The sequence below is a fragment of the Gordonia heveisoli genome (assembly GCF_030315745.1).
In the GTDB taxonomy this organism is placed as follows: Bacteria; Actinomycetota; Actinomycetes; order Mycobacteriales; family Mycobacteriaceae; genus Gordonia.
In genome coordinates, this window is record NZ_JASXSH010000009.1 from 113,863 (window position 1) to 194,823 (window position 80,961).

72 protein-coding genes and 3 riboswitches (1 of these 75 only partly in view) are annotated in these 80,961 nt (G+C 67.1%); of the genes, 34 read left to right on the forward strand and 38 right to left on the reverse strand.

What is annotated here, in order from left to right; all coding sequences use genetic code 11:
• Together QSJ18_RS10205 and metE are read left to right on the forward strand one after the other, a co-directional pair.
• Positions 1-139 carry the 3' portion of a hypothetical protein gene (locus QSJ18_RS10205; RefSeq protein ID WP_286326281.1) on the forward strand. Its footprint begins 17 nt before the window's first position, so only the last 139 of its 156 coding nucleotides appear in the window; the start codon falls outside the window, past its left edge; it ends in the stop codon at positions 137-139.
• A 90-nt stretch (positions 140-229) separates the two neighbouring features.
• Positions 230-437, forward strand: a riboswitch (cobalamin riboswitch).
• A 146-nt stretch (positions 438-583) separates the two neighbouring features.
• Complete coding sequence (metE, locus tag QSJ18_RS10210; RefSeq protein ID WP_286326282.1) at positions 584-2,875, forward strand: 5-methyltetrahydropteroyltriglutamate--homocysteine S-methyltransferase; 2,292 nt, start codon at positions 584-586, stop codon at positions 2,873-2,875.
• 76 nt (positions 2,876-2,951) lie between these two features.
• Here metE and QSJ18_RS10215 read toward each other — a convergent pair whose 3' ends face one another.
• From QSJ18_RS10215 to prpD, 4 genes are all read right to left on the reverse strand, one after another.
• A complete protein-coding gene (locus tag QSJ18_RS10215) occupies positions 2,952-6,341 on the reverse strand; it encodes a pyruvate carboxylase (RefSeq protein WP_286326283.1) in 3,390 nt (1,129 codons plus the stop codon).
• A 113-nt stretch (positions 6,342-6,454) separates the two neighbouring features.
• On the reverse strand, positions 6,455-7,582 hold the full coding sequence (locus QSJ18_RS10220) for a bifunctional 2-methylcitrate synthase/citrate synthase (RefSeq protein ID WP_286326284.1): 1,128 nt from the start codon (positions 7,580-7,582) through the stop codon (positions 6,455-6,457).
• Complete coding sequence (gene prpB, locus QSJ18_RS10225) at positions 7,579-8,493, reverse strand: methylisocitrate lyase (RefSeq protein WP_286326285.1); 915 nt, start codon at positions 8,491-8,493, stop codon at positions 7,579-7,581. Before prpB ends, QSJ18_RS10220 begins: the two co-directional genes overlap by 4 nt.
• Positions 8,493-9,998 (reverse strand): 2-methylcitrate dehydratase PrpD, encoded by a 1,506-nt coding sequence (gene prpD / locus QSJ18_RS10230; protein ID WP_286326286.1) that lies wholly within the window; start codon positions 9,996-9,998, stop codon positions 8,493-8,495. Before prpD ends, prpB begins: the two co-directional genes overlap by 1 nt.
• 127 nt (positions 9,999-10,125) lie before the next feature.
• Here prpD and QSJ18_RS10235 point away from each other — a divergent pair, with 127 nt between their 5' ends.
• From QSJ18_RS10235 to QSJ18_RS10250, 4 genes are all read left to right on the forward strand, one after another.
• Positions 10,126-11,565 carry a short-chain fatty acyl-CoA regulator family protein gene (locus tag QSJ18_RS10235; RefSeq protein ID WP_286326374.1) on the forward strand — a complete coding sequence of 480 codons (1,440 nt, stop codon included), beginning with the start codon at positions 10,126-10,128 and terminating at the stop codon, positions 11,563-11,565.
• Positions 11,566-11,636: 71 nt separating this feature from the next.
• Entirely contained in the window at positions 11,637-12,761 is a 1,125-nt protein-coding gene (locus QSJ18_RS10240; RefSeq protein WP_286326287.1) for a baeRF11 domain-containing protein, read from the forward strand.
• A gap of 143 nt (positions 12,762-12,904) precedes the next feature.
• Positions 12,905-13,705, forward strand: coding sequence for an SGNH/GDSL hydrolase family protein (locus QSJ18_RS10245; protein ID WP_286326288.1), 801 nt, complete (start codon positions 12,905-12,907; stop codon positions 13,703-13,705).
• A 150-nt stretch (positions 13,706-13,855) separates the two neighbouring features.
• Complete coding sequence (locus tag QSJ18_RS10250) at positions 13,856-15,331, forward strand: MFS transporter (protein ID WP_286326375.1); 1,476 nt, start codon at positions 13,856-13,858, stop codon at positions 15,329-15,331.
• A gap of 20 nt (positions 15,332-15,351) precedes the next feature.
• Here the strand turns inward: QSJ18_RS10250 and QSJ18_RS10255 are convergent, their stop codons facing one another.
• Genes QSJ18_RS10255 through QSJ18_RS10280 form a run of 6 tightly spaced genes read right to left on the reverse strand, consistent with a single transcriptional unit; the run spans position 15,352 to position 20,775 of the window.
• Complete coding sequence (locus tag QSJ18_RS10255; RefSeq protein ID WP_286326289.1) at positions 15,352-16,128, reverse strand: hypothetical protein; 777 nt, start codon at positions 16,126-16,128, stop codon at positions 15,352-15,354.
• Positions 16,125-16,943 (reverse strand): ABC transporter ATP-binding protein, encoded by an 819-nt coding sequence (locus QSJ18_RS10260; protein ID WP_286326290.1) that lies wholly within the window; start codon positions 16,941-16,943, stop codon positions 16,125-16,127. Before QSJ18_RS10260 ends, QSJ18_RS10255 begins: the two co-directional genes overlap by 4 nt.
• Positions 16,940-17,890, reverse strand: a complete 951-nt coding sequence (locus QSJ18_RS10265) for a hypothetical protein (RefSeq protein WP_286326291.1) — start codon at positions 17,888-17,890, stop codon at positions 16,940-16,942. Before QSJ18_RS10265 ends, QSJ18_RS10260 begins: the two co-directional genes overlap by 4 nt.
• Complete coding sequence (locus QSJ18_RS10270) at positions 17,890-18,717, reverse strand: hypothetical protein (protein ID WP_286326292.1); 828 nt, start codon at positions 18,715-18,717, stop codon at positions 17,890-17,892. Before QSJ18_RS10270 ends, QSJ18_RS10265 begins: the two co-directional genes overlap by 1 nt.
• Entirely contained in the window at positions 18,714-19,724 is a 1,011-nt protein-coding gene (locus QSJ18_RS10275; RefSeq protein WP_286326293.1) for a hypothetical protein, read from the reverse strand. The genes QSJ18_RS10270 and QSJ18_RS10275 overlap by 4 nt, the downstream gene beginning before the upstream one ends.
• A complete protein-coding gene (locus QSJ18_RS10280) occupies positions 19,705-20,775 on the reverse strand; it encodes a hypothetical protein (protein WP_286326294.1) in 1,071 nt (356 codons plus the stop codon). Before QSJ18_RS10280 ends, QSJ18_RS10275 begins: the two co-directional genes overlap by 20 nt.
• Positions 20,776-21,065: 290 nt before the next feature.
• On the opposite strand from QSJ18_RS10280, the gene QSJ18_RS10285 reads away from it, so the two are divergent.
• The 4 genes from QSJ18_RS10285 (at position 21,066) to QSJ18_RS10300 (ending at position 27,385) form a co-directional block, all read left to right on the forward strand.
• Positions 21,066-22,424 (forward strand): 8-oxoguanine deaminase, encoded by a 1,359-nt coding sequence (locus tag QSJ18_RS10285; RefSeq protein ID WP_286326295.1) that lies wholly within the window; start codon positions 21,066-21,068, stop codon positions 22,422-22,424.
• Positions 22,425-22,428: 4 nt separating this feature from the next.
• On the forward strand, positions 22,429-23,247 hold the full coding sequence (locus QSJ18_RS10290) for an FAD binding domain-containing protein (RefSeq protein ID WP_286326296.1): 819 nt from the start codon (positions 22,429-22,431) through the stop codon (positions 23,245-23,247).
• Complete coding sequence (locus QSJ18_RS10295; RefSeq protein WP_286326297.1) at positions 23,244-26,060, forward strand: molybdopterin-dependent oxidoreductase; 2,817 nt, start codon at positions 23,244-23,246, stop codon at positions 26,058-26,060. The genes QSJ18_RS10290 and QSJ18_RS10295 overlap by 4 nt, the downstream gene beginning before the upstream one ends.
• A gap of 80 nt (positions 26,061-26,140) precedes the next feature.
• Positions 26,141-27,385 carry an Nramp family divalent metal transporter gene (locus QSJ18_RS10300; RefSeq protein ID WP_286326298.1) on the forward strand — a complete coding sequence of 415 codons (1,245 nt, stop codon included), beginning with the start codon at positions 26,141-26,143 and terminating at the stop codon, positions 27,383-27,385.
• Positions 27,386-27,394: 9 nt separating this feature from the next.
• Here the strand turns inward: QSJ18_RS10300 and QSJ18_RS10305 are convergent, their stop codons facing one another.
• The 4 genes from QSJ18_RS10305 to QSJ18_RS10320 all read right to left on the reverse strand — a co-directional run bounded on the left by QSJ18_RS10305 (position 27,395) and on the right by QSJ18_RS10320 (position 30,312).
• Positions 27,395-28,621, reverse strand: coding sequence for an acyl-CoA dehydrogenase family protein (locus QSJ18_RS10305; RefSeq protein ID WP_286326299.1), 1,227 nt, complete (start codon positions 28,619-28,621; stop codon positions 27,395-27,397).
• 95 nt (positions 28,622-28,716) lie between these two features.
• A complete protein-coding gene (locus QSJ18_RS10310; protein ID WP_286326301.1) occupies positions 28,717-29,208 on the reverse strand; it encodes a histidine phosphatase family protein in 492 nt (163 codons plus the stop codon).
• A 14-nt stretch (positions 29,209-29,222) separates the two neighbouring features.
• Positions 29,223-30,047: a CbtA family protein gene (locus tag QSJ18_RS10315; protein ID WP_286326303.1), complete on the reverse strand. Its 825-nt coding sequence runs from the start codon at positions 30,045-30,047 to the stop codon at positions 29,223-29,225.
• Positions 30,048-30,075: 28 nt separating this feature from the next.
• A complete protein-coding gene (locus tag QSJ18_RS10320; protein WP_286326305.1) occupies positions 30,076-30,312 on the reverse strand; it encodes a CbtB domain-containing protein in 237 nt (78 codons plus the stop codon).
• 60 nt (positions 30,313-30,372) lie between these two features.
• Positions 30,373-30,450, reverse strand: a riboswitch (cobalamin riboswitch).
• A 61-nt stretch (positions 30,451-30,511) separates the two neighbouring features.
• On the opposite strand from QSJ18_RS10320, the gene QSJ18_RS10325 reads away from it, so the two are divergent.
• Together QSJ18_RS10325 and QSJ18_RS10330 are read left to right on the forward strand one after the other, a co-directional pair.
• Complete coding sequence (locus QSJ18_RS10325) at positions 30,512-35,131, forward strand: ATP-dependent helicase (RefSeq protein ID WP_286326306.1); 4,620 nt, start codon at positions 30,512-30,514, stop codon at positions 35,129-35,131.
• Positions 35,124-35,918: a DNA-formamidopyrimidine glycosylase family protein gene (locus QSJ18_RS10330; RefSeq protein WP_286326307.1), complete on the forward strand. Its 795-nt coding sequence runs from the start codon at positions 35,124-35,126 to the stop codon at positions 35,916-35,918. Before QSJ18_RS10325 ends, QSJ18_RS10330 begins: the two co-directional genes overlap by 8 nt.
• A 30-nt stretch (positions 35,919-35,948) precedes the next feature.
• Here QSJ18_RS10330 and QSJ18_RS10335 read toward each other — a convergent pair whose 3' ends face one another.
• Together QSJ18_RS10335 and glpD are read right to left on the reverse strand one after the other, a co-directional pair.
• A complete protein-coding gene (locus QSJ18_RS10335) occupies positions 35,949-36,383 on the reverse strand; it encodes a pyridoxamine 5'-phosphate oxidase family protein (protein WP_286326308.1) in 435 nt (144 codons plus the stop codon).
• A 66-nt stretch (positions 36,384-36,449) separates the two neighbouring features.
• On the reverse strand, positions 36,450-38,198 hold the full coding sequence (glpD, locus tag QSJ18_RS10340; protein ID WP_286326309.1) for a glycerol-3-phosphate dehydrogenase: 1,749 nt from the start codon (positions 38,196-38,198) through the stop codon (positions 36,450-36,452).
• Positions 38,199-38,289: 91 nt separating this feature from the next.
• Between glpD and glpK the strand changes: the two genes are divergently transcribed.
• Positions 38,290-39,777 carry a glycerol kinase GlpK gene (gene glpK / locus QSJ18_RS10345; protein ID WP_286326376.1) on the forward strand — a complete coding sequence of 496 codons (1,488 nt, stop codon included), beginning with the start codon at positions 38,290-38,292 and terminating at the stop codon, positions 39,775-39,777.
• Positions 39,778-39,791: 14 nt separating this feature from the next.
• On the opposite strand, the gene QSJ18_RS10350 is transcribed toward glpK, so the two are convergent.
• The 4 genes from QSJ18_RS10350 to QSJ18_RS10365 form a co-directional block, all read right to left on the reverse strand.
• Entirely contained in the window at positions 39,792-41,174 is a 1,383-nt protein-coding gene (locus QSJ18_RS10350; RefSeq protein WP_286326310.1) for an NAD(P)/FAD-dependent oxidoreductase, read from the reverse strand.
• A gap of 179 nt (positions 41,175-41,353) precedes the next feature.
• Complete coding sequence (locus tag QSJ18_RS10355; RefSeq protein ID WP_286326311.1) at positions 41,354-41,785, reverse strand: hypothetical protein; 432 nt, start codon at positions 41,783-41,785, stop codon at positions 41,354-41,356.
• Positions 41,772-43,082: a hypothetical protein gene (locus QSJ18_RS10360; protein ID WP_286326312.1), complete on the reverse strand. Its 1,311-nt coding sequence runs from the start codon at positions 43,080-43,082 to the stop codon at positions 41,772-41,774. Before QSJ18_RS10360 ends, QSJ18_RS10355 begins: the two co-directional genes overlap by 14 nt.
• Before the next feature lie 115 nt (positions 43,083-43,197).
• Positions 43,198-44,601, reverse strand: coding sequence for an NAD(P)H-quinone dehydrogenase (locus tag QSJ18_RS10365; protein ID WP_286326313.1), 1,404 nt, complete (start codon positions 44,599-44,601; stop codon positions 43,198-43,200).
• A 224-nt stretch (positions 44,602-44,825) separates the two neighbouring features.
• Between QSJ18_RS10365 and QSJ18_RS10370 the strand changes: the two genes are divergently transcribed.
• Positions 44,826-45,308, forward strand: a complete 483-nt coding sequence (locus QSJ18_RS10370) for a gamma-glutamylcyclotransferase (RefSeq protein ID WP_286326314.1) — start codon at positions 44,826-44,828, stop codon at positions 45,306-45,308.
• 9 nt (positions 45,309-45,317) lie between these two features.
• On the opposite strand, the gene QSJ18_RS10375 is transcribed toward QSJ18_RS10370, so the two are convergent.
• Together QSJ18_RS10375 and QSJ18_RS10380 are read right to left on the reverse strand one after the other, a co-directional pair.
• Positions 45,318-46,496: an amidohydrolase gene (locus QSJ18_RS10375; protein WP_286326315.1), complete on the reverse strand. Its 1,179-nt coding sequence runs from the start codon at positions 46,494-46,496 to the stop codon at positions 45,318-45,320.
• Positions 46,497-46,516: 20 nt separating this feature from the next.
• Positions 46,517-47,212: an enoyl-CoA hydratase/isomerase family protein gene (locus QSJ18_RS10380; RefSeq protein ID WP_286326316.1), complete on the reverse strand. Its 696-nt coding sequence runs from the start codon at positions 47,210-47,212 to the stop codon at positions 46,517-46,519.
• A 79-nt stretch (positions 47,213-47,291) separates the two neighbouring features.
• Here QSJ18_RS10380 and QSJ18_RS10385 point away from each other — a divergent pair, with 79 nt between their 5' ends.
• Genes QSJ18_RS10385 through QSJ18_RS10395 form a run of 3 tightly spaced genes read left to right on the forward strand, consistent with a single transcriptional unit; the run spans position 47,292 to position 49,620 of the window.
• Positions 47,292-48,095 (forward strand): purine-nucleoside phosphorylase, encoded by an 804-nt coding sequence (locus QSJ18_RS10385; protein ID WP_286326317.1) that lies wholly within the window; start codon positions 47,292-47,294, stop codon positions 48,093-48,095.
• Positions 48,095-48,790, forward strand: a complete 696-nt coding sequence (locus tag QSJ18_RS10390; protein WP_286326318.1) for a hypothetical protein — start codon at positions 48,095-48,097, stop codon at positions 48,788-48,790. The genes QSJ18_RS10385 and QSJ18_RS10390 overlap by 1 nt, the downstream gene beginning before the upstream one ends.
• A gap of 11 nt (positions 48,791-48,801) precedes the next feature.
• Positions 48,802-49,620: an ABC transporter ATP-binding protein gene (locus QSJ18_RS10395; protein WP_286326377.1), complete on the forward strand. Its 819-nt coding sequence runs from the start codon at positions 48,802-48,804 to the stop codon at positions 49,618-49,620.
• Here the strand turns inward: QSJ18_RS10395 and upp are convergent.
• Positions 49,602-50,225 carry a uracil phosphoribosyltransferase gene (upp, locus tag QSJ18_RS10400; RefSeq protein ID WP_286326319.1) on the reverse strand — a complete coding sequence of 208 codons (624 nt, stop codon included), beginning with the start codon at positions 50,223-50,225 and terminating at the stop codon, positions 49,602-49,604. The genes QSJ18_RS10395 and upp overlap by 19 nt on opposite strands.
• An 80-nt stretch (positions 50,226-50,305) precedes the next feature.
• On the opposite strand from upp, the gene QSJ18_RS10405 reads away from it, so the two are divergent.
• Positions 50,306-50,629 (forward strand): type VII secretion target, encoded by a 324-nt coding sequence (locus QSJ18_RS10405; RefSeq protein ID WP_286326320.1) that lies wholly within the window; start codon positions 50,306-50,308, stop codon positions 50,627-50,629.
• The gene (locus QSJ18_RS10410) at positions 50,626-51,567 is read left to right on the forward strand and encodes a C40 family peptidase (RefSeq protein ID WP_286326321.1); all 942 of its coding nucleotides are present in this window, start codon (positions 50,626-50,628) and stop codon (positions 51,565-51,567) included. The genes QSJ18_RS10405 and QSJ18_RS10410 overlap by 4 nt, the downstream gene beginning before the upstream one ends.
• An 18-nt stretch (positions 51,568-51,585) precedes the next feature.
• On the opposite strand, the gene QSJ18_RS10415 is transcribed toward QSJ18_RS10410, so the two are convergent.
• The gene (locus tag QSJ18_RS10415) at positions 51,586-51,837 is read right to left on the reverse strand and encodes a hypothetical protein (protein ID WP_286326322.1); all 252 of its coding nucleotides are present in this window, start codon (positions 51,835-51,837) and stop codon (positions 51,586-51,588) included.
• Positions 51,838-51,957: 120 nt separating this feature from the next.
• On the opposite strand from QSJ18_RS10415, the gene QSJ18_RS10420 reads away from it, so the two are divergent.
• Both QSJ18_RS10420 and QSJ18_RS10425 read left to right on the forward strand, forming a co-directional pair.
• On the forward strand, positions 51,958-52,248 hold the full coding sequence (locus QSJ18_RS10420; RefSeq protein ID WP_286326323.1) for a helix-turn-helix domain-containing protein: 291 nt from the start codon (positions 51,958-51,960) through the stop codon (positions 52,246-52,248).
• A 149-nt stretch (positions 52,249-52,397) separates the two neighbouring features.
• Complete coding sequence (locus tag QSJ18_RS10425; protein ID WP_286326324.1) at positions 52,398-53,675, forward strand: primosomal protein; 1,278 nt, start codon at positions 52,398-52,400, stop codon at positions 53,673-53,675.
• Between the two features lie 19 nt (positions 53,676-53,694).
• On the opposite strand, the gene QSJ18_RS10430 is transcribed toward QSJ18_RS10425, so the two are convergent.
• The 3 genes from QSJ18_RS10430 to QSJ18_RS10440 are packed head-to-tail and all read right to left on the reverse strand — an operon-like array spanning position 53,695 to position 56,623.
• Complete coding sequence (locus QSJ18_RS10430; protein WP_286326325.1) at positions 53,695-54,804, reverse strand: adenosine deaminase; 1,110 nt, start codon at positions 54,802-54,804, stop codon at positions 53,695-53,697.
• Positions 54,801-56,153, reverse strand: coding sequence for a thymidine phosphorylase (locus QSJ18_RS10435; protein ID WP_286326326.1), 1,353 nt, complete (start codon positions 56,151-56,153; stop codon positions 54,801-54,803). Before QSJ18_RS10435 ends, QSJ18_RS10430 begins: the two co-directional genes overlap by 4 nt.
• On the reverse strand, positions 56,150-56,623 hold the full coding sequence (locus tag QSJ18_RS10440; RefSeq protein ID WP_353507212.1) for a cytidine deaminase: 474 nt from the start codon (positions 56,621-56,623) through the stop codon (positions 56,150-56,152). Before QSJ18_RS10440 ends, QSJ18_RS10435 begins: the two co-directional genes overlap by 4 nt.
• Before the next feature lie 152 nt (positions 56,624-56,775).
• Here QSJ18_RS10440 and sdhC point away from each other — a divergent pair, with 152 nt between their 5' ends.
• The 6 genes from sdhC to QSJ18_RS10470 all read left to right on the forward strand — a co-directional run bounded on the left by sdhC (position 56,776) and on the right by QSJ18_RS10470 (position 61,744).
• Positions 56,776-57,183: a succinate dehydrogenase, cytochrome b556 subunit gene (sdhC, locus tag QSJ18_RS10445; RefSeq protein WP_286326327.1), complete on the forward strand. Its 408-nt coding sequence runs from the start codon at positions 56,776-56,778 to the stop codon at positions 57,181-57,183.
• A gap of 13 nt (positions 57,184-57,196) precedes the next feature.
• A complete protein-coding gene (locus tag QSJ18_RS10450) occupies positions 57,197-57,649 on the forward strand; it encodes a succinate dehydrogenase hydrophobic membrane anchor subunit (RefSeq protein ID WP_286326328.1) in 453 nt (150 codons plus the stop codon).
• 20 nt (positions 57,650-57,669) lie between these two features.
• Positions 57,670-59,424, forward strand: coding sequence for a succinate dehydrogenase flavoprotein subunit (sdhA, locus tag QSJ18_RS10455; RefSeq protein WP_286326329.1), 1,755 nt, complete (start codon positions 57,670-57,672; stop codon positions 59,422-59,424).
• The gene (locus QSJ18_RS10460; RefSeq protein WP_286326330.1) at positions 59,424-60,212 is read left to right on the forward strand and encodes a succinate dehydrogenase iron-sulfur subunit; all 789 of its coding nucleotides are present in this window, start codon (positions 59,424-59,426) and stop codon (positions 60,210-60,212) included. The genes sdhA and QSJ18_RS10460 overlap by 1 nt, the downstream gene beginning before the upstream one ends.
• Before the next feature lie 205 nt (positions 60,213-60,417).
• The gene (locus tag QSJ18_RS10465) at positions 60,418-61,275 is read left to right on the forward strand and encodes an SDR family oxidoreductase (protein ID WP_286326331.1); all 858 of its coding nucleotides are present in this window, start codon (positions 60,418-60,420) and stop codon (positions 61,273-61,275) included.
• A gap of 43 nt (positions 61,276-61,318) precedes the next feature.
• A complete protein-coding gene (locus QSJ18_RS10470) occupies positions 61,319-61,744 on the forward strand; it encodes a hypothetical protein (protein ID WP_286326333.1) in 426 nt (141 codons plus the stop codon).
• Here QSJ18_RS10470 and QSJ18_RS10475 read toward each other — a convergent pair.
• Positions 61,729-62,805: a hypothetical protein gene (locus tag QSJ18_RS10475; protein WP_286326334.1), complete on the reverse strand. Its 1,077-nt coding sequence runs from the start codon at positions 62,803-62,805 to the stop codon at positions 61,729-61,731. The two genes, QSJ18_RS10470 and QSJ18_RS10475, sit on opposite strands and share 16 nt — an antisense overlap.
• A 97-nt stretch (positions 62,806-62,902) precedes the next feature.
• Between QSJ18_RS10475 and QSJ18_RS10480 the strand changes: the two genes are divergently transcribed.
• Positions 62,903-64,198 carry a D-alanyl-D-alanine carboxypeptidase family protein gene (locus QSJ18_RS10480; protein ID WP_286326335.1) on the forward strand — a complete coding sequence of 432 codons (1,296 nt, stop codon included), beginning with the start codon at positions 62,903-62,905 and terminating at the stop codon, positions 64,196-64,198.
• 20 nt (positions 64,199-64,218) lie between these two features.
• Here the strand turns inward: QSJ18_RS10480 and QSJ18_RS10485 are convergent, their stop codons facing one another.
• From QSJ18_RS10485 to QSJ18_RS10495, 3 genes are all read right to left on the reverse strand, one after another.
• A complete protein-coding gene (locus QSJ18_RS10485; RefSeq protein WP_286326336.1) occupies positions 64,219-65,277 on the reverse strand; it encodes a YhjD/YihY/BrkB family envelope integrity protein in 1,059 nt (352 codons plus the stop codon).
• 66 nt (positions 65,278-65,343) lie between these two features.
• Positions 65,344-66,345 carry a tryptophan--tRNA ligase gene (gene trpS, locus QSJ18_RS10490; RefSeq protein ID WP_286326337.1) on the reverse strand — a complete coding sequence of 334 codons (1,002 nt, stop codon included), beginning with the start codon at positions 66,343-66,345 and terminating at the stop codon, positions 65,344-65,346.
• Positions 66,346-66,367: 22 nt separating this feature from the next.
• Positions 66,368-67,204, reverse strand: coding sequence for an exodeoxyribonuclease III (locus QSJ18_RS10495; protein WP_286326340.1), 837 nt, complete (start codon positions 67,202-67,204; stop codon positions 66,368-66,370).
• 135 nt (positions 67,205-67,339) lie between these two features.
• Between QSJ18_RS10495 and QSJ18_RS10500 the strand changes: the two genes are divergently transcribed.
• A complete protein-coding gene (locus QSJ18_RS10500) occupies positions 67,340-67,522 on the forward strand; it encodes a (2Fe-2S)-binding protein (protein WP_286326341.1) in 183 nt (60 codons plus the stop codon).
• Positions 67,523-67,684: 162 nt separating this feature from the next.
• Positions 67,685-68,170: a bacterioferritin gene (gene bfr, locus QSJ18_RS10505; RefSeq protein WP_286326343.1), complete on the forward strand. Its 486-nt coding sequence runs from the start codon at positions 67,685-67,687 to the stop codon at positions 68,168-68,170.
• A 19-nt stretch (positions 68,171-68,189) separates the two neighbouring features.
• On the opposite strand, the gene QSJ18_RS10510 is transcribed toward bfr, so the two are convergent.
• From QSJ18_RS10510 to QSJ18_RS10520, 3 genes are all read right to left on the reverse strand, one after another.
• Complete coding sequence (locus QSJ18_RS10510; RefSeq protein WP_462476044.1) at positions 68,190-69,401, reverse strand: MFS transporter; 1,212 nt, start codon at positions 69,399-69,401, stop codon at positions 68,190-68,192.
• 137 nt (positions 69,402-69,538) lie between these two features.
• Positions 69,539-70,381: a cutinase family protein gene (locus QSJ18_RS10515; protein WP_286326344.1), complete on the reverse strand. Its 843-nt coding sequence runs from the start codon at positions 70,379-70,381 to the stop codon at positions 69,539-69,541.
• A 52-nt stretch (positions 70,382-70,433) separates the two neighbouring features.
• Positions 70,434-72,329, reverse strand: coding sequence for a cutinase family protein (locus QSJ18_RS10520; RefSeq protein WP_286326345.1), 1,896 nt, complete (start codon positions 72,327-72,329; stop codon positions 70,434-70,436).
• Positions 72,330-72,575: 246 nt separating this feature from the next.
• Positions 72,576-72,695, forward strand: a riboswitch (SAM riboswitch).
• Between the two features lie 60 nt (positions 72,696-72,755).
• Here QSJ18_RS10520 and QSJ18_RS10525 point away from each other — a divergent pair.
• Positions 72,756-74,084 carry a bifunctional o-acetylhomoserine/o-acetylserine sulfhydrylase gene (locus tag QSJ18_RS10525; protein ID WP_286326347.1) on the forward strand — a complete coding sequence of 443 codons (1,329 nt, stop codon included), beginning with the start codon at positions 72,756-72,758 and terminating at the stop codon, positions 74,082-74,084.
• A 16-nt stretch (positions 74,085-74,100) separates the two neighbouring features.
• On the forward strand, positions 74,101-75,249 hold the full coding sequence (metX, locus tag QSJ18_RS10530) for a homoserine O-acetyltransferase MetX (protein ID WP_286326348.1): 1,149 nt from the start codon (positions 74,101-74,103) through the stop codon (positions 75,247-75,249).
• Between the two features lie 42 nt (positions 75,250-75,291).
• On the opposite strand, the gene QSJ18_RS10535 is transcribed toward metX, so the two are convergent.
• From QSJ18_RS10535 to QSJ18_RS10550, 4 genes are all read right to left on the reverse strand, one after another.
• Positions 75,292-76,860, reverse strand: a complete 1,569-nt coding sequence (locus QSJ18_RS10535) for an Hsp70 family protein (protein ID WP_286326349.1) — start codon at positions 76,858-76,860, stop codon at positions 75,292-75,294.
• Positions 76,861-77,013: 153 nt separating this feature from the next.
• Entirely contained in the window at positions 77,014-77,340 is a 327-nt protein-coding gene (locus QSJ18_RS10540; protein ID WP_286326350.1) for a DUF3017 domain-containing protein, read from the reverse strand.
• Positions 77,337-78,206, reverse strand: coding sequence for a bifunctional methylenetetrahydrofolate dehydrogenase/methenyltetrahydrofolate cyclohydrolase (locus QSJ18_RS10545; protein WP_286326351.1), 870 nt, complete (start codon positions 78,204-78,206; stop codon positions 77,337-77,339). The genes QSJ18_RS10540 and QSJ18_RS10545 overlap by 4 nt, the downstream gene beginning before the upstream one ends.
• Before the next feature lie 176 nt (positions 78,207-78,382).
• Positions 78,383-78,994 (reverse strand): hypothetical protein, encoded by a 612-nt coding sequence (locus QSJ18_RS10550; RefSeq protein WP_286326354.1) that lies wholly within the window; start codon positions 78,992-78,994, stop codon positions 78,383-78,385.
• Between the two features lie 36 nt (positions 78,995-79,030).
• Here QSJ18_RS10550 and QSJ18_RS10555 point away from each other — a divergent pair, with 36 nt between their 5' ends.
• A complete protein-coding gene (locus QSJ18_RS10555) occupies positions 79,031-79,942 on the forward strand; it encodes a hypothetical protein (RefSeq protein ID WP_286326355.1) in 912 nt (303 codons plus the stop codon).
• A 30-nt stretch (positions 79,943-79,972) separates the two neighbouring features.
• Positions 79,973-80,863: a DUF2971 domain-containing protein gene (locus QSJ18_RS10560; protein ID WP_286326356.1), complete on the forward strand. Its 891-nt coding sequence runs from the start codon at positions 79,973-79,975 to the stop codon at positions 80,861-80,863.
• The last annotated feature ends 98 nt before the right edge of the window (positions 80,864-80,961 follow it).

Here is an 80,961-nt window from a genome sequence, read left to right on the forward strand (position 1 = left end):
TCTCATCGTGACCCCGGAGATGATCGACGCCATGGCGGGTCCGCTCGCCAACTCGATCCTCTACATGTTCACCTGGGGCGGTGCATCCAACTGGGGTACCGCACTCCAGGCCCTCATCGGCGCCGTCGGCGCCTACTGACTCCCACACCCGGTTGGCTGCGCGGCGCGGCCTCGCTATGGTAGTGGACGCAACTGGTTCGCCGACCGGATTGACCAAGGAGCCCCTGTCCTTTCGCGTTCGGCGTCGAGTTCGTGGTCACCTCGACCACGGACAAGAGGGAATCCGGTGAGAATCCGGAACTGTCCCGCAGCGGTATATCGGAACGACCGCCGTCACCACAAGCACTGAACGCCACGCGTTCGGGAAGCGACGGCCAGTAGGAGCGCGCACGCGCACGCCGATGAGTCCGAAGACCTGCCCGTTGTATCGGGCGCGCCGCGCCCGGTGGCTCACCGCCTCGTGGAATGGGCGCCGTCGAACTCGCGAAACGTCGTGCCCGACAACAGGGCTCGACGTGGCCGAGACGACGCTTCCGGCATGGCGGTGAACCGTTCACACCGTATGCAGGAGCTCAACACTCTCATGTCGACACCGACTCCACCCACCGCGAAGCCATTCGCCGCCACTGTCCTGGGCGCGCCACGCATCGGCCCGGACCGCGAACTGAAACGGGCCATCGAAGGCTACTGGGCCGGCCGGATCAGCGCCGAAGGCCTGGCGGGAACCGCCGCCGATCTCCGTCGGCGTAGCTGGCAGGAACTGGCCGCCGCCGGCCTGGATTCCATCCCGGTCAACACCTTCTCCTACTACGACCAGGTCCTCGACACCGCGGTCATGCTCGATGCCCTGCCCGATCGGGTGGCCGGCATCGACGATCCGCTCGATCGCTACTTCGCCGCCGCACGCGGCAATGCCGAGGTCACCCCGCTGGAGATGACCAAGTGGTTCGACACCAACTACCACTACCTGGTCCCCGAAATCGCGCCGACGACGCAGTTCCGGTTGCGCCCGGAGAAGGTCCTCGCCGAGATCGCACAGGCGCGCGGCACCGGAATCGACCCGCGGCCGGTCGTCGTCGGTCCGATCACCTTCCTCGCACTCGCCAAAGCCGTCGACGGCGGGCCAGAGCCGCTCTCGCGCATCGATGACGTGGTGAGCTGCTACTTCGAGCTGATCGACCGGCTGGTCGACGCCGGTGTCGAGTGGGTGCAGTTCGATGAGCCCGCGCTGGTCACCGATATCGCCGACGGTCTGCCGGAGCTGGCTGCCGACGTTTACGGTCGCCTGTCGGCAGTCACCCGACGTCCCGCGATCCTGGTCGCCACCTATTTCGGCGATCCGGGCGCGGCGCTGGGTGCACTTGCCCGCACCGCCGTCGAGGCCATCGCCGTCGATCTCATCGAAGGCAGCGTCGAAGCGGTCGCCGCGGTCCCCGAACTCGCGAACAAACTCGTCGTGGCCGGTGTCGTCGACGGTCGCAACATCTGGCGCACCGATCTCGATGCGGCCCTCGCCACGCTGGGCAGCCTGCTCGGCTCCGCAGGCGATCTGGCCGTGTCGACGTCCTGCTCCACCCTGCATGTGCCCTACAGCCTCGCCCCCGAGGCCGGCCTGGACGACAACCTCCGCGGCTGGCTGGCCTTCGCGGCCGAGAAGTACACCGAGGTCGCCACCCTGGCCAGTGCCCTGCGCAACGGGCGCGAGTCGCAGGCCGCGGCCTTCGACGCCTCCCGCGCCGCGCTGGCCACCCGCGCTACCGATCCGAGGCTGGCCGACGCGGGCGTCCGCACCCGTCTGGCCGCCTGCACCGACGCCGACATCACGCGCACCGCGGCGGCTACCCGCCTCGCGCAGCAGCAGGAGCATCTGAACCTGCCGCCGCTGCCGACCACGACGATCGGTTCGTACCCGCAGACCTCGGCCATCCGCCTGGCCCGGGCCGCACTGCGCTCCGGTGACATCGACGACGCCGAGTACGTCCGGCGGATGCACGCCGAGATCGCCGATGTGGTTGCGCTGCAAGAACGTATCGGCCTGGACGTATTGGTACACGGCGAGCCCGAGCGCAACGACATGGTGCAGTACTTCGCCGAGCAGCTCGACGGCTTCTTCGCCACCGCCAACGGCTGGGTGCAGTCCTACGGCACCCGCTGCGTACGTCCGCCGATCCTCTACGGCGACGTCGCACGGCCTGCCCCGATGACGGTGGACTGGATCACCTTCGCGCAGTCGCTGACCACCAAGCCGGTCAAGGGCATGCTGACCGGCCCGGTCACCATCCTGGCGTGGTCTTTCGTACGCAACGACCAGCCACTCGCGGACTCGGCCAACCAGATCGCGCTGGCCATCCGCGACGAGACCGTCGACTTGGAGAAGGCCGGTGTCGCGATCATCCAGGTCGATGAGCCCGCCCTGCGCGAGTTGCTGCCCCTGCGCAACGCCGACAAGTCCGCCTACCTCGACTGGGCGGTGAAGGCCTTCCGTCTGTCCACCTCAGGGGTCGCCGACACCACGCAGGTGCACACGCACCTGTGCTACTCCGAGTTCGGCGAGGTCATCGGCGCCATCGCCGCGTTGGACGCCGACGTGACCTCGATCGAAGCCGCACGCTCGCATATGGAGGTGCTCGACGACCTCAACCAGGTCGGCTTCGCCAACGGCGTCGGACCGGGCGTCTACGACATCCACTCCCCGCGGGTTCCCGGTGCCGAGGAGATCCGCGATTCACTCACCTCAGCACTCAAGGCCGTTGATGCACAACGCCTCTGGGTCAATCCGGACTGCGGCTTGAAGACCCGCAACACCGACGAGGTCACCGAGTCGCTGACCAATATGGTCGCCGCCGCACAGGCCGCCCGCACCGCGCTCGGCTGAGAAAGACGAACGTCCCGCCGGAAGGCGGGACGTTCGTTGTTCGTTGTTCAGTTGTCGGAGATCACACGCCGTGGTGTCAGCTGACCTCGATCAGCAGATCGCCGGGAGCAACCTGGGTGACGGGCCCGATCGCCAGACGGCGGACGGTACCGGCCACCGGCGTGGTGATCGCCGCCTCCATCTTCATCGCCTCGATGGTGCCGATGGCCGCACCCGCGGCCACCTCGTCGCCGACGTCGACCGACAGCGACACCACGCCGGCGAACGGGGCGCCGATGTGATGGGGATTGGCACGGTCGGCCTTCTCCGCCGTCGCGACCGTGGAGTCGACGCTCTTGTCGCGCACCGCGACCGGGCGCAACTGCCCGTTGAGCAGACACATCACCGTGCGCATACCGCGCTCGTCCGGCTCACTGATCGCTTCCAGCCCGATGAGCAGCACGACGCCGGGTTCCAGTTCTACCCGGTGTTCCTCGCCGTAGCGAAGCCCGTAGAAGAACTGATTGGCCGACAGCCGGGAGGTGTCGCCGTAGGCCTCGCGGTGCTCTTCGAACTCCCGAGTCGGCCCCGGGAAGAGCAGCCGGTTGAGCGTCGACTGCCGCTCGACACCCGGCTTGTCCAGCAGCAGTTCATCATCCGCGGACAGCGGAGTCGGCTCCGGTGCCGGTGCGCGGCCCTGCAGCGCCAGGGTGCGCAAGGGTTCGGGCCAGCCGCCGGCCGGGTCCCCGAGTTCCCCACGGAGGAAACCGATCACCGAATCGGGAATGTCATAGGCCGACGGGTCGGCGGCGAAGTCGGCGGCGGTGATGCCCCGACCGACGAGGGCGAGCGCCAGATCGCCGACCACCTTCGACGACGGGGTGACCTTGATCAGGCGACCGAGCATCGAATCCGCCTGCGCGTAGGCCTGTTCGACCGATTCGAAACGGTTACCCAGACCCAGCGCGATCGCCTGCTGCCGCAGATTCGACAGCTGACCACCGGGGATCTCGTGCGTGTACACGCGTCCGGTCGGCGCGGGAAGCCCGGACTCGAAGGGCGCGTATACCTTTCGGATCGCCTCCCAGTACGGCTCCAGATCGCAGACATTGCCGAGGTCGAGTCCGGTGTCGCGGTCGGTCTGCGCGGTGGCCGCGACGATCGCCGACAGCGGTGGCTGACTCGTGGTGCCGGCCAGCGCCGCGCTGGCACCGTCGACCGCATCCGCCCCGGCCTGCCAGGCCGCCATATACGTGGCGAGCTGCCCGCCCGGGGTGTCATGGGTGTGCACGTGGATCGGCAGGTCGAACTCCCGACGCAGGGCGCTGACCAGGGTGGTCGCCGCCGGCGCCCGCAACAGTCCGGCCATGTCCTTGATCGCCAGCACATGCGCGCCCGCCTCGACGATCTGCTCGGCCAGACGCAGGTAGTAGTCGAGGGTGTAGAGCTTCTCACCCGGAGAGGACAGGTCGCCGGTGTAGCTCATCGCCACCTCGGCCACCGCCGTACCGGTTTCGCGCACCGCGTCGATGGCCGGCCGCATGGCGTCGATGTTGTTGAGCGCGTCGAAGATTCGGAAGATGTCGATTCCGACGTCGGTGGCCTCCTCGACGAAGGCGGTGGTCACCTTCGTCGGGTACGGGGTGTACCCGACGGTGTTGGCGCCACGCAGCAGCATCTGCAGACAGATATTCGGCATCGCCTCACGCAGTTGCGCCAGACGCTCCCACGGATCCTCCTTGAGGAAACGCAACGCCACATCGTAGGTAGCCCCACCCCAGCATTCGACCGAGAGCAACTCGGGGGTCAGGGCGGCCACATAGGGCGCGACTGCGATCAGGCCGCTGGTACGCAGCCGGGTCGCCAGCAACGACTGGTGGGCGTCGCGGAAGGTGGTGTCGGTGACACCCAGACGAGGGGACTCCCGCAGATCCCGGGCGAAGCCCTCCGGGCCCAGTGCCAGCAGCCGCTGCCGCGACCCGTCCGCCGGAGCCGCGAGCACCGCCCGGTCGAGGACCGGCAGTTTGTCGCGCGGATAGACGGTGGTCGGACGTTCGCCGTGCGGCTTGTTGACGGTGATGTCGGCCAGATACGACAGGATGCGGGTACCGCGGTCCGCCGAGGCACGCGAGGTCAGCAGTTCGGGCCGGTCGTCGATGAACGAGGTGGTGACGCGCCCTGCGCGGAAGTCCGGATCATCGAGCACCGCCGCCAGGAACGGGATGTTGGTGGACACCCCGCGGATGCGGAACTCGGCGACCGCGCGCCGGGCACGGGCGATGGCGGTGGCGAAGTCGCGGCCCCGACAGGTCAGCTTGACGAGCATGGAGTCGAAATGGCCGCTGACCTCGGCACCGAGCACCGCGCCGCCGTCCAGGCGGACGCCGGCACCGCCCGGGCTGCGGTAAGCGGTGATCCGGCCGACGTCGGGCCGGAATCCGTTGGCCGGGTTCTCGGTCGTGATCCGGCACTGCAGGGCCGCACCGCGAATCCGGATCGACTCCTGGCTCAGCCCGAGGTCGGCGAGGGTAGCGCCCGCGGCGATGCGCATCTGCGCACCCACCAGATCGACGTCGGTGATCTCCTCGGTCACCGTGTGTTCGACCTGGATGCGCGGATTCATCTCGATGAACACATGCCTGCCCTGCTCGTCGAGCAGGAATTCGACGGTGCCCGCACACGAGTAGCCGATGTGGCGGGCGAAGGCCACCGCGTCTGCGCAGATCTGCTGACGCAGTTCCTCGGAGAGGTTCGGGGCCGGCGCCATCTCGATGACCTTCTGATGACGCCGCTGCATACTGCAGTCGCGCTCGTAAAGGTGGATGACGTTGCCCTCGTTGTCGGCGAGGATCTGCACCTCGATGTGGCGCGGGTTCACCACGGCCTGCTCGAGGAAGACGGTCGGGTCGCCGAAGGCGGTGTCGGCCTCGCGGGCCGCCGCGGCGATCGACTCGGCCAGATCCGCCGGGTCGTCGACCCGGCGCATACCGCGTCCGCCGCCACCGGCGACAGCCTTGACGAAGACCGGGAACTGCATGGACTTCGAGGCCTCGACGAGTTCATCGATGTCGGCCGACGGCTCGGAGCTGGCCAGCACCGGAATCCCGGCCGCCCGGGCGGCGGCGACCGCCGTGGCCTTGTTTCCGGTCAACTCGAGCACTTGAGCGCTCGGCCCGACGAAGGTGATGCCGTTCTCGGCGCAGGCAGCGGCCAGCCCCGGGTTCTCCGAGAGGAAGCCGTAACCCGGATAGATGGCGTCGGCGCCGCAGCGGGTGGCCGCGCCGATCACCTCGTCGACCGACAGATAGGCACGGACCGGATGCCCGGGCATACCGACCTGATACGACTCGTCGGCCTTGAGCCGGTGGACCGAGTTTCGGTCCTCGTAGGGGAAGATCGCGACCGTTCTGGCCCCGAGTTCATAGGCGGCGCGGAAAGCTCGGATCGCGATCTCGCCGCGGTTGGCCACCAATACCTTGTCGAACACTTGACTCTCTCTCGTTGCGTGCGCATGCGCACCTGGCGTCACTGAAAGGCACAGTCATGTTTCCTCAGTCTCACACCGAATCGGTGCTGGCTGTGCGTTTTTCGCGGTTCCAGCTACATATTGTCGAGAAGTCGCTGGGGTGGACCAGAGTACTGGCTCAGTGGCCGAATGAGCGCGTTGGAAGCGACCTGTTCCATGATGTGGGCGGTCCACCCGGTGATTCGGCTCATCACGAAGATGGGCGTGAAGCACGCGATGTCGAAGCCCATCAGGTAGTAGGCGGGCCCGGTCGGGAAGTCGAGATTGGGTTTGATGCCGGTGCGCGTGACCATCGCATCCTCGAGTTCGTCGTAGATGCCCAGCCAGCGAGTGTCGTCGAGGTGGGCGGCGATATCGTCGAGCGCGGCCTTCATGGTCGGGACGCGAGAGTCGCCGTTCTTGTAGACGCGATGCCCGAAGCCCATCACCTTCTCCCTGGCGTCCAGTTTGGCGTCGAGCCAGGCACGAGCACGTTCCGGTCGGTCGATCTCGATCATGTCGTACATCACGGCCTCGTTGGCCCCGCCGTGCAACGACCCCTTCAGCGCACCGATCGCCGCGGTCACCGCGCTGTAGATGTCCGACTGGGTCGAGGTCACCACGCGGGCCGCGAACGTCGACGCGTTGAAACTGTGCTCGGCGTAGAGGACCATCGACTTCTCGAACGCCCGCACGATCACCGGATCGGGCACGCTGCCGAAACACATGTTCAGGAAGTTCTCCGCATAACCCAGACCGTGATGCGGTGCGATCGGGTCCTGCCCACGCCTGCGGCGCATATCCGCGGCCACGATGGTCGGCAGGATCGCCAGCATGCGTAGCGACTTGTCCAGGTTCGCCGCGGGCGAACTGTCGTCCTCGTCGGGGTCCTCGGTGCCCAGGAAGCTGATGGCCGTGCGCACCACATCCATCGGATGGCAGTTGTCGGGAATCCGCGTGAGCACCGCCTGCACGGTCCGGTCCGTGCGGCGGTAGGCCCGCTCCCGCTGCATGAACAACGCCAGTTCGCCATCGGTGGGCAGTTCCCCGTGCCAAAGCAGGTAGGCCACCTGTTCGAAGCTGCATTTGGCGGCCAGATCCTGCACCGCGTAGCCGCGGTAGGTCAGCGAATTGGTCTCGGGAACGACCTTCGATACGGCCGTGGTGTCCACCACCACGCCGGCCAGGCCCTTGTGAACGGCGATCTCGTCGGCAACGGTCATCGCGCAGCACCTTCCAGGGTGAAGTTGAAGAGTTCGGAATCGAAGTCGTTGTAGTCGGCGTAGCGCAGCAGCTCGTAGAGCCGACTCCGATGCTGCATACCGTCGAGAAGCCCGGCTTGTGTTCCGGCGGAGTCGATCTCGCGTAATCCCGCCTCCACCGCCCCCATCGCGATACGCAAAGTGGTGACCGGGTAGATGACCGCGTTGTAACCCACGTCGCGCAGTTGCTGCGCGGTCACGAGTTCGGATTTGCCGAACTCCGTCATGTTGGCCAGCAGCGGCACGTCGACCGCCTTACGGAACCGCTCGAACTCGCCGAGGTCGGCCAGCGCCTCGGTGAAGATGAGATCGGCGCCGGCGTCGGCGTACGCCTTGGCCCGGTCGATCGCCGCGTCGATGCCCTCGATGGCGCGCGCATCGGTGCGTGCGCAGATCACGAAGTTCTCGTCCCGGCGACCGTTGACCGCAGCGGTCAGCCGCTTGAGCATCTCGCCGACCGGAACCACGTCCTTGCCGTCGAGATGGCCGCACCGCTTGGGATTGACCTGATCCTCGAGATGACAGCCGGCGAGTCCGGCGTCCTCGAGTGCGGCGACGGTGCGCGCGGCACTCATCGGCTCACCAAAGCCGGTATCGGCGTCGATGAGGGTCGGGAGATCGGTGGCACGGGCGATCGACGATCCGCGGCCGGCGACCTCGGTCAGCGTGGTCAGGCCGATGTCGGGCAGCCCGAGGTCCGCCGACAGCACCGCACCCGAGACGTAGACGCCCTCGAACCCGACGTCGGCGATCAGCTTGGCGACCAGCGGGGAGAACGCGCCCGGCCACCGCTGCAGTTCTCCCGACGCCAGACCTGCGCGCAGCGCCTTGCGCTTGTCGGTGTCGGTGACGGTGCTGGAGAACAGCGACATCAGAAGATCCCCTTCCCGGTAGCCGGCGCCTTGTCCAGGACCTGCGGCAGCACCGCGACGTTGAGCGCGCCGAGATCCCCGGCGGCCAGATCGGCCAGACCGGTCGCGGCGGCCAGGAACCGCGCCTGCTCCTGCGGATCGACGACGCCGTCGGCCATGGTGGCGAACTTGGCCGTGTACTGGTCGCGGGCGAACGGACGAGCACCCAGCGGGTGGGCGTCGGCGACGGCCAGTTCGTCGGTGATCACCTCGCCGTTGCGCAACGTAATGACCGCCTTGGCGCCGAATGCCTTCTCGTTCGGATCGGTCGAGTGGTAGCGGCGGGTCCATTCCGGATCCTCGACGGTGGAGATCTTCTTCCAGAGCTCGATGGTGTCGGGGCGGTTGGCGCGTTCGGGTGCGTAGGAGTCCTCGTGGTGCCAGGTGCCGTCCTGGAGTGCGACCGCGAAGATGTACATCACCGAGTGGTCGAGGGTCTCGCGGCTGGCGGAGGGATCGAACTTCTGCGGGTCACCGGATCCGGTGCCGATCACCACGTGGGTGTGGTGACTGGTGTGCAGGACGATCGACTCGATGTCGGCGACGTCGGCGATCCGCTCACGCATCCGGCGCGCCAGGTCGATCGGCGCCTGGCTCTGGTACTCCGCCGAGTGCTCCTTGGTGTAGCTGTCGAGGATGGCCCGCTTGGGCTCACCCACACCGGGCAACGGGACCTGGTAGGTGGCGTCGGGGCCACCGAGCAGCCAGGCGATGACGCCGTCCTCGCCCTCCCAGATCGGCGCGGGCGCACCCTCGCCGCGCATCGCCCGGTCGACGGCCTCGATGGCGATCTTTCCGGCGAAGGCGGGCGCGTAGGCCTTCCAGCTCGAGATCAGCCCCTTGCGGGACTGGCGGGTGGCGGTGGTCAGGTGCAACGCCTGCCCCACGGCCTGGTAGATAGTCTCGGTGTCGAGCCCGAGCATGGTGCCGATGCCGGCGGCCGCGGACGGGCCGAGGTGAGCGACGTGGTCGATCTTGTGCTCATGCAGGCAGATGCCGCGAACCAGATCGATCTGGATCTCGTAGGCGGTGGCCAGACCGCGGATCAGGTCGGCCCCGTTGACCGTGCCGACGTGCTGCGCGACGGCGACCAGCGGCGGGATGTTGTCGCCGGGATGCGAATACTCGGCGGCGAGGAAGGTGTCGTGGAAGTCGAGTTCGCGGACCGCGACGCCGTTGGCCCAGGCCGCCCATTCCGGCGAGTAGGTGCCGTCGATGCCGAACACTGACGCACCGGGTGCGGACGGATGCGCCTGCGCCTGCCTGCGCGCGGTGCTGACCGGGCGGCGGATGACCGAGGCGGCGCTCACCGCAGCGTTGTCGATGATGCGGTTGATGACCATCTCGGCGGTGTCCGCGGGCACCGCGACCGGATCGGCGGCGACCTCGGCGATCTTCTGCGCGAGGTGTTCGGCCTGTGGGAAATCCTCGGAACTGCGGTGCGTACGAACGTTGTGAGTGATCATGTACGCACCGTACGCAGAGTGCACAACCGTCCGAAAGGCCTGGCAAATGCATATTTTTGCGGACAGCGAGCACCCAGTTTGCGAATGTTGTGTACATCGATGCGGCTAGGCTGGGCGGGTGGCCAAGATGTTCGTCGGCGCACGGTTGCGCCGCCTTCGCGACGACACGGGACTGTCCCAGGCGGCCCTCGCGCGCCGCATCGACCTATCGACCAGCTACGTCAACCAGCTGGAGAACGACCAGCGGCCGATTACCGTGCCGGTCCTGCTGACGCTGACCCGCGAGTTCGGACTCGATGCCGACTATTTCGCCCCCGACGGTGACGCCCGGCTGGTCGCCGACCTCTCCGACGTCCTGGCCTCGCACAGTGACTCCGCCGACGTCTCACGCGCCGAGATCGCCGAACTCGTCGCCCGGATGCCCGGTGTCGGACGCACCCTGGTCGGACTGCACCGGCGCGTCGCGGCCGCCGACGCCGAACTGGAGGGATACCGCGCGCGGCTCACCGGCGACGCCGCCGCACCCGCCACCCCGATGCCCTTCGAGGAGGTCCGCGACTTCTTCTACGACCGGCGCAACCATGTGGCCCCTCTCGACGAGGCGGCCGAGCAGATGTTCGACCGTCACGAACTAAAGGTCGGCGGACTCGACCTGCAACTCGCCGAGCTGCTTCGCACGGAGTTCGGCATCTCGGTCTCGATCGACCACGCCCCGGATCCGGTGACCGCCGCGCGTACTCCGAAGCGGCGCTACGACGCCGACGCCGGGGTCGTCCACCTGGCGGGCCGCCTGACCTCGGGTCAGCGCGCCTTCCAACTCGCCACCCAACTGGCCTTCCTCACCCAGGGACCGGTGATCGACGCTCTGGTGGACGCGGCCGAGAATCTGCACCCCGACTCCCGGCCGGTGGCCAGGGTCGGCCTGGCCAACTATTTCGCCGGCGCGCTGCTGCTGCCCTACGACCGCTTTCTGCGCGCCGCCGAGAACACCCGATACGACATCGAACTGCTCGGCCTGACCTTCGACGTCGGCTTCGAGACCATCTGCCACCGACTGTCGACGCTCCAGCGCCGCGACCATCGTGGCGTCCCGTTCATCCTGGTCCGCACCGATCGGGCGGGCAACATCTCGAAACGGCAGTCGGCCACCGCATTTCACTTCTCACGCGTCGGTGGCAGCTGCCCGCTCTGGGTGGTGCACGACGCCTTCGCCACCCCCGGCCGGATCGTCACCCAGGTCTCCCAGATGCCCGACGGGCGATCCTATTTCTGGCTTGCCCGAACCACCGAGGATCACCACGGGTTCCTTTCTCCCCGCAAGAGTTTCGCCATTGGACTCGGTTGCGACATCGCCCACGCCGATCGTCTCGTCTACGCCGCGGGCATCGATCTCGCCGATCCGTCCACCACCGTGGCGATCGGCGCCGGCTGCAAGGTGTGCAGCCGGCCGGCCTGCCCGCAGCGCGCATTTCCACAACTCGGTCATCCGATCCAGGTGGACGCCGCGACCAGCGATTCGATTCCCTACCGGCAGGTCCCCGAGGGTGGCCTGCCCTACACAATCTGAAACCGCTATCACACCCGCGCCGGACTCCTACAGTGAAACCAATAGATGCACCACCGTTGAAAGGGTTCACTATGGCACGGTTCGACCTTCCCTCCGTCGACGAGCTTCGCGAACTGAGCGAGCCACGCGAGCACGCCATCACCATCTATGCCGAAACCTCGCCGGGCGCCGACGCCTATGAGGGCAGCCTCCTCAACGCCAAGAGCGCCTTCGATCGCGCCATTCGCACCCTTCGGGATTCCGGGATCCGCCACGCCACTGAAACCGCACTCCGCGCGCAGTGGGAGAAAGTGCTCACCGACGAGGCATGGACCCGGCTCTCACGCTGCCTGGCAATCTTCCTCACCGCCGAACGCACCGATGTCTTCGTGCTGCCCAACCGCCTGGAGAACCAACTGCAGGTCGGCACCTACTTCGACGTCGGTCAGCTGGTGCGGGCGGTGCTGACGCCACAGTCGGCGTATGCGCTGACCCTGTCGGCCAACGGCTGGAACCTGTGGGAGGCGACCTCGACCGCCCTCGCCCACGAGGTCGAGCTGCATGGCGACTATGGATCGGATGCCGCCGACGCCACCAACCGGGCCACCATCCGTGACCGCGGTCATGTGCGCCGTCTCGTGGGCGACGAGGGTAAGAAGCTGCTACTCGAGCGCTACGCCCATCATGTCGCCGATGCCGTCCGTAAGGAACTCGACCACATCGACCCCAGCGGCGGCCGGCCGCTGTTCCTGTTCGCCGCCGATCCTCTGCTCGACCTGTACCGCAACGCCGACACCCGGCACCGGTTGGTCCCGGTGCACGGCAACCCCGACGACCTGCGTGCCGACGAGATCGATGCGGTGATCCGCCGCGAGATGCCGGCCATCAACGCCGAATTGCACAATGCTCTGGTGGCCAGAGTGGCCGACGGCACCGGCAAGGGCCTGCTACTGGGCGACCTCGTCGATATCTCCAAGGCGGCGACGGCCGGTGCGGTGGCCACACTCATCTACGACTTCACGATCGACGTCCTCGGGCATGTCGACGCCGATAAGGGTGATATCCGTTACGCCGACGACGGCTATGACGTCCTGTCCGAGATCGTGGTCACGGTCCTTGACCGCGGGGGTGACGTAATCGCCGTCCGCGGTTCCGAGATCACCGAAAAGGTCTGGAACGGTCAGGCATTGGCCGCGCTGCGCTACCCGATGACCTGACCCACGGGCACCGCCCGAACCGCGCAGGCCATCCGCCACGGCGCGCTGACGAACGGCCCGATTCCGATGCCCGCGCATTGCCCGGATGTCGGGATCGTCGCTAGCCTGGGGCCGAATTCGTGAGGCGAGCGGAAGGTGTGGGCGTGGTCGACGGCCAGTCGGAGAACGTTGTCTACAAGAATTTTGTCGCACTCGGTGACTCGTTCACCGAAGGTGTCGGCGATCCCGATGCCACCCGCCCCAACGGCTTGCGCGGCTGGGCCGATCGGGTGGCCGAACAGCTCGCCGTCACCTCACCCGAGCTGACCTACGCCAACCTGGCCATCCGCGGACGCCTGCTCGACCAGATCATCGACGAGCAGATCGACGCGGCCATCGCACTCCACCCAGATCTGGTCACCATCTACGCCGGCGGCAACGACCTGATGCGTCCGTCGCTGGACATCGACGCCATGATCGCCCGCTACGACGCAGCGCTGGGCAAGCTGGCCGCCACCGGCGCGCAGGTCGTCGTGTTCAGCGCCTACGACTCGGGCTGGGCACCGGTCTTCGGCCGGATGCGCCCCCGCGCCGCGGTGTACAACGAGTTGCTGCGGGAGGTCGTCGACCGGCACGGCCTGACACTCCTCGACTTCTGGCGGCTGGACGGCTACGACGACTACCGCATGTGGGATACCGACCGACTCCACATGTCCGCCCTCGGCCATGAGCGGATGGCAGCCGAGGTGCTCGACGTTCTCGACGTCGCACACGCGATCAACCCGGTGGCACTCGAGCCGCAACCCGGCACCGGTTCCCGACTCGATCACTACCGGACCGAAGCCGAGTGGGTGCGTACCTTCCTGGTGCCGTGGATCTCGCGCCGGGTGCGCGGGGTGTCCTCCGGCGACGGAATCGCACCACGCTGGCCGGCGGCCGTCCACGCACGCACCGCCCTTTCCTGAGCGGTATCCGACGGCCGAGGCCGGCCCATGGGACCCCGCGCCGATCCGGTGCCACCCCGGGATACGATCCGTGCGGAGGTATGAGACATCGTGAGCGGGACCCCTCGGATCGAGCGCGCCGAATCCGACGGCACCGAATCCGACGGCACGGTGTCTGACCGCACCGACATCGGTTCACCTCCAGATGACGCGGTCACCCACGAACACCATCCCCGAGTAGCCGTCGCCGTGCTGTGCGCGGCGGGCATCGTCGTCGCGCTCATGCAGACGATCATCGTGCCGCTCATCCCCCAGCTACCCGACCTGCTACACGCCGACGCCCCCAACGCCTCCTGGGCATTGACCATCACCCTGCTCGTCGGTGCGGTCTCGACCCCGATCGGTGGCCGGCTCGGCGACATGTACGGCAAACGCCTGGCACTGCTGGGCAGTATGGCCGCGGTCTCCATCGGTTCGGTCGTCTGTGCCCTGTCCACCACCCTCGTCCCGTTCCTCGTCGGCCGCGGTCTACAGGGACTCGGCTTCGGCACCATCGCGCTGGGTATCAGCGTCATGCGCGACATCGTGCCCGCCCGGCACCTGAGTTCCTCGGTCGGCACCATGAGCGCCTCGCTCGGCGTCGGCGGCGCGCTGGGACTGCCGTTCTCCGCCGCGATCGCCGAACACCTCAGCTGGCACGCACTGTTCTGGGTGTGCGCTGTGGCCGGCATCGCCGGAGCGGTCGGCATCGCCCTCACCGTCCCCGACAGCCCCACCCGCACCGGCGGACGATTCGATGTCGTCGGCGCGGTCGGCCTGGCCGCGATGCTGACCTTTCTGCTGCTGCCGCTGTCCAAGGGGTCGGCGTGGGGCTGGTCGAATCCCCTCACCCTCGGCTTCTTCGGCGGATTCGTGGTCGTCGCTGCCTGCTGGTGCGTCGCCGAGCTACGCAGGCGCGCGCCGCTCATCGATCTGCGCGTGATGGTCCACCGACCGGTGCTGCTCACCAACGTCGCGTCGATCGCGACCGGCTTCGCCTTCTATTCGATGCAGCTGATCCCGATTCAGGTCCTGATGGCCCCGACGACGAGTCCCAACGGTCTCGGCCTCGGCATGCTCGCGGCGAGTCTCGTCCTGGCGCCCAGCGGCCTGGTGATGTTCGTGCTGTCGCATCTGAGCGGACATATCACCGGACGCTTCGGTCCGCGGGTCTCGCTGGCACTCGGCGGTGTCGTCATCGGCCTGGGCTATGTCGTGTTCATCGTCGCCCTGAGCGGCCCGTGGGAGATGGGGATCGGCTTGATGATCGCCGTCGGATGCCTGATCGGCGCCGGTCTGGGTATCGCGTACTCGGCGATGCCCGCGCTGATCATGGCGTCGGTCCGGGTCGAGCAGACCGGTGAGGCCAACGGCGTCAATGCCCTTATGCGGGTCGTCGGAACGTCGACCTCGGCGGCCGTGGTGGGAATGATCCTGACATCGTCGGTCATCCCGGTCGTCCTGCCCGACGGCCGACCCGGCGAAGTACCCACCGATACCGCCTACCTATGGGCCGCCGGGATATCACTCGGCGCATGTGCCCTTGCGGCGATCACGGCGCTCGCGATCCCCCGCAGTCGGCGCGATTTCATCGAGCAACCCATCTGACCCGACGATTCACCGGAGGGTCAGAGGTCACGCCGGGACACCACGGCGGCCGCGATCACCAAGACGACGACGGCGAACGCGATCACCACGGCCAGCGCCGCGCCACCCCCGAGTGGGAACTGCTGCGCCTCGACCGTCTCGGTTCCCCCGATCACCTCGCTGAGCACCGTCGACGGGCTCGCGCCCACGATCCACGGTTCGAATCTGCCGAGCAGCCCCCCGGCACCTTTGGGGATGAGCAGGGCCGCGCCGACCATGGCGACCGCGGTCGGCGCCGAGCGGAGCAGAAAGCCCGCCGACACCCCGACCAACGCCACGGCTACCGCCACCACCGGAACCCACGCGAGCGCCGGCACCGGTCCGGTGCCGACGGCTGACGGGGGTGCCGCGACCACCACCACTGCCGCCGAGCAGGCCGTCGCGATCACCGCACCCGCGCCGATCAGCAGCGCCGCCGCCAGCATCTTGGCCACGAGCAGCCGAGTTCGGTCACCGACCAGCGCGGCGGCGGCCGCAACGGTGCGCGAGCTGTACTCACCCGCCGACAGCCACGACGCCCAACCACCCCACACCAGCAGCGGTATCAGGATGCCGCCGACCGCCCCCGACGCCACCGTGGCGTCCGGGCCCAGGCCGTCGGTCCCCACGATCACCAGCGTGATGATCGGCCCGAGCACGACACCGATCACCCATGTGACCCACAGTCCGCGCAGGGTGGCGACCTTGACCAGCTCGGCACGGACCGCGTATCCCAGCTCCGTGTCGACCAGCCGGGCCGGCATGTGCACCGCGGTCATGCCACCACCCCGACGATCCCGAAATACCACTCCTCGAGCAATCCCGGCGCGGTGGCACGCGCATGTCGGCCACCGACGAGCGCGTCGATCCCGCCCGCCGCGACCACCCGACCGTCGTCGATCACGACGAGATCATCGGCCAGATGTTGCAGCTCACCCAGAAGGTGACTGGCGATCAGAACCGTGCGGCCGGCGGCCGTGTAGCGGCGCAACACCGTCCGCAACCAGCGAATCGCCGCCGCATCCAGACCGTTGTGCGGTTCGTCGAGGATCAGGATGCGTGGATCGCCGATCAACGCCACCGCCAGCGCCAGCCGCTGTCGTGTCCCCAACGACATCTCCCCGATCCGGACGTCGGCGAAATCGGTCAGCCCGACCGTGGCCAGCACCGACCGGACCCGATCGCGCGATAGTCCACCCGCTGCCGCCACCGTCCGCAGGTGCCCGGTCGCGGTACGTCCGGGATGCAGCTCGTCGGTGGCCGGCAGCACGCCGACCACCCGAACCGGCCGACGATGCCCACCGAACGGCCGGTCCTCCACCAGGACTCGACCGCTGTCGAGGCCTACCTGCCCGATCAGCGCGCGCAGCACCGTCGACTTTCCCGCACCGTTGGGGCCGAGCAGCGCGGTGACCCGGCCCGCGGATGCGCCGAAGGACACCCCGTCCAATATCCGGACTCCGTCGATCGTCTTGACCGCATCGACCACGCGCAGCCCGGCCGCGCCCACGCCGACCGGACTCTCACGATCTGGCCCCTCGCCACCTGGAGCCCCCGCGGGATCGCCGAGATCGGTTCCCACCGTCACCGTCACGGACGCGGTCCCAGACGCAGGATCGTGCCCGGCCGGCTCAACGAGGCAACCCGGATCGGTTTGCCCTTGGCGCGGCTGATGATCTGCGCCTGCCATGCGACAAAGCAACTCGCGACATCGCTGGCGTAGAAGCGTTGCAAGATCGGTGTCAGTATCCGCCCAAGCGCAACTTCGGAGTCGAGCAGCTGCTGCCGATAAGGACCGTAGAACGGCAGGATCGCTTCCAGCACAATTGCTTCGACAGCTTGCACCTTGGCGATCACCGGGGTCAGGAAGGCGGAGTTGGCCGCGATCAGCGGTTCAATCTCGGCCAGCAACGGCCCGGCCAACTGCAGCACCGGCTGATACACCGACCCCAGCGCGAACGCCTCGGAGGAGAACGGCCCGAAAGCCGGTGCGATGCCGATCATCGACTGCAAGCCACCCTGTTGGTCGGGACCTGGTGCGGGCCAGCCCACCGAACACGGTTTCTGCAGGGGAAGGGGTGCCGCGCCCGGGAAGGCGGTGGTACCGGGTGTGGTCGCCAACGGAACTCCACCGGTCGGCGGCGGTGCACCTCCCAGCGGTGTGGATCCCAGCGGGGTCGTAGCCAGCGGGGTCGAAGCCGTCGGGATCCCGGCACCCCCGACACCGGCGGGTGGCGCGGGTACCGCACCCGGCAGAGTCACCCCCGGCACCGCCACACTCGACGGCACCACCGGCGCCTCGACGTTCTGCTCCTGCCCCACCAGTCGGTAACCGTGTGTCTGTCCGCCCGACGGTGCCAGCACCGCCACCCCGATCACGGCGACGACGACACCCGCGCCGACGGCTCGCGCGATCGACACCGCCCGCGGCCGTCGGTGCCGGGTGCCGATCGGTATCTCGGTGGTCGATCCCGACGACACCGCCGGGTCAGAAGATCCCGAATCCAGTTCTCCTGGCCCGAATTCCGTGTTCGTACTCATCATTCCCCCGCCAGATCCGGTGCCCGCGACGCGGGCTCGAAGACGCCTTCGAGATGCCACTTGCCGAGGAAGCCGTTGAACGGTCCGCCCTCGATCAGGCTCGTCCACTCCAAGGTGAACTTCTTGGAGTCGGGGTCGTAGGTCCCGACCGCACTGTCACCGGCCACCTGCGACGCGGGCGCCGTCTCCAGCCAACGGCCGGCCACCCAGTCCCACGCCTTACGCGCGCCCTGCTGGCCGGGGGCTTGTGCCCCGGTACGCGACACCGGCTTCGGCGCTCCCTGATTGAAGTCCTGCCTGTTCCACGACGCCGACCAGGACGACAGGTCGGCGATCAGCTTCCCGTCCTGCACCCGCACCGTCGGCGGCGCCACCTGGGCTCTGGACTGGAGGTCGACCGGATTCGTCGAGATGCTGAACTCCACGGCGAAGAACTTGGTGGGCTTGGTGATCGACGCGGCCAGTGAATCCCCGTCCACACCGAACGCCGGGGTCGGCTGGGTCTGGTAGCCACCCGTCCGCAGTCCGCCCGCGGTACCCGGCTCCAGGATGGTGGCCCGGCCGCCGTCCGCCGGTGAATTCGCATTGATCATGTACGGCCCGGCGTCCGCGGTACCACCCGGCTGGATCATCCGGAAGTAGGTACCGGTGACCGTCGACCCGGTGGCCGACCCAGGCGTCAGGCGGAACAATCCGACCAGTTCGCCGTCGGGCGCCGACGACGAGTCGTCCGAACAGGCGCTCACCCCGGTGGCGACCAGCACCGCCGCGACGGCGAGTCCGGCCACACGCGCCGACCGGCGATGCAGACGTAGTGCTTTCCTCATGTGTTCTTCCTCTTCCTCGGCCACGCGACCAGCGCCGTCGCAACCGTGACAATCCCCGCACCGACCAGCAGCCAGGGCAACGCCCGGAATCCGGAGACCCCGACGCCTGCGGTGGCGTCATTGAGGTCCGCCAGCGCCCGATAGTTGTCGATGTTGTCGTTCACGTCGCCGACCAGACGAGCGAGATCGCCCGACACGGTGGACCAGTTCTGCTGCAACGCAGCGACTTTCTCGCGATCTGGCCCCGGCGCGGCAACCGCACGAAAATCGGTGTCGAGTACCCCCATCGCACTGACGACCACCACGAAGTCGTTCTGCAGCACGCGCACCTGGGCCGGGTTCATCACCGGCGCGAGGTTGCCGACCAACCGGTCACCTGCCCCCGCCGCGGACGCCAACCCACCCAGAAACGGCGTGAGCGCCAAGGTCGTACCAGCCACCATGGTCGCCACGAGCGCGCGGACCGCGGCCCGGCGCCCACCCACCAGGACCACTGCTCCGGCCACGATCGCGACGAGTCCGACGACGAAGAGCAGGAACGGGATTCGATCCAGGCCACCCACCGTCGAGAGCCGGCGATGATCGGCCACCGACGTGGTGATCCGGGACAACAGGTCATCGGCGCGGGCGCTGATCGCGGGAGCCTGTCTGCGGAAGTCGTCCACCGCCGGAAAATCCTGTGGCGACAGATGTTCGGCCGTATAGATGCGGTCGAGACCCACACCCGCCGCACGTAGCAGAGCCACGTCGGACCGATAGCCGGCCATCGCGTCGACCTGCAGGTGCGGTTCGAAGGTGTCGAGCATCTGGCGCCCCGCGGCGACGTCGCCGAAGATCCCGCCGGCGAGCGTCCCGATGCTCAGCACCACACCGACAACCAGCAGCGCGATCCCCGCAATCCGGTTGCGGTGGAACCGGGTCGCGACGCCGCGGGTGATGGCAGGCGCCGACGGCAGCGCGAGCACCGGCCCGGCGGCGTCGGCCCCGTCAGCCGTTGCGACGGACACGGCCGAACAGGCGGTCGGCGTTGGTCAGGACGGCGGTGGCGATGACGGTCAGCAACACCAGCGCCGCGACGAACCAGCGATTGGCGGTCAGATCGTCGCTCTTGTCCGCCTTGACGATGACATTGTTCGCCACCGTCGGCGGCGCCTGCGCGGCCGCCGGGGCCACCGCCTGTGGCGTTACGCCCGACCGTGGATCGGCCGGAACGGGTGCGGGCTGTCCCGGGACACCCGGCGCGGGGGCCGCCCCGGTTCCCTGGCCCGGTGTCACCGGTGCGGGCGCCGCCGCCGGGTGCGCACCCGACACCCGACCGGTCAGATGCCAGAGTCCGGTGAAGTTGTTGAACGGGCCACCCACGATCTGGCTGGTCCATTCGATGACATAGGTTCCGGTCGCCGCGTCGTACTGCCCGCGCACCGGCGTCGTCTTTCCCGAATACTGCCCGCCCGGCTTCGGCGATCCCTGGTTGAACACCTGCTTGTTCCAGGTGACGCCGAACGCGCTCAGATCGCCGGTGATCCGGGTGCCGTCGATGTAGAGGCGGGGCGTCGAGGTGGACCGCCCGGTCTGCGGGTCCTGCGGGTTGGTCGCGGTCGCGAATCCGACGCCGTAGAACTTGACCGGGCGGGTAACGCTGCCGGACAACGCGTTGCCCTGAGCGTCGAAAGCCTGCCCGGGCTGCGGCTGATATCCGCCGCTGCGCAGCCCGCCGTCGGTGCCGGGCGCGAGCAGGGTGATCGTCTTGTCCGAGCATGCCGATTCGCCGTTGGCCAGGAACGGCCCCGACGACGAGCCCTCGGGCAGGATCATCCGAAAGAATGAGCCGGTCGCCGAGCCGCCCGCGCACGAACCCGCACTGATCGACAGAACGCCGTTGATCGGGACCGGTGCGGCCGCAGCCGGACCGGCCGGAATGGCGGCGACGGCCAGCGACAGCGCGCCGGCCGCGACAGCGGTGAACGCTCTCGTTCCCGCTCGCCACCGGCCACCCGCCGTCCGACGAGCAGCGGTGACGCTGCGCCCTCTGATCCGCGTCGCAGTTACCCGTGTCATGAGTATCGCTGTCATCGTTTCCCCCCACCCCGGGGAGAACCCCAAGATCATTTCTCGTCGCATGTCGGTCGATGCGGCCACCGGACCCATGCGCCGGGCCGGTCTCCCGATTAAGGCATCGCCAACCTCCGGTCCACAATCGCTAAAACCAGCCGGCGCAAAACCTGCGACCAGGACCGTGATGCTCACCACGTCGTGCGGACCGGTCACCTGAGCGTCCGCGGCGGCCGGCACCGTGTCTGCCGCGACTCGGCAAGCAGAAGAGTCACGATCGTCGTAGCGTTTCTGGGGTGAGCCCGCCGACGCTGATCGAGAACGCCCACGTCATCACGGTCGACGCCCGGCGCCGGGAACTGCGGGGTGGGTCGGTGTTGATCGACGGGGCATCGATCGTCGCGATCAATCCCGATCCGGGAGAGATTCCCGTCGAGGTGAACCGCGTCGATGGGACCGATGCGGTGCTGACCCCCGGGCTGGTCAACACCCACCACCATCTCTATCAGTGGATCACTCGTGGACTGGCCGCCGATCACAACCGCTTCCAGTGGCTGACGACGCTCTACCCGATCTGGGCAGGCATCGACGCAGACGCGGTGTCCGCGGCCGCTCTCGGCGGCCTGAGTGCGCTGGCGCTGTCCGGCGCTACGACGACGACCGACCACCACTACGTCTTCCCGCACGACGGCGGCGATCTGCTCGGCGCGGAGATCGGGGCCGCGGCCGAGCTCGGGTTGCGTTTCGACGCCACCCGCGGATCCATGGACCGCTCACGCAAGGACGGTGGGCTGCCCCCGGATTCGGTGGTGCAGACGATCGACGAGATCCTGGCGGCGAGCGCCGTTGCGGTGTCCCGATGGCATGATCGGCGCCCCGGAGCGATGGTCCGCATCGGACTCGCGCCGTGCTCGCCGTTCTCGGTCAGCACCGACCTGCTGCGCGAATCGGCGCTCCTGGCCCGCGAACTCGGCGTGCGCATGCACACCCACCTGGCCGAGTCCACCGATGAGGACGACTACTGCGCAGAGCAGTTCGGCTGCACCCCACTGCAATACATGGAGTCGGTGGGGTGGATCGGTGACGATGTCTGGTTCGCGCACGGCATCGAGTTCGACGACGACGAGATCGCGCGGCTCGCGGCCGCCGGAACCGGAATCGCCCACTGCCCAACCTCCAACGCCCGCCTCGGCAACGGCATCTGCCGAACTCGCGACCTCCTCGACGCCGGCGTCCCGGTCGGGCTCGGTGTCGACGGCGCCGCATCCAACGAATCAGCCCGCCTGCTCGACGAAGCACACCAGGCCGTCCTGATGGCGCGCGCCAGGGGCGGTCCGACAGCGCTGACCACGCGGACCGCGATCGAGCTGGCCACCATCGGCGGCGCACGAGTTCTCGGTCGGGACGCCGAGATCGGTTCTATCGAGGTGGGCAAATTCGCCGACCTCGTGCTGTGGGATCTGGGAACCATCAGCCACCGCGGGATCGACGATCCGGTCGCCGCCCTCGTGCTGGGCGCCCAACCACCGATCCGCGGGTCGTGGGTACACGGTAATCGGATCGTCGCCGACGGCGAGCTACTGACCGTCGACGTCGGCGAGGTCGCCGCCGACGTGGCCGACCAGCATCGCCGGCTACTCGAACGGGCCGGGTGACCTCATGGACCTGCACACCATCACCGGATACCGATTCGCCCGCACCCGGGCCGATCTCACGCTGGCACCCGGCGAGCGGATTCTCGCCGGCGGGACCTGGCTGTTCTCCGAGCCCCAGCCCGCGGTCACTGGTCTGGTCGACATCAGCTCGATGGACTGGCCGGCCACCGAGGACCTCGCCGACGGTGGTCTGCGCGTCGCCGCGACCTGCACCATCGCCGAACTCGCCGACGTGACCGCACAACCGTTCTGGCAGGCACACCCGCTCCTGAATCAGTGCGCGCACGCGTTGCTCGCGTCCTTCAAGATCTGGCGGACGGCCACCGTCGGCGGGAACATCTGCCGGTCTTTCGCGGCGGCCTCGATGGTGTCCCTGGCCGTCGGCCTGGACGCCACCGCGCATGTGTGGACACCGGACGGCGGTACTCGTGATCTCCCGGTGGCCGAGTTGATCACCGGCAACGGGACCAATTCCCTCGACGACGGGGAAGTCCTGCGCGCCATCGACATCCCCGGGTCTGCGCTTCGGTCGCAGACCGCGTTCCGCCGAATCGCCCTCGCTGAATACGGCCGGTCTGGCACGGTGGTGACCGGACGCCTCGCTCCCGACGGCGGCGTCGTCGTCGGTGTCACGGCGGCCACCTGGCGGCCGCATGTGCTGCGCTATCCGGCGCTCCCCGACCCCGCCACGCTGCGCGCCGACGTCGGCTCCCTCGACGACTACTACACCGATCCGCTCGGCAACGCCGACTGGCGGCGGGCGACGGCGACGGAGTTCGCCGAAGAGATCCGCGCCGAGCTGGCCACCGGGGGGTCGCGATGAGGTTCGAGATCAACGGCGAAAACGTCGATGCCTCCCCCACCCCGGGACAGTGTCTGCGCACGCTACTACGTGAACACGGTCATTTCGAGGTCAAAAAGGGCTGCGACGCAGGCGATTGTGGCGCCTGCTCGGTCCTCGTCGACGGCGCCCCGGTGCATTCGTGTATCTACCCGGCACAGCGGGCCGCCGGGCGTGCGGTCACCACGGTGGCCGGCCTGGGCACACCCGACGACCTGCACGCCACCCAGCGCGCCTTCGTCGACAATTTCGGATTCCAGTGTGGATTCTGCACCGCCGGGATGATCGTCACCGCATCGACACTCGGCCCAGACGACCTCGACGACCTACCCCGGCGGATGAAGGGAAATCTCTGCCGCTGCACCGGTTATCGGTCGATCCGGGACTCGATCACGGCCGCCGTCCGCACGGAGACCTGCGAGCCGACCGCGAGCGGCCCCACAGCCGGGTCATCCGACAGCCACCTCGTCGGGACCTCGACACATCCGCTCGCCGCACGTCGCGTCGTGACCGGCACCGAGCCGTACACCATGGACGTCGACGTCGACGGCGCGCTGGTGATCCGGGTGCTGCCTGCGACTGTCGCGCATGCGCGCATCCGCGCCATCGACATCTCCGCAGCCGCCGCGTTGCCGGGTGTCGAAGCCGTTCTGACGCACGAGAATGTCCGCACCCGAAGATTCTCGACGGGCCGCCATGAGCATCGCGAGGACGATCCCGACGACACCCTCGTCTTCGATCCGGTCGTCCGCTTCGTCGGGCAGCGCGTGGCGGCGGTGGTGGCGATCAGCGCCGCCGTCGCCGAAGCCGCCTGCGCACTGATCGCCGTCGACTACGCCGAGTTGCCCGCGGTCTTCGATCCCGAGGAGGCCCGTCGTCCCGGTGTCCCGCTGCTGCATCCCGATCGCACGCCGATCGACCGGGTCGCCGAGGCCGATCGCAATGTGGTGGCGGCCTTCCATCAGGGATTCGGCGGTGACGCCGACGCCGCGCTCGCCGCGTCGGCGTTCCGGGTGACCGGAACCTGGCGCACAGCGCGGGTGTCGCACGCCCAGTTGGAAACCCACGGCAGCATCGGCTGGATCGACGACGACGGCCGGCTGGTGATCCGGACGAGTACCCAGGTGCCATTTCTCGTCCGCGACGAACTCGCGCTGCTGCTGGACCTGCCCACCGACCAGATCCGGGTCTTCTCCGCACGAGTCGGTGGCGGGTTCGGCGGCAAGCAGGAGATGCTCACCGAGGATCTGGTTGCGGTGGCCACGCTGCGGACCGGTCGGCCATGCGTCTACGAGATGAGCCGCACCGACGAGATGACCCGCACCACATGGCGACATCCGTTCCGGGTGGACGTCGAACTCGGCGCCGACGCGGACGGGGTACTGACCGCGATGAAGGTCGACGTCCTGTCCGACACGGGTGCCTACGGCAATCACGCCATCGGCGTCATGTTCCACGCCTGCGCGGAGTCGGTGTCGGTGTACAACTGCCCGGTCAAACGCATCGACGCCGAGGCGGTGTACACCAACAACCCACCGTCGGGCGCCTTCCGCGGCTACGGCCTCGGGCAGGTCATCTTCGCGATCGAGTCCGCGATCGACGAACTGGCGGTGAAAGCCGGTGTCGACCCGTTCCGGATGCGTCGGATCAACGCGGTGGCCGAGGGCGACCCACTACTCATCGCCCACGCCGATCCCGAACCCGACCTGATCTACGGCAGTTACGGGCTCGACCAGTGTCTCGATCTCGCCGAAGCCGCCCTGGCCCGCGGCAACGGGGTCGCGGCGCCGGACGGACCCGGTTGGGCGGTCGGCGAGGGCATGGCCATCGCGGCCATCGCGACGTTGGCCCCGCGCGGTCACCACTCGCACGCCGAAGTCGCGCTCGACGCCGACGGCATCTACCACATCGGGGTCGGCACAAGTGAATTCGGCAACGGCACCACCACGGTGCACAGCCAGATCGCGGCGACCGTACTGCACACCACTGCCGACCGGATCCGGTTGAGTCACGGCGACACCGACGCCGCCCCCTACGACACCGGCGCCTTCGCCTCGGCGGGTATCACGGTGGCGGGAAAGGCGGTCAACGCGGCCTGTACCGCTTTGTCGGAGGCACTGCTGACGGCCGCGATCGCACATACCGGATGCGCACCCGAACATGTACTCCTCGACGCCGACGGCGTGCTGGCCGCGGGCCGGCGGATCGGTTTCGGGCAGCTCATCGAGATGGCTTCGACCTTCGACGCGTCCACTGCCGATGCTCCGGCCGCCCCGACCGTGGTCCGTCGCGACGGTCGACTCGTCGCGGTCGGACGCGAGGACGGCGCGTTGCGGTCGATCGCCTTCAATGTGCAGGCGTTCCGCGTCGCGGTACACCGCCCGACCGGTGTCGTGCGGATTCTGCAATCGGTCCAGGCCGCCGACGCCGGAACGGTGATGAACCCGCAGCAGTGTCTCGGTCAGGTCGAGGGCGGCGTCGCGCAGGGTATCGGCTCGGCGCTCTACGAGGAGATCATGCTCGACGGCAAGGGCACCGCACTGACCTCGGTGTTCCGCACCTATCGAGTGCCACAGATGGCGGACATCCCGGTGACCGAGGTCTACTTCGCCGACACCAGCGACGATCTGGGACCATTCGGGGCGAAGTCGATGAGCGAATCCCCCTACAATCCGGTCGCCCCGGCGCTGGCCAACGCCATCCGGCGCGCCATCGGGGTACGGCCCACCGAGTTGCCGATGTCACGCGACCGGGTCTGGCGGCTCGCGGCTGATTCACCGGAGGTTTCCGGGTGATCCGGTCACAAGGTTTCGGCGACCCGAACTCTTTGTTTCGTTCCGCTTGAAACCGCGGCGTCGATGTGCCAGATTGAGGCATGGCATCGCTCCGCGCAGCGCAGTACACGCCGAGTTCGGCGAAGGTTCGCAACGCCGCCCTCCTTGGTCCGGCATTCGTCGCCGCCATCGCGTATGTCGACCCGGGAAACGTCGCGGCGAACATCACCGCGGGCGCACGCTACGGATTCCTGCTGGTGTGGGTCCTGGTGATGGCCAATGTCATCGCCATGCTCATCCAGTATCAGTCGGCCAAACTCGGCATCGTCACCGGACGGAGCCTGCCCGCCCTGCTTGGTGACCGATTGTCGAAAAACAGTCGGCGCGCCTACTGGATTCAGGCCGAAATCGTCGCCGCAGCAACCGATCTCGCCGAGATCGTCGGCGGTGCGATCGCACTGCAACTACTCTTCGACCTTCCGCTGGTCGTGGGCGGACTGATCGTCGGCGTGGTCTCGATGGTCATCCTGCTGTTGCAGAACCCGCGGCAGCAGCGGGTGTTCGAACGCGTGATCCTGACCTTGCTCGCGGTCGTTGTGGTCGGCTTCCTCACCGGCTTGGTCATCAATCCACCACCGGCCGCCGACGTCCTCGGCGGGATGATCCCGCGACTCGACGGCCCGGAGACCGTCCTGCTCGCGGCCAGCATGCTCGGTGCGACGGTGATGCCGCACGCGATCTACCTGCATTCATCGCTGGTGATCGACCGGCACGGCAGCAACCACAGCACCGCCGAGAAGCGCAGGCTGGTCCAGGTGACGAAACTCGACGTCGTCGTCGCGCTGTTGATCGCGGGCGTCGTGAACATCTCGCTGCTGTTGCTTGCCGCCCAGAACCTGCGCGGCAAAGAGGGCACCGACACCATCGACGGCGCCTACGACGCGGTACACGCCGAGATGGGTCCCGTGGTGGCAACGGTTTTCGCCATCGGACTTCTGGCCTCCGGACTCGCCGCCACCTCGGTCGGCTCCTATGCGGGCGCTTCGATCATGCAGGGACTGTTGCACATCCGGGTGCCGCTGCTCGTGCGCCGCACCGTTGTCCTGATCCCGGCGCTGGCCGTGCTCTGGGTCGGCGTCGAGCCGACCTGGGCGCTGGTGATCAGCCAGGTCGTCCTCAGCTTCGGGATACCGTTCGCGATCATCCCGCTGGGTAGGCTGACCGCCAATCGGTCGGTGATGGGCGAATTCGCCGACGGACGACCGTTGCGCATCACCGCCGCGGCTGCCTCGGCGATCATCGTGACGCTCAACATCGCGCTGATCGTGCTGATGATCGCCGAGTAGCCTGCTTGGTCAGCCGCGCAGCAGCCCCTTGGCGACGTGGGTGACCTGGATCTCGTTGCTGCCGGCATAGATCATGAGCGACTTGGCATCTCGGGCGAGCTGCTCCACCCGATACTCGGCCATGTAGCCGTTCCCGCCGAAGAGCTGGACTGCTTCCATCGCGACGTCGGTGGCGGCCTTCGACGAGTACAGCTTCATCGCCGATGCCTCCGACAAGCTCATCGGCTTGCCCGCCTTGGCTCGCTCGATCGCGCTGAACAGCATGTTCTGCACGTTGATGCGAGCAACCTCCATCTCGGCCAGCTTGAGCTGGATGAGCTGGAACTGCGCGATCTCCTGACCCCACAGCTTGCGGGTCTTCGCATAGTCGATCGATAGACGCTGGCATTCGTTGATGATGCCGAGGGCCAAGGCCGCGATCCCGATGCGTTCGGCGGTGAAACCGGCCTTGGCACCTTCGGATCCACGCGTATCCGATCCGGTGTCCTCGGTCTCGCCGAGCAGCCGGTCGCGGCCGAGGCGGACGTTGTCGAAGAACAGTTCGCCGGTCGGCGAACTCATCATGCCCATCTTCTTGAAGGCCTTGCCCTGCGTGAGTCCCGACATCCCCTTGTCGAGGACGAAGGAGAGGACCTTGCGGTCGCGCATCGGGGTGCCGGAGCCGTCGTCGAGCTTGGCGAAGACGACGATCGTATCGGCATGAGGGCCATTCGTGATGAAGGTCTTCTGGCCGTTGAGAACGTAGTCGTCACCATCGCGACGGACCGTGGTCTTCATACCGCCCAAGGCATCCGAGCCGGAGTCGGGCTCGGTGATCGCCCACGCGCCGACCTTCTCCATCGTCACCAGCTCGGGCAGCCAGCGCTTCTTCTGCGCCAGGGTGCCCTTGCCGCGGATCGCCGATGCGGTCAGGCCCATGCTGACACCCATCGAGCCCACCAGCCCGAGGCAGACACCGGCGAGCTCGATATTGACGATCATGAACATCGAACCGGACATGCCACCGCCACCCGCGCCGACCGACGGCTTCTTCCCCTCGGCCTCGGCGGCGAGTTCCTTCTCCAGCGCCTCCTTGGCCATCGCGTCCACCCCAAAGGTCGACAGCAGCTTGCGGGTGATGTCGTAGGGTGGCAGCTGACCGGTTTCCAGCTCATCGATATGCGGACGAATCTCCTTGTCGATGAACGCCCGCAACGCGTCGCGCACCATCAGGTCTTCGTCGGACCACTCGAACATCGCTACCTCACATCCTCAAGAACTAAAACCTGTTTCAGTTTTACACTGTGTCAGGTGTCACTTGGGATGTAAAGGAACACATCGAAGCAACTGTTTCAGAGGTGATGCAGCGCGGCCGGACGGACCTCGACGGCGAAGTAGCCGGCCGGGTCGTCGGCCAGGAGCGCCTGCGCGACGGGCATGGCGACAACGGCCAGCGGCACCGCGTGGGCCTGATCGCGCCAGGTGTGGATCCGGTGCACGAAGCCCGCGATACTCTCGCCGCCATGGCCTGCCCAGCCGGGGTCGGTGAACCATACGGCCAGTTCACCGGGGTCGATCTCCTCGGGTGCCCGTCCCGTCCATGCCCCGACGTCGAGGGTGCGCAGCGCGTCGTCCACCGGCACCGAACCGAACAGCAATCTCGCGGACTCGCCGGTGGCGACCTCCGGCCCGCAGACGATCGAGTCCAGCGACCCGATCGGTCCGGCGAGATCACGATCGCGAAACCGGAGAAGGCTGCGCCGACCACCGTCGTCCAACGACAGATCACCGCCGAACCGGACCGCCCGGTTGGGCGCGGTCCGGCCGGCGGTGATGATGTGCACCGTTGCGACCCGAGTCAGGCGGCGGTGACGGCGGCGCGTGCTCCCGCCTGCGCGTCACGCCGGGCCAGGTAGCCGATCACGAGCGCGAATACCGCGGTCAGGACGGTCCAGGCGATGATCTGCGTCGCGATCGCGTACACCCGGAAGTCCCCGATCACGTCGCCCGGGAAGCCGGACAGGGTGATCACGCCATCCGGGCCGACCACCGGTCCGGGTACCTCGTCGAAGCTCGGTAGCAGTGCGATCGTGATGGCGACCGCGACGACGTACCCGGCTCCCGAGCAGACGCCCGCGACCAGACCGCCGATCCGTGGGCGCAGCCACAGCGCCGCCACCACGGCCACGATCGCGAAGATCACCGAGGCCAGCGTGATGGTCAGGAAGGCGCCGGAGCGCTCACCGATGGTGTCGTCGTCGCCGACCGCAGGCGGGTTGGCCGGATACGCGAGGAAAGGCACCGCGAACACCGCGATGAACCCGATCGCACCCAGCGCCGCCGCGACCGCACGCGGGTCGGTTGCGGGGTAGCGTCGGCCGAGATACGCCCACAGCAGGGTGAACGCCACCGCGAAGAACGCGCCCATACACGCGGTGAACACCAGGGTGCCCACCCCGGCACCCAGGTTCTCCTGCATGGCTCGGGTGAAGAGCTCGCCGCCCTCCCCGTGTGAATGGCCGCCACCAGCCGCTTCCAGATGTTCCTCGGCCGCCGATCGTGCTTCTTCGTAGTCGATGGCCTTGGCGACCACCGGCTCGGTGAACACGCGTGCGAACAGGAACGCAAAAACTCCGGCGATCAGACCCGCGAACAGACCTGCGCCGATGAACCGCTTCTCCATGTGCTGTTATCTCCCGAATTCGACCGCGTCAGTGGCAGGGGAAGCCGAGGAAGTGGCGTGCGTCGTGCACGAACTCGTGCACGTGGGTGTCCGAGCCGAAGATCGACACAGCGCCCTGGTCGTAGCCGAGGAAGTAGTAGGCCATCGCCGCGAACACCAGCGTCAAGGTCAGCCACAGCGCGGCCGAGGCAGCCGAGACGTCGGGCACCGCGAGGGCCCGGGGCTTGGCCACCGCCAGGGTTGCGGACTTGGTCGAAGCGGTCATCAGTTGTCCTTTCGCCGATCTCGCGTCGGCAGTTCTTGGTCGAGCCGGGCAGCCCAGCGCGGCATCCTGACTTCGCGACGATCGTTACCGATCAATGCTCACAGTGGCGCGACCGTTCCGGATTCACACCGGATTTCCCACACTGGCGTGTGTCGACTGTATACCGGGTGCTGTCATAGGTGTGAGGGATGATGGCAAGGTGGCGCGCAACGCATCGGTCCTGCAGCGATTCACCGCCCCGACGCGGCGGTGGTTCGAGGGCGCGTTCACCGCGCCGACGCCTGCTCAGGAGGGAGCCTGGGCGTCCATTGCCGACGGGCACAACACCCTGGTCATCGCACCCACCGGTTCCGGCAAGACGCTGTCGGCCTTCCTGTGGGCACTGGACCGGCTGGCCGCCGAGCCGGACCGCCCCCGCGGCACCCGGGTGCTCTACATCTCGCCGCTGAAGGCGCTGGCGGTCGACGTCGAACGCAATCTCCGCGCACCCCTGACCGGGATCACCCGCGCCGCGCAAGAACTCGGGCTGGCCGAGCCGGAGATCACCGTCGGGCTGCGCTCGGGTGACACGCCGGCCGCGCAGCGGCGCACCTTGGCCAAGAAGCCACCAGACATCCTGATCACCACACCGGAATCCCTGTTCCTCATCCTCACCTCGTCGGTCCGCGAGACGCTGACCGATGTCGAGGCGGTGATCGTCGACGAGGTCCACGCGGTCGCTGGTACCAAACGCGGCACTCACCTCGCACTGTCACTCGAACGCCTCGACGCGCTGCTGGACCGGCCGGCCCAGCGCATCGGGCTGTCCGCGACGGTTCGCCCGCCGGAGGCCGTCGGGGGGTTCCTCGCCGGGGCGCGCGACTATCGCATCGTCAAACCGCCGGCCGCCAAGACCTTCGATCTGCGTGTCGATGTGCCGGTGCCGGATATGGCCAATATCCCGCCGCCCGCCGACGACACCGATGAACTCGATGACGCCTTCTCCCCCACCGCAGGCTCGTTGTGGCCACATGTCGAGGCCTCCATCGTCGATGCGATCGAGGCGAACCGGGCGACGATCGTCTTCGCCAACTCGCGACGACTGGCCGAACGACTCACCGCCCGCCTCAACGAGATCCATGCCCAGCGCACCGGCACCAGCCTCGACGCGACCGCCAATCCGCAGGTACCCGGCGGCGCCCCGGCCCACATCATGGCCAGCGGGACCGCCCACGGCGCCCCGACGACCCTCGCACGCGCCCACCACGGCTCGGTCTCAAAGGAGCAGCGCGCCGACATCGAGGACGACCTCAAATCGGGGCGGCTGCGCTGTGTGGTGGCGACGAGTTCCCTCGAACTCGGGATCGACATGGGCGCCGTCGACCTGGTCATCCAGGTGGAGGCACCACCGTCGGTGGCGAGCGGATTGCAGCGGATCGGGCGGGCAGGCCACCAGGTCGGCGAGATCTCCCAGGGCGTGCTCTATCCCAAACATCGCACCGATCTCATCCACTGCACCGTCGCGGTCGAACGCATGCTGGGCGGGCAGATCGAGGAGATCCGCATTCCGCAGAATCCGCTCGACGTCCTGGCCCAGCACACCATCGCCGCCGCGGCCATGGATGATCTCGACGTCGAGGACTGGTACGAGGTCGTCCGCCGCGCCGCCGGCTACCGCGACCTCGGCCGCGACGTCTATCACGCGACCCTCGATCTGATCTCCGGCCGATTCCCCTCCGACGAATTCGCCGAACTGCGCCCCCGCGTGACCTGGGACCGGGACGCCGGGGTGCTCACCGGGCGTCGCGGGGCACAACGCCTCGCCGTCACCTCCGGCGGCACCATTCCCGACCGTGGCATGTTCGGGGTGTTCATGGTCGGTGAGAAGCCGACGCGCGTCGGCGAACTCGACGAGGAGATGGTCTACGAATCCCGCGTCGGCGACGTCTTCGCCCTGGGTGCGACGAGTTGGCGGGTCGAGGACATCACCCACGACCGGGTGCTGGTGACCCCCGCGTTCGGACAACCTGGCAGGCTGCCGTTCTGGATCGGCGACAACGTCGGCCGCCCGGCCGAACTCGGCGCCGCCATCGGGAGGTTCGTGGGTTCGGTGGCCGACGAGGCGGAACTGACCAACCGCGCCGACGCCCTCGGCCTCACCGCATACGCACGGGACAACCTCGCCGCGCTGATCGCCGAACAGCGAGAGGCGACCGGACATCTGCCGACCGACCGGACGCTCGTCGTCGAGCGATTCCGTGACGAACTGGGTGACTGGCGGGTGATCTTGCACTCGCCCTATGGATTACGGGTTCATGCGCCATGGGCCAGCGCGATCTCCGCCCGACTGCAGGAAACGCTGGGCTTGGCAGGCGCCACCACCGCCTCCGACGACGGCATCATCGTGCGCCTGCCCGACACCGACGACGAACCGCCGGGTGCCTCGATCTTCGTCGTCGATCCCGAGGAGATCGAACAGCTGGTGACCGACGCACTGGCCGATTCGTCGATGTTCGCCTCCCGCTTCCGCGAATGTGCGGCGCGGGCGCTGCTGCTCCCCCGGCGCGATCCCGGACGGCGGGCGCCGCTGTGGCAGCAACGCCAGCGGTCGGCCCAATTGTTGTCCGTGGCTTCACAGTTCCCCGACTTCCCGATTGTTCTCGAAGCGGTTCGGGAATGCCTCCAGGACGTCTACGACCTACCCGCCCTCACCGAGCTGCTGCGCGGTATCGCCGCCCGCCGGATCCGGATCATCGAAACCGAGACCCCCGCGCCGTCGCCCTTCGCCGCGGCACTGCTCTTCGGGTACGTCGGTGCCTTCCTCTACGCCGACGACGCGCCGCTTGCCGAACGCCGGGCAGCGGCACTCTCCCTGGACACCAGCCTGCTGGCCCAGTTGCTCGGCCGGGTCGACCTCCGCGAGTTACTCGACCCGGCGGTGATCGCCGCCGTCGTCGCCCGCCTACAACGTCTCGACCCCGATCGAGCCGCCCGCGACGCGCAGGATGTCGTCGATCTGCTTCGTTGGCTCGGCCCGTTGAGCACCGAGGACGTCGACGCCCGCTATCGCGGTGACGACGCTGCCGCGGTACTCGCCGATCTGCACCGGGACGGCGCGATCATCTCGGTGATTCATCAGGGACGTCCCTTGTGGGCGGCCGTCGAGGACACCGCCCGGCTCCGCGACGCTCTGGGGGTGCCCGCGCCGCTCGGCGTCCCGGCCGCATTCACCGAACCTGTGCCGAACCCGGTGACCGATCTCGTGCACCGGTATGCGCGGACCAACGGTCCGTTCACCGTCGCCGAGGCGGCGCACTCGCTCGGCATGGCCGTGGCGGTTGTCCGGGACACCCTGGTCCGACTGGCCGCCGACCGAAAGGTCGTCGAGGGCGACTTCCTTCCGGTAGGCGCCGTCGGCACCGAGGGCGGGCGGACACCGTCGACCCAGTGGTGTCACGCCGATGTCCTCGGCCAGATCCGTCGCGGGTCACTGGCCGCCGGTCGTGCCGACGCGGCCCCCGTCGACGCGGCCACCTTCACCCGGTTCCTGGCCGGCTGGCACCACCTCGCCGCCGACACGCGGCTCAGCGGAACCGACGGCGTCGCCACGGTGCTCGACCAACTCGCCGGGCATCCGTTACCCGCGTCGGCCTGGGAATCACTGATCCTGCCCGCGCGAGTCGCCGACTACACTCCGGCGATGCTGGACGAACTGCTGGCATCCGGCGAGATGGTGTGGTCGGGCCACGGCCGGATCGGCTCCGCGGACGGTTGGGTCGCCTTCCATCCGGCCGATCTGCTGGCGGTCAGCCTGCCGCCCGCCGACGATATCGACATGGCGGAGCCCCATCGGCACATCGTGAGCGCGCTGGCACCCGGCGGCGCACTGCGATTCGCGCAATTCACCGGCGACCCGGACTCCACCCTGATGGAACCGGCCCTGTGGGATCTGGTGTGGGCCGGGCAGGTCAGCAACGATTCCTTCGGTGCGGTGCGCGCGCTGATGGCCGCGGGGCGCACCGGTTCTCGCAGTTCGCCTGCCGCCCGTTCGACCCCGGCCCATCGCATCCGCGGTCGCGCTCCCCGGCTCCGACCGCAACGGCTGAGCACCCGCTACCTCGCCGAGCAGGCCGCCACCCGCACGGCCTCGGCACCGACCACCAGTGGTCGCTGGTACCGACTGGAAGCCGACACGATCGACCCGACAGTCGCCACCCAGGCGATCTGCGAACAACTCCTGGTGCGCTACGGGGTGGTGCTGCGCGGCAACGTAGCAGGTGAAGGGATACCCGGCGGGTTCGCCCGAATCTACAAGGCGCTGAGCGTCTTCGAGGACAACGGCCAGGTCCGGCGCGGCTATTACGTCGACGGGCTCGGCGGGGCACAGTTCGCGCGACCCACCACCGTCGACGAACTTCGCCGGCATGCACTCGACAACCGCAGCCGCGATAGGGCACCTACCGTCACCGTGCTCGCCGCAACGGACCCGGCCAACCCGTTCGGCGCGTCCCTGGAGTGGCCGACGGGCGGCAACCAGGAGTCCGGCCACCGACCCGGACGAAAGCCGGGGGCGGTCGTGGTCGTCGTCGACGGTCACGCGGTGATCTTCGTCGAACGTGGCGGCAAGACCGTCCTGACCTTCACCGCCGACCCAGCTCTGCTCCGTGACGCCGCAGGCGCGCTGGCCGACACGGTGCGGGCGGGCCGAATCCAGCGCCTCACCATCGATCAGGTCGACGGCACCGGGGTGCTCGGCACCGATGCCGGAAAGGCATTCGTGGAGGCCGGTTTCGCGACGACTCCCCGTGGGGTCCGGCTGCGGTACGGCCTGCATGCCTGAGGGAGACACGGTGTATCAGGCCGCGTCCCGGCTGCGTAGGGCGCTCGCCGGCGCGACGCTCGACCATTGCGATTTCCGGGTGCCGAAGCTCGCCACGATCGATCTGACCGGACGTCGGGTCGGGGCGGTCCGGTCGGTCGGCAAACATCTGTTCATCGACATCGACGCGGCCGACGACGGCGCACCGCCGAGCAGCATCCATTCACACCTGAAGATGGAGGGCACCTGGGATGTTCATCGCCTGGGCCAGCGCTGGCGGCGGCCGACATTCCAAGCCCGAATAATTCTGCGCGCCAATGGTTACGAGGCGGTCGGTGCAAATCTCGGCATCCTCGAACTCACCACCGATCCCGACCACTGCGTCGCCCACCTCGGACCAGATCTTCTGGCCGACGACTGGGATCGCGCCGAGGCGTTGCACCGGCTGGCCGCCGATCCCGATCGTCCGGTCGGACTGGCGCTGCTCGACCAACGCGTGATGGCCGGGGTGGGCAACGTCTATCGCAGCGAGATCTGTTTCCTGGCGCGGACGCCACCCACCCGACCCGTCGAACAAACAAACACCGAACAAATTGTCGACCTGGCGCGACGGCTACTGTGGGACAACCGAAATCGCCCTGCCCGCTCCACGACCGGTCAGGCCGCCCCGCATGCCCGCACCTGGGTATACGGCCGGGCCGGCCGACTGTGCCGCCGGTGCGCGACCGTCATCGAACAGGGGCGATTGTCGGACACAGCAACCGACGCCGACCGCGTCGTCTACTACTGCCCACGGTGCCAGCGCTGACGGTCGCGGATGATGATCGGCCGGGCCGCCCTACCGCGCCCAGTCGATTCCGTAGCGCGCGGGTTCGTCACCGAAGATGAACTCACGTCCGCTGATCTCGGAGACGTCGATCTGGACGTAGATGAACTTGTGGGTGGGAATCCATGGACGCAAAGGCAATTCGTCGGCGGCTTCAATCTCGCGATGCGAGGTGAGCACATGCGCAGTGCCTTTGGCGATCACACTCCAGCCACCCTCGGCGTCGTGACCGTCGGCCTCGAAAGCCACATGCTCGTTGGCGGCAATCTCATAGAGTTTGGTGCCCTCGGCGCTCCGGAACAGGATACGCGACGGGTCGGCGTGGAAATTGACCGGAAAGATATCCGGCCGCCCACCGAAACTTGTTGCGATACGCCCGAGTTCGGCACCCGCGAGACGTTGCCAGGACTCTTCCGAACTCAGCACCTTAACCGGATTGTCGACCATGACGTACTCCCTTCCACCTCCCAGTGTCCCCCATCGCCGCTGGTGAGGCCAGTGTCTTTGGTCCTCTCACCCGTCGCCGGGGACCGGTACCGGTTCGAGGATCTGTGGCCTGGCCTCGGGTGCCGCGGCTCGCAGCGCGTCGGCCGAATCGTCGTCGGGCTGGCGTTGCGAGGCGATCTCGGCCTCCACCCGCGCCCGGTAGGTGGCCACTTCGAAGTCGGCCTCCGCGGCACTCCAGCCGAGAATGGGCGCCATCAGATCGGCGACCTCCTGTGCACAGTCGACGCCGCGGTGCGAGTATTCGATAGCGATCCGGGTGCGCCGGGCCAGGACATCCTCGAGATGCAGGGCCGCTTCGTCCTTGGCCGCGTAGACGACTTCGACACGCAGGTACTGCGGCGCCGCTGCGAGCGGTTGTAGCAGGGATTCGTCCTCGTCGGCGTAGTAGAGAACGTCGTCGATGAGCGACCCGTACCGGTTGAGCAGCCGCCGGATCCGGTAGGGGTGCAACCCGAATCGCTGACCGAGGTGTTCACACTGGTTGATCAAGGCGAAATATCCGTCGGCGCCGATCAGCGGTACTCGTTCGGTGATCGAGGGTGCCACCCGGGTGGGGATGAAGTCGTCGCAGGCGTCGACCGCGTCGGCGGCCATCACTCGGTAGGTGGTGTATTTGCCGCCCGCGATGGACACCAGCCCAGGCGCGACCGTGGCGACCGCATGCTCGCGTGACAACGATGACGTCTGATCGTCCTCACCGGCCAGCAGGGGCCGCAAGCCCGCATAGACGCCTTCGATGTCGTCATGGGTGAGCTGGGTGACCAGGACCTCGTTGACACGCTCGAGGATGTAGTCGATGTCGGCGCGGGTCGCGGCCGGATGCGCGAGATCCAGATTCCAGTCGGTATCGGTGGTTCCGATGATCCAGTGCGTCTCCCACGGGATCACGAAGAGGACGGAATTCGCGGTCCGCAGGATGATCGCGGTCTCGCTGACGATGCGGTCGCGTGGCACCACGATGTGCACACCCTTGGAGGCCCGGACACGGAAGTGCCCACGCTGCTTGGACAGTGCCTGCACCTCGTCGGTCCACACCCCGGCCGCATTGATGACGCAATGCGCGCGCACCTGCGTCTCATCGCCGTTCTCGCTGTCGCGGACCCGCACGCCGAGGACCCGATCCGACTCCCGGAGAAAGCCGACGACCTGCGTCGACGTCCGGATCACCGCACCGTAGTTGGCCGCGGTGCGGGCGACCATCAGGCTGTGCCGCGCGTCGTCGACGACGGTGTCGTAATACCGGATCCCACCGATCAACGAGTCCCGCTTGAGTGCCGGCGCCACCCGTAACGCCCCCGACCGGGTGACGTGCCGTTGCCCGGGAACCGATTTCGCTCCGCCCATGCGGTCGTAGAGGAAGAGTCCGGCGCCGATATAGGGCCGCTCCCAGACGCGCTGGGTCAGCGGATACAGGAAGGGCAGCGGTTTGACCAGGTGCGGCGCCAGGAAGCGCAGCGACAGCTCACGTTCGCGCAGTGCCTCGCGGACCAGCCCGAACTCCAGCTGCTCCAGATAGCGGAGGCCGCCGTGGAACATCTTCGACGATCGGCTCGAGGTGCCCGAGGCGATGTCGCGCGCCTCGACCAGCGCGACCCGCAGACCGCGGGTCGCCGCATCCAGCGCCGCACCCACTCCGACGACACCACCGCCGATCACCACGATGTCGAACTGTTCCGAACCGAGGCGCCGCCAGGCTTCCTGGCGGTACAGCGGTCCCATATCTGCAGGTCGATCGGGGTTGAACTCGGTGTTCATGTCTACCGAGGGTAATTGATCCGCGCCGGATCGCACGGCTGACGCGTCCACGCATGCGAGGATGGGCCGCGTGGGCAGCGCGAAACAGTATGTGGCGGCGATCGACCAGGGCACCACCTCCACCCGGGCGATGGTCTTCGACCATGACGGTCGAGTGGTGAGCTGCGAGCAACTCGAACACCGGCAGATCTTCCCGCAGGCGGGCTGGGTCGAACACGACGCCGCCGAGATCTGGCGCAACACGCGGCGCGTCGCCGCCGCCGCGCTGGCGGCCGTGGACCTGAAGTCGGAGAACATCGCGGCCTGCGGTGTCACCAATCAGCGCGAGACCACCGTCATCTGGGATCGCACAACCGGGCAGCCCATCCACAACGCGATCGTCTGGCAGGACACCCGTACCGCCGAACTGTGCACCGAACTCGCGGGCGACGCCGGCGCCGACCGTTACCGGAGGCGCACCGGTCTTCCGCTGTCCACGTACTTCGCGGGGCCGAAGGCACGGTGGATCCTCGACCACGTCGACGGTGCCCGTGCGCGCGCCGAGGCAGGCGAATTGTGTTTCGGCACCATGGATTCCTGGATCGCCTGGAATATGACGGGCGGTATCGACGGCGGCCTGCACCTCACCGACGTCACGAACGCCTCCCGGACCATGCTGATGGATCTCCGCACCCTCGACTGGGATCCCGAGATCTGTGCCGCCATCGGCATCCCGATGGCGATGCTGCCGCAGATCCGCAGTTCTGCCGAGGTCTACGGGCCACTGCGCGAACACGGTCCGCTGCCCGGTGTCGCACTGTCGGGCATTCTCGGCGATCAGCAGGCCGCCACCTTCGGGCAGGCCTGCCTGTCACCCGGCGAGGCCAAGAACACCTATGGCACCGGCAACTTCCTGCTGCTCAACACCGGCACCGAACCGGTGTTCAGCGACCACGGCCTGCTCACCACCGTCTGCTACCGGATCGGCGAGCAGCCGGCCCGCTACGCCCTCGAAGGATCGATCGCGGTCACCGGGTCACTCGTCCAGTGGTTGCGCGACAATCTCGGTCTCATCGATTCCGCCGCGGACATCGAACCGCTCGCGGCCTCGGTCGACGACAACGGCGGCGCATATTTCGTGCCCGCCTTCTCCGGACTCTTCGCCCCGCGCTGGCGTGCCGATGCGCGTGGTGTCGTCGTCGGCCTGACCCGCTTCGTGAACAAAGGACACCTGGCGCGGGCCGCCTTGGAGGCCAGCGCCTTTCAGACGCGCGAGGTCATCGAGGCCATGCAGGCGGACTCGGGAGTGCCGTTGTCGACCCTCAAGGTCGACGGCGGGATGGTGGTCAACGAACTGCTCATGCAATTCCAGGCCGACATCCTCGACGTGCCCGTCGTACGTCCGGTGGTCAACGAGACCACCGCACTCGGTGCCGCCTACGCCGCCGGACTGGCGGTCGGCTATTGGGAGAGCGAGGACGAGATCCGCGCGAACTGGGCGGAGGACAAACGGTGGACACCGGCGATGCCCGAAACCGATCGCGACCGGCTCTACGCCGGATGGAATCGCGCGGTCGAGCACAGCTTCGGCCTGGCCTGAGTTCGGTCCCCTGCCTAGGCGGCCTCGTCGTCGCGTTCGAGGACCTCCAGCCGATCGATCGCGTTGCGGGCGAAGACCTGCTGTTCGGTCACCGCCAGCTGAGTGCGGTTACGACTGGTGAACGCGAACGTCCAGTCGATGAGGGTGGTCAGCCGGTTGCGGAACCCGACCAGGTAGATCAGGTGCAGGAACAGCCAACCGATCCAGGCGAAGAAGCCGGCCAGCTCGACACTGCGTGAGGTGCCCGGAATCGGGATCTTGGCGACCGCGCTGTAGCGGGCGATGGTGGCCATCGACCCCTTGTCCCAGTACTGGAACGGCTCGCGCCCGGCGTCGTCGCCCTTGAGACGCGACTTGATCACCCCCGCAGCATATTTCGCACCCTGAATGGCGCCCTGCGCCATACCGGGCACACCGTCGACGGCCATCATGTCGCCGACGACGAACACCTCCGGATGACCGGGAATCGACAGATCCGGTTCGACGCGGACCCGCCCGGCGCGGTCGAGCTCGACATCACTCTGGTCGGCGAGCTGGCGGCCGAGCGGATTGCCCGCGACGCCTGCCGACCAGATCTTGCACTGGCTCTCGATCCGTCGCACGGTGCCGTCGGCATCCTTGACGGCCAGACCGTCATAGTCCATGTCGACCACCATCGCGCCGAGCTGGACCTCCACCCCGATCTTCTCCAGGCGTTGTGCGGCAGCCGCACTGAGCTTTCCGCCGTAGGGCGGCAGCACCGCGGTGGCAGCATCGACCAGCACGACCCGGGCGTCGGCCGAATCGATGTTGCGAAAGGTCCCGGCCAGCGTCTTGCGCGCCATCTCAGCGATCTGTCCGGCCATCTCCACGCCGGTCGCCCCAGCCCCGATCACCACGAAGGTCATCAACCGTGCACGTTCGGCCGGGTCGTCGGACAACTCGGCCTGTTCGAAGGCTCCGAGAATGCGACCGCGCAGTTCCAGCGCATCGTCGATCGTCTTGAGGCCGGGTGCGAACTCGGCAAAATGGTCGTTGCCGAAGTAGGACTGGTCGGCTCCGGCGGCGACGATCAGATTGTCGTAGGCGATCACGGTGTCCCGACCGAGCAGCTGTGAGGTGACCGTTCGGGCGGTGATGTCTATCGAATCAACTTCACCCAGAACAACATTCACATTGTTCTGCTTGCGCAGGATAACCCGCAGGGGCGGCGCGATCTGCCCTTCCGACACCAGTCCGGTCGCGACCTGATAGAGCATCGGCTGGAACAGATGGTGGGTGGTACGGGCGATCACGGTGACGTCGACGTCGGCCTTGGCGAACTGCCGGGCAGCCGTGAGGCCGCCGAATCCCGAGCCGATGATAACGATGTGCGGGCGCGGACCCCCCGCGTGACGATCAGTTGATGTGCGACCCATGACGTCCCTCCTGGCGATCTCGGTCGAGATCTGCGGTGGGACACCCAGGCGGACGATGTCTCGTTCTTTGCTCCACGCCGGTTGTCTCCGGCCACGCCAGTCGCTGACATCCAGAGTACCCAAGGCCGACTCCACCACGAAACCGAATATGCCCCACGCCACACCAGACGGCTCGATCCTCAGGCCACGAAGTCGGCGACGACCGCGACCACGCCCGCCGTTCCCCCCAGCGCGGCGGACGCCTCGTAGGCGGCGTCGCGCAACAGCGCCCGCGGAGCCTGTCCGAGCGATCCGGCCGACAGTTGCAGGCAATCCAGTGCCCGCGCGCGACGGAAGTTGTCCCGCTGCGCGTCGCGGTCGGCGCGACGCTGGCTGACGAAAGCCTCGAGGTCGAGGGCTGCCATCGCCGTACGTAGCTGCGCCAGTGCAGATTCCGAGGCCGCCCCCCGTTCGCGGAACTGGGTCAGCACCTCCATGGCCTCCGGCGAGTCGAGCCCGCAGGCGTCGACGACGGATGCGGCAAGTCGGGCCAGCACCGCCGGTATGTCGGTGTCGGCGACCGCGTCGACGAGTTGCGCCACCCCGCCGGGCAGTCGGTCAATGCGGTGCACGGTTTCCGTCCCGCGCCGGCCGCTGTGCGTCGACGCCCCGCCCGGCACCATCGGCTGATCCAGTCTCGGTGACCGGGCCGCCGCCAACCGATCCCCCGCGGACCGAATCATCGGACGCCGGACTCGCCTGCGGTGACCAGTCACCGAGCACCGGAGGACCGACCAGCGGCAGGCTGCCGACGATCTCCCGACCGTGCTCGGCAGTGTGCATGTAGTGCGCCGGTACATGTTTCCGGTCGCGGGACTGCTGGCGCGCGCCGCCCGGCGGCACCGTACCCGGGCCGACGGGTCGCTGGCCCGCACCCGTCGCCGCCCCCGGTGTCGACGGCGTCGGTGGCGCCACGCCGGTCAGCATCGGCGGGGTCAGTGGCCTCGGCCCGGCCGGGACACCACCCGGATCTGTCGACGCTTCCGATCCCGGACGCGGTCCGGCGCCGCCACGCCCCTCCAGGGCGGCCGCGCGCGTCCCGACGTCGGCCGTACCCAGTCCTGCGCGGCGCAACCCCGACGGCCCGTCACCGGACGCCGTCCGCCGGTCACCGCCGCTACCCGACGGGGCACCGGCCCCCGACGACGGACCGGATCCGGACGTGGCCGCCGCGGCGTTCGTCGGCTGCACGGTACTGGGAGTGCCGGCCGGCGACGGACCCGACGGTCCGAGATCACCGGCGCCGGCCGAACCACCGGCCTGGCGACGGGTGCCGTCAGCGTCGCGATCACCACCAGCCCCCGACGTTCCGCTACCGGCATCGTCGGTCGCCACCAGCTCATCCGGCGTGAGGACGGCGTCGGGCAGCGAGTCGGCGGCGTCGTTCATCGGCCGACTGTAGGTGCCCAGCATCATCGACTGCACCTGCGAACGCACGAGCGGAACATCCTCGGGATGTGTGCGGACATGCTGCTGCAGCCGTCGCATCTCTGGTTCGAAAGCCCTTGTCGCCGCAATCGTTCCGCGGCCGGAGTCCATTGCGGCAGCAGCGGCGTCCGCGCCGGCCAGCCCCGTCGACATCGCGGTGCTCAACCTATGTGCGGCGGCGACCCCGGCGTCGGGGGCGCCGCCGGTCATCAGGTCGGAGCCGAATTCACCGTTGAGCCGGCCCATGGCGCGGCGGACACGCGCGATCGCCGTCCGAATGGCGGCGATATCGCCGGCAACGTTCCCGTCCTGCATCGAACCGAGGATGCCGAGGATCTCGGCGAGCGACAGCGCCGACCAGTCCGTGGTCGAGGCCGATGGCGACGGACACCGCCCCGCTGAACCGTACAGATCGCCGACACCTGCGCCCGGGTTCGTCATCGCCCTCCCCATCCGGCGCGGACCGATCCCCTGTGTCGACGCCTGGTGGGTGACCTTACCCCGCGCACGCCTCGCGGACGCCGTTCACGCAGAGTTGTCCACAGGTACGGGGCAACTAGTCGAGGTCGTCGTGGCGGACCAACTGACGAGCCGCCTCGGTCACCGATCCCGACAGCGACGGATACACCGACAGCGTCTGCGCCAGATCACCGACCGTCAGCTTGTTCTGCACCGCGATCGCGATCGGCAGAATCAGCTCGGAGGCCGTCGGCGCGACCACCACACCACCGATGACCACGCCGGTCGCCGGACGGCAGAAGATCTTGACGAAGCCACGCCGCAGCCCGCTCATCTTCGCCCGCGGGTTGGTCGACAACGGCAGCATCACGGTTCGCGCCGGGTATTCCCCGGAGTCGATCGACTTCTGCGAGACGCCGACCGTCGCGATCTCCGGTCGGGTGAAGATCGCCGATGCGACGGTTTTCAGCTTGATCGGGCTGACCCCCTCGCCGAGGGCGTGGTACATCGCGATCCGTCCCTGCATCGCGGCGACGGAGGCGAGCGGGAAGAGACCGGTGCAGTCGCCTGCCGCGTAGACGCCCGGTACCGAGGTCCGCGACACCCGATCCACGTTGATGTAGCCACCCCGGTCGGTCTCCACACCGGCGGTCTCCAGACCGAGGGTGTCGGTGTTGGGCACCGACCCGACGGTCATCAGGACGTGCGAACCGGTCACGGTCGAACCGTCGGCCAGGAAGGCGACCACCGAGTCCCCCTGACGCTCGACCTTGTCGGCGCGGGCGTGTTTGATCAACGTCACGCCGCGTTCGGCGAGGGCCTCCTCCAGGACCAGCGCCGCATCCTCGTCCTCATGCGGCAACACCCGGTCCCGGCTGGACACCAGGGTGACCTTGACGCCGAGTTCGGTATAGGCGTGCACGAATTCGGCGCCGGTGACGCCGGAGCCGATGACGATCAGATGTTCGGGCAGCTCCTCGAGATCGTAGAGCTGGCGCCAGTTCAGGATGCGTTCGCCGTCGGGCCGGGCGTCGGGCAGCACACGGGGTGAGGCGCCGCTGGCCAGCAGCACCACGTCGCCCTCGTAGCGTTCGGTGGTGCCGTCGGCGAGGGTCGCGACGACCCCGTGGGTGGACACACCCAGCTGGCGAGGTTCGAGTGCCGCGCGGCCCGATACCAGCCGCACCCCCTCGCTGACCAGCCTCGAGCGAATGTCGGCGGACTGGGCGAAGGCCAGGTCGCGAACGCGCTGATGGATCTGCGGCAACGTCACGAGAGCGTCATCGGTCCTCAGGTTGATACCGAGGTCGACGGCTCGACGCACCTCGGTGCGAATACCGGTGGACGCGATGAAGGTCTTCGACGGGACGCAATCCCAGAGCACGCAGGCACCACCGATGCCGTCACAGTCGATCAGGGTGATCTCGGCTCCGTACGCTGCTGCCGCCAGCGCCGCCTCGTAGCCCGCGGGCCCTCCGCCGATGATGACGATCCTGGTCACGATCACTCCTCTGTTTTCGCCTGTCCCCGTCGTATGCCCGGGTACCAGGGTAGGCCCGCAGGTGACGATCGTCGGCACGGGCCGGTGGAGTGTGCAACACATCATCATGTCCGTCCGCACTGTTACGCGCGGCGTAATACGATCGTCAGAGTCCGGTCACGGTGGTCGGGCGAGTGTGCCCACCCGGCCACCACAGGTTGAGAAAGTGCAGGTCACAGGCGCCAATGCCGATATACGCTGCCTACGGTTCGAATATGCATCCAGACCAGATGGCCGAGCGCGCACCGCACTCACCGATGTCGGGAACCGGATGGTTGCACGGCTGGCGGTTGACCTTCGGCGGCGGGGACATCGGCTGGGAGGGCTCGCTGGCGACCGTCGTACCCGACGGCGACGACGAGCAATCGCGGGTATTCGTCGTGCTCTACGACGTGCCCGATGAGGACGAGGACACCCTCGACCGCTGGGAGGGATCCGAACTCGGCATCCATCGCAAGATCCGCGCGCGTGTGCAGACCGCCGACGGCCCGGTACTGGCGTGGCTCTATGTCCTCGACGCCTTCGAAGGCGGGTTGCCCTCGGCTCGCTACCTGGGTGTGATGGCCGATGCCGCCGAGATCGCCGGCGCGCCCGCCGACTACGTGCAGGACCTGCGGCTGCGTGAGGCCCGCAACGTCGGCCCCGGGCCGGGCCCGATCGAACCCTGAGTCGACCCGCTACGGGTTCACGTGATGCGGGTTCACCTGATGCGGGTCGAGGATCAGCCCGGCGAAGGTGCGGACCCCGACCGTGAGCGCACGTTCATCGATGTCGAAGTTCGGTGAGTGCAGGTCGACCTGCGGCCCGATACCGTCCCACACGCCCAGCCGACCCATCGCGCCCGGCACATGCTCGAGGTACCAGGAGAAATCCTCTCCGCCCGGCGACTGCGGGGTATCGGCGATCGCCTCCGGGCCGATGGCCGACACCGACCGGATCAGCATCTCGATGCTGGCCTCGTCGTTGACGACCGGCGGAACACCGCGGAAGTAGGACAGGTCGTAGCGCACGCCGACCGGCGCGACCAATTCGCCGATGATGCTGCGCACCAACGGTTCCATCGACGCCCACATGCTGTGGTCACCGGTACGCACCGTCCCACGCAGCCGCCCTTCCTGCGGAATCGCGTTCGGGGCACTACCTGCGTGCGCGGCACCCCACACCATCACCGTGCCCGACCGCGGATCAACCCGGCGGGACAGTATTCCGGGCAGCCCGGTGATGACCGTGCCCATCGCGTAGATGAGATCGGCGGTGAGATGCGGTCGCGATGTGTGTCCGCCTGCCGAATGCAACTGCAGGTCGATGTGATCTGCGGCCGAGGTCAGCGGTCCCGACCGCAGACCAACCGTGCCTACCGGCAGCCGCGGGTCACAGTGCAGCGCGAAGATGCGCCCGAGTCCGGTGGTGACACCGGCGTCGATCGCGTCGAGTGCGCCGCCGGGCATTACCTCTTCGGCGGCCTGGAAGATCAGCCGGACACCGACGGGGAGTTCGGGCACCGAGGCCAGCAACTCGCCGACGGCGATCAGGATCGCGGTGTGCGCGTCGTGCCCGCAGGAATGCGAGGCGCCCTCGACCGTGGAGGTGAAGGCGAGTCCGGTGTGCTCGACGATGGGCAGGGCGTCCATGTCGGCACGCAATCCGATCCGGGGACCGTCGGTGGGTCCGAGATCGCAGACGACGCCGGTACCCAACGGCAGCCGACGCGGCTGCAAACCCGCCGCGGCGAGACGACTCATCACCAGTTCGGTGGTACGCACTTCCTGCCGGGAGAGTTCAGGATAGGCGTGAATCTCTCGCCGCAAGGCGACCAGGTCGTTGGTGTGGGCGGCCAGCCAATCGTCGATAATCATGTCTCACCTGCGATTTCGACTCAGAGCAAGGTCGCCGGCGTCAGCACGGCCAGATCGTCGAGCAGCGGTTGCCGCAGACCGCGTTTGATCACGCCGAGGTTCGCCCCGGCCAGACCGGCACGTCCGGTCGCGATCTCGGTGGCGCGGGGCAGCAATTCCTCTGCCGACACCGCCTCCTGCACGATCCCTGCGGCGAGGGCGTCGGCAGCACCGTACCGTCGGCTGGTCAGCATCGCCTCGGTCGCGATCGCGTCGGTGAGCCTGGTCCGGACGAGGGCTGCCATCCCCCGGGTGAACGGCATGTTCAACGCGGCCTCTGGCAGGGACCAGAAGCCGCGCTCGGTCCGCATCACCGCGTAGTCGGCGCACAAGGCCAGCATCGCACCCGCACCGAAGGCGTGTCCGTTGATCGCGACGATCGTCGGCACCGGCAGCGTCAGTACCTTGGCGTACAGCGCATGCACCCGATCCAGATATCCGGGGAGGCCGGCGGGGTTGGCAAAGATGAAGTCGGTGTCGAGGCCGTTGGTGAAGAATTTGCCGGTCGCGGTGATGATCAGCGGCTTACCGGCGACCGCGGACTCATCCAGCAGGCCGTCGACGACATCGAGCATCGCCACCTGGAATCGGTTCTCCGGATTCGTCTCGTCCAGTTCGACGCCCTGCGTGCCGAGATAGAGCTCGGTCACGTCACCGTTCGCATTCAGAAATGGCATGCTGCGACCTTATCGCCTCGGAGACCCGCCGACGCCGGACGGGCAGCGTCCGGCCGTACTCCTCACCTAGGGTTGTGCCATGGATCCCACCGCCGATGCCGACGCCGCCGCCATCGCCGCAGCCGCCACCATCGCCGCCGAGACCGATTCCGCCGCCCATGATGTCGCGGTCGTACTGGGATCGGGCTGGGCACCGGCCGCGGCCGCCTTCGGCACTCCCATCGCCTCGATACCGATGGCCGCCCTGCCCGGCTTCACCCCACCGAAGGCGGCCGGGCACGGTGGCGTCGTCCATTCGGTACGGATCGGTGACCGCCGTGTACTCATCCTGCTCGGACGCATCCACGCCTACGAGGGCCACCACCTCGCGCGGGTCGTCCATCCCGTGCGGACGGCCGCGGCCGCGGGTGCCCGCACCGTGGTGCTGACGAATGCGGCCGGTGGCCTGCGCGCCGACATGTCCGTCGGACAGCCGGTTCTGATCGCCGACCACCTGAACCTCACGGCTCGTTCGCCGCTGGTCGGCGCGCAATTCGTCGACCTTGTGGACGCCTACTCGCCTCGGCTGCGGGACATCGCGCGCGGCGTCGATCCCGACCTCGCCGACGGCGTGTACGCGGGCCTGCCCGGCCCGCACTACGAGACGCCTGCCGAAATCCGGATGCTGCGCACGCTGGGAGCGGATCTGGTTGGCATGTCGACGGTGCACGAGACGATCGCCGCGCGCGCCGCAGGACTCCAGGTGCTGGGAATGTCGCTGGTCACCAACCTGGCTGCCGGGATGACCGGCGAGCCGCTGAGCCACGCCGAGGTCCTCGAAGTCGGGCAGAATTCGGCGGCCCGCATGGGACAGCTGCTCGCGCAGATCATCGAGGAGATCTGATGTCGTACCCGCCTGTGGGGGGCGGTTTTCCACCGAACGGTCCGCATCCGAATCCGCCACCGGCGCCGCGGTCACCATGGTCGTCGCCACCGGTCCTGGTGGCCATGGTGGCCGGCATCCTGGTGGTGATCGCCGGTGTCCTGGCCGCGATTGTGCTCATCCCCGAACAGGATTCGGACTCCGATTCCGCCGCCGCCCCCTCCGCCACCTCGACATCGTCGCCGTCCCCGAGCGCACCCGCACCCTCCGGTTCCAGTGCGGGCGGTTCCGGCCCCACCGATACCACGCCTTCTGGCGTAACGCCTTCTGGGACAACACCTTCTGGGACAACCCCGTCCGACACGACCCGGCCGTCGCCGCCGACCCCGGACGTGCCGGGCACCGACGTCGGTGGCTTCATCAGCGGCCCACGATGCAACGTGACCGAGGATCCACTGATCATGGTCGCCGACACGGGGACCTCCCAGATGATCGTCTGCCAGGTCGGCACCCAGGCCGGGCGCTGGTACTACAAGGCGGTATCCGGACCCGGCCCGATCGAACTCGACTACCCGACCCGCGCAGGCAACACCTTCATCGCGCGCAACGGTGACGGCACCACCTACACGGTGTCGCCGACCGCCCTGATCATCACCGATGCGTCGGGCGGCCTGGTATCCAGCCAGCCGATGCGCGCCTTCTGGGCGGCTCCGTGACCCGGCCACCGATCGGTTCCGTACTCCATGCCGCCCACATCGACGTCGTGCGGTCCGGGCGTCTGCTCCTCGACGACGTCAGCCTGACCGTCCACCCCGGCGAGCACTGGGCACTCCTGGGTCCCAACGGTGCGGGAAAGTCGACGCTGATGGCCATGCTCGGTGCCCGAGAACATCCGACGCGGGGCACCGTCGACGTGCTCGGCCGTCGGCTCGGCCGCGTGGACATGCGCGAACTCCGAACCCATATCGGCCATGTCGATCCGCGCTGGCGCATCGACCGGCCGCTGAGCGCACACCAGGTCGTGCTGACCGGCCTGACCAACACCCCCGAACTCGACCAGCGCCACGACTACCGGCCCGACGAACACGCCCGCGCCGACGACCTACTCGCCCTGCTGGGGATGACCGATCGACGGGATTCGCTGTGGCCGTTCATGAGTCAAGGCGAGCGCGGGCGCACCCTGATCGCCCGCGCACTCATGCCCGAGCCGGCATTGCTGCTGCTCGACGAGCCCGCGACCGGACTCGATCTCGCTGCTCGCGAACGACTCCTCGCCGGCATCGACCAGTTGCGCCGTGACGTCGCCGATCTTGCCACCGTCCTGGTGACCCATCACCTCGAAGATCTGCCTGCGAGCACCACCCACGCTCTGCTGCTGCGCGAAGGCACGACGGTGGCTTCCGGTCCGGTCGGGGATGCGCTGACATCGGCGACGATCAGCACCTGTTTCGATCATCGGGTGATCGTCACCCGACGGGCCGGCCGCTGGACCGCGGTCGCCGGCGACGACCCCGTGGTGTCAGCCGATCAGCGCGGGCCGAACTGACGGTCCCCCGCATCGCCGAGCCCCGGCACGATGTAGGAATGCTCGTTGAGTCCGTCATCGACCGCGGCCACCACGAGCCGAACGGGATGACCGGAGTTCTCCAGTGCGGCAACACCCTGCGGTGCGGCGACGACGCAGACCACGGTGATATCCGTCGCACCGCGCGCCACCAGCAGTTCCACCGTGTGCAACATCGAGCCACCCGTGGCCAACATCGGATCCAGGACGAAGACCGGGATTTCGGACAGATCGGCGGGCAGCGATTCCAGGTAGGGCACCGGCTGCGCGGTGGCCTCGTCGCGCGCCACGCCGACGAACCCGACCAGTGACTCCGGGACCATCGCGTGGGCCTGCTCGACCATTCCGAGTCCCGCCCGCAGGACGGGCACCAGCAGTGGAGGTTTGGCCAGTTGCGCACCGGTCACCTCGGTCAGGGGGGTGCGAATCGCGACGTCGGCGGTCGGCGCACCGGCCAGCGCCTCGTAGACCAGCATCTGGGTGAGGTCCGACAGCGCCGCGCGGAATCCGGCGTTGCCGGTGGTCTCGTCACGCATGGTGGTCAGTCGGGCGGCGGCCAGGGGATGTTCGACGACGAGGCATTCCATGCCGTTCAGCCTAAGGCGCCCGCCGGGGCAGCGCTGCATCGCGACGGAACCGGAACGCGGTCCCCTGCGTCAACTTCTGCATGAGCCAGTTGACCGTCGATTCCCCCAGCCTCCGGCGTTTCGCCGCATCCACTCGATCCGACGCCGACGATGTCGGAGATGACGCCGCCCGGCAACGGACCGCAGTCGGCGATCTCGCAGTGACCTTCGGCCTCATCGGCCTGGAATTCCTCTCCGCGGTCGCGCATCTGATCGAGGTGCACACCCAGTCCCTCGAATCCGTCCGCCACCGGCAGTCGCAGACCGCGGCGAGAACCGTGGCCGCCGACACCGACTACCGCGACGGCGACTGCGACTGTGCCGCACGGCTACACAGCGAGGGCGCCGGCCGGAGCGTCCGATGATCGCCGTGGCCGCGCTCATCGAACCGCTGCGCATCCTGCTCACGACACTGGGCACCGGAGTTCTCCCGCCCGGCAATGCCGCCGAGCAGATCGGCCATACCAGTTCTCGGCTGGAACAGATCCGCAACGGGTCCCGCGCCGCACTCGGGAATCTGGATGGCGACTGGCGCGGTCACGGCGCGGATGGTACGGCCGCCGCGGTGGCGGCCACCGATCGGGAGATGTCGAGGATCGGCGCGGGCGGAACCGAATTCGCGCGGATCGTCGACGATGCGAGCCGCAAGGTCAAGGTCGCCGCCACCCAGCTGAGCGCCCTGGTCGATTCGTTCGAGAAGGCCGCCATCGCCCTCGGCCCGATGCTGTGGCAGCCCGCCGGACTTGCGGTGATCCTGCCGGTCGCCCTCGATCATGTCGGTCGCGGCGCGCAGATCGTGGCACGCACCCAGCACGATCTGACGGCCGATACCGCGCGGGTGGCCCAACTCGCCCGGCATATCGCACCGGCCGCCGTGACCGTCGGCGAGCAGCACCCGGACCCTGCCGATGGACGTATCCCGATCAGGCTTCCCGACGGTTCGCTCGCGTACGCACCGGACGAACGGGCCGCCACCGCCGTGCGCGCAGCCCTGTCACAGCGAGGGGTGCCCTATCTGTGGGGCGGGACGACCCCCAACGGCTTCGACTGCAGCGGCCTCACCAAGTGGGCCTATCACCAAGCCGGCGTGGAACTTCCACGCCTCGCCCAGGATCAGGACACCGCCGGTGTCCGCGTCTCCCGGGAGCAACTGCTACCCGGCGACCTCGCGGTCTGGTCAGGCCACGTCGCGATGTATATCGGGAATGGTCAGATGGTGGAGGCCGGAGATCCGGTGCAGGTGTCCCCGGTGCGCACCACCAACCGCAGCGACGTCTTCGAGGGCTTCTACCGCCCACGGTGAACCGAGCGCCCCCACGGCTCAGGACTGATGAAAGTCCGAGCTGTAGTCGTGATCGTGATCGTGATGCCCGTGATCGAGCGCCGGACCCCGGACCGTCGGGGCGATCCTGTCGTTCGATGTCGATCCGGAGGTGCCGGGGCTGCAGAACACGACCTTGTTGGTACTGGGATCGAAAGTCGTGTGGCAGTCGGCAGCGGCCGGACCGGCCCCGACCACGATGCCCGCCACCACTGCGGACGCAGCCGCGATCGTTAACAGAAGCTTCTTCATGGAACTCTCCCTGACAGCCGTCACTAATGAATGATTAAATCACCCGCACTTCTGTGATTTAACCACCCAGAAACAGCTCCATCAACGCTGATCAGATGATTCTTCGCATACACTCAGGCAATGCCTCCGAAGCCGATGCGTGATGACGAGGGCCGAGCCGTGATCGCCGCGTCACTCCGCGCCGAGATGGCCCGCCATCGGGTCAGCGGGCGCGCCCTCGCCGACGCGCTGGGCCACAATCCGCAGTGGGTACAGCACCGCACCTCGGGCCGGGTGCCGCTCACCTCCGATGACATCCGCCCGATCGCATCTGCCCTCGGCGTCACCCCCAACGAGCTGGCCGACCGACTGTTCGCCGACCTCCCACCGCTGGCAACTACGAGCGCCACCGACGACGCATCCGCGCACTGAAACCCGGCCGCACCGAGGACGAATCCCGCCCGCCCGCAGCACCCGTCGAGGGCACCGAGACCCCCGTGAGCCACCCAACCGACAACGTCGCCGGAACTTCACGGGGGCACTACCCCGCGTGCGCCGATCAATCAGTACGCTTTGACCTCATGGCCGGAGATATCGTCCCGATCGAGCTGGGACTCACCGACGGAAACCGCTTCACGCTGTGGGCGCCGCGCTGGCGCGAGGGCGATGACGAGTGGGAGGCCTTCCTCGGTCTGGACGAGGACCTCTACGTGCTGCCCGGCGTGGCCGAACTGACCGCCTTCGTGCGGACAAACGACGACAACGACCTCGCCGATCATCCCGCGTGGTCCACCGTCGTCGGGCTGCAGGCCGACGAACTGGTGCCCGATGAACGGCACACCTACGACCTGGTCGGCGTGCCCGAGCTGGCCGCCGAGGATCCCAGCCCCGAGGTCATCGCCGAGCTCGAAGACGCACTGGAGATCGTGCGCATCCTCGGCGAGGTCTGCGAACTGACGCCGATCACCAAATTCTTCAACGGCAACCCGATCCTCGGCGCCGTCACCACCGGCACGCGCAACTTCGACGGCCGTGAGGGCACCGACCTCTGGGTGCGCATCGGCCGACTGATCGCCAAACATTGGGACGACGTACTCGATTCCATCGACGGGGTCACCAGCACCCCCGATACCGACGCCGACGCGGTCGCGGTCGCCGCGGCGGAACTCGAAGCTGCCGTGTCCGCCGAGGACGAGGACGAACCGGCGGACGACGACATCGAGATCGTCAGCGGAACCGATGCCGACGAGGACGAGGACGACGTCGACGACGAGGCCGAGGACTTCGACGACGACGAGTACGACGAAGACGACTTCTGGGCGTCGGTCGGCATCGACCCGATTCGTATCGTGACCGGCGACGGCGAATACCTGACGCTGCGTTGCTACCTCGGCGACGAGCCGGTGTTCCTGGGCTCGGACGGCAAGATCTTCGCGTTCACTTCGGAACGAAGCCTGTCGCGGTTCATCGCCGACAACAACAACCACGACCTGGTCGAGTTGTCGACCTTCGACGACGTGCGTGCGGGGGCGACCGACGGTTCGCTGGAGTTCGACGTCATCGCCGACAACGTCTACGTGCTGCCCGGCCTCGCCGAGGACATCACCGACGGCCCGCGGCGCATCGACCGCAATCAGCTCGACCTTGCCGTCGAACTACTCACCGACGCCGCCGACTACGCCGATGACGACTCGGTCGGCGAGGCGCTCAACTCGACGACCCCGCTCGGTTGGTTCGTCGATTATGCGATCAATCCCGACCCCAAGCGCATGGCGCCGAGTGCCCCCTTCGACAACGAGGCCGAGGCCTTCCGTGCGCTGGTGCACGACTTCGAGGATCGGCTCAGTAAGAAGGGCTGAGTCGCCTCGTCCCCGCACGTCAGCCCATCAGGACGGCGTAGCCCGGTTTGATGACGTCGTCGATGAACGCCAGCCGCTCGTCGAAGTGGATGAAAGCCGATTTCATCGCGTTCACGGTGAACCGTTCGAAATCAGCCCAGCCGTAGCCGAACTGGTCGGCCAGGGTGAGGAACTCCTTACTCATCGTCGTATTCGACATGAGCCGGTTGTCGGTGTTCACCGTCACCCGGAACCGCAGTCGTGCAAGCACATTGAACGGATGCTCGGCGATCGAGGCGACCGCCCCGGTCTGCACATTCGAACTCGGACACAGTTCGAGCGGGATTCGCTTGTCGCGCACGATATTCGCAATCTCACCCAGTTCGGCACCCGCGAAGGACGACGCGGCCAGGTCGACGCCCTCAGGCAGGTCGATGTCGTCGATGACGCGGACGCCGTGCCCGAGACGGTCGGTGCCGCAGAAGCCGATCGCCTCATGAATCGACGGCAAGCCGAAAGCCTCCCCCGCATGGATGGTGAACGGGGCACAGTTGGCCCGCATGTACTCGAAGGCATCGAGATGACGGGTCGGCGGATGCCCGGCCTCCGCACCGGCGATATCGAACCCGACCACCCCGTCATCGCGATAGCGCACGGCGAGTTCGGCGATCTCGCGTGATCGGGCCGCATGCCGCATGGCGGTCACCAGGCACCGGACGGTGATGGACTTGCCCGACTCCGCCGCGACCCGCTCACCCTCGGCGAAGCCGCGCAAAACCGCCTCGACGACCTCGTCGAGACTCAACCCGCGTTCGAGATGTTGCTCAGGGGCGTAACGCACCTCGGCATAAACGACGCCGTCGGCGGCCAGATCCTCCACGCATTCACGGGCGACCCGTTCCAGCGCCCCGGTGGTCTGCATCACCGCGACGGTGTGCGCGAAGGTTTCCAGATACCGCTCCAGCGAGCCACTATCGGCCGCATCACGGAACCAGTCCGCCAGCGACTGGGCATCGTCGGCGGGCAGTTCCTCATACCCGACCTCGCGCGCCAGTTCCAACACGGTGGCCGGACGCAGGCCACCGTCGAGATGGTCGTGCAGCAACACCTTGGGCGCCAGCGCAATGGTCGCCAGATCGACGGTTCTCATGCCCCGAACCTAACCCGATCGATCACCGCCGGCCGGGTGAACGACGCCGCCGGACCGGGTTGCGCATCGATGGTCACCGCATCGACCAGCGCCGCGCGTGCACCGCCGAAACACTCTGGCGTCTGCGTATGCAGCGTGAACAGCGGATCGCCGGCCCGTACGGCCTCCCCGCGCACAGCGTGGATCGTGACCCCCGCCTCCGACTGCACCGCCTCACCGGGCCGGGCACGCCCGGCACCCAGTCGCCACGCCGCATCGCCGACCGCGCGCGCGTTCATCGTCGTCACAACGCCGTCGGCGGCGGCGGTGACGATCTCTTCATGCGTGGCGCGTGGCAACGGCGCGTCGGGATCCCCACCCTGCGCGGCGATCATCGCGCGCCAGCTGTCCATGGCGCGGCCGTTGGCCAGGTGGGCCGCCGGATCGGCGTCGGGCAGTCCGGCCAGGTCGAGCATCTCGCGGGCCAACGCCAGGGTCAGCTCGACGACGTCGGGCGGTCCGCCGCCGGCCAGCACATCCACCGACTCGGCAACCTCCACCGCGTTGCCCACGGCGCGCCCCAGCGGCGCACTCATATCGGTGAGCAATGCGGTGGTCGCAATCCCCGCGTCGGCGCCGAGTTCGACCATCGTCTCGGCCAGTAGCCGCGCGTCGGCGAGGTCGGGCAGAAACGCGCCGGCACCCACCTTGACGTCGAGCACCAGCGCACCGGTTCCCTCGGCGATCTTCTTGCTCATGATCGAGCTGGCCAGCAGCGGGATCGATTCGACGGTTCCGGTGACGTCGCGCAGCGCGTACAGCTTGCGATCGGCCGGCGCGAGATCGGCCCCGGCTGCGCACACCACCGCGCCGACGTCGACCAGCTGTGTGATCATCGCGTCCAGGTCGACGTCGGCACGCCAGCCGGGGATCGACTCCAACTTGTCCAGAGTGCCCCCGGTGTGGCCCAGCCCACGACCGGACAGCTGGGGCACAGCCACCCCGAAGGACGCGACGAGCGGGGTCAGGGGCAACGTGATCTTGTCTCCGACACCGCCGGTCGAGTGCTTGTCGACGGTGCGCAGCGGCACCGAACCCCGACGCAGGCCGGAAAGGTCTACGCGCCTGCCGCTGTCGATCATCGCCCGCGTCCAGGACGCGATCTCCCGACGATCCATACCGCGCAGGTAGATCGCCATCAACAGCGCCGACATCTGTTCGGGGGCAACCTCACCCCGGGTGTAGCCATCGATCACCCAGGCGATCTGCGCATCGGTCAGCGGGGCACCGCCCCGCTTGGTGGCGATCACCGACACGGCGTGGATCACCTCCTCGGTGACACCTTCCACCACACGGCCTTTCCCACTCATCGGACCGCGTCCAGATCGTCGGGGCCGAACGCATCGGGCAGGAGCGTCGACAGCGTGCGCACACCGTCGGCGTGATCGATCAGCAGATCGGGTCCACCATGCTCGAGCAGCACCTGGCGGCATCGCCCACACGGCATCAGGATGGCACCGCGCGCGTCACAGACGCTGACCGCGACCAGGCGTTCACGCCCGTGGGCGACCAGGTCGGCGACCAGCGACACCTCGGCGCAGATCCCGAGTCCATATGAGACATTTTCCACATTGCAACCGACTACCAACCGACCGTCGATCGTGGTTCCCGCCGCCCCCACCGGAAAGTGCGAATACGGCGCATAGGCCCGATCGATCATGGAACTCGCGTTGTGCCGCAACGATTTCCAATCAACTTCGACATCCATTGAGACTCCGTTCACATTGCGATGACAGAGAAGTGGGACACACAGCGCCGGTCCATTAAATTGGTAAGGCAAACCTAACTCTAAATGCCTTGTCCCTCAAATCGGTTCGGGCAATTTACCACCGCTCACGGCTTGGGTTTAGAGTCTTCTGACATGGGTCCTTGGTCGAGTCGGTGCGTGCCGACTCGACGCGTCCATCGACGATGTTGGAGGCCACTTTTCCGATGAGCACCCCTACTGAAGTCGCACCTCCCCCAGTGCGCAAACGCTCCCTGTACCGCGGCGATCCCGGCATGTGGTCCTGGGTGCTTCACCGAATCACCGGTGTCACGATCTTCTTCTTCCTATTCGTACACGTCTTGGACACCGCGGTCATCCGCATCGATCCGGACAAGTACACCGAGATCATCGAGACCTATAAGACCCCGATCATCGGCCTTATGGAGATCGGGCTGGTCGCCTGTGTCCTCTACCACGGACTCAACGGCCTGCGCGTCATCCTGGTCGACTTCTGGGCCAAGGGTCCGAAGTACCAGCGGCAGATGCTGTGGGTGATCCTGGCGCTCTTCGTCGTACTTCTCGGCGCGGCGACGGTGCGTCTCCTGCAGATCCTGATCACCCACTCGTTCTAGGAGACGCGCAACGATGACGACCTCCGAAGCACCCCGGCTCGCCAAGTCGCTCGGTACCGAGCACGACCGGCCCGCCAGCCTCGACAACCCCCGCTCGCCCCGCAAGCCCAAGGGCGGCAATTTCGAGAAGAACGCATGGCTGTTCATGCGCTTCTCCGGTCTGGCACTGATCGTGCTGACCATCGGCCACATGTTCATCATGCTGGCCTGGGACGACGGCGTGCACCGCATCGACGCCTCATTCGTCGCCAAGCGGTGGGATTCCCCGTTCTGGCAGATCTGGGATCTGTCGATGCTGTGGCTGGCTCAGCTGCACGGTGGCAACGGCGTCCGCACCGTGATCGCCGACTACACCCGCAAGGACTCGACCCGCTTCTGGCTGAACGTGCTGCTCGCACTGTCGATGATCCTGGTCCTGGTCCTGGGCACCTACGCCCTGCTGACCTTCCAAACCGACAGCGTCTAGCCAAAGGAGTCTGACGAGACATGCAGGAACACCGCTACGACGTCGTCATCGTCGGCGCCGGCGGCGCTGGTATGCGCGCTGCCATCGAGGCCGCACCGCGCGCTCGCACCGCCGTCCTCACCAAGCTCTACCCCACCCGCAGCCACACCGGCGCGGCCCAGGGCGGCATGTGCGCCGCGTTGGCGAACGTGGAGGAAGACAACTGGGAATGGCACACCTTCGACACGGTCAAGGGTGGTGACTACATCGTCGACCAGGACGCCGCCGAGATCATGGCCAAGGAGGCCATCGACGCGGTCCTCGACCTGGAGAAGATGGGTCTGCCGTTCAACCGCACCCCCGAGGGCAAGATCGACCAGCGTCGCTTCGGCGGACACACCCGTGATCACGGCAAGGCGCCGGTACGTCGCGCGTGTTACGCCGCCGACCGCACCGGCCACATGATCCTGCAGACCCTGTACCAGAACTGCGTCAAGCACGACGTCGAGTTCTACAACGAGTTCTACGCACTCGACATCACCACCGTCGAGAACGAGGACGGTGAGCTCGTCGCCAACGGTGTCGTCGCCTACGAGCTGGCCACGGGCGAGATCCACATCTTCCACGCCAAGTCGATCGTCTTCGCGACCGGCGGCTCGGGACGTATGTACAAGACCACCTCGAATGCCCATACGCTCACCGGCGACGGCATGGGGATCATCTTCCGCAAGGGACTTCCCTTGGAAGACATGGAGTTCCACCAGTTCCATCCGACCGGTCTGGCCGGGCTGGGCATCCTGATCTCCGAGGCCGTCCGCGGCGAGGGCGGCATCCTGCGCAACGCCGACGGCGAGCGCTTCATGGAGCGCTACGCACCTACGATCAAGGACCTCGCCCCGCGTGACATCGTCGCCCGGTCGATGGTGCTCGAGGTACTCGAAGGCCGCGGCGCCGGACCGAACAAGGACTACGTCTACATCGACGTGACCCACCTCGGTGAGGACGTGCTCAACGAGAAGCTCCCCGACATCACCGAATTCGCCCGCACCTATCTCGGCGTCGACCCGGTCACCGAATACGTGCCGGTCTTCCCGACCTGCCACTACGTCATGGGCGGTATCCCGACCAACATCGAAGGTCAGGTGCTGCGCAACAACGACGAGGTCGTGCACGGCCTGTTCGCCGCAGGTGAATGCGCCTGTGTGTCGGTGCACGGCGCCAACCGCCTGGGCACCAACTCGCTGCTCGACATCAATGTCTTCGGTCGTCGCGCCGGGATCGCCGCCGCGGCTTACGCCAACTCGGCTTCCTTCGTCGAGCTGCCGGAGACGCCCAGCGCGATGGTCGACGGTTGGCTCGAAACCCTACTCTCCGAGCACGGCCACGAGCGCGTCGCCGACATTCGCAGCGAATTGCAGGCGTCGATGGACGCCAACGCATCGGTGTTCCGCACCGAGGACACCCTCACGCAGGCGCTCAAGGATGTTCGCGCACTCAAGGAGCGCTACGCCCATATCCGCGTGCACGACAAGGGCAAGCGTTTCAACTCCGACCTGCTCGAAGCCATCGAACTCGGCTTCCTGCTGGAGATGGCCGAGGTCACCGTCGCCGGTGCGCTCAACCGCAAGGAATCGCGCGGCGGTCACGCCCGCGAGGACTACCCCAAGCGCGACGACGCCAAGTACATGGTGCACACCATGGCCTACAAAAAGGGCACCGATCTGATCGCAGACATCGAGTTGGACTACAAGCCGGTGGTTCAGACCCGATACGAGCCGATGGAGCGTAAGTACTGATGACGGCAATATTGGAAAACCCGGTTCCCGCCTCCGACGAGCCGCCGCTGCCCCCGGTGCCCGACGAGGCCGTGATGATCACGCTGAAGATCTACCGGTTCAACCCGGAGAACCCCGATGCCCAGGGCTTCGAGAGCTTCCGCGTTCCGGCACTGCCGACCGACCGTCTGCTGAACCTGCTGCTGTATGTGAAGGGCTACCTCGACGGCACCCTGACCTTCCGCCGCAGCTGCGCGCACGGCGTGTGCGGTTCGGACGCCATGCGGATCAACGGTGTGAACCGGCTGGCCTGCAAGCTGCTGATGAAGGACCTGCTGCCCAAGGACCGCAGCAAGGAGGTCACCATCACCATCGAGCCGATCAAGGGTCTGCCGGTGGAGAAGGACCTCGTGGTCAACATGGAGCCCTTCTTCGACGCCTACCGGGCGATCAAGCCGTTCCTGATCACCAGTGGCAACGAGCCGACCTACGAGCGCATTCAGAGCCAGAGCGATCGTGCCCGTTTCGACGACACCACCAAGTGCATCCTGTGTGCGTGCTGTACCACCAGTTGTCCGGTGTTCTGGAACGAGGGCAGCTACTTCGGTCCGGCCGCGATCGTCAACGCCCACCGGTTCATCTTCGACAGCCGAGACGAGGGCGCCGTGGAGCGTCTCGACATCCTCAACGACGTCGACGGTGTGTGGCGCTGCCGCACCACCTTCAACTGCACCGACGCATGCCCGCGCGGCATCCAGGTCACGCAGGCGATCCAGGAGGTCAAGCGGGCGCTCATGTTCTCCCGCTGACGCATAGACCATCTCTGCAGCCCACAACCGAGGCCCGTCCGGCACCATCGGACGGGCCTCGGTTGTGTCGCCCCAGTTGTGTCGCCCCAGTTGTGTCGCCCCAGTTGTGTCGCCCCGTTGTGTCGCCGAACCGCTCACCACCGTCGCGACCGATGAGTGAGAGACCGGCTCGGCGCGCCGACCCGGCGTGGATAGAGTCGACGCCATGACTCGTGTAACCGTGATCACCGGCGCCGGCGGAATGGGTGTTCCGACCGCGGCCAACCTGGCCGCCGACGGCCCTGTCGTCCTGTTCGACAACCAGCAGGCCAGGCTCGACGACGCGGCGTCCGCCCTCGCGGCCGAGTCGATCACCCCGACCCTGGTGCTCGGTGACGTGACCGATCCCGACGACGTCGACGGTCTGTTCACCGCCGCGGCCGCTCTCGGGCAGATCCGGTCGGTGGTGCACACGGCAGGTGTCAGCCCCAGCATGGGTACCGCGCGGTACATCGCGCGGATCACCGCGCTCGGCACCCTCACCGTGAACGAAACCCTGCTGCGGTTGGCCGACCAGCAACCCGACTCGATCGCCGAGGGTGCCGCCGTCGTCAACGTGGCGTCGATGGCCGCTCACCTGATCCCCGCCGAGTTGATCCCCCTCGACCTGTTCCCCACTGCTGTCGGCGATCCGCAGGCCTTCGTCGACGCGCTGCTCACCTCCTTCGAGCACTACCCGGAGCAGGCACTGCCGGGGCTGGCGTATGCGGTCACCAAGGCTTTCGTGAAGTGGTATTCGAGCGCGCAGGCCGAACGATTCAGCGCCGCCGGGATCCGCATCGTGTCGGTCTCTCCTGGCTCCATCGAAACCGAGATGGGCAGGTTGGAGGCCGAATCGGGTGCGGGCGCCATGGTCGAGGGCGCGGCCATCCCCCGCTGGGGCCGGCCACAGGAGATGGCCGATCTCTTCGCCTTCTGCGTCAGCGACCGGGCGGGCTACCTCACCGGAACCGACATTCTCAACGACGGCGGGGTGGTCGCGTCGATGACCGAACGGGCTCGGGCGGCGGCACTGAGCGGCTGATTCGCAGTGGAACCGGATCGGGACCCGTTGCGTCCCATATGACATGACACGTATGTCCCCGATCCACCATCTGCTCCTGTCCACGCTGCTGACCGTGTCGGTGGCGGTCGTCGTCGCGATCCTCGCCGGTGTCGACATACCCCGTGCGGGCGCCGCCCCGCCTGGCGGGCCCGGCGATCGCATCACTGTGGTACTGACGTCGGACCGCGAGTTCAACAGCGCCGCAACCTGGTTCGACGCCGACAACCGGATGCGATCACAGGTCGACGTACCACTTCCGTGGCATGACCCACAGACGAAACGGTGGTCGGGCAGGCTGGTCTACACCGGTCGAGTTCGGGATCTGCGCACCGACGTTCTGTTCCAGTCGTCGGGATCCTTTGCGGGGTGCGCCATCTGGATCAACGACCGCAAAGTCGCCGAAGAGACCTCGACCGGACGTTATGCGACCGTCTACTGCGCGGACTGATCGGGCGCCGGAGCACTATCCAGGGGTGTCTCGGGAATCGGCGCTGCCGCCCAGAGGCCGGCCGATGCCGGAGCCTGCGGTGCAACAGGAGCCTGCGGTGCAACAGGAGCTGGCGGTGCTACAGGAGCCTGCGGTGCGACGGGAGCCTGCGGCTGGACACCGCTCATCCACTCGGTCGGGGTCCAGGGCGCAGCGGCGGCCATGCCTGCGGCCGGTTCTCCTGCCCGCCGGTACAGTGTGATCGCATCGCTGAGCCAGATGATCGCGATACCGAGGACGACGGCAAGCAGGATCCACCGCAAGTCGGCAACGATATAGCCGGTCTGCGACTCGACCTTGTCGAACCCACCAATCTTCTGCGTCACGTCCGGCCAGGAAATGATGGCCAACGGGATCACGGCGATCAGCCCGCCGACGACAGCGCCCTTGGTACGCCGTCGGGCAGCGCTGAAGCCGAAGACCAAAGCGGAGACGAAGAGCAACTGGTACATGCCATAGAGCCACTCACTGTTGTCACGCTCCCAGTAACCCGGCCGGACAAGCCACAACAAGACCCCCAGGCAGAAAGCTCCCAGAAGGAGCGCGATGAGCGCGCCGGTCACCCGACGAACATTCGACCGGCCCCAGATCAACAGCATGACGACAAAGCCCAGCCCGAAGACGACGTCGAACACCACGTCGCCGGCGTAGGGGCCCCACCGGTTTCCGAAGTCGATCCAACCGTTCAACCTCGAAGTGGAGCGCAGCGTTACCCAGATGATCAGCGGCACTCCCATCAGCAGCGCACTCACCACGCCCTGCACCACCGGCGGCCAGCGGTCGGAGAACGACGGTCCCTTCGGGGTCTCCGGAACGGCCGCATACGTGGGAAACAGTTGCCCCGACTCGCCGGGGGCGGGCCACGTCCCGGTAAATCCGGCGGTGTGGCTAGCCGACGGCTGGGCGAATCCCTGCGGGATCTGAGTGAACAGCGGCGTAGCGGGCTGGTGCGGTGCAGGCTGTTGCGGCTGATTCTGGCCATCGGTCGACGCCGCGGTGGTAGGCGGCTGCATATCGGTCATCGAATCCCCCTTGTCCTCGTGCACTGTATCGGCGTACCGACGCAGACGACAACGAGACGTCACCCGTTCGGGCGGTCCTCGCTGATAGCCTGCGTCGATGACCTCGGGGTGGATGCGCCGCACGGCGCGGACTGTCGCGGCGGCTGCCGCTGTCGGCGTACTACTGGCGCCGACCGCGGTGGGGTGGCCTGCGGCAGCGACACCGCTGCCCCCGACACCGGTCACCGACCACTGCCCCTATCGGGTAGGCACACCGCCTGCCGTGGACACCTCCGAGGTCGTCGCACCCGGCGCGCGGACCCCCACCGCGCTACCGGTGCCATCCCCCGCCGTGGGCGGCGACCGCCTGGCCGCCTGTGGGGTCGTCGCCGATCCCGCTGCCGGCCCCCTTCCGGCCGGCTTGACCTCGGCCGGTTGGCTCATCGCCGACCTCGACAACGGCCGAGTCGTCGCGGCGAAAGATCCGCACGGACGGTACCGGCCCGCGTCCACGATCAAACTGCTCCTGGCCCTGGTGGCGCTGCGCGACCTGGATCTGGGCAGCGTCGTCGAGCCGACCGTCGAGGACTGGAGCACCGAGGGAGACTCCTGCGGCATGGGACCTCGTGGCCACTACACGGTGCGCGACCTGATCACCGGATTACTGATGGTGTCGGGCAATGATTGTGCCAACGCACTCTCCCGCGAACTCGGCGGCCACGACGTCACATTGACCAAGATGAACGCCCTCGCCAACGACCTGGGGGCGCACGACACCCGCGCGGCCACCCCTTCCGGCCTCGATGCACCAGGGATGTCGTCGTCGCCGTACGACCTTGCGCTCATCTTCCGCAATGCCATGGGCAACAGCACGTTCCGCGAGATGATCGCCCTCTCGACATTTCGCTTTCCCGGATATCCGGCCCGCCCCGACATCCCCGGCGACAAGCCGCATCCGGCCTATGACATGTACACGTCCAACCGGTTACTCCTCGACGGCTACCCGGGAGCACTCGGCGGTAAGACCGGCTACACCGACGACGCCCGCAAGACGTTTGTCGGCGCCGCGCAGCGCAACGGCCGCACCGTGCTGATCGTGCAGATGTACGGGCTGTCGGTCGAGGGTGATATGTATTGGGATCAGGCAAAGTCCATGTTGGAGTACGGGTTCGGCGCTCCGGCGACCACGTCGGTCGGCGCTCTGATCAACCCCGCCGCGGCCACCTCACGACCGGACACCTCACCACCGACCACTCCAACCACGACTGCCGCCCCGAACGCCGGCCACAACACTCGAACCGCCGGTTCCGGAGCCGATCACTCGACGTCCATGCGGGTCCTCGTCGGACTGATCGCGGCGTTGGCCGCGGTCGGGCTGCTCATCGCGGGCCTGCGCCTGTTCGGTCGGCGCTGACCCGGCACCGACGAACCCGATCACGACCGACGCACGAACCAGCCAGCCAGCGCACTGAGCGCAGCACCTACTCCGGCCGCGGCCACCAGCGCACCGGGCCGCGGAACCGGATTGACCTCGACGCTCGGCGTGATCACCAGCGGCGGCTCCTCGGCGTCCTCATCCACTTCGACGACCTCGTACTCGGCGTTGATCGGATCGGTGGCACACCAGGCCGACGCGTAGAGCACGATCCGAGACCCGAGGTAGCCGAACACCATCACACCGAGGATGGGACCGAAGGCGATCCCGGCCGGGCCGGACAAGACCGCCTTGAGATAGATCCCGCCCAACGACTTGACCCCCTCGAAGATGATCGCGGTAACCAATCCGGCCTTGAGCGCGTTGACGAAAGGCAACGGCACCAACGGAAGTCGGGCGAGGATGAAGGTGAACAGCATCCAGGAACCGAAGATCGAGATGAAGATCGACGCCAGCCGCAGGACCGTCGGCGCCCACGACTCGTCGTCCAGCCCGGCCCAGTCCAACAGTTTCGTCGTGAGCTGACTGTTGGCGAGCGTGGTCAGACCCATCGTCACCGCGAACGCCAGACCCAGCAGAACGAAGGTGATCAGATCCCACACCTTCGACATCACCGGGTTGCGGTCGATCCGGCCGCCGTACATCTCGGTGAAGGCCACCCGCACACCCGAGATCCAGCCGATCCCGGTGAAGGCAGCGCCGATCAGCCCGATCACACCCACCGCGGCACGCGAGGAGATCGCCGAATCGATGAGGTCGCTGACCTGCTTACCCGCATCCCCGGGGACCGCGTCGACGATCGCGTCCTGGAGTTGCTCCAGCAGATCCGGCCGATTCGCCAGGAAGAAGGCGGCCAACGAGAACACCACCATGACGATCGGCACCAGGGCGAGCAGGCCGTTGAAACAGATCGCGGCCGCGTACACATTGCCTCGGCGCTCGGTGTATCGCTCGAAGGTCTTGATCAGATGATCGAGCCACCCGAAACGTTCACGGGCGGCGCCGAATGCCGACTTCCCCTGCTCGAGCGTCGCTTTGGCCGAGTCGATCGCCGACATCGCCGCTCCCATTCGTCGTGGCTCCGTCGGCGCCCCACTCTTGGCGGGCAGTCGGTCCCGTGGTCACTACGGCGCCGGGGCCAGAAATCCCACTTTGTCATACACCGACTTCAGCGTCTGCGAAGCCACCTCACGCGCGCGCGTCGCCCCCTTGGCGAGGATCGCGTCCAACTCGGCGGGATCGGCGAGGTACTCCTCGACCCGCCCGCGCAGCGGGGTGACGAACTCGGCCAGAATGTCGGCGGTCTCGACCTTGAGGTCGCCGTAACCCTTACCCGCATACTTCGCGACAAGGTCATCGATACCGACCCCGCTGAGCGCGGACTGGATGGTGAGCAGATTGCTCACGCCCGGCTTGTTCTCGCGGTCGAAGGCGATCACGGTGTCGGTGTCGGTGACTGCCGAGCGGATCTTCTTCGCCGAGCGCTTCGGATCGTCGAGGAGGTTGATCAGCCCCTTGTCGGTCTCGGCCGACTTGCTCATCTTCGCGGTCGGATTCTGCAGGTCGTAGATCTTGGCGAACTCCGAGACGATGTATGCCTCGGGAACCGTGAAGGCCTTGCCGAATCGTTTGTTGAAGCGCTGCGCGAGATCGCGGGCCAATTCCAGATGCTGGCGCTGATCTTCACCGACCGGCACCCGATCCACCTGGAACGCGAGGATGTCCGCGGCCATCAGGATCGGATAGGTGAACAACCCGACGCCGGCCGCTTCGGTGCCCTGCTTGGCCGACTTGTCCTTGAACTGGGTCATCCGGCTGGCCTCACCGAACCCGGTGATGCAGGACAGCACCCACGTCAGCTGCGCGATCTCGGGCACATGCGACTGCACGTAGATGGTGGCCCGCTCCGGATCGACGCCGACCGCCAGCAGCTGCGCGACGCTGACCCGCGTCCGGTCACGCAGCAGCTTGGGATCGTGCGCGACGGTGATCGCGTGCATGTCCGGGATGAAGTAGAAGGCGTCGAAGTCGTCCTGCAGCGCAACCCACTGACGTACAGCACCCAGGTAGTTGCCGAGGTGGAAGGAATCGCTGGTGGGTTGGATACCGGAGAGAACGCGCGCCATGAGTCGATTCTCGCAGACCGTGTCACTCGTATTTCACGGTGACCGGCGCGTGGTCGGACCAGCGCAGGTCGTACGCTGCCGCCCGCCCGACCTCCCCCTTCACCGCGCGTTGCGCCAGCGCGCCGTTGGTCAGTTGATAGTCGATACGCCAGCCGGAGTCGTTGTCGAACGCCTTGCCGCGCCACGACCACCACGAATAGGGCCCTGCCTCATCGGGGTAGAGCTCGCGGATGACGTCGTGCCAGCCGCCGTCGAGCAACCCACCGACCCAGGCCCGCTCATGTGGGAGGAAGCCCGGGCTCTTGCGGTTGCCCTTCCAGTTCTTGATGTCGGCCTCGGCGTGCGCGATGTTCCAGTCGCCGCCGACCGCGACGTGACGGCGCCGACGCACCAGCGTGGCCAGGTGCTCACCGAACTCGGCGAGGAAGCGCACCTTCTCGTCATGCTTCTCGACGTCCTTCGGGTCGTCGGTGGCCGCGGCACCCTTCGGTAGATAGAGGCTGGCGACGGTGAGCGGTCCGAGGTCGGTGTCCAGATCGACTTCCAGGTAGCGCCCGGTCTCGTCGAACTCGGCGCTACCGAAACCGACCCGGACCGCCGCCGGAGCCTCTCTGGTGAGGACGCCGACCCCGGCGTGCCCCTTCTTCACCGACTCGAGCATGACCAGATGACGGCCGTCGGCGAGCACCGGCGCCAGGGCCTCGCGCGCCTGCTCCTCATCGGCCCGGATCTCCTGCAACAGCACGACGTCGGGGTCGGCGTCGGCCAGCCACGGGATCAGCCCCCGGTTGATCTCGGAGCGATGTTTCACCGCGGCGCGGATGCCGTTGACGTTGACAGTTGCGATGGAGAGGGACACGGGACATCACCCTACCGACGGGCTGAGACATACCGAGCCACCGAACCCAAGGGAAAGAGTAGGTAAGGCAACCCTTGCGCCTACCGGTCGGACTATGTAATCCTTACCTAACGAGAGCTAGTGAGAAGGTCAGCCATGTTCGCCTGTATTTGCCGCGGGGTCACCGAAGAAGAAGTTCACGAACACTTCGACAACGGGTGCCGCACACTCGACGACGTGGGCGACCGGTGCGGAGCCGGCGAGGGATGCGGAACGTGTATCGAGCGGATCACCGAGATCCTCGGCGGCCGGAGCGCAACCGCCAGCAGTGCAGCATGATCGCAGTGCTGTAGAGCCTAACCTTCAGTCGCACAGGCTAACCTCACCAGAATTTCTCGAACCTCACAATCGCACAACGGATTTCGCCAACCCGCACGCAACTGCCCGCGTCCGGGAGATTGTCGTGTTACGTTCGCAAGACCGGCGAACGGAGGGCGAAACATGCGTGGCGACGACGAAATCATTGCTCTGCTCAACGAACAGCTCACCAGCGAGCTGACCGCGATCAATCAGTACTTCCTGCACGCGAAGATGCAGGCCAGTTGGGGCTTCACCGAACTGGCGGCCAAGACCCGAGCCGAATCCATCGAAGAGATGGGTCATGCGGAGATCCTGACCGACCGAATTCTCCTTCTCGAAGGCCTGCCCAACTATCAGCGACTGCTACCGCTGCGCGTCGGCCAGACGCTCAAGGAACAGTTCGAGTCGGACCTGGCCATCGAGGTCGAGGTGGTCGAACGGCTTCGCCCCGGCATCAAACTCTGCCGCGACAAGGGCGACATCACCTCGGCGAATCTCTTCGAGAAGATCCTGGCCGAGGAAGAAGAGCACGTCGACTACCTCGAGACGCAGCTCCAACTCCTCGATCGCCTCGGCGAACAGCTGTACCTGACGAAGGCGATCTCCACGCCGCCCGACGTCGGATAGCCGACCGACACAGCGCCGCTCAGGCCGGACGGTGTGAACGCCGTCCGGCCATCAGTGCTATCACCAGCACAACCACCCCCGACAGGGCCAGACCAGCACCGAGGACCGAGGGCGCCCGATAGCCGAGGCCGGCCGAGATCACCAGGCCACCGAGGAAGGCTCCCGCGGCATTGGCGACGTTGAGTGCCGAATGATTGAGGGCCGCCGCCAGCGTCTGCGCATCATCGGCGACATCCATCAACCGGGTCTGTAGCGCCGGCACCATCGCGGTACCCGCCAGACCCACCAGGAACGTCAATAGCAGTGCGGCCCAGGCATTTTGCGCGCACACGGCGAAGAGACCCAGCACCACCGCGGTGCCGAGCAGGCCGCCGAGGATCGCCGCCGTCAGGTTACGATCGGCCGCGAACCCACCGACCATATTTCCCGCGACCATGCCCAACCCGTAGAGCATGAGCGCGATCGGCACCATCGACACCGACAGTCCGGCCATCGACGTCAGCGTCGTGTTCAGATATGTGTAGAACGCGAACATCCCACCGAAGCCGACCACCCCGATGAGCAGGGTGAACCACACCTGAGAGCGTCCCAACGCCCCGAGTTCGGTCATCGGGTTGGTCACCCGCATATCCGTCAGTCCGGGCAGGCTGCGCCGCAACGCGACGATGGTCGCGGCACCGATCACGACCACCACCGCGAACGCACTGCGCCAGCCGAGATGCTCGCCCAGCCAGGTCGCCGCCGGTACGCCCGCGACATTCGCGACCGACAGCCCCAGCATCACCTGCCCCACCGCGGCCGCCCGCCTGCCGGGTGGCGCAAGGTGAGCCGCGACCAGCGCGGCGACCCCGAAGTAGGCACCGTGTGGCAGACCGGCGACGAACCGGGCGATGAGCAGAGTCGCGTAGCTCGGAGCCAGCACGGTCGCGAGATTGCCCGCGGTGAACGCGACCATCAGCGCGATGAGCAGGGCGCGCCGACCCATCGTCGCGGTCAGGGCGGCGATCAGTGGTGCACCGACGACGACACCTATCGCATACGCGGAGATGACGTGACCGGCGGTCGGCTCGGATACGTCCAGCGAGTCGGCGATATTGGGCAGCAGGCCCATCGACACGAACTCGGTGGTCCCGATTCCGAAACCACCGAGCGCCAGCGCGAGGATCGCCGCACGCCGCGACGATGCCGGGACCACGCGGGCGTCCGCCGACGCCCGGCCGGCGTGCTCCACGGTCGCGAGGGTCGTCGTGGTTGCGGTGTCCGGATCGGCGGTTACTTCAGGCACGCCTCATGGCAACCCGGTCGTCGTCGCATCGATTCCCGGTACGTCCGGTGAGATCCTTCACAGCTCCGACAGCCCGGGGGACTCTAGGACAGCGGTGGCGGGGGTGCCATCCACGTGCCGTCGATCGCGCGCGTCCAGGGATCGACGGCGGCCGGCCGGCCGGGTTCGGGTCCGTAGTGGGTGTGCCGGGTACTGAATCGGAACACCCCGACGATCAGGGTGGGAACCAGTGCGACGTCGGGCGGGCGAACCGAGTCACAGATCGGGTCCCCGACGATGCATACCTCGACGACCCGGTGTGCGAGGTGACCGAAACCACCGGGGCGCGAACCGGTCATGGTGAGTCCTGGATAGACCTCAGTGTTCGGGAACAGGGTCTCCACTCCCGCACCTGGACGCCCGGGCACGGGCTCGCGCCGCGGATCGGCATACAGTTCGACGGTGATCCGGTCCGCGGGCACCTCGATCGTCCGCATCCCACGCGCGGTCGGCAGCGGACGGCCGTTGCCCATGGCCGACACCACGTCGCCGACGATCCGGGAGCCCTGCGAGAACCCGATGAGCGCGATCGCTTTACCCGGGCAGGTGGTCGTGTACCAATCGAGAACCCGTGCCAGCCGTGGAACGGCGACCCGCACATTGTCGTCGTAGCTGTAGCGGCCCAGCGGCCACACCGTCGCCGGATAGGGCAGGGTGTACGGGCGATAACCCCGACGCACGTAGCGATCCAGCGCGGGTTCGATGTCGGGCGGCGGGGTGTCGTTGGTGCCGTTGACGACGACAGCCAGCCCGGTGCCCGCGCACGAACCCCGCCCATCGGCATGGGCCGCCCCACCCATGCCGAATCCGACGAGCGTCGCGAGCATTGTCACTGCCAGCGTCAACAGCGTGGTCCATGTCGGTCGCGGCGGTTCCCGTCCGCTCACCGCCGGACTGTCTTGGGCAGGATGTGCACAGGCCACTCTTGCACTGTGCGACTCAATTGGTCGCTCCCGCATCGGATCCGCCATCTGTTTCCGATTCGGTATCGGAATCGCCGGAGTGCTCGGGCGACTCCGAACCACCGGAATCGGCGCCGGCGTGGTCGCCGCTGTGGTCGCCTGCCCCGGCGCCCCCACTACCGTCCGTCGCACTGCCATCGGCCCCGCCGCCGTCACCGCCATCGTCGTCGTCCGCGGTGGACTGGCCATTCCCCGTCCCGTTGCCACTGTTGTCGACGCCGGTCGCATCGCCGGCATCGTCCGGATCGGGCCCACCCTGGTCCTCACCGGTGCCTGTCGGCGTCTGCTCCGGCGTCTCGGGGCGGAACGGCGGATCCGACTGGGGCTCCTCCCCGCCGCCACCACCGGGTTGATCACCGGACACGTCGGCATTCGGGGTCGCGGGTGCGGCCACTCCGACGTCGGCGCCTGGTGCGGTGCCCGACGGCTCTTCGACGGTCGCAGCGAGGGTGTGCAGCGCGGTCCGCACTTGCGGCGTGGCGTTCTCGTCGGCCGCCACGCGCGTGGTCAAGGCGGTGGCGGTCGGCTCGTCGCCGATCAGCGGTCCGGCGGCCACCGCTCTGCCGACCCAGTATCTGACGAAGTTCTTCGGCAGCGCGACGATCGACCGCAGGCTGCCGGCCAGCGCATCGACGCCATCGCGGAACTGGTCGGGAGCGAGGTTGACGATGCCGCCCAAGATGTCCTCGAAGACGAACAGATCCGGCAGGTAGGCGCCGTAGCCGAGCTTCGGCAGCGGTGGCAGCAATCCCTCGATCGTGTTCACGACCGGTCGCAGGTGGGTGAGTTCGAGGCCGAACGGAATGTCGAGGGTCGGCCGGCCCGACAGGAAGTCGCCGAGGTCGACATCGACGCCGAGGTCGTCGGCCCAGCCCTGGAACAGTTCGGCGAAAGCCGAATCCGCCGATACCCGGCAGATGTTGTCGGTACACGTCACCGTGCGACCGGTCGTCCACCGACCGCCGACGCCCGCCGGGTCGCGATACATCTGCCAGGGGTAGAGGCCGTGCTTGGTGAAATAGCCGAGTAGTCCGTCGATCGCACCGATCGGGTCGTAGAGCGGGTCGGGTAGGTCGCAGATCGGGTCGCCGTCGACGCACACCGAGGTGATCTTCCCGTCCAGGGTCCCCCAGCCCGGGTCCTCGTCGTCGGTGCCACGCGAGCCAGTCATCGTCAGACCGGGGATGATGCCGATCAGGGACAGTTCGATGCCGCGTCCCTGCTTGTTCCCGGCCTGCCGTGGGTCGGAGTACAACTCGCCGCTCAACTGATCCGTGGAGATGGTGACGTAGACCGGCTCGTCGACCGGGTTCCCGTTCTCGTCGACATAGTTGCCCTCGGCGTCGACGAGCGCCACGGTGATCGGTTCGCCCTTCGCGTCGGCCTGACCGATGTCGGAGAGCACATCGCCGGCCACCCGGGCGCCCTGCGAATAGCCGGTGACGACGACGGGTTTGCCAGGGCAGCGCGCCTGGTAGGAGGCGATGGAGTTGGTGGTCGACGCCTTGCCCTGCGCCACGCTGTCGTCGTATCCGGTCGCGCCGAGCGGCCACAGCGTCGTGGGGTAGTCGGCGCGGATGACGCGATAGGCCTGGTCCCCCGCATGGTCGCCGTTGGCGGGCGGCTGCCCGGTGTATCGCTGTTCGACGCCGATCAGCGCCGCGGCCTCCGGGTCGTTGGTGCCGCCGACGACGACGAGTCCACCACCACCGCAGTCGTAGTCCTCGGCGCCGGCTCGCCCGATCACGCCGGGCAGGCAGTAGGCGACGACCACCGCGAAGGCCGCCAGCACGGCGAGCAGGACGGTGGTCTGACGGCGCCGTCGGTGGACGGAGGCGGGCGGAATACTTTGCGTCGCTAACCAATCGGACATTTGTTCCAGTCCTTCGTCCAACCCGTACTGCAGGCGAAATGCCCTCGCGTCACCGGGGTTGGGCCAACCCTAAGTCCGCGATCGTAAAGCTGAAAGCAACCTTAGAAAAGCTAAGAATTGCGAACTGGGGGTTTGCGATTCCGAGCGGTGCAGTTCAATCGGTCGGACGACACGTCGCCGAGGTTCGAATCAGGTCGATCGGGAGGGTTATCTGGCGTCACAATGCGTGTTATATCCTTGACGCCAGGTCATGAGTATCAGCGCCAAGCCCCGGCTCGCTGATCGGCAACCCTCCAACCGCGGTGGGGTGCTCCGGGTGATGACCGGGTTAGGGATCGCCTGGCGATACCCCAGCAAGCGCGGGTCCGAAGGTCGGACCCCATCAGGGTCGTTGCACCCTGCCGACCGTAGAAAGTGATTGCCCTCATGTCTGATGCAGCCGACGACGGCGCCCAGAATCCGGCCGACAACTGGAGTTTCGAAACCAAGCAGATCCACGTCGGACAGTCGCCCGACGCTGCCACCAACGCACGTGCGCTGCCGATCTACCAGACCACGTCCTACACCTTCAACGACACCACGCACGCGGCGAATCTCTTCGGGCTGGCCGAACCGGGCAACATCTACACCCGCATCATGAACCCGACGCAGGACGCCGTGGAGCAGCGCATCGCAGCACTCGAAGGTGGCGTCGCAGCTCTGCTGGTCGCCTCGGGTCAGGCTGCCGAAACCTACGCGATCCTCAACGTCGTCGAGTCCGGCGGACATGTCGTCGCCAGCCCGCGACTCTATGGCGGCACCTACAACCTGCTCCACTACACGCTGCCCAAGCTCGGCGTCGAGGTGACTTTCGTCGAGGATCCCGAGGACCTCGATTCGTGGCAGGCCGCGATCCAGGACAACACCCGCGCGCTCTACGCCGAGACGATCTCCAACCCGAACAACGAGATCCTCGACATCGCGGGCGTCGCCGACGTCGCCCACCGCAACGGGCTGCCGCTGATCGTCGACAACACCGTCGCCACCCCGTACCTGCTGAACCCGTTGGCTCACGGTGCCGACATCGTGGTGCACTCGGCGACCAAGTATCTGGGTGGCCACGGCACCGCGATCGGCGGCGTCATCATCGACGGCGGCACCTTCGACTGGCGCGTGCAGCGTGACGGCAAGGACCTGTTCCCTGGCTTCACCACGCCGGATCCCAGTTACCACGGTGCCGTCTTCGCCGACCTCGGAGCTCCCGCGTACGCCCTCAAGGCGCGCGTGCAGTGGCTGCGCGACACCGGTGCGGCCATCTCGCCGTTCAACGCCTTCCTGATCGCGCAGGGTCTGGAGACGCTGAGCCTGCGTGTCGAACGGCATGTGGCCAACGCGCAGCGCGTGGCCCAGTTCCTCAATGACCACGCCCAGGTCGAGTCGGTCGCCTATGCGGGACTGAGCACCTCGCCCTGGTACGCACGCGGTCAGAAGCTGCTGCCCAAGGGGCAGGGCGCCATCATCGCCTTCGAGATCGCCGGCGGCGTGGATGCAGGCAAGCGTTTCGTCGACGCGCTCACCTTGCACAGCCATGTCGCCAACATCGGCGACGTACGGTCGCTGGTGATCCATCCGGCGTCGACGACGCACAGCCAGCTCACCCCCGACGAGCAGATCACCGCAGGTGTCACCCCGGGTCTGGTACGTCTGGCGGTCGGCATCGAAGGCGTAGACGACATCATCGCCGACCTCGAACAGGGATTCGCGGCGGCCAAGTGAAACAGGTGAGGCAGCGGTGTCGGTGAGTATCGACCCACAGACGGAACAGGCTGATCAGCCCGACTGGGAGAACACCCCCGACGGGCAGTTGATGAGCGTCCGGATCGGCTCGGTACCGCTGGACAGCGGAGCACGGATCGACGACGTCACCCTGGCGTTTCAGCGCTGGGGGACGTTGTCGCCGTCCCGCGACAACGTCATCCTCGCCCTACACGCACTCACCGGCGACTCCCACGTCACCGGCCCGGCCACCGACACCCACCCCTCCCCCGGCTGGTGGGACGGACTGATCGGCCCCGGCTGCGCCATCGACACCGACGAGTGGTGTGTGCTGTCGGCCAATGTCCTGGGCGGATGCCGCGGCTCCACGGGACCGGCGTCACTGGACGCCGACGGACGGCCCTGGGGATCACGGTTTCCCCAGATCACCGTGCTCGACCAGGTGCGCGCCGAGGCCGCCCTGCTGGACCGGCTCGGCATCACGAGCATCGGCGCCGTCCTCGGCGGTTCGATGGGTGGGGCCCGCGCTCTGGAATGGGCGATCGAGTATCCCGAGCGCGTCCGTTCGGCACTCGTGCTGGCGGTCGGCGCCCGCGCCACCGCCGATCAGATCGGAACGCAGACCACCCAGATCGCGGCCATCAAGGCCGATCCCGACTGGCGCGGCGGTGACTATCACGGCTCGGGCGCAATCCCGTTGACCGGCATGGGAATTGCTCGGCGCATCGCACATCTGACCTATCGCAGCGAAGCCGAACTCGACACTCGGTTCGCCAATTCACCGCAGTCCGACGAACAGCCGTTGACCGGCGGTCGGTATGCGGTCACCAGCTACCTCGAACATCAGGCGAGCAAGCTGATGGCCCGCTTCGATCCGGGCAGCTATGTGATCCTCAGTGAGGTCCTCAACCATCACGACGTCGGACGAAACCGCGGTGGCGTCGCCGCCGCCCTCAACGGCTGCCAGGTCCCGGTGGTGGTCGGAGGCATCGACTCCGATCGCCTGTACCCATTGCGGCTACAGGTCGAACTGGCCGAGGAACTCGGCAACTGCGTCGGCGGCCTCCAGGTGGTGCGCTCGGACAACGGTCACGACGGTTTCCTCACCGAATTCGACGCGATCGAGGCTCTCCTCAAGCAGACCGTGGCGCTGGCCCGCATCTGAATAGTGCACGGCACCAACGGCGTACGACACCGATAGTGGCGGCTACCGTGCGGGCGCGACCGACGGCGCAGGCCCTGCCTCCGGCTTGACGCCCCGTTCGGGATCGACGACCCGGGGCGAGCTCTGCCCCGGAACTCGCTCGGGTGTCTGCCGCTGCGTCGGGGGCGTGACACCGCGTGGCCGTGCCAAAGTGCTCGGTGCGGTCCGGCCATCCGCCAGCGGCGCCCGCGTCGGACGCAGTGTGGTACTACCCGTGGGCGGAATCAGGCCCGGTGGCAACAACTCCGGCGGGATCGTCGGGGTGGTACCACCCGGGAAGGGCAACGACGGCAACGGGAACGGCACCAGCGTGCGCGTCGATGTGGAGGGCGCCGTAGTCGGCGGCAATTCGGTGGTCGCCCAACTCGGCGGCTCCACCCAACCGGGGTTGTCGGAGGTGGATGATGCCGGTGTCGGCGGCGGGGTCGTCGAGACCGGCGGCACGGTGTTCACCGGCTGTTCCGTCGACGGTGCGAGCAGCGAACTGTTCGCCCCCAGCGACGATGCGGGCATCGGGCTGGGCATCGTGCGCGGTGCGTCGGACACCTCGCTGCGGGTCAGCGAAGAAGTCACCGCATAGATGGTCAGCAGGAGCGCGGCGATGACGACGCCGGCGACGGCAAGCGGTGTGGCCGACAACCATTCCCGCGATCTGCGACCGCCGATGAAGGTCAGCCGGGTGGTCGGCGACACGCCACGCTGGGCGGCGATGGCAACCCCGGTGGCCGCGACCAGCTCAGGCGCGTCCGGGGCCACTACCTCGACATCGAGGTCCGCGGCCATCTCACGGACGAACGGCAGGTTCGCCATGCCGCCGACGAACACCACCGCCTGCGGTCGACGACCAGCATCGATCGCATCGGACAGATAGCGCCGCAGAGACTCTCGCGCCTCGTCGACCATCGGGGCGGCCGCCTGTTCGACCATCGTCGAGGTCAGCGTCACCCGCCGGGAACCGGCCGTGAAGGTCACGGCGGGGACTGCGGTACCCCGCTGCTCGTAAGGGATCTCCTCCTTGGCGGTGCGACATGCGCTGAGCAGCGCCCCCTTGCCTGCCCGCCCTCCGGAGGGCGTCGTCGAGTCGGCCCGATCGGCCAGCACCCGCTCGACGAGCGCCCGATCGAGGTCGCGTCCGCTGAGCACCGACAACCGCTGGACATCTGTGATCCGTTCACTGCTCGGCTCCACCGAGAACAGCGTCATCCCGGTGTCACCACAGTCAACGACCACCACCGAGTCGAACCGGTCGATCTCACCGGTCTCGCCCAGGTGAACAACAGTCGCCTCATCCTCGGCGATCAGCCCGATCTGCCGGCGCGGTCCTGCGCCTTGCGACCGCAGGCGTCGACGCTGCCCCGCGGTACGCGCGGTGACGCCGATCGGGCCGACGCGCAGTCCTTGGTCACGCGCGGCACCGAGCACGAGGTCGATGCCCGCGTTGACGCGGCCTGCGGTGTCGAGTCCGTCGCTCTCGTCGACGTCGATGACGCGTGAATCGAGCACATGACGACCCACCTCGTCCCTGGTGAACAGGACGAAGTGGATCATGCCGGTGCCCGCCGAAACACCCATTGACGTCATCTCGTCGGTGGGGTTCTGGCCTTGGGTCGTTGTCGAAGAGATAGGTCCCCCACTGCGTTCGCGTGCCGCGTGGCCCGCCTGGGCGCATCCATGGCACAGGCCACCGGACACACCCCGAATGTCACGTTCAGGTCTCTATTGTAATCAATCCGTGCCCAAGGAGTCGATCGACGTCGCCAGCCACAGCATCAATCCGCCTATGGCAGCCATAGTCGCAACGTCGAACAGCTTGCCCCTGATCTGCAATAAGCCCGCACGGGACGTCGGGATCACCGCCCGCAACAGGGCGCCGACGAGGAACGCGCTACCGAAGACGAATGAGCCTCTGCGCCAGCGGTCGAACATCACCAGCAGTGCCGCGACGACGACCCCGGCCAACACCAGGAGGTAGGGGACCTGAATCAGGAACGAACGGATCCGCCGAGCAGCCCGTAGCTGCTCGACCCGCGGATCGGTTCGCGCCGCGCTCACTGTCCGGCGCCACCTGCGGCGAGTTGTGCCTCGGCCCGCTCGACGACGTTGACGAGCAGGAAGGCTCGGGTCAGCGGACCGACGCCACCGGGGTTCGGCGACACATGGCCGGCGACCTCCCAGACGTCGGGGTGGACGTCGCCGACCAGACCGGCCTCGTTCCGGCTGACCCCGACGTCGATGACGGCGGCACCCGGCTTGACCATGTCCGCGGTGATCAGATGTCCGACCCCTGCCGCGGCCACCACGATGTCGGCCCGCTTGACCTCGGCGGCCAGGTCACGGGTGCCGGTGTGGCACAGCGTGACCGTCGCGTTCTCGCTGCGCCGGGTCAGCAGCAACCCGATCGGGCGGCCGATCGTGACCCCACGTCCGACGACGGTGACGCGGGCCCCGTTGAGCGGGATGTCGTAGCGTCGCAGCAGGTGGATGACGCCGCGCGGCGTACACGGCAGTGTCGATTCCTTGCCCAGCACCAGCCGTCCGAGATTGATCGGGTGCAGTCCGTCGGCATCCTTGTCGGGATCGATGCGCTCCAGCGCGGCGTTCTCGTCGAGGTGGCGCGGGAGCGGCAACTGCACGATGTAGCCGGTGCAGGCCGGATCGGCATTGAGTTCGTCGATTGCGGCGTTGAGCTGCTCGGTCGTCGCATCTGCGGGCAGATCCTTCCGGATCGACGCCACGCCGATGCGTGCGCAGTCGGAGTGTTTGCCCTTCACATAGGACTGAGAGCCCGGATCGTCGCCGACCAGCACGGTGCCCAGTCCGGGCGCGATCCCGGCGGCACGCAGCTTCTCGACGCGTTGGGAGAGATCAGCGAAGATCTCGTCGCGGGTGGCCTTACCGTCCAGTCGTATCGCCGTCACGCCCGACATTCTTCCATCACCAGGGTCATCCGCGTGGCAGCCCCCGGTCATCACGTGTGGGTCGCCGAGACGAACCACGCAGATCACCCGGCCCGATGGCGCCCGACTACGCTGACAGCACCATGTTCCGAATCATGTTCTATCAGCCAAGAATGTTGTGCCGCTGAACGTATTGGTTAGTTTCTTGTACGACTGCCCTGATCGTCTGGGCTGTGGCGGATCTCGTCAGTCGCTAGCTCGGCCCGGATCTTTTCGTGGAGCGCATCGCCCAGGCTAGGTACGTCGTCGTCGCCCGGAGCGGGTACATCTTCCTGTGCTACAAAGCTAGCCAGAACGCCGAGATCGCTGAGTTCGGAGGCAACCTCGTCGAGACCATTGAGACGCATACGGCGCGCTTGGGTCTGGCATTCTCGGGCAAGTCCCTTCAGGTCGGCGCGCAGCTTTGTGCCCTCGGCCGAAGATGCGGTGACTTCTCTAAACCGGAACGCGACCGCCGCGGTCGTCACGGCGCTGCTCAGATCATCGGCCCGGTAAAACATCTCTAGCCGCTCGGCCCGCACAGCTCGATTCCAAGCGTCCGCCCGGTCCATACTGTGCTGTGCCGCTGTTGCATCGATCTGCGCTTGGACATTGCGAGCATTGGCTTTGATCTGACGTGAGACACCCCAATATGCAACACCGGCCGCTGCCAGGGCTATCACGGCTGCGAGGACGGTCGCGGCTGGCTGTGCCCACCAGTGGGGATTCTCGGCGATACTCGCTGCTGCAGCAGCACTTGCTGAGTTCACACCGAGACAATACGCGCGCCCAGGTACCGTGCTGGCGTGGACATCGAAGACTTGGCGTTGTACGCGAACGCGATGAGTATCACGGCACTGAATGTCGCCTACTTCTCCGAGTTTCCGTATCGAGAACCTGGACTCAGCTCCATACAGACGGTTGATGAGTCCTTGGGCGACGCCGGAGACGTCCCTGACCCGTTGCTGAGCACGCATAGGTACATACGGTTTTATCTAATCTCGGCGGGTGAAACCGTCTATTCGTCTGCGAAGCTGTTGAGGGAGAGTGGAAATGTCCCGGTTGTCGCGTTGCCCGCGCTGGCTCGTGTCACCGCTGAGCACTGTTCGCGTGCGCTGTTCCTCTCAGATCCGGACCTCGGGTACGAGCGCAGGATTGCTCGGGCCGCAGCGCTGACGCGGGAGGGAATCCTTAGCGCCGGGAAGGGTTCCGAAGGTGCCAAGCGGATTGTGGAGATGTGGACGGATTACCACGATCGCCACAGAATCCAGACAAGGCGGAAAGACAAGCTTCCGTCCTATTCGGAGTTGGTGTCGAGATACTTCGACGGTTATATCTACGAGTCTCTTAGTCAGCCTGTTCACGGAAACGCGGCATGGGTTGCGCTGTCAGTTCTCTGTGAACAGCAAGGAGCGCCTTTACCGGCCGCAGAGTCTTGTTGGGGTCTAGCATTCGCAACGGCATGTATCACCGCTACGACCGAGGGCGTGGCTGAACTCTGGGACATCGACTTAGACAGTCACGTAGGCGGTGACTCGGGAGACCTGAAGTGGTCGGACCTACGAGAGTTAGTGGACCAGATGTTCGAGCAGGCTCACGATGAACGCGAGAGGCTTCGAACGTCGAGGTTACTCGTTGACAATCCCGATCCGTACCGCTTAGAGGTGCCCGCCGAGCAGCCTGCGGGACTGGACTCGTACGGAGTGGAAAATGTTTGATTCGTGAGGCACCGCGGATACAATTCGTCAATGCCGACAGAGAACTTCGACCCCGACTTACCTGAACTCCTCTATCACTACACTGACATCAAAGGGCTAGACGGAATATACAATAATGGGGAGATTTGGCTCACCGATGTAAGGTTCTTGAATGACGAATCGGAGTTGACTCTGGGTTCACAGCTGATCCAGCTCGCTGCATTGACGAAAGTTATTGGGCTGAAGGATCAGGAAATTGAACTACGAGAGGCCGGCAAGTCTGGCGACGATTCCGAGGTATTAGCGTTAGAGAAGCGCTCCAAGCATCTCAGTGGGGTTGCTGAATCGGCAAAAGGTATTTCCAATCCGGGATGTTATGTAGCGAGTCTCTCTGTGCATGGGGATCATTTAGGGCAGTGGCGCGCTTACGGACATGAGGGGTATGCCATAGCTATAAGAACTAAGGAGCTGATCGATTCCTTGCCTGAGGATTCTTTCCTGCGGCGCGTTTCTTATGTCGGCTACCATCAGGATGACTCGATCGAGGTGGCGCGCACGTTGGGGCTATTTGAGGCTTTGTTTCGAAACCTTGACGAGAATCCAGTTGAGAATCAAGAGGCGGTCGTCCGGTCAATTATCTCCGAGGATCTTGCGAAGTATAAGAATTTGGCGTTCAGGGACGAGTCGGAAGTTCGAATGTTCGTTACAGGAAGACCGAATCTATTCACGCCTAGCCAGGTATACGGGTACGTTCCGCGCTTTAGGGTGAAGCTAAATGCAAATTCAATCGATCACGTGGTAGTTGGTCCTTCGAAGAGTCTGAAATTTAAAGTTGACGGACTCTTCGAAAAGTTCTGGGAGTGTGATCCTGGTGGTTCTGGTTCAAGGACCGGCGGGAAGGTGAAGGTAAAGCGGTCACAGATACCGTATCGATATTGGTGACACTCGCTCCGTCGCTACCCCGAAACGGGGCGAGTGACCGGCTAGCCTCGTCAGAGGCTATCGACGTACTGAAAGGCAGGGCAGCTCGACGCATTAGA

Excerpts from the sequence above, each read along its gene's own strand:
- QSJ18_RS10380 (WP_286326316.1), bottom strand. The coding sequence starts at position 47,212 with ATGCCATTTCTGAATGCGAACGGTGACGTGACCGAGCTCTATCTCGGC.
- QSJ18_RS10500 (WP_286326341.1), top strand. The coding sequence starts at position 67,340 with ATGTTCGCCTGTATTTGCCGCGGGGTCACCGAAGAAGAAGTTCACGAA.
- QSJ18_RS10465 (WP_286326331.1), top strand. The coding sequence starts at position 60,418 with ATGACTCGTGTAACCGTGATCACCGGCGCCGGCGGAATGGGTGTTCCG.
- QSJ18_RS10420 (WP_286326323.1), top strand. The coding sequence starts at position 51,958 with ATGCCTCCGAAGCCGATGCGTGATGACGAGGGCCGAGCCGTGATCGCC.
- QSJ18_RS10330 (WP_286326307.1), top strand. The coding sequence starts at position 35,124 with ATGCCTGAGGGAGACACGGTGTATCAGGCCGCGTCCCGGCTGCGTAGG.
- QSJ18_RS10520 (WP_286326345.1), bottom strand. The coding sequence starts at position 72,329 with ATGTCCGATTGGTTAGCGACGCAAAGTATTCCGCCCGCCTCCGTCCAC.
- QSJ18_RS10470 (WP_286326333.1), top strand. The coding sequence starts at position 61,319 with ATGACACGTATGTCCCCGATCCACCATCTGCTCCTGTCCACGCTGCTG.
- QSJ18_RS10305 (WP_286326299.1), bottom strand. The coding sequence starts at position 28,621 with ATGTTCGAGTGGTCCGACGAAGACCTGATGGTGCGCGACGCGTTGCGG.
- QSJ18_RS10265 (WP_286326291.1), bottom strand. The coding sequence starts at position 17,890 with ATGAGTACGAACACGGAATTCGGGCCAGGAGAACTGGATTCGGGATCT.
- QSJ18_RS10475 (WP_286326334.1), bottom strand. The coding sequence starts at position 62,805 with ATGACCGATATGCAGCCGCCTACCACCGCGGCGTCGACCGATGGCCAG.
- bfr (WP_286326343.1), top strand. The coding sequence starts at position 67,685 with ATGCGTGGCGACGACGAAATCATTGCTCTGCTCAACGAACAGCTCACC.
- QSJ18_RS10280 (WP_286326294.1), bottom strand. The coding sequence starts at position 20,775 with ATGACACGGGTAACTGCGACGCGGATCAGAGGGCGCAGCGTCACCGCT.
- prpD (WP_286326286.1), bottom strand. The coding sequence starts at position 9,998 with ATGATCACTCACAACGTTCGTACGCACCGCAGTTCCGAGGATTTCCCA.
- QSJ18_RS10320 (WP_286326305.1), bottom strand. The coding sequence starts at position 30,312 with ATGACCGCTTCGACCAAGTCCGCAACCCTGGCGGTGGCCAAGCCCCGG.
- prpB (WP_286326285.1), bottom strand. The coding sequence starts at position 8,493 with ATGTCGCTGTTCTCCAGCACCGTCACCGACACCGACAAGCGCAAGGCG.
- QSJ18_RS10460 (WP_286326330.1), top strand. The coding sequence starts at position 59,424 with ATGACGGCAATATTGGAAAACCCGGTTCCCGCCTCCGACGAGCCGCCG.
- QSJ18_RS10385 (WP_286326317.1), top strand. The coding sequence starts at position 47,292 with ATGGATCCCACCGCCGATGCCGACGCCGCCGCCATCGCCGCAGCCGCC.
- QSJ18_RS10335 (WP_286326308.1), bottom strand. The coding sequence starts at position 36,383 with ATGGTCGACAATCCGGTTAAGGTGCTGAGTTCGGAAGAGTCCTGGCAA.
- glpD (WP_286326309.1), bottom strand. The coding sequence starts at position 38,198 with ATGAACACCGAGTTCAACCCCGATCGACCTGCAGATATGGGACCGCTG.
- QSJ18_RS10435 (WP_286326326.1), bottom strand. The coding sequence starts at position 56,153 with ATGAGTGGGAAAGGCCGTGTGGTGGAAGGTGTCACCGAGGAGGTGATC.
- QSJ18_RS10560 (WP_286326356.1), top strand. The coding sequence starts at position 79,973 with ATGCCGACAGAGAACTTCGACCCCGACTTACCTGAACTCCTCTATCAC.
- QSJ18_RS10485 (WP_286326336.1), bottom strand. The coding sequence starts at position 65,277 with ATGTCGGCGATCGACTCGGCCAAAGCGACGCTCGAGCAGGGGAAGTCG.
- QSJ18_RS10405 (WP_286326320.1), top strand. The coding sequence starts at position 50,306 with ATGAGCCAGTTGACCGTCGATTCCCCCAGCCTCCGGCGTTTCGCCGCA.
- QSJ18_RS10415 (WP_286326322.1), bottom strand. The coding sequence starts at position 51,837 with ATGAAGAAGCTTCTGTTAACGATCGCGGCTGCGTCCGCAGTGGTGGCG.
- QSJ18_RS10220 (WP_286326284.1), bottom strand. The coding sequence starts at position 7,582 with ATGACCGTTGCCGACGAGATCGCCGTTCACAAGGGCCTGGCCGGCGTG.
- QSJ18_RS10270 (WP_286326292.1), bottom strand. The coding sequence starts at position 18,717 with ATGAGGAAAGCACTACGTCTGCATCGCCGGTCGGCGCGTGTGGCCGGA.
- QSJ18_RS10235 (WP_286326374.1), top strand. The coding sequence starts at position 10,126 with ATGTTCGTCGGCGCACGGTTGCGCCGCCTTCGCGACGACACGGGACTG.
- QSJ18_RS10360 (WP_286326312.1), bottom strand. The coding sequence starts at position 43,082 with ATGACGAACCCGGGCGCAGGTGTCGGCGATCTGTACGGTTCAGCGGGG.
- QSJ18_RS10425 (WP_286326324.1), top strand. The coding sequence starts at position 52,398 with ATGGCCGGAGATATCGTCCCGATCGAGCTGGGACTCACCGACGGAAAC.
- QSJ18_RS10410 (WP_286326321.1), top strand. The coding sequence starts at position 50,626 with ATGATCGCCGTGGCCGCGCTCATCGAACCGCTGCGCATCCTGCTCACG.
- QSJ18_RS10290 (WP_286326296.1), top strand. The coding sequence starts at position 22,429 with ATGGACCTGCACACCATCACCGGATACCGATTCGCCCGCACCCGGGCC.
- trpS (WP_286326337.1), bottom strand. The coding sequence starts at position 66,345 with ATGGCGCGCGTTCTCTCCGGTATCCAACCCACCAGCGATTCCTTCCAC.
- QSJ18_RS10390 (WP_286326318.1), top strand. The coding sequence starts at position 48,095 with ATGTCGTACCCGCCTGTGGGGGGCGGTTTTCCACCGAACGGTCCGCAT.
- QSJ18_RS10525 (WP_286326347.1), top strand. The coding sequence starts at position 72,756 with ATGTCTGATGCAGCCGACGACGGCGCCCAGAATCCGGCCGACAACTGG.
- sdhC (WP_286326327.1), top strand. The coding sequence starts at position 56,776 with ATGAGCACCCCTACTGAAGTCGCACCTCCCCCAGTGCGCAAACGCTCC.
- QSJ18_RS10375 (WP_286326315.1), bottom strand. The coding sequence starts at position 46,496 with ATGATTATCGACGATTGGCTGGCCGCCCACACCAACGACCTGGTCGCC.
- metE (WP_286326282.1), top strand. The coding sequence starts at position 584 with ATGTCGACACCGACTCCACCCACCGCGAAGCCATTCGCCGCCACTGTC.
- QSJ18_RS10535 (WP_286326349.1), bottom strand. The coding sequence starts at position 76,860 with ATGGGTGTTTCGGCGGGCACCGGCATGATCCACTTCGTCCTGTTCACC.
- QSJ18_RS10255 (WP_286326289.1), bottom strand. The coding sequence starts at position 16,128 with ATGACCGCGGTGCACATGCCGGCCCGGCTGGTCGACACGGAGCTGGGA.
- QSJ18_RS10300 (WP_286326298.1), top strand. The coding sequence starts at position 26,141 with ATGGCATCGCTCCGCGCAGCGCAGTACACGCCGAGTTCGGCGAAGGTT.
- QSJ18_RS10370 (WP_286326314.1), top strand. The coding sequence starts at position 44,826 with ATGCCGATATACGCTGCCTACGGTTCGAATATGCATCCAGACCAGATG.
- QSJ18_RS10350 (WP_286326310.1), bottom strand. The coding sequence starts at position 41,174 with ATGGGTCGCACATCAACTGATCGTCACGCGGGGGGTCCGCGCCCGCAC.
- QSJ18_RS10480 (WP_286326335.1), top strand. The coding sequence starts at position 62,903 with ATGACCTCGGGGTGGATGCGCCGCACGGCGCGGACTGTCGCGGCGGCT.
- QSJ18_RS10240 (WP_286326287.1), top strand. The coding sequence starts at position 11,637 with ATGGCACGGTTCGACCTTCCCTCCGTCGACGAGCTTCGCGAACTGAGC.
- sdhA (WP_286326329.1), top strand. The coding sequence starts at position 57,670 with ATGCAGGAACACCGCTACGACGTCGTCATCGTCGGCGCCGGCGGCGCT.
- QSJ18_RS10450 (WP_286326328.1), top strand. The coding sequence starts at position 57,197 with ATGACGACCTCCGAAGCACCCCGGCTCGCCAAGTCGCTCGGTACCGAG.
- QSJ18_RS10315 (WP_286326303.1), bottom strand. The coding sequence starts at position 30,047 with ATGGAGAAGCGGTTCATCGGCGCAGGTCTGTTCGCGGGTCTGATCGCC.
- QSJ18_RS10430 (WP_286326325.1), bottom strand. The coding sequence starts at position 54,804 with ATGAGAACCGTCGATCTGGCGACCATTGCGCTGGCGCCCAAGGTGTTG.
- upp (WP_286326319.1), bottom strand. The coding sequence starts at position 50,225 with ATGGAATGCCTCGTCGTCGAACATCCCCTGGCCGCCGCCCGACTGACC.
- QSJ18_RS10295 (WP_286326297.1), top strand. The coding sequence starts at position 23,244 with ATGAGGTTCGAGATCAACGGCGAAAACGTCGATGCCTCCCCCACCCCG.